The organism is Burkholderia sp. BKH01 (assembly GCF_025685725.1).
GTDB classification, from domain to species: Bacteria; Pseudomonadota; Gammaproteobacteria; order Burkholderiales; family Burkholderiaceae; genus Burkholderia; species Burkholderia pyrrocinia_C.
On record NZ_JAOTQT010000007.1, the window covers coordinates 114,091 to 229,433 of the forward strand.

Here is a 115,343-nt window from a genome sequence, read left to right on the forward strand (position 1 = left end):
TGGCTCAGATTGCCGGTGTCGGCAAGGCTCAGCAGTACCTGCAAATGGCGCAGTCGCAGCCGGTGAGTCCAGTCCATCGCATGCCTCGTCGCGAAAAGGTATATCCGAAACCATATGGATCAGATGATTTGACCATTTTACCGGGTATGGCTGCGTCGAATATAAATCGGCTGACGGACTGCAACACGGTCCCGGCCCGACCGACACAGCGCCGACGACGATCGGCCGACTCCAAGGAGACATCATGACGACCCGCCATCCGGACGTGCCGCGCGCCGCCTACTACGCACGGATCGCCGAACAGCGCCTCGCGCCGTTGTGGGAATCGCTGCACAACCTCGTGCCGAAATCCCCGCAGCCGGCCGCGCAGGCCGCGATCTGGAAGTACGCGCAGGTGCGCGATCTCGTGCTGCAGGCCGGCAGCGTGATCAGCGCGGAAGAGGCCGTGCGCCGCGTGCTGGTGCTGGAGAACCCGGGGCTGCCCGGCAAGTCGAGCATGACGCCGAGCCTGTACGCGGGCCTGCAGTTGATCCTGCCCGGCGAGATCGCGCCGAGCCATCGGCATACGCAGTCGGCGCTGCGCTTCATCGTCGAAGGGCGCGGTGCGTGGACGGCGGTGAACGGCGAGCGTACGACGATGCATCCGGGCGACTTCATCATCACGCCGTCGTGGGCGTGGCACGACCACGGCAATCCATCCGAGGAAGAGGGCGGCGAGCCGGTCGTGTGGCTCGACGGGCTCGACATCCCGCTCGTCGCGAGCCTCGACGCGGGCTTCGCGGAGAACTACCCGGAAGCCGTGCAGCCTGTCAGCCGCCCGGAAGGCGACAGCTTCGCGCGCTTCGGTCACAACATGGTGCCGGTGCGGCATCGCGCAAGCGACCCGACGTCGCCGGTGTTCAGTTACCCGTATGCGCGCACCCGCGAGGCGCTCGACGCGCTGTACCGGAACGGCGAACTCGATGCGTGGGACGGCGTGAAGCTGCGCTACGTGAACCCCGCGACGGGCGGCTGGCCGATGCCGACCATTGCGACCTTCATGCAGTTCCTGCCCGGCGGTTTCGACGGCCGCACGTACCGCAGCACCGACGCGACGATCTACTGCGTCGTCGAAGGCGGGGGCACCGCACACATCGGCGGCGACGCCTTCGCGTTCGAGCAGCACGACATTTTCGTCGCGCCGTCGTGGGCGCCCGTGCGGCTGTCGGCGTCGTCCGACAGCGTGCTGTTCAGCTATTCCGACCGGCCCGTGCTGTCCGCGCTGAACCTGTTGCGCGAAGCGCGCGACTGACGCCGGCCGGTTTCATCATCGATTCGTTTTTCGTGCGCCGTCGCTGCGGCGCGCGCCCCTTCGTTCATGCCTACGCTGGAGCCGTTCATGACTTTCGTTTTCCCGCCCGAAGCCCCTGTGGCGCTGCCCGTCGCCGGCAGCGACGCCCGGTTCGCGGTACGCCGCATCTATTGCGTGGGCCGCAACTACGCGGCCCATGCACGCGAAATGGGCTTCGATCCCGATCGCGAGCCGCCGTTCTTCTTCTGCAAGCCGGCCGATTCGATCGTGCCGGTCGCGTATGGCGAAACGCTCGATCTCGCGTATCCGTCGCAGACGCAGAACTATCACTACGAAGCCGAACTCGTCGCGGTGATCGGCAAGGGCGGCGCGGACATCCCGCTCGAGCGCGCGCTCGAACACGTGTGGGGCTATGCGGTCGGCCTCGACATGACGCGTCGCGACCTGCAGATGAAGATGCGTGAGATGGGCCGGCCGTGGGAGATCGGCAAGGCGTTCGACCGTTCGGCGCCGATCGGGCCCGTGCATCCGGCGAGCGAAGCCGGGCATTTCGAGCAGGGCGGCCTGTGGCTGACCGTCAACGGCGCGACGAAGCAGAAGAGCGACGTGTCGCACCTGATCTGGTCGGTTGCGGAGACGGTCGCCGACCTGTCGAAGTTTTTCCGCCTCGAACCGGGCGACGTGATCTTCACGGGCACGCCCGAGGGAGTGGGTGCGGTGGTCGCGGGCGACGTGATGAAGGTCGGCGTCGAGCGGCTCGGTGAGCTGACCGTGCGCATGGTCTGACGCGTTTTCCTCGAAAGGTTACATCGTGCAACTACATGGCTTCTTCAACAGTTCGACGTCCTATCGGGTGCGCATCGCGCTCGCGCTGAAAGGGCTGCCGTACGACACGCTGCCCGTGAACATCCGCACCGGCGAGCATCGCGACGCCGATTACGTCGCGCAGGTGAACCCGTCGGCGTCGGTGCCTGCGCTGGTCGACGGCGATTTCCGTCTCGGCCAGTCGCTCGCGATCCTCGATTACCTCGACCGGATCCATCCGGAACCGCGGCTGATTCCGCTCGAACCGCGCCGTCGTGCGCGCGTGCTGGAACTGGCGGCGCTGATCGCATGCGACATCCATCCCGTCAACAATCTGCGCGTGCTGCGCTATCTCGACAGCGAGCTGAAGGTCGCGCCGCAGCAGAAGACCGCGTGGTACCGGCACTGGATCGCGGAAGGGATGGCCGGTGTCGAGCGGCTGCTCGCCCGCGCAGAGCCGGGCCCGTGGTGCTTCGGCGACGCGCCGACGCTGGCCGACGTGTGCCTGGTGCCGCAGGTCGCAAATGCGTTGCGGATGGATTGCGACCTGAGCGCGTATCCGCGTTGCCTCGCGGTTTATGAACACGCACGGCGCGAGCCGGCTTTCGACGCTGCACAGCCGCAGCGCCAGCCGGATTACGTCGCGTAACACGAAGCAGGAGACAGACATGGGCGAGACAAACAACAACGGCCGGCGCGTACTCGTGATCGGCGGCGGTATCGGCGGGCTCGCGGCGGCCCTGGCGCTCGCGCGCCAGGGCATTCGCGTGAAGCTGCTCGAGCAGGCCGAGCGAATCGGTGAGATCGGCGCGGGGATTCAGCTCTCCGCGAATGCGTTCAACGCACTCGATGCGCTGGGCGCCGGCGAGGCCGCACGCGGCCGCGCGGTGTTCACCGACTGGCTGCAACTGATGGATGCGGTCGATGCGCACGAAGTGGTGCGCATCGATACGGGCGCCGCGTACCGTGAGCGCTTCGGCAATCCGTATGCGGTGATCCATCGCGCGGATATTCACCTGTCGATCTACGAGGCCGTCAAGGATCACCCGCTGATCGAATTCCGGACGAGCGCGCAGGTGTGCGGGTTCGAGCAGGACGGCAACGGCGTGACCGTGACCGACCAGCACGGCGAGCTCCATCGCGCCGATGCGGTGATCGGCTGCGACGGCGTGAAGTCCGTGATCCGCCAGGCGCTGATCGGCGACGCGCATCGCGTGACGGGGCACGTCGTGTATCGCGCGGTGGTCGACACCGACGACATGCCGAAGGACCTGCGGATCAACGCGCCGGTCGTGTGGGCCGGCCCGCATTGCCATCTCGTTCACTATCCGCTGCGCGGCGGGCGGCAATACAACCTGGTCGTCACGTTTCACAGCCGCGAGCAGGAGGCCTGGGGCGTGCGCGAGGGCAGCAAGGAAGAAGTGCTGTCGTACTTCGACGGCGTCCATCCGTTGCCGAAGCAGATGCTCGACCGGCCGACGTCGTGGAAGCGCTGGGCGACCGCCGACCGCGACCCGGTCGAGCGCTGGAGCGCCGGCCGTGCGACGGTGCTCGGCGATGCCGCGCATCCGATGACGCAATACCTCGCGCAGGGCGCATGCCAGGCGCTCGAGGATGCGGTGACGCTCGGTGCGGCAGTCGCGCAGGCCGAAGGCGATTTCGAGGCCGCGTTCGCGCTGTACGAACGCGTGCGGATTCCGCGCACCGCGCGCGTTCTGTATTCGGCACGAGAAATGGGGCGGGTCTATCACGCGAAAGGCGTCGAGCGGCAGGTGCGCAACGGACTCTGGGTCGGCCGCACGCAGACGCAGTTCTACGACGCACTCGACTGGCTGCACGGCTGGCGCGCGGAGGATTGCCTGACGCCCGTCGCGTAACGCGCGCTTTCAGCCCGATTCCGGCGGCGCGCATTTCATCAACTACATGACGCACGACCGCCTTCATGGAGGAGACACCATCATGGCCGATATGCTGTCCATCGACGTCAGCAAATGGATCGACCGGCATCGCGTTGCGCCGTTTCAGGCCGCGATCGTCGTACTGTGCTTTCTGATCGTCGCGATCGACGGGTTCGACACCGCGTCGATCGGTTTCATCGCGCCCGTCATCCGCGCGGAATGGGGTTTGTCGCCCACGCAGCTCGCGCCCGTGTTCGGCGCGGGGCTGACCGGGCTGATGGCCGGCGCGCTCGTGTTCGGGCCGTTCGGCGACCGGTTCGGCCGCAAGCGGCTGCTGCTCGCGTGCGTGGCGTGCTTCGGCATCGCGAGCGCCGCGTCGGCGAGCGCGGGCGGCTTGACCGAGCTGATCGCGTGGCGCTTCGTGACCGGGCTCGGGCTCGGCGGCGCGATGCCGAATGCAATCACGCTGACGTCCGAATACTGTCCGGCGCGGCGCCGCTCGCTGCTCGTGACGACGATGTTCTGCGGCTTCACGATCGGGTCCGCGCTCGGCGGGCTCGCGGCCGCGTCGCTGATCGAGCATCACGGCTGGCGCGCGGTGCTCGTCGTCGGCGGCGCCGCGCCGTTGCTGCTCCTGCCGGTGCTCGCGTGGCGGCTGCCGGAATCGGTGCGCTATCTCGTCAACACCGGGGCGGCACCCGAGCGGATCGCGGCGATGCTCGGCCGGATCGCGCCGGATCCGCATCTCGCGAACGCATCGTTCCCCGCGCCCGCCGGCAAGCCGGCCGGATCGCCGCTCGGCCGCCTGTTCGGCGCCGACTTGCTGCGCGGGACGCTGCTGCTGTGGCTCACGTTCTTCATGAGCCTGCTCGTCATCTACCTGCTGTCGAGCTGGCTACCGACGCTGCTGCGCACGACCGGCGCGACGCTGCAGACGGCCGCACGTGTGACCGCGATGTTCCAGGTCGGCGGCACGCTCGGCGCGATCGTGCTCGGCTGGCTGATGGACCGCTTCGACCCGCACCGCGTGCTGGCCTGCAGCTATGCGGCGGCCGGCGTATTCGTCGCGGCGATCGGCGTGTTTGCCGTGTCGCCGTGGGGTGCCGCGCTAGCCGTATTCGCGGCCGGTTTCTGCGTGTCGGGCTCGCAGGTCGGCGCGAATGCGCTGTCGGCTGCGTTCTATCCGACCGAATGCCGGACCACGGGCGTGAGCTGGGCGAACGGGATCGGCCGCGGTGGGTCGGTCGTGGGCTCGATGGCGGGCGGTGCGATGCTGGCGATGGGCGTACCGCTGTCGACCGCGTTTGCCGTCGTCGCGGCGCCGTGCTTGATCGCGGCGCTCGCGGTGCTGGCGCTCGGCGTGGTTCGCGCCGGTGCGGCGCGTGCGTCGAGCGCCGACGGAATCGCGGGCGAGCAAGCCTGAGCGAAGGAATGTCGGTGGGGCAGCAGCAAGCGCCAATATTATATAAATTGATATAATATTGGCGCTTTAATTGTTGCCCCGTTCCGATGAACCACGATCTTCCCGCCGGGCTGCCCGAGCCCGACCAGATGCGCGCAGCCGCCGAATCGGCCTGCGCGCTCCTCAAGGTGCTGTCGAATCCCGACCGGCTGCTGCTGCTCTGCGAACTGTCGCAGGGCGAGCGCTGCGTGAGCGATCTCGAGACGACACTGGACATCCGCCAGCCGACGCTGTCGCAGCAGCTCGGCGTGTTGCGGGACAACGCGCTGGTCCGCACGCGCCGCGAAGGCAAGAACATCCACTATTCGCTCGACAGTCCGGCCGCGATCGCGGTAATGGGCGTGCTGTACGAACAGTTCTGCGGCCCGGCCGCGAAGGGGACACGCGATGCAGCTTGATGCGCTTCATTTCACGCCGTGGCTGTCGCTGGCCGGCGGCGTGCTGATCGGGCTCGCGGCCGCGTGGCTCGTCGCGTTCAACGGCCGGATTGCCGGCATCAGCGGCATCGTCGGCGGCCTGTTCTCGGCCGGTTCCGGAGAGCGCGACTGGCGCGTCGCATTCGTCGCCGGGCTGATCGTCGCGCCGCTCGCGATGCGCGTCGCTGGAGCGGGCCTGATGCCGCAGGTCGATGCAGGCTGGCCCGAACTGCTGGCGGCCGGCCTGCTGGTCGGGATCGGCACGCGATACGCGGGCGGCTGCACGAGCGGCCACGGCGTGTGCGGGATGTCGCGCGGCGCGCTGCGTTCGGTGGTCGCGACCGCGACTTTCATGATCGCGGGCTTCGTGACCGTATTCGTGCAGCGGCACGTGCTGGGAGGCTGACATGCAGGCAGGATTCGCGTTTCTGGCGGGGCTGCTGTTCGGCGTCGGCCTCATCGTGTCGGGCATGGCCAATCCGCAGAAGGTGCTCGGTTTTCTCGACCTGGCGGGCCGCTGGGATCCGTCGCTCGCGTTCGTGATGGCCGGCGCGACGGGCGTGGCCGTGTTCGCGTTCGCATGGGCGAAACGACGGACGCGGTCGTGGCTCGGCTTGCCGATGCAGTTGCCGGCTTTGCGGGCGATCACCGTGCGCCTGGTCGCCGGAAGCGTCGTGTTCGGCATCGGCTGGGGGATGGCCGGGTTCTGCCCGGGGCCCGCGATCGTGTCGATCGGCTTCGGGTCGGCCAAGGGGATCGGGTTCGTCGTTGCGATGCTGGCCGGGATGGCGATATTCGAGTGGGTCGAGCGTCGCAGAAGCCGGAGTGCGCGGTGACGCACTGGTTGCCGCGTGCCGGGCAGGCCGCGGCTGTCGACGCGGCGTCGCCGGGCAAGGAAGGCCGGAAGGGAGCGTGTTCGCTCGTCGCCGCGACGACGCGGCGGCTGCGTAAGCGCCGCAGTGGCCGGACGCCACCATGTCAGCGGCCTGCCGAGTGCGAAGCGAGGTGCTGGCGGATCAACGACAGGTAACGATCGCCGACCGAGAAATCGCGTGCGACGCGCGGCCGTTCGGCCTGACGCAGCGTGGCCGGCGCGCTCATGCCCAGATACCGGCAGACGGCCGACGGAAACGGCTTGCGCGTATGCCCGAGCTGGCGCGCCGCGCGCTCGACGCGGGCGTCGCCGACCTGGGCGCGAAGCCACGCCAGCACTTGGCGATCGGTGTCGTTGACGATTCGGACCAGATGTTCCATCGCGCACCTCACTGTTCATAAATACAGTACTGTAAATATAACCAGTGTTTGCGGCGACCGCAAGCGGGCGAGCTCGCGGCCGGCCGTTCGGCCAGGGTCAGCGCGTCGGCGAGGTGGTTCGACGGTCCTGCGATGCGGTGATCCGGCCGGCGGGGGCAGCAGGGGCGGCGGGCGCGGCGATGCCCGTATAACGCGCGTCGGTCAGCGTGCCGAGGAACGCGACGATGTCGTCGATTTCCGCGTCGGTCAGCGCGGGCAGCGTGCCGGGCCGGCGGTTCATCGGCGTCGAGTTGACGTTGATGTTGCCGCGATAGGCGGCCGGCACGTCGTCGAACGTCGTGGCGCCGTGATACCAGAAGCCGGGGTCGGTCGAGCGCGTGTTGTAGAACGCGACCGCGTCTCGCAGCGTCGTGAACACGCCGTTGTGCATGAAGGTCTGCTTGACCGCGACGTTGCGCAGCCCCGGCGTGCGCAGGTAGCCGCACCATTGCGTCGGCTCGGGCCAGCGCAGCCGCCGTGCGGTGTCGCACAGCCCGTTGTCGAAATGGCGCGGATCGCGGTTCGCCGGCAGCGCGCGGTTGCGCGGCACGGCGATCGCGTCATAACCGAAATCGGTGAAGAGCGAGCGCTCCGGGCGGCTCGACGTGTCCGACAGCGTGTGGCAGGTCATGCAGTTGCCCTTGTCCGGATTCCGGAACAGCGCGAGGCCGCGCATCTCGGCCGGCGCGAGCGGCTTGCGGGTGCGCAGGAACGCGTCGAAGCGCGACGTGAACGGCGCCATCTCGTCGCTCTGCAGATAGGCCTCCACGGCCGAACCCAGCGCGCGCACGAGTTGCTCGGGATCGCGCCGCACCGGCGTGCCGAAGCGCGCGGCGAGATCGGGCGCGAGTTCGGTCGCATTGACCTTGCGCAGCAGCGCGGCAGGCGACCGGTTGTTCATCTCGTTCGGATCGAACAGCGGCCCGCGGATCTGCTCGGCGAGCGTATCCGCGCGGCCATCGCTGAACAGTCCGCCGAACGGCGACGGCGCGGGCGCGTCGTCGTCCTGGTAGAAGTGGCGGCGCGGCACGTAGCGCACATAGAGCAGCGACGGCGCATTGCGCCGGCTGAAGCGCCCGGGCCGGCTGCCTTCCGGCACGCCGGGCCCCGCGAGCGAAGCCGCCGACAGCGTCGGCGCGAACGCGCGGCCCGGATCGTGGCAGCCCGCGCACGACATGCCGCGCGGTTCGGACAGCCGCGGGTCGAAGAAGATCCGGCGGCCGAGCGCGACGAGCGTCGGGTCGGGCGCGAAGCGCGCGGTGGCCGCGTCGATCTTGCCCGTCACCTGCGGCGTGCCGTTGCCGATCGTGTCGACGACGCGCGACGGCGGCGCGCCGGCGAGCAGGACCGTTTCGGACGGCGCGGCGTGCGCCGCGTGCACCACCACCAGCGCCAGGCCGGCGAGCACGGCCGCGGCAAGCGTGTGCAGCGTTTGCCGGCCGCGCGCGACGCGGCCGTCACCTCGAACCTCTTCGCTCACGGCGCAATGAACCCCGTCTTGTCGCAGGCGAGCGTCGTGCCCGACTGGTTGCACGACGCGAGCAGCTTGCCTGCCGCCGAATACGCATGGAACACCCAGCCCGTCGCCGGTGCCGCGCGGCGTTCCATGATCAGGAAGCCGAAGCTGTTGTTGTGCGACAGCCGCTCGATCACGGCGCCCGGTGCCGGCGTCAGGCCGGCGGGGAACGGGTCGGGCAGTGCGACGTCGAGATTGTCGCCGCCGTTGCCGGACACGATCGTCGCCGGGTGCCCGGACGAAAAGTTGATCGCCTGGAAGTCGTGCACGTGACCGTGCAGCGCGACGTGCACGCCCGGCGGGTAGTACGCCTGCGCGTTGAGGCTCGCCATCACCGACTGCAGCGCGAGGTTGCCCGGCGCGGGCGTGCTGCCGGCGATCGGCGCGAACGCGAGGATCGGATGATGGTTCGTGAAGATCGTCGTCGTCATGCCGGCCTTCGACGCAAGCGCGGCCACCGTCTGGAACTGCTTCTGGTAGATGCCGAATTGCGTGTCGGTCGTCTTGAGCGGCGCGCGGCCGACCTTCGCGGTGTCGAACACGATCACCTGCGAGCCGCCGCCGAGCGACACCGCATAGGGTTCGGAATAGTTCGCGTTGTTGTCGTTGGCCGGATCGTCGCACGAGCGGGCGGCCGAATACGGTCGCGGGTCGAGGAAGCGGAACCAGCCCTGGCCTGCGCGCGCGCATTCCTCGTGGTTGCCGCGCACGACGACCCACGGCGCCTTCGCGAGCAGCGGTGCGGCCGGGCGGAACAGGTCCGCCTGCCACGTATCCCAGCCATAGCCCCACGGGCTGTCCTTGCAGCCGGCGATGTCCGGCGGGCATGCGTTCTCGCGATAGTGGTAGTCGCCGACGTGCAGCACCAGGTCCGGCGACAGCTTCGCGACGCTGGCCGCGATCGTGTCGAACGGCCAGACCGTCGCGTCGTTGCACGCCTGCCATGCGTTGTCGGCCTTTTTCATCCGGCAGCCGGTGTCGGCAATGATCGCGATGCGCTGCGGCTGTGCTTTCGGCAGCGGCAGCGTGCGGCCCGCGACGCTCGCCGCCTGTGCATCGGCCGGCAACGTCGTTTCGCAGACGGAGACCGGGAAGCTCGACGGCTTCGAATCGGCCGGGTCGCTGGCGGTCGGGCGCTGGGCCAGGGTCGCGGCGCCGGCGCGCAGCGTCATGCGCGACAGCTTGCCGTCGACGGTCAGTTGCGGACACAGCGGATCGCCGGCCGATGCGGGGGTGTAGTTCGTGATGACGCGCGCGATCGCCTGGTTCGCGTCGCCGATCTCGACCCACGCGGCCTGGACGTTGACCGACGCACTGGCCGGATCGGCCGGCGAGTCGATGTGATTCGAGCACGCGGACAGCGCGGCGAGGGCAACAAGGGGGGCGCAGCGCGCGAGCAGTGCGCGCGGGAGGAGTCGTCGCATGGGAGGCACCGTAGGAAAGTCGTCAACGATACGCAGCACGAATGTAAGAAATGTGAAAAACCGGGGGCGCGACGGGGGCTCGCCTGCGCGTCGGGTATCGCTGCCGGGGGCCTTGACCTCAAGCCGGCTTGAAGCAGCATAGTGCGCTTCATGATCAACGAGCCAGAAGGGGAATCGACGATGGAAACCAACCTGCCCAACGACGAACAATCCGCACTGTGGAATGGCCCGTCGGGGCGTGCATGGGTCGATGCGCAGGAGTCGATCGACCGGATGTTCGAGCCGTTCGAGGCGCTGCTCGCCGATGCGGCGGCCGCGTCGTCCGCGCGCGGCGTGCTCGACGTCGGCTGTGGCACGGGCGCGGTCACGCTTGCGATCGCGCGCCGGCTCGGCGCGGACGCCCGATGCACGGGCATCGACATCTCGGCCCGGATGATCGACGCCGCGCGGGCGCGCGCCGAACGCAGCGGCATTCATGCCCGCTTCGTGCGCGCGGACGTGCAGACGCATGCGTTCGAGCCCGCGAGCGTCGACCTGATCGTGTCGCGCCTCGGCGTGATGTTCTTCGACGATCCGGTCCGGGCGTTCGCGAATCTGCGGCACGCGGCGCGGCCGGACGCACAGATGCGGTTCGTCGCGTGGCGCAGCGCGGCCGACAACCCGTTCATGACGACGGCCGAGCGGGCCGCCGCGCCGTTGCTGCCGAACCTGCCCGCGCGCCGGCCCGGCGCGCCGGGGCAGTTCGCGTTCGGCGATCGGCAGCGGATCGCGTCGGTGCTGTCGGACAGCGGCTGGATCGACGTTGCGATCGAGCCGGTCGATATGGCGTGCGCGTTGCCCGAGCCCGCGCTGGACGACTACATCGCGCGGCTGGGCCCGGTCGGGCTCGCGCTGCTGGAGATGGACGACGCGACGCGGCGGCACGTGGTCGACACGGTGCGTGCCGCGTTCGAGCGTTACGTGCACGGCGCGGAGGTGCGTTTCGACGCGGCGTGCTGGCTCGTGACGGCGCGCGCGCCGTCCGTGTAACGCATTGCGATAAAAGGCGGATCAGGAAAGGGCCGCCTGCCGGCCCTGCGCATTGCTGTTCGCGCACGCCGCAACAGCGCCGCGCGACGTGCGCGCGTCAGCGTTTGCGCGCGCGCAGCATCAGCCACGCGCAACCTCCGGCAACCAGCGCGAGGCCGAGCAGGACGGCCTCGACGCCGAGCGCGAAACCGGGCGGCATTTCACCGCTGTTCGGCACGGGCGACAGGTTGTCGCCCATCGCGACGGCGCCGCCGGCCAGCAGCGCCATGCAGACGATCCAGTAGAGCTTGCCGCGCGGCGTCGCGGCCCGAATCCGCCACAGCGCGATGCCGGCTCCGCCGAGATAAAGCAAGGCAAGCGTGCCGAGCGCGACGAGGTCGGCGGCGCGGCTTTGCAGGAGCCCGCTCATCGCGCGGCTCCTTCGAGCATGGCGGACCGGCGCGGCGCGGCAAAGGCTGCGGCGTGCGTGCTCATTCGGCCTCCGTCGCGTGTCCCGGCGCGCGGCTCAGCAGGTGCGTGCGCTTGTCGGCCGCGAGCGACACGTAGCGCTCGTACTGGCGCAGCACGTCGGCAATCACTTCGTCGCCGCGCAGGTATTCGAGGTCGTAGCCGAGCCGCCCGTCCTCGAAGAACGTGACGATCCCGTACACGTGCGCACGCGCCGCTTCCGGCTCGGCCGCCTCGCGCACCAGGAACGCGGCCGCGGATTTCACCGTCACGCGCACGCCGTACACGAAATCGCGGTGCTCGGCGGTCGGCACGGTGAGCCGCACGGCGTCGTCGCTGTCGCGCTGCACGTGCGCATCGACGCCGCCCGTGCGCAGTTCGTCGGCGACCTTGCGCAGCGCGGGCTCGACCGTCTCGGCGACGAACTGGCGCGCGTCGGCCTCGGTCGTCTGCCGCAGGATGTGCGTCAGGCGGTGGCGCCAGTGCTGGCCGGTCCAGAAGCTCGCCGCAGGCGCGATCTCTTGCGAATAGTGCGCACGGTCGGCCGCGAGCCCGCGCCACAGCCCGTAGCAGAGCGCGAGCATGATGAGGGCGACCGGCAGCGCGGCGATCAGCGTCATCGCCTGCAGCGCGCCGAGCCCGCCCGCGACCAGCAGCACCGCGGCCGTCACGCCGAGCAGCACGGCCCAGAACAGCCGTTGCCAAACCGGCGAATGCGCGGCGCCGCGCGTCGCGATCTGGTCGATCACGAACGCGCCCGAATCGGCGGACGTGACGAAGAACACCGCGATCAGCACGATCGCGACGATCGACAGCAGTTGCGACAGCGGCAGGAAATCGAAGAAGCGGAACAGCAACGCGTCGACATTGGTGGCCGTCTGCGCGAGCGCGCCGGCCGCGCCGTGCGTGTCGAGCCAGATCGCGCTGTTGCCGAACACGGTCATCCACACGAGGTTGAACGCGGTCGGCACGAGCAGCACGCCGATCACGAACTGGCGGATCGTGCGGCCGCGCGAGATGCGCGCGATGAACATGCCGACGAACGGCGACCACGAGATCCACCACGCCCAGTAGAGGATCGTCCAGCCGCCGAACCAGCCTTCCTCGCGCGGCGACGCATACGCATAGGTGCGGAACGACAGGTCGACGAGGCTCGACAGGTACTGGCCGATGTTGTCGCCGAGCGCGCGGAACAGGAACGCCGTCGGGCCCGCGACGGCCACGAATGCCAGCAGCAGGAACGCGAGCAGCAGGTTCAGCTCGGACAACCGGCGCACGCCCTTGTCGAGGCCGCTTGCGGCCGACAACCCTGCGAGGATCACGACGAGCGCGACGAGCCCGATGCGAAACGCATTGCTGCCCGTGTCCCAGCCGGCGACCGTGTGCAGGCCCGCGCTGATCTGCATCACCCCGTAGCCGAGCGTCGTCGCGATGCCGGCGACGGTGCCGACCAGCGCGAACGCGTCGACCGTGTGGCCGATCCAGCCGTTGATGCGCTCGCGCAGCACCGGATACAGCCCCGAGCGCAGCGTCAGCGGCAGGTTGTAGCGAAAGCCGAAGTACGCGAGGACGAGCCCCATCAGCCCGTAGATCGCCCATGCATGGAAGCCCCAGTGGAAGAAGGTCATCAGCATCGCCTCGCGCGCGGCGGCGGGCGTGCCGGGGTCGACGGTAGGCGGTTTCAGGAAGTGCTGCATCGGCTCGCCGACGCCGAAGTACATGAGCCCGATGCCCATGCCGGCCGCGAACAGCATGGCCGTCCATGACACGAAGCTGAATTCGGGTTCGGCGTCGTCGGGACCGAGCCGGATGTTGCCGAAATCGCTCGCGGCGATCAGCACGAGAAACACGAGGAAGCCGGTGACGGCGAGTACGTAGAACCAGTCGAAGCGCGCGATGACCCATTGCTGGCCGGCGGAGAACAGCGCGCCGGCTTCGCTCGGGAGCAGCGCGCACACGACGAGCAGCGCACCGATGACCGCGAGCGCGGGCAGGACGACCTGCGGCTTGAATGTCGTGCGCGGGGAGGGACGGGAATCTGGCATGTCGGGCATCCAGTTGTGGGCGCAACGAGGCGCGACGCCGCCCGGCGCGCATGCGGCGCGTCGGACCCTGATACGGCGTGCGTCGAGTGTACCGCGGTGTCAGGACTGCAAGAAGGGGCATGCAGAAGAGATGAACCTGACGGATTGTAAGGTATCGGGGCGATCGGGAAAACCCGCGCGGTTCGCGCGGCGTGTGGACGGGACATGGAAAGCGCGGCGGACGCCGGGCCTCGCGCGCCCGGACGGCGCACGTGAAATGCGCATCGTCCGGGGAGAAGGCAGCGCGCCGAAGGCGCTGCCGTGCGGGTTCAGAACGTGACGGCGATCCCGGCCATGCCGACGAACTGGCCGTGCGTCGTCGACGGCGTGAGCTGCTGCGAATCGCCGACGATCGGCGCCGCGTCGATGATATGACCGGCGCCTTGCGCGCCGAGCGTCTGCCCGCTCGAATGCGTGTACGCCTGCAGCGCATACAGCGTCGTGCGCTTCGACAGGCTGTACGACTCCTTCAGCGAATACTGCTGGTAGCGGGCCGCGCTCGCGACGCCGTTCGCTTTCGATGCCAACGTGTACGCGAATGCACCGGCCACCGAGAACGCCGGCGTGAAGCGGTACGCGGCAAGCGCGCCGTAGGTGTTGAACACGGCCGTGTCGGTGAATGCGGAGCCGTTGCCGGGCAGGTACTTCACGTTCGAATAGTTGACGCCCATCGTCAGGTTGCCGAGCGTGTAGTTGCCTGCCGCCGCGACCTGCTCGATGGCCTTCGCGGTCAGGTAGCCCTGGTTCAGCACGGACACCGCGAAGCTGCCCGACGACGCGGTGGCCGGGTTCAGGAAGCCGGCCGACGAGCCCGAGCTGTTGATGCGCAGGTAGCCGGCCGCGATCCCGACCGGCCCGTTCGCGTAGCGCAGCGCGGCGCTGAACGTGTTGCCCTTGCCGGTCGCGCCGGCAATGCCGCCGAATGCGTACATCGCGCTCGCGCTCAGTCCGGAGAACGTCGGCGACGTATAGGTTACCGAATTGTTCACGCGGATCGTCGTGTCGAGGCCGTCGATGTCGCCCGGATGCGCGCCAGTCGCGCCGGTCAGCCAGCTGCTCGACGCGTACGGTCCGACGAACAGGAAGTAGGGCGTGTATTGGCGGCCGGCCGTCAGCGTGCCGTAGCGATCGTTACGCAGGCCGACGAATGCCTGGCGATTGAATATCGTGCCGGCGGCGGCCTGTGCGCCGTTGTTCAGGTTGAAGCCGGACTGCAGGTCGAAGATCGCGTGCGTGCCGCCGCCGAGATCCTCGTCGCCGCGCAGCCCGAACTTCGACGCATACAGGTTGCCGTCGCGCATGTAGATGTTCGAGTGGCCCTGCTGGTTGTTCACGTACGCGAGCGAATCGTCGACGACGCCGTACAGCGTCACGCTGCTCTGCGCGCGGGCAGCGGTCGCGCCGAGCGATGCGGCCGATAAAATAAGGATTGCATAGCGATTGACGGGGGCTTTCATTGTTGATCTCCAGATCTCTTCATCAGTTCAACGGGGCGGGAGGCTGAAGCACCTCCTCTGTGGCGGGTGGCGAGCCGCGCGAACGGCCCGCCTGATCGGTGCGGCGTGCGCGGTCAGCGATCGAACGCGACGACGATGCGGCGCCATGCGCCGTCCTGCGCGTCCTGCTCGACGCGCGCGCCGCGGACGGCGAGCGGGCCTTGCAGCGACGCGGGCAGCAGGATCTCGACGCGGTCGGCCGGGCGGGCCAGGCGGCCGTCCCGGCGGACCGACACGCCGAGCGCGCCCGACGCCTCGCGGCCGGTCTCGATCCGCCACAGTCCGTATTCGCCGTCGCGCCACGCTTCCGTCTCGCCGTCGTCCTCGACGCATTCGCCGTACGCGACACCGTCCTCGATGCGCGGCGCAACGAGGAAGCCGCGCGTGTCGGCGCGCGCACCGAAATGCTGTGCCGCGACGTTCAGCGGCAGCACGCGGCCTTCACGCAGCAGCATCACCGGCGTGTCGAGCGGCGCGGGCAGCGTGACGCTCGCGCCGCCGTCGAACGACTGCGCGCTCGCGCAGCACGTCCAGCGCGCGCCCGACGGCAGGTAGACCGTGCGTTCCGTGCGGCCGGGATCGACGACCGGCGCGACCAGCAGCGCGTCGCCGAGCATCATGTCGTCGCACTCCTCGTAGCAGCGCGCATCGGCGGGGAAATCGGCGAAGGTCGGCCGCAGCACGGGCTCGTAGCGCGTCGTCGACAGCCACAGCAGGTGATAGAGGTACGGCAGCAGCCGGTAGCGCTGCTTGATCAGCGATGCGACCTGCGCGGCGATCTCCGGATACATCCACGGTTCGTTGACGGTGCCGTCGTCGTTCCACGAATGGATGCTGAAGCGCGGCATGAAGATGCCGAACTGCACCCAGCGCAGCAGGAGCTCGGGCGACGGCGCGGGCCCGGAGAAGCCGCCGATGTCGTGACCGATGTTCGACACGCCCGACAGCGCGAGCCCGAGGCCCATCTTCAGGTTGTAGCGCAGCGTTTCCCACGACGTGGTGTTGTCGCCGGACCAGGTCTGCACGTAGCGCTGCATGCCGGCGCCGCCGGAGCGCGACACGAGGAACGGCCGCTGCGCCGGCGCATGCGCGCGCTGCGCGTCGCGCGACGCGCGCATCATCAGCATCGTCTGCAGCACCTTCGCCTCGCGCGCGGGGAACGGCTGGCCGAAGCCGTGCGCGATCGCGTCGGGCGACCAGATCTCGTATTCGTTGTTGTCGTTCCAGGTCGACTCGATCCCGTATTCGAGCAGCGCCGACGTGACCTGCTCGCGCCACCAGCGGTAAGCGTCCGGCTGCGTGAAGTCGAGATACGCGCCGACCTCGTCCCAGAACTGCACCCACGCAGGCTCGCCGGACGCCGAGCGGATCAGCAGCCCGCGTTTTGCGGCATCGTCGAACGCGGGATGGTCGCGCAGCAGGCACGGCTTGATGTTCGCGCACAGGCGGATGCCGTGGTCGCGGTAGTGCTTCACGAAACCCTTCGCGTCGGGAAACTTGTCGCGGTTCCAGTTGAACACGTAGCGCTTCGCGCCGATCGACGTATAGCCTGACGACAGGTGGAACGAATCGCACAGGATGTCGTGCGCGTCGCACTGTTCGACAAACTGGTTCATCTGCTGCTGTGCGTCCGGCGCATCGGTGTAGCTCATCGTCGAGCCCGAGTAGCCGAGGCCCCATTTCGGCGTGCGTGCGGGGCGCCCGGTGAGCCACGTGAAGCGCCGCGCGGCCGCGAGCGGTGTGTCGGGCGATGCGATGAAGTAGTAGTCGAGATCGCCGTGCTCGGCGACGAAATAGCGGTACGGGCCGTGATAGTTGTCGAGCTCGCGGCCCATGTCGAACGAGCAGTCCGACAGCGTGTCGTAGAAGAGGCCGAACCCCTGGCACGCAGCGGGCGACCACGTGATGTAGAACGGGATGTGCTTGTACAGCGGGTCGGTGTGCTTCGCGCTGTAGCCCATCGCGTCGATGTTGCGCATCTCGAAGCGCGCGCCCGTGCGGTCGAGGTCGCCCGCGCGTTCGCCGAGGCCGAACACCTTGTCGCCGCGCTCGCGGGCGACGTAGTGATACGCGCGGTCGTCCCACCAGCCGAAGTTGTACGCCTGCGTCGCGCGGTCGGCGAGCGCGACGCGCCATGCGCCGTCCGCGCCGCGCATCGACCACGTGCAATGCCCGCCTTGCCAGCGCACCGCGAGCCGGATCTGCGCGGTTTCGATGCACAGGCCGTCGTCGTCTTCGACGAGGCTCCAGGAAGGCAGCGCGAAGCCGTCCAGATCAAGGCGGTCGCGGCCGTCGAGCGGCACGTCGTCGAGGCCCGGTGCGATCGACCACGTGCGCGGGTTGCGTGCCGTCGCGTCGGGCAGCACGCGCACGCGCACGATGTCGTTCTCGAGCACGAAGATCTCGAGGGTCGAGCCCGCGTCGGACGCGAGCAGCAGGCGGTTGGCGTGCCGGCCGGCGATGCGGAACACGGGCGGATGAAGAAGCGAAGTCATGAAGGCGATTCCTGGTGAGAGCGAATGTCAGGCGTGCCGTGCGAGCAGGCGTTCCTGCTTCGACTGCCCGCGGATCAGCACCGCGAGCAGCGTGACGCCGATGAGGTCGAACAGGCCGAGGCACGCGAACAGCGGCGCATAGCCGATCTTGTCGGCGAGCGCGCCGACCAGCAGCGAGAAACCGAGCCCGCCGATCCACGCGGCCATCCCGGCGAAGCCGCTCGCGGTGCCGACTTCCTCGGAATCGAACACGTCGGCCGACAGCGTGTTGACGAGCGCGGAGATCATCTGGTGCGCGAAGCCGCCGACGCAGAACAGCGCGATGGCCGTGTACGGCGACGCCGCGAGGCCGATCATCGCGGGCCCGAGCATCAGCACCGCGCCCAGCGCGACGCCGGCGACGCGCGACCACACGAGCGGCAGTTTGAATCGGTTGGCGAGATAGGGCGACAGGTAGCCGCCCGCGATGCCGCCGGCGTCGGCCGCGAGAAACGGCATCCACGCGAAGATCGCGATCTGCGTGAGCGGCATGTGGCGCTCGGTCGCGAGATACAGCGGAATCCAGAAGCTGAAGGTCTGCCACGCGGGTTCGGCGAAGAAGCGCGGCAGCGCGATGGCCCAGAAGCGCCGCGCGGTGACGACGTCGCGGATGCGGCGCTTCGACACCGGCGGCATCGTGGCCTGGCCGTCGCGGATCAGCGCGCGCTCCCGCGGCGTGATGCGCGGATGATCGGCCGGCGAACGGTATTGCGTGTACCAGAGCGCGGCCCACACGAAGCCGAGCGCGCCGGTGACCATGAATGCCGACTGCCAGCCGAACCGCATCGAGATGAACACGACGAGCGGCGGCGCGATCGCGGCGCCGAGCGACGTGCCCGCGTTGAAGTAGCCGACCGCGACGGATTTCTCGCGATCGGGAAACCATTCGGCGACGGCCTTCATCCCCGACGGAATCGCGGCGGCCTCGAACAGCCCGAGAAAGCCGCGCAGGATGCCGAGTGACAGCCAGCCCGACGCGAAGCCATGCGCGACGCCGACCACCGACCACAGCATCGCGAACAGCGCGAACCCGAGCCGCAGCCCGATCAGGTCGACGATGAACCCGCACACGGGCTGCATGATCGTGTAGCCGATCTGGAACGCGCCGACGATGTACGAATACTGCTGCGTCGAGATCGCGAATACCTGCTTCAACTCGGGGGCGAGCACCGCGAGGGAGTTCCGTGCGAGGTAGTTGAGGATCGTGCCGAGACACACGAGCACGATGATCCACCAGCGCAACGCCTTGACTGTTTTCACTGCTGCCTCCTGTTGGGCAGGGCGGGCATGCGGCGCCTGCCTGATCCATGCAAGCCGTCCGGTCAGGAAGGCTTTTTCAGCTTATTTGTACGATGTCCGATCTTGATGGGCGCCGGTTTTACCGGTTTCTATCGAAATGACACTGTTCGAGCGAACATTTCGCCGTCATTGGATAGGAATGTTATCGGACGACTGATCATTTTCGAACATCCTATGTTCGAATGCGAATCCGGTCAACGTGAATTTGCATTCGAACGAACTTGCTCGGGGTTTTCCCGATGGGAGGGGAGGCGGCGTGAGCGGAAACGCACGGCGGTTGCGTGCCGAATGCCCGTGCGGCGGGGCTGTGCGATGGCCTGGAGAGCGAGGGGCGCAGGATGGGGCGTGACAACCCTGATGAAAGTTTATTTTTTTCTCGGCTGCGGATTGTGTAAATTCATTTTCATCTTCCTTGCAACAACCATTCGCATGATGCCTCTCGTTTCGAACGACGCCAGTCACGACGAACCCGCGATCGCCGAGCGGATCGCGTCGGCGATGCCGTTGATGACGCCGATCCACCGGCGCATGGGCGAATTCGTGCTCGCGAATCCGTTTCGCGCGGCGACGATGCGGATCGATGAACTCGCGCAGGCCGTGAATGCGTCGATCGCGACCGCGAACCGCTTCGCGAAGGCGCTCGGCTTCGACGGCTATCCGGCGATGCGCGCGGCACTCGTGCGCGGCTTCGAGGCGACGCTCGGGCCGGTCGAGCGGCTGCGCTCCGCGCAGGAGCAGGAGCCGGGCGTACGCGGTGCCGTGTGGATCGACGCGGTGTTCGACCAGGCCGTCGCGAACATCGAGAACACGCGCGCGCAACTGGACGCGGCCGATGTCGAGGCTGCGGTCGAGGCGATCGTCGGCGCGCGACGCGTGCTGATCCTCGGTGCGGGATCGAGCGCGTTTCTCGCCGGGTTGATGGAGCACGGGCTGTCCGTGTGTCACGACAGCGTGCAGTCGCTCGCGTTGCTCGGCGGCCCGTCGCACGCGGCGCGGCGCCTGTATACGGTCGACTCGCGCGATCTCGTGATCGCGCTCGCGTTTCCGCGCTACGTGAAGGACACGATCGAGCTGGCGCGCCGCGCGGCGGCGCGCGGCGCGCGCGTGCTCGGTCTCTCCGACGGCCCGGAATCGCCGCTTGCGCCGATCGCGTCGCTGAACCTGTACGTCAACGCCGAACGGCGCTTCGCGGCCACGTCGGAAGCGGCCGTGCTCACGATGATCGAGGCGCTGATCGATGCGGTCGCGCTGCGCACGCACCGGTCCGCGAAATCCGCCGCCGAGATGACCGAATTCCTGCTGCCGTGGCTCGTGCAGCCGCAAGCGGCGCTGCCGGCCGCGAACCCTTCTTCCACCCATCCGAAAAAATCATGACTTCACCCGCGATCGTCGCGATTCACGGCGGCGCAGGCACGATCCTGCGCGATGCGATGGATACCGACACCGAACGTCGGTACCGTGCCGAACTGACCGCGATCCTGCTGTCCGCGCAACAGGTGCTGGCCGACGGCGGCAGCGCGCTCGACGCCGTCACCGTCGCGGTGCGGATGCTCGAGGATTGCCCGCTGTTCAACGCCGGGCGCGGCGCCGTGTATACGGCCGAAGGCAAGCACGAGCTCGACGCTGCGGTCATGGATGGCGCGACGCTCGGCGCCGGCGCGATCTGCTGCGCGACGCGCGTGCGCAATCCCGTGCTGGCCGCGCGGCGCGTGATGGAGGCGAGCGAGCACGTGCTGTTCGCCGGCGCGGGCGCCGATGCGTTTGCGGCCGCGCAGGGGCTCGAACTCGCGGAACCCGGCTACTTCGACACCGAAGCGCGTCATGCGCAGTGGCTCAAGGCGCGCGCGGCGGCCGGCATGATGCTCGACCACGATGCGGCGACGTTCGCGTTCGGCGCATCGCAGACACAGTCGCAGCCGCAGCCGGCCGAACCGCTCGATCCGGACCGCAAGCACGGCACGGTCGGCGCGGTCGCGTGCGACCTGCACGGCCACATCGCGGCGGCGACGTCGACGGGCGGCATCACGAACAAGCAGCCGGGGCGCGTCGGCGATTCGCCGATCATCGGCGCGGGCTGCTATGCGGACGATGCAACCTGCGCGGTATCGGCGACGGGCACCGGCGAGACGTTCATCCGTCTCGCGACCGCGCATGACGTTGCCGCGCAGATCGCGTATCGCGGCGCGTCGCTGGCCGACGCCGCGCACGACGCCGTGATGAACAAGCTGTCGCGCCTGGCGGGGCGAGGCGGGATCATCGCGGTCGACGCGCACGGTAACGTCGCGATGCCGTTCAATACCGAAGGGATGTACCGCGGCTACGCGCGCGTGGGCGAAGCGCCCGTCGTCGGCATCTATCGCGACGACGCAGCCTGATTCCGGATCGCACGAGGAGATACGCATGAGTTCGAGCCGTAATCCGGCCGGCCTGGCGCTGCCCGAGCAGCGCGTCATCGCCGTGGACGACCTGTCGGTCACGTTCAGCCGCGAAGGCGCGACGTTCGACGCGGTGCGCAACGTGTCGTTTCACGTCGATCGCGGCGAGACGCTCGCGATCGTCGGCGAATCGGGTTCCGGCAAGTCGGTCACGTCGCTCGCGCTGATGCGGCTCGTCGAGCACGGCGGCGGCGCGATCACGAGCGGCCGGATCGCGTTCCGGCGCCGCGGCGGCGCGCTGGTCGATCTGGCGCAGGCGAGCGCCGCGACGATGCGCGGCATCCGCGGCTCGGACATCGCGATGATCTTCCAGGAGCCGATGACGTCGCTGAACCCGGTGTTTACGGTCGGCGACCAGATCAGCGAGGCGATCGCGCTGCACCAGTCGAAGAGCGCGGCCGAAGCGCGCGCGGAAGCGCTGCGGCTGCTCGATCTGGTGCGCATCCCGGAAGCGCGCCGCGTGTTCGTGCGTTATCCGCACCAGTTGTCGGGCGGGATGCGGCAGCGCGTGATGATCGCGATGGCGTTGTCGTGCCGGCCCGCGCTGCTGATCGCCGACGAGCCGACGACCGCGCTCGACGTGACGATCCAGGCGCAGATCCTGCAACTGATTCGCGGGCTGCAGGACGAGATGAACATGGGCGTGATCTTCATCACGCACGACATGGGCGTGGTGGCCGAGGTGGCCGACCGCGTGCTCGTGATGTATCGCGGCGAGAAGGTCGAGGAGGGTGAATCGGACCGCATCTTCGCGACGCCCGCGCATCGCTACACGCGTGCGCTGCTCGCGGCCGTGCCGCGGCTCGGCTCGATGCAGGGCACCGACATACCCAGGAAATTCCCGCTGCTGAAGGTGGACGGCGTGAGCGCCGCGGCGCCCGCGCCTGCGGCGAACGACGATGTGCAGCCGCCCGTCGACCCGGCTTCGTCGCCGATCCTGCGCGTGCGCGATCTCGTCACGCGCTTTCCGGTGAAGAGTGGCGTGTTCGGCCGCGTGTCGCAGTACGTGCATGCGGTCGAGCGCGTGAGCTTCGAGCTGCGCGCGGGCGAGACGCTCGCGCTCGTCGGCGAGTCGGGCTGCGGCAAGTCGACCACCGGCCGCTCGCTGCTGCGCCTCGTCGAATCGCAGAGCGGCTCGATCGAATTCGACGGCCGCGACATCAGCGCGCTGAAGGGCCCGGACCTGCAGGCGCTGCGCCGGAACATCCAGTTCATCTTCCAGGATCCGTTCGCGTCGCTGAACCCGCGTCTCACGGTCGGTTTCTCGATCATGGAGCCGCTGCTCGTGCACGGCGTCGCGAGTGGCCGCGAAGCGCAGGCGCGCGTCGACTGGCTGCTCGACAAAGTCGGCCTGCCGCCCGAGGCGGCGCGTCGTTATCCGCACGAATTCTCGGGCGGCCAGCGCCAGCGGATCGCGATCGCGCGTGCGCTCGCGCTGAACCCGAAGGTCGTGATCGCCGACGAATCGGTGTCGGCGCTCGACGTGTCGGTGCAGGCGCAGATCGTCAACCTGATGCTCGACCTGCAGCGCGAGCTCGGCGTCGCGTACCTGTTCATCTCGCACGACATGGCCGTCGTCGAGCGCGTCAGCCATCGCGTCGCGGTGATGTATCTCGGCCAGATCGTCGAGATCGGCCCGCGCCGCGCGGTGTTCGAAGCGCCGCAGCATCCGTACACGAAGAAGCTGATGAGCGCGGTGCCCGTGGCCGACCCCGCGCGCCGGCACGCGCCGCGCCAGCTCGCGGCGGACGAGATCCCGAGCCCGATCCGCGCGGCCGGCGACGAGCCGGTAATCGCGCCGCTGGTCGCGATCGGTCCCGATCACTACGTCGCGACGCATCGCGTCGGCGGCGCGTACTGAACGCGCGGGAGGTTGCATATGGACCGCAGCTGCGCACGAGCGAGGCAACGGCGTCTTTATCCCGAGCGGGGGCAGTCACGCCGCGATTTCAACCATGCGTTACCGAATCATCCACAGGAGCCCAACAAGATGAACAAGCCGTCTTCGTTCCCGATGTTCCGTCCGCGCGCGCTGCTCGCTGCGGGTGCCGGCGCGTTCGCGCTGTCGGCCGCGGTGCCCGCGTTCGCGCAGCAGAACGTCGTGGTTGCCGTGTACTCGACGTTTACGACGATGGACCCGTACGACGCGAACGATACGGTGTCGCAGGCTGTCGTCAAGTCGTTCTACGAGGGTCTGTTCGGTTTCGACAAGAACATGAAGCTCGTCAACGTGCTCGCGACCAGCTATACGGCGTCGCCGGACGCGAAGGTGTACACGGTCAAGCTGCGCCAGGGCGTGAAATTCCACGACGGCACCGACTTCAATGCCGCCGCGGTGAAGGCGAATTTCGACCGCGTGACCGATCCGGCGAACAAGCTGAAGCGGTACGGCCTGTTCCGGGTGATCGAGAAGACCGAAGTGGTCGATCCGACCACGGTGCGGTTCACGTTGCGCGAGCCGTTCTCGGCGTTCATCAACACGCTCGCGCACCCGTCCGCGGTGATGATTTCGCCGGCCGCGCTGAAGAAGTGGGGGCGCGACGTGTCGCTGCATCCGGTCGGCACCGGGCCGTTCGAGTTCGTCGAATGGAAGCAGACCGACGACATGAAGGTGAAGAAGTTCGCCGGCTACTGGAAGAAGGGTTACCCGAAGATCGACGCGATCGACTGGAAGCCGGTGGTCGACAACAACACGCGCGCCGCGCTGATCAAGACCGGCGAAGCGGATTTCGCATTCACGATCCCGTTCGAGCAGGCGAACGATCTGAAGAGCAATCCGAAGGTTGACCTGATCGAGGCGCCGTCGATCATTCAACGCTACATTTCGCTGAACACGCGGCAAAAGCCGTTCGATAACCCGAAGGTGCGTGAAGCGCTGAACTACGCGGTCAACAAGGATGCGCTCGCGAAGGTCGTGTTCGCCGGTTACGCGACACCACAGACGGGGGTTGCGCCGATGGGCGTCGAATACGCAACGAAACTCGGGCCCTGGCCGTACGACCCGGCGAAGGCACGCGCGTTGCTGAAGGAAGCCGGTTATCCGAACGGTTTCGAATCGACGCTCTGGTCTGCCTACAATCACACGACGGCGCAGAAGCTGATCCAGTTCGTCCAGCAGCAGCTCGCGCAGGTCGGCGTGAAGGTGCAGGTGCAGGCGCTCGAAGCCGGCGAGCGGGTCGCCCGGGTGGAGAGTGCCCAGGACGCGGCGAAAGCGCCGGTGCGGATGTACTACAGCGGCTGGTCGGCGTCGACCGGCGAGGCGAACTGGGCGCTATCGCCGCTGCTTGCGTCGGAGTCGGCGCCGCCGAAGCTGTACAACACGGCGTACTACAAGAACGGCCTTGTCGACGACGATCTCGCGCAGGCGCTCGCAACGACCGATCGCGCGAAGAAGGCGACGCTCTACGCCGATGCGCAGAAGCAGATCTGGGCCGACGCGCCGTGGATCTTCCTCGTGCAGGAGAAGATCGTCTACGCGCGCAGCAAGCGCCTGCAGGGCATGTACGTGATGCCGGACGGCTCGTTCAACTTCGACGAGATCTCGCTGAAATGACGGCGGTTTGCCCGCCACGCGGCGCCGGCGGCACAAGCTGCCGGCGCGCTGATTCGATCGGTGCCCCATGCTGAATTTCCTCGTCAAACGCCTGTTCGGCCTGCTGCCCACGCTCGCGATCGTCGCGGTGCTGGTGTTCCTGTTCGTGCACCTGCTGCCGGGCGATCCGGCGCGGCTCGCGGCCGGCCCCGAAGCCGACGACGCGACGGTCGCGCTCGTGCGCGCCGATCTCGGCCTCGACAAGCCGATGCCAACCCAGTTCGCGAATTTCTTCGTGAAGATCGCGCACGGCGATTTCGGCATGTCGACGCGCAGCAAGCGGCCGGTATCGACCGAGATCGGCGAGCGCTTCATGCCGACGCTGCTGCTGACGCTCGTCAGCATGGTGTGGGCGACGCTGTTCGGGATGGCGATCGGGATCGCGTCGGCGGTGTGGCGCAATCGCTGGCCCGACCGCATCGGCATGACGATCGCGGTGTCGGGCATCTCGTTTCCCGCGTTCGCGCTCGGCATGCTGCTGATGGAAATCTTCTCGGTGAAGCTCGGCTGGCTGCCGGTCGTGCCGGACGGCACGTGGAAGAGCTACGTGTTGCCGTCGCTGACGCTCGGCGCCGCGGTTGCGGCCGTGATGGCGCGCTTCACGCGCGCGTCGTTCGTCGAGGTGCTGAACGAGGATTTCGTGCGCACCGCGCGTGCGAAGGGCGTGCACGAGCCGATGGTCGTGCTCAAGCACTGCCTGCGCAACGCGATGATCCCGGTCGTCACGATGATGGGGCTGCAGTTCGGTTTCCTGCTCGGCGGCTCGATCGTCGTCGAGGCCGTGTTCAACTGGCCGGGGCTCGGGCGGCTGCTCGTCGATGCGGTGACGATGCGCGACTACCCGGTGATCCAGGCGATCGTGCTGCTGTTCTCGCTCGAATTCATCCTGATCAACCTGACCGTCGACGTGCTGTACGCGGTCATCAACCCGACCATCCGGTTCAAGTGAGGCGCACATGAACGCGACTGTCCAGACCGCGGCGCCGGCCGCATCGACCGCGATCCGCACGCCGTGGCGCGAATTCTGGCGCAAGTTTCGCAAGCAGACGGTGGCACTCGTCGCGGGCGGCTTCGTGCTGGCGCTCGTCGTGCTGGCATTCGTCGGCCCACATATCGTGCCGTTCGATCCGGAGAACTACTTCGACTACGACGCGTTGAACGCGGGGCCGTCGGCCGTGCACTGGTTCGGCGTCGATTCGCTCGGCCGCGACATCTTCAGCCGGATCGTCACCGGCACGCGCATCTCGCTCGCGGCCGGTTTCTTCTCGGTCGCGCTCGGCGCGCTGATCGGCACGATCTTCGGGTTGCTCGCCGGTTACTACGAGGGCTGGTGGGATCGCATCACGATGCGCATCGCCGACGTGCTGTTCGCGTTTCCCGGGATCCTGCTCGCGATCGGCGTGGTCGCGATCCTCGGCAACGGGATGGTCAACGTGATCTGCGCGGTCGCGATCTTCAGCATTCCGGCGTTCGCGCGGCTCGTGCGCGGCAACACGCTGATGCTCAAGCACATGACCTACGTCGAGGCCGCGCGCAGCATCGGCGCGTCGGACTGGACGATCATCATGCGACACATCCTGCCGGGCACCGTGTCGTCGGTCGTCGTCTACTTCACGATGCGGATCGGCACGTCGATCATCACGGCCGCGAGCCTGTCGTTCCTCGGGCTCGGCGCGCAGCCGCCGACGCCGGAGTGGGGCGCGATGCTCAACGAGGCGCGTGCGGACATGGTGACGGCGCCGCATATCGCCGTGTTCCCGAGCCTCGCGATCTTCCTGACCGTGCTCGCATTCAACCTGCTCGGCGACGGGCTGCGCGACGCGCTCGATCCGAAGCTGGAGCGCCGCTGATGCTTGCTGCACCGATGTGGACGGCGACGCTGCCGGCCGGGCCGCGCGGCACGATCGCCGACGTGCCGGGCGTGACGGTCGGCCATTGCACGCTCGATGCCGGCAACGTGCAGACCGGCGTGACCGTCGTGAAGCCGCATCCGGGCGACGTGTACCGCAGCAAGGTGCCGGCCGGCGCGGCCGTGATCAACGGCTTCGGCAAGAGCGTCGGGCTCGTGCAGGTCGACGAGCTCGGCACGCTCGATACGCCGATCGCGCTGACCAACACGTTCGCGGTCGGTGCGGTTGCCCAGGCGCAGATACGCGCGGCCGTCGCCGCGAATCCGCAGATCGGCCGCGACTGGCCGACCGTCAACCCGCTCGTGTTCGAGTGCAACGACGGATATCTGAACGACATCCAGGCATTCGCGGTGACGGCCGCGCATTACAACGACGCATGCCGCGCCGCGTCGCGCGACGTCGCACGCGGTGCGGTGGGCGCCGGGCGCGGGATGTCGTGTTTCGACCTGAAGGGCGGGATCGGTTCGGCGTCGCGCGTCGCCGTCGCGGCCGGCAGGCCCTATACGGTCGGCGCGCTCGTGCTCGCGAATTTCGGCCGGCTGCCGATGCTGACGCTCGGCGGCGTGCCGCTCGGGCGCATCGTCGCGCAACGGCGTGAGGGCGGGGCCGCGCATGCGGCGCCGCCCGAGCGGGGCTCGATCATCCTGTTGCTTGCCACCGATGCGCCGCTCGACGCGCGGCAACTGTCGCGGCTCGCGCGTCGCGCGGGCGCGGGGCTGGCCCGCACGGGCTCCGTCTACGGGCATGGCAGCGGCGACATCGCGCTCGCATTCTCGACCGCGTACACGATCGCGCACGACGCGTCGACCATCGCGCTGCCGGCCCTCGCGGCCGATGCGGCGCTCGATCCGCTGTTCATGGCTGCGGCCGAAAGCGTCGAGCACGCGATCGCCGATGCATTGCTGCAGGCCGTGACGGTCGCCGGGCGCGACGGCCACGTGCGGCAATCGCTGCGCGATGCGGTGCCCGATCTCGATCACCTGTTCAACGAAGGCAACGAAGGGCGTCTTACCCAACCATGAAGATCCTGATCTCGACCGACATCGAGGGTGTCGCCGGCGTATTCGCGACCGAGCAGACGCGCGCCGGCAATCCGGAATACGAGCGCGCGCGCCGCTGGATGACCGCGGAGGCGAACGCGGCGATCGAAGGCGCGTTCGCGGGCGGTGCGCAGGCCGTCTGGATCAACGATTCGCATGGCGGCTTTCGCAACCTGCTGCCCGACGGGCTCGATGCGCGCACGCGCGTCGTGCTCGGCAAGCCGCGCACGCTCGGGATGATGGCGGGCCTCGAACAGCGGCCCGACCTCGTGTTCATGATCGGCTATCACGCGAAATCGCAGACGCGCGGCGTGCTCGCACACACGATCAACAACTTCGCGTTCACGCAGGTATGGCTGAACGGCGTCGAGCTCGGCGAAGCCGGACTGTACGGCGCGCTCGCGCGCGAATACGGCGCACACGTCGCACTGGCAACCGGCGACGACGTGTTCGCCGAGGAAACGCAGCCGCTGTTTCCGGACGCGCGTTTCGAGATGGTGAAGACAGCCGGCGGCGCGTCCAGCGGCGACACGCTCACGCCTGCTGCATCGTGTGCGCGCATCGCGACCGCCGCGCGCGAAACGGTCGCGCAGGCGCTGTCGGCAGGCCTGCGCGCCGGCGCCCATCGGCCTGCGCCGGCCGCTTGCACGTTGCGCGTGCAGACGGCCGCGCTTGCCGACCTGTTCTGCGTGCTGCCGTCGCTCGAGCGCGTCGATGCGGTGACGCTGCGCTTCGACGGGCCGTCGGTCGAGCATGTGGTGCGCACGCTGAACAGCCTGTCGGCGATGTCGTTCATGCTGCGGTGATGCGCGCCGCAACGATGCCGCTTGCGTGCGGCGGGTCAGTCGCTGGCGACGGGGTGTGCCGTTGCGGCGAGCAGGAACGCTTCCATCGCCGCGACCAGCGCGAGCGGCGTCTCGTTCATCGGATAGTGGCCCGCGTTGCGCAGCACGTCGACGCTGGCGCGCGGATAGCGCCGCAGGTAGGTGCGCGCCATCAGCGCCGCGTCGAACGCCGGATCGTGCTCGCCGATCAGCACTTTCACCGGATGGACGCCCGCGATCTCGTCGCTGAAATCCGTATCGGCCCACGAGCGAAAGTACGCGCCGAACGCGTGCGGCGACGAACCGGCTGCCGAATACGCGGCTTTCCACTCGACCCAGGCGGCGGGTAGCCGGCCGCCCGTGCTGCGATCGATGATGGTCCTGCGATCGGCAAGGGTGTCGGCGGCGCGCTCGAATAGCGCGCGCCGCTCGGCGTCGAACGGCAGGCCGCCGCACGGCACGGGCGCGATCGGCACCAGCGCGCGCACGCGGTCGGGCGCGACGGCGGCGATCTTCTCGATCGCCATGCCGCCCATCGAATGGCCGACGAGGCTGAAGGTCGGGAAGCCAAGCGCGTCGGCGAGCGCGAGGGCATCGGCGGCGATCTCGTCGATCGTGTAGTCGCCGCGTGCGTCGCGCATGCTGCCGTAGCCGCGGTAGTCCATGAAGACATAGCTGAAGTGCTCGCGCGACAGCCACGCTTCGACGGGTTCGAACGCGCGGGCGTCGCCGAACCAGCCGTGCAGCACGAGAACAGGGTGGGGGCCGTCCCCCACGCGATGAAACGTATTCGGCATGTCCGCTCCGATGAGGTTGCAATCCGGCCGTTCAGGCCGACGGGTCTTGCGGCCGTCAGGTCGCGCAAGCGTGGAGCGGATCGTAGATGGATCGAAGGAGACCCGCCTTCGATATCGGGTCATTGATGATGGAATTCGGGCCGTGAGAAATACGCTGTTAGATCCCTACGAACACATTCCCCGGAGCGTGGTCGTGACCGCCAACGACTATGAGGCGGGCACGACGTTTCCGGAACACGCGCACGGGCGCGGGCAATTCGCGTTCGCGTCGCGCGGCACGATCAGCGTGTCGACGCCGCACGGCCGCTGGCTGGTGCCGCCGCAGCGCGCGTGCTGGGTGCCGGCCGGCGTGCGGCACGAAATGACGATGACCGGGCCGGTCACGATGCTCAACACGTTCGTGTCCGGCGACGCCGCACAGGAGGCAGGCCTGCCCGGGCAGTGCGGCGTGTATGGCGTGTCCGCGCTGCTGCGGCAGTTGATCGACGATGCGATCGACCTGCCGGCCATGTACGACGTCGACGGCCGTGCGGGCAAGCTGATGGCGCTGCTGATCGCGGAAATCGCGACGATGCCGCGCTTGTCGCTGCATGCGCCGCTGCCGGTCGACGCACGGCTCGCGAAGGTGTGCCGGCACCTGTTCGCGTCGCCGTCGATCGCGGCCGATCTCGACCGCGTGGCCGCCGACGCGGGCGTGAGCCGGCGCACGTTCACGCGGCAGTTCCGCGCGCAGACGGGCGTGAGTTTTGCCGCATGGCGCCAGCAGGTGTGCATGCTCGCGGCGATTTCCCGCCTGAGCGACGGGCAGTCGGTGACGCGCGTCGCGCTCGATCTCGGGTATGCGAGCGCGAGCGCGTTCACGTCGGCGTTTCGCCGCATTCTGGGCGACACGCCAAGCCGGTATCTGGAGATTCGGCGCTAGGCGAAAGGAAGCGGCGACCGACATGCGCCAAGTCCGCACGCCGGTTGCAGCCACAAAAAAATACGCGCCTGCCCGATTCGGTCAGACGCGTTTAAAGGCACTCGGTCAGAAAAAAACGCGCACAGCCAGCAGGGCGGTGTCGCGCATTGCTTGCGGAATTATTTCCCTTTTGGATTTAATCCTGCCGGCTCGTTGTGGATACCAAAGAATACGCCGCATAACACGCAAACGACATCCTGTCGGCCCGACGATTCATGTGCTGTCGCAGCATGCGTTTCAATCGAGTGTTTGATGTGGGGGCAGAGGTCCCGACCAATGGACATCGGCAACCGCGGCCCGGCGCGATGCGGCGCAGCATCGAAAGATTGCGACCAAATACGAAAAACGCCGCGTGGCGCGATACCGACAGGGATCGCGCCACGCGGCGGTGCGTCTGCATCCGGAACCGGCCTGTGCCGGCTCGTGCGTCAAACGTCGAAGAACACCGTCTCGTCCGGCCCCTGCATGCGGATGTCGAAGCGGTAGACGATCGGGCGGCCCGGCTGCGCGTCGCGTTTCGCGACGAGCGTCGCGCGGCGCTCGGCCGGCACTGCGTTCAGCACGGGGTCGGCCGCGTTCGCCGCGGCTTCGTCATCGAAGTACACGCGCGTGAACGCATGGCTGAGGATCCCGCGCATCATCACGGTCACGTTGATGTGCGGCGCGTCATCGGCGGCGGTGCGGCCCGGCTTCACCGTCTCGACGACGAAGCGGTGCTGCGCATCGGTGCCCGTGCCGACTCGCGCGAAACCGGTGAAGCCGGATTTCGCGATGTCGTCGCGCGATGCGGGGTAGCGGCCCGCGCTGTCCACCTGCGTGAATTCGAGCACCGCGTCGCCGACGACGTTGCCGTCGCCGTCGAACACCTGGCCGACCAGCAGCACGTGCTCGCCTTCGGCGTGCGTCGCGGCGATCGTCGGCGTGAACAGGCTCTTCAGGTCGTAGTCGTATTGCTGCGGGCACAGGCCGTATGCGAAGTACGGGCCGACCGTCTGCGAAGGGGTTTGCTTCAGCGTCGTCATGGTTCAGCGCTCCATCGGGGTAGCGTCGCGGCCGCGCAGCACGATGTCGAATTCGTAGCCGAGCGCATAGCCTTCTTCGGTGATGTCCATCGAGAAGCGCGAGATCAGGCGATCGCGCGCGGCCTCGGGCGTGCCCTGGAAGATCGGGTCGTACGCGAGCAGCGGGTCGCCGGGGAAGTACATCTGCGTGACGAGACGCGAGCCGAAGTAATCGCCGAACAGCGAGAAGTGGATGTGATTCGGGCGCCACGCGTTCGGATGGTTGCCCCACGGATACGCGCCGGGCTTGATCGTCAGGAAGCGGTAGCGGCCTTCGTCGTCGGTCAGGCAGCGGCCCGCGCCGAGGAAGTTCGGGTCGAGCGGCGCGTCGTGCTGGTCGACCTTGTGCACATAGCGGCCGGCTGCGTTCGCCTGCCACACCTCGACGAGCGTGTTGCGCACGGGCTTGCCGCCTTCGTCGAGCACGCGGCCCGTGACGACCATGCGCTCGCCGAGCGGCTCGCCGTTCTTCACGGCGTTCTTCGTCAGGTCGTGGTCGAGTGCGCCGAGATCTTCAGCGCCATAGACGGGCGCGTACTGGTCGCGCAGCTTGTCCTTCAGCGGGATCAGCGGGCGGGTCGGGCCGCGCTTCACCGACGAGCGGTATTCGGGGTGGACATAGGCCGGATGCGACGGCCAGTCGCGCGGCGTGAGGATCGTGGGGGAATCCATCGGGCGTCTCCTGATAGGTATTTCGCGAAGTGGATGGCAGGACTTTAGCCAATCCGGGAAGTTATGCAAAATGACCTTTTTTCGCGAGAAGCATAACCGTTCGTTATGTTCGATGCGCCAATGAAAAATCCGCCGGACAGGATGCCTGTCCGGCGGATGAAAGCGATCGGGCTTCGCGTCGTCGGTGACGACCCCGTGCACGGCCCTCCAGCCAGCCCGTCGCTATTTTTTGTCTTTTGTTCTTGTTGTTATCCGGCCTCCCCGAGCTTGCCCGTCGTCATTTGCAGCCGGGATCGAATACGATCCCGTCGAATTCGAGCGACAGCGTGCCGCTGCGCAGCAGTGCGGCCGGCGTCGCGGCCAGATCGGCGCCGAGCACATCGCTCACGTATTGCGCGCAGAATCCGCGCCGCGCCCGCAGGTTGAAGCGGTTGCCCAGCAATGCGTCGATTCGCCGTTCGGCCGTCGCGTGCAACCGGCGCTGCTCGTCGGCGGTCGATGCCGCGACGCGGCGCGCCAGCGCGATGCGTCCGCCGTCGGCATGGGCGACGAAGCGCGACAGCGGCGTGAGTTTCGTCCACGCAAACGCGGGCTCGGCGATCACGGGTTCGTCGCCCGACGTATCGACGACGATGCCGAAGCGATTGGCCCACGCACCCGTCGTGCCTGCCGCGTCGCGCGGCGAGCCGGCCGGCACGCGGATGAACACGAGATCGCCGACATGCGCGCCGGCGGCCAGCGTGCGGACGGTGGCGAGCGGCATCGTGCGATCCGTGTCGCGTGCATCGCGCGGTGCGGTGTGCTGCGGTTCGTAAGCGGCGGTTTCGGTTCGGGTGGCCATTTCGGCTCCGTCGTTGAGTGACAGGACGGAGCGGATTATGCAGACAAGTATCCAAAAGTGTTCATCTTCATGTGGAGGTAGCCTAATATCCGACCTTGAGCATCGTTTTTTGATACCAAAATGACCGAAACCGCCCAACTCATCGAAACGCTGAAGCGCCAGTTGAAGGCGCAGGGAATGACCTATCGCGACGTCGCGCGTGCGCTCGACGTTTCCGAGACGAGCGTGAAGCGGCTGTTCGCGAGCGGCCGCTTTACGCTGGAGCGCGTCGCCGAGATCGCGCAGTTGCTCGGCTATACGCTGGCCGAGCTCGTGCAGGAGGCATCGGCGTCGGCGCCGAGGCTGCACGTGCTGACCGAGCAGCAGGAGGCGCTGCTCGTGTCGGACGAGAAGCTGCTGCTCGTCGCCGTCTGCGCGATCAACTACTGGACCGTGCAGGACATCGTGTCGGCCTATCGCTTGACGAAGGCCGAGTGCGTGAAATACCTGCTGATGCTCGACCGGATGAACGTCGTCGCGCTGCTGCCGGGCGACCGGATTCGCGTGCGCGTCGCGCGCGATTTCGACTGGCTGCCGGGCGGGCCGATCCGCCGTTATTTCCATGCGCACGCGCTCGGCGATTTCCTCGACAGCCGTTTCGACGGCGCGGGCGAGACGATGACATTCTCGCAAGGGATGCTGACGGAGGCGGCCGCCGCGGAACTCGAACTGGAGTTGCGCCGGCTGCGCAGCAAGGCGGCCGCGCTGCATGCGGAATCGTCGTCCGCGCCGCTCGGGCAGAAGCATGGGACGGGTTTGCTGATCGCGAAGCGGGTCTGGGAGCCGACCGGTTTCCACGCGCTGCGGCGTGGCGCGTGACGTGTCACCGAATGCTTGGGCTTATCCGGAAAGTTATGCAAAATGGCATTTCATCGTCATTCGCATAACCGCCCGTTATGAATAACCGTATCGCCGACGGCCGAGTCAAGTTCCGGCATCTGCAGTGTTTTCTCGCCGTCGCGCAGTTGGGCGGCGTGCAGAAGGCGGCCGAAAGCCTGTCGATCACGCAGCCGGCCGTGTCGAAGACGATTGCCGAACTGGAGGCGATCCTCGGCGTGAAGCTGTTCGAGCGCGGCCGGCAGGGCGCGCAGCCGACCCGCGAAGCGCAGTTGTTCATGCCGCACGCGAACGCGTGCGTGCTGGCGCTGCGGCAGGGCGTCGGGCTGCTCGCGCGAGAGGGCGGGGCCGCCGCCGCGACGCTGGAAATCGGCATGCTGCCGACCGTCGCGGCATCGCTCGCGCCCGCGTTGATGAAGGCGCTGGCCGAGCGCTGGCCGCGCATCGTCGTGCGGATCGCGACGGCCGCGAACGCCGATCTGCTCGAGCGCCTGAAATCCGGTGCGATCGAATGCGCAATCGGGCGACTGTCGGAACCGGAGCGGATGATCGGGCTCGCGTTCGAGCAGTTGTACAACGAGCCGCTCGTCGCGGTCGTGCGCGCCGGGCACCCGCTGCTGTCGAGCGCGGCGCCGGCCGCCGAGCTCGCGCGCTATCCGGTCGTGCTGCCGCCGTTCGGCACGCTGATCCGGCAGTCTGCCGAGCAACTGCTCGGCGCATGCGGCGCGCCGCCGCTGGATTCGTTCATCGAGGTGCTGTCGGTATCGGTCGCGCGCGCGCTGGCGCTCGAGAACGACGCGGTGTGGTTCGTGCCGCTCTATGCGGCCGAATACGATCTGTCGGCCGGTGCGCTGGCGCGCCTGCCGCTGCCGTCCGCGGGTACCGACGAGCCGGTCGGGCTCATTCTGCGCACCGATGCGCAGCCGTCGCCGGTCGCACGGACGCTGATCGATGCCGTGCGCGACATCGCGCGGTCGCGGTTCGGCGACAAGCGCCCGCACCGGACGCCGCGCGCCGCGCGCAAGCCGGGTCGAGGCGATCGCTGATCCTTCGGGCCGCGCGGCAATCCCGGCTCAATCCCTTTCCCCGCTTCCGGATCGGCCATCCGGCCAGTAGCCGCCCTCGTGGTGCTTGGCATATCGTATCGTTTTTGGTACGCTTGGTGACAAGACGATGGCGAGACAGCAGATTCAGGTCACGCTCGGCGTGCGGTTCTTTCGCACGGTCCGAGGCAACGAGCCGGTGCGCGAATGGCTCAAGGCACTCGGGCAGGTGGAGCGAAGGGCGATCGGCGAAGAGATCAAGACCGTTCAATTGGGCTGGCCGCTCGGCATGCCGCTGGTCCGGAAGATGTCGAAGGATCTATGGGAGATCCGCGTGATGCTGCCGGGGCGGAGCGCCCGAGTGCTGTTCACGGTCGTCGGCGACACGATGGTCCTGCTGCACGGCTTCTTCAAGCAGTCGCGGGCCACGCCGTCGGACGATCTCGACGTCACCGTCGCGCGCCTGAAGGCGCTGACGCACGCCATTTGAATTCCCGGTTGCGCCGGAACGCACCGTCTCCGACGGTCGGGCAGCCGCAACGCCATGCACTGGAGTACGACATGACGACCACGAACAACCCGCATATCGGCAGCGACTTCGATACCTTCCTCGAAGAGGACGGCAATCTCGAAGCGGCCACCGCCACCGCGATCAAGCGCGTGATCGCGTGGCAGATCGGGCAGGAAATGAAGGCGCAGCACATCACGAAAACCGCGATGGCCGCGCGGATGAAAACCAGCCGTGCCGCGCTCAACCGGCTGCTCGACGAAACCGACACGAGCCTCACGCTGGCGACGCTCGCGAGCGCGGCCGCCGCACTCGGCAAACGGCTCAGCTTCGAGCTGGTGCCGGCCTGACCGGCGTGACGAAACGGCGCGCGGTCGGTTGGCGGCGGCCGTCCGCGTGACGCGCGCGGAGAATTGGCCGGTGATTCGGCCTGCGATTCACCGGTGCGTCGCCGCATGCGGGCGGGCTTCAGGCCATGCGTATTCGCCGGGTCGCATGCGCCGGGTCATTTGCGCGGCCCGGTCATCTGCAGATAAAGCAGCGCACCGCCTGCGAGCAGGAGCGGGCACAGGAGATACCAGCCCGTCGTCAGGAACAGCCCGGCAACTGCCACCAGCGAAATCCATGCGCAGCGGTAAGCGATGCCGCCGCGCGGCAGCAACTTCAGCGCGGCGGCCGCGCCGAGCCCATACACCATCACGAAACACCCGGACGTCACGAGCACGAGCGGTTTCGGTCCGACGTCCGAGATCGTCGTCGCGGCCAGCGCGACGGCCGCGAGCACGGCGATCACGCCGAGGCTGCGGCGCGGGACGCCGCCGATCTGGCTGCCTTGCGCGAGCCACGCAGGCAATGCGCCGTCGCGCCCGAGCGCCGCGCCGAGCTTGGCCGCGCCCGCGAAATACGCGTTCATCGTGCCGAGCGTGAGCAGCAGCGCGGCCGCGGCTGCGAGCACCTGCGCGTGGCCGCCGATGCCGCCCGCGATCAGTTCGGCGAGCGGCGCGCCCGATGTGCCGGCAGACGGCCCGAGCACCATCACGCTCGCGGCTGCGACCGACAGATACAGGAATCCGACGACCACGACCGCGATGCCGGCCGAGCGCGGCATGTCGTGCGCGGGGCGGCGAAATTCGGCCGCGAGATGCGTGATCGCTTCCCAACCGGCGAAGCTCCACACGAGCAGCGCGGCAGCCTGGCCGACCGCGAGCCAGCCGTGCGGCGCGAACGGCTGCAGGTTCGCGGTGCGCGCATGCGGTGCGGACGCCAGCACCGCGGCGAGCAGCAGCGTGACGAGCAGCGCCGACAGCACGAGCTGCATGCGGCCCGATACGGTGACGCCGAATGCATTCGCGGCCGACACGGTCGCGATCAGTGCGGCAGCCGTGACGATGACCGTCGTGTGCCCGCCGCCCGTGACGGCAGCGACGTACGCGCCGCCGAACATCGCGGCGGCCGGCGCGCCGGCCGGCACCGCAAAGTAGAAGCACCAGCCGACGATCGCCGCCGCCTTCGGCCCGAATGCGCGCCGTGCGTAGGTCGACACGCCGCCCGCATCGGGATAGCGCGCGCCGAGTGCGGCGAAGGTGGCTGCGAGCGGCCCGGATAGCACGACGAGTGCGGCCCACGCGAGCAGCGACGCCGGGCCGGCGACCTCGGCGGCCAGCGCAGGCAACGCGATCACGCCGGTGCCGAGCACCGCGCCGATATACAGCGCGGCACCCTGGAAAATGGTCAGCGAGCCCGCGTGATGAGCGGCGGGCGAGTCGGCATGCGCAGGCATGAGCGGCAGTCTCCGGAAGTCTTGTTGTGTGTGGGCGCGGGAGCCCGCGCGGTCAATCGCTCGATGCTACCCGAACGATGGCGGTCGCGCGGCCCGGCGATCAGTAGTCTGTGCCGCGCTGCCTGTCAGCCGATGTCAGCAGTAGCGCGCGAGCCGCAGGCGCGCATCCTCGCGTGCGGCGGGCGGCAATTCGGGCGCGTAGTGGAACGTACCCGACACGAGCGATGCGACGGGCACGCCGTCGCGGAACAGCACGCGATTTCCGGCCAGCGCCGGCACCTTGTCGCCGGGCAGCAGCGTGCCGGCGAGATTCAACGGGTCGGCGCCCGTCACGCATACGTATTGCCCGTCGCCGGGTTGCCGCCGCAGTTCGCGCAGGATCGGAATCGCCTCGGGCAGCGCGAACTGCTCGCCCGCTAGCCCGGCGACGAAACGTCCGCCGCGAATCTCGCCGCGCGCTTCGAGGCGCTGCAGCACGCGCACGAGTTCGCGCCAGCTCGGCAGCCAGTCGGCCTCGCGTTCGAGCAGCCGCCAGAACACGACGCCGTAGCGGCGCAGCAACGTCCACGCGATGTGCTCGAGCGCGTCGGGATCGGTCGCGGCCGGGCCGCGTTTCGGCGCCGGCGCATCGTCCGGCGGCGCCTGACGCTGCACGAGCGCCCAGCGGCCCGCGTCGTCCATCCCGCCGATCAGCGCGCCGCCGCGCCGCGTGCGCGGCGCATAGGTCGCGCTGCGCTTGACGGCCGGCTTCAGCAGCGCGCGCAGGCCCGCGTAGCTGTCCGCATTCACGAGGCCGGCTGACACAAGCTCGCCGAGTGCCTGTTCGAGTTCGACGGGCAGCATGTGCAGGTCGTCGAGCAGCGCATCGAAGAACATCGCGCCATGCGCGGCGAGCGCGTCGCGTACCTGCGTGGCTCGCGCGGACAGCGCCGGTTGCGCATCGGGGTCACGCAGCACCTGCCATGCGGCGAGGTGGCGGCGCGGCAGCAGCACGATCGGCGTCGTCTTCACGGGCGTGCCGGCCGCGCGCGCCGGCGCGCCGATGCGCGTCCATACGAGCTTGCCCGAGCGGCACAGCTCGTCGAGGCCGCCCGCCATGTAGTCGGTGAGCCGCGCGGGCAGCAGTGCGTCTTCCCACGCGCTCGCCGCGGCTTCGTAGCCTTCGAGTTGTTCGACCACGGACGCGAGTGCGTCACGGCCGGTGCCGCGCGTGTCCGGCGTCAGATGTTGCCAATGGAACAGGAAGCGCATGAAGTCGGCGCGCTCGACCGGTTCGATCTCGCGGCGCAGCCGCTTCACCGTATAGCGATGAATGCGCGCGAGCAGGTGGCGTTCGCACCATTCGTCCGTCGTCGCACCCGGCGTGAACCGGCCGCGCATGACATAGCCTTCGCGCTCCAGCGCCGCGAGTGCTGTCGCGATCGATGGCGGCGGCAGTCCGAGCGGTGTCGCGATCGCGTCGAGCGCAAGCGGCCCGAAGCCGGTGAGCCGCGCGCGGATCACGTCGACGAGTGCGGCATCGGCTTCCCACGGTTGCGCGCAGGCGGCCGGCACCTTGAGCGCCGGTGTCACGCGTGCGTCGGGATGCAGTGCGCGCAGGCATACGAGCCGTTCGACCGGCACCCACAGCGCGGCGCCGCCCGGCGCGACGAGTTGGGTTGCGCGGCGGCGTTCCGCGAGTTCCGCGAGCCGGTCGGGCCAGCCTTCGTGGGCCTGTGCTTCGCTGTCGGCGACGCATGCGAGCGTGAGCAGCGCATCGTGCATTTCGTCGGCGTCGCGCACGAGCGGCCATGCTTCGTCGCGCACCGCGTCGATCGCATCGGCGTCGAGCGCGCCGAGATCGTCGGCCGATTCCGGATCGCTCCAGCGGCGCGACTGCACGGCCTGCGTGCGGCGTTCCTCGAGCGGCGCATCGTCGAGGAACGCGTAGGGTTTCGCGTTCAGGATCTCGGCCGCGAGCGGCGACGGCGCGGGCAGGTCGCGCGCGACGAGTTCGATCGCGCCGCTTTCGATCCGGCGCAGCAGCGCGAGCCAGCCGTCGGTGTCCATCGCGTCGTGCAGGCAATCGTCGAGCGTCTGGTCGACGAGCGGGTGATGCGGAATCTCGCGTTCGCCGACGATGTTCTCGAGGCACGCGACCTGATCCGGGAACACGGTCGCGAGCAGATCCTCGCTCTTCATCCGCTGCAGTTGCGGCGCGGTGCGCCGGCCGCCCGTGAAACGCGGCAGCGCGAGCGCGGTCGTCGCGTTCCAGCGCCAGCGCACGCCGAACATCGGCGCGTCGAGCAGCGCCTGGACCAGCACGTGCTCGGCGCTGGCCGAACGCAGGTAGCGCCACACTTCGTCGAGAGCGAAGCTGTGCGCGAGCGACAGCGACAGGATGATTGCGTCGTCGGTCGCGGCGGCCTGCAGCTCGAAGTTGAAACTGCGGCAGAAGCGCTTGCGCAGCGCGAGCCCCCACGCGCGGTTGATGCGGCTGCCGAACGGCGAATGGATCACGAGCTGCGTGCCGCCCGATTCGTCGAAGAAACGCTCCATCACGAGCGTGTCCTGCGTCGGCAGCGCGCCGAGCGCGGCGCGCGTGCGGGCAAGGTAGTCGGCGATCTGGTGCGCGGCGTCGGGCGACAGGTGGAGATCGTCGACGAGCCAGCGCAGTGCCGGCGCGAGGCGGCTTTCGGCAGGGGCGATTGCGCTGCCTGTTTCGGTTTCCGCCGTGGCTTTCGCCTTGCTCGCGGCGTTACTTCTTGCGCGCTTGCGTCCGCCGATGTCCGCTTGCCGGTCGCCGTCGGCGAACAGCCCGTCGAGCCGTGCGCGCAGCCGGCCGACCGCCGCCGACAGCTCGTCGCTGCGCCCCGGCGCCTCGCCGAGCCAGAACGGAATGTTCGGCGACTGGCCCTGCGCGTCCTCGACACGCACGCGACCGGTTTCCACGCGAATGATCCGGTACGACTGGTTGCCCAGCTGGAACACGTCGCCGGCCAGGCTCTCGATCGCGAAATCCTCGTTGACGGTGCCGACCTGGATACCCTGCGGTTCGAGCAGTACGGCGTAGTCGGCCATGTCGGGGATCGTGCCGCCCGATGTGGTCGCGGTCATCATCGCGTTGCGGCGGCCGCGCACCGTGCCGCCGACCACGTCGCGATGCAGGTACGCGCCGCGCACGCCGCGACGGCTCCTGAAGCCTTCGGCGAGCATCGTCATCACTTCGTCGAAACGCTCGCGCGTCAGCCGCGCGTACGGCGCCGCGCGCGTGAAGCTCGCATACAGCGCGTCCTCCTGCCATTCCGTGCACGCGACTTCGGCGACGATCTGCTGCGCGAGCACGTCGAGCGGCGCTTCCGGAATCCGCAGCGTGTCGAGTTCGCCGCGTTGCACGCAATCGAGCAGCGCCGCGCATTCGACGAGTTCGTCGCGCGACAACGGGAACAGCCGGCCCTTCGGCACGCCGCCGACGTGGTGCCCCGAGCGGCCGACGCGCTGCAGGAACGGCGCGATGCCGCGCGGCGAGCCGACCTGGCAGACGAGATCGACGTCGCCGATGTCGATGCCGAGTTCGAGCGATGCAGTGGCGACGAGCAGCTTCAGTTCGCCGCGCTTCAGGCGCTGCTCGGCATCGAAGCGGTGCTCCTTCGCGAGACTGCCGTGATGCGCGGCGATCGCTTCCTTGCCGAGCCGGTCGGCGAGATGGCGCGCCATGCGCTCGGCGGTGCGCCGCGTATTGACGAACACCAGCGTCGTGCGATGCGCGGCCGCGAGCCCCGCGATGCGGTCGTATATCTGTTCCCACACGTCGGTCGCCATTACGGGTTCGAGCGGCACGTTCGGCAGTTCGAGCGCGAGGTCGCGCTCGCGCGTGTGGCCCGTGTCGACGATCGTGCAATCGCGCGGCGCATCGGCCGGGCCGCCGACCAGGAAGCGCGCGACCGCGTCGATCGGCTTTTGCGTCGCCGACAGCCCGATGCGCGGCAGCGCATGGCCGGCCAGCGCGTCGAGACGTTCGAGCGACAGCGCGAGATGGCTGCCGCGCTTGGACGATGCGAGCGCATGGATTTCGTCGACGATGACCGAGCGCACGTTCGACAGCATCTGCCGCCCCGATGTGGACGACAGCAGTACGTACAGCGACTCGGGCGTCGTGACGAGGATGTGCGGCGCGCGCTTGCGCAGCGCGGCGCGCTCGGCCTGCGTCGTGTCGCCGGTGCGCACGGCGGTGCGGATCGCCGGCACCGGCAGGCCGAGTTGCGCGAGCGATTCGGCGATGCCGGCGAGCGGCGCGTCGAGGTTCACGTGGATGTCGTTCGACAGCGCCTTCAGCGGCGACACGTAGACGACGAGCGTCGCATCGGGAAGCGCGCCGTCGTGCGACAACGCATCGCGCACCAGGTCGTCGAGCGCGCACAGGAACGCGGTGAGCGTCTTGCCGGAGCCGGTCGGCGCGGCGACGAGCGTCGAGCGGCCGGCCTTGATGTGCGGCCACGCGAGCGCCTGTGCGCCGGTCGGCGCGGCGAACGTGCGCCGGAACCACGCGGCGACGGCCGGGTGGAACACGTCGAGTGCACTGGCGGCAGGGCGGGTGGCAGTGACGTCCATCGAAGCGTTGAAATAGGGTGCGAGCGTGCGGACGGATCGCGCGCGAATCGAATCGTCAGTGTGCCAGACGTCGCGCGTGCGTGCCGGGCGCCGCGTGCCGTTCGGGCACGCGCGTCGACGATTCAGATCGAGATGAGGGCCCGCACCGCACTTTCAATGGACGTAAAGTTGCGTGCGCGCCGGCACGCCGATATCGCGCCGAAGCAACACTACACGCGACTACACGCGATGCAGCCAGCCGAGCCAGTGTTCGAGCAGCGGCGCGCGTGTCCACAGCGATTGCGCGAGCCACAACGTGCCGCCCCATGCGGCGGCCACCACGATCAGGTCGCAATGTCCGCTGTTCCACAGGTTGAGCGAATGGCGCCGCCAGATCCACGGCACGCCGAGCGGGTTCGGCCAGTCGGCGAGCAGGTGCATCACGCCGCCGCACGCGAAGCCGAACAGCGGCGCGGCCCACAGCGGATGCGGATGATGGGTGAGCCCGTGCCACCCGAGCGCGAGCAGCGCGACCCAGCCGATGCCCCAGTGCGTGACGGTACGGTGCGTGATCCACAGCCGCCGCTTGCGGGTCCACCATGCGACTTCGAGCCAGTCGGGCGCGGTGCCGCCCGCGACGCCCATAACGAACGCGGCGAGCATGCCCGTGTGCCACGGGCCCGTTGTGCCGGTCTGTGCGACGAGGACGGCGGCGGCGACGCCGGCCGCGAAGCCGGACGCATGATGCGCATTGTGTGATGCCATAGGGAATGAGACGAAGAAACGTGAAGCGGCGCGTGAGCGAAAGAAAATGATGCGGCGAAAGCGGGGCGCTATCTTCTCAGATCGGGCTGGGCAACGGGCGGCTCGTCCGCAGATTTTTTTGTGTGCATGTGTTGCATGCAGCGCAGTTCGCAACTTTCCGTTTTGTGCGTTGCGTGATGACGCGTACCGCATGCAAATTCGACCGACTCGCATGCACGCCGCGGCGCTGCTGCGTGACCGGGCGTACACAATCGACGGGCTTTTGTGGCGCGCCGCGTGTTCGCCCCCTTTTGTCCCCCTATACTACGAAACCGGCATATGGCCGTCGGCGCGCCAGCGGCTATAAACGGATCAGGTGCTTTTCCTGCCTGAAGGAGATCCACATGGGGGACATGCAATGACTATGCTGAATCGCTTCAAATCATCCGCTGTCGTGCTCGCGACGGCGGCCGGCATCGGTTTCCTGCCGAACGCGCCCGCCTATGCGAAAGGGCCGCAGCCGGCGGTCCTGACGAGCTCCGCGGTCGCGGTGGCTGACAAGTACAGCGCGGATGCCGCGGAGCGGATCTTCAAGGAAGGCGGCAACGCGATCGACGCGGCCGTTGCGATCGCATTCACGCTCGCCGTCACGTATCCCGAAGCCGGCAACATCGGCGGCGGCGGCTTCATGACGATCTACAAGGACGGCAAGCCGTACTTCATCGACTATCGCGAGCGCGCGCCGCTCGCCGCGACGAAGGACATGTACCTCGACAAGGAGGGCAATGTCGTCAAGGGCATGAGCCTGTACGGCCCGCGCGCGGTCGGCGTGCCGGGCACGGTCGCGGGCATGTGGGAAGCGCAGAAGCGCTTCGGCAAGCTGAAGTGGAAGCAGGTGCTCGCACCGGCGATCCACTATGCGCGCGACGGCTTCGTCGTCGACGAGCAGCTCGCGCAGCGCGGCGTCGACGCGTCGAAGGAATTCGGCGGCAAGACAAACTTCGACAAGTACTTCTCCGGGCTGAAAGCCGGCGCGAACTTCAAGCAGCCCGACCTCGCCGACGTGCTTACGCGAATCTCGAACGATGGCGCGGAGGGGTTCTACAAGGGCAAGACGGCCGAGCTGATCGCGGCTTCGATGAAGACCGGCGACGGCAACGGGCTGATCACCACCGAGGATCTCGCGCAATACCGCGCGGTGTGGCGCCAGCCGGTGCAGGCAAAGTGGAACGGCTATGACGTGATCACCGCGCCGCCCCCGAGCTCGGGCGGCATCGGCCTCGTGCAGCTGCTGAAGATGAAGGCCGATCGCAAGCAGGATTTCGAGGGCGTGAAGCTCAACTCGCCGCAGTACATCCACCTCGTCGCGGAAATCGAGAAGCGCGTGTTCGCCGATCGCGCGCAGTATCTCGGCGACCCCGACTTCTACAAGGTGCCGATCGCGCAACTGACCGACGACGCGTACATCGCGAAGCGCGCGGGCGAGGTCAACCCGAAGGAGCCGTCGGACACGAAGAGCGTGCAGCCGGGCCTCGGCACGACGATGCCGGAGAAGGCCGAAACGACGCACTTCTCGGTCGTCGACAAGTGGGGCAACGCGGTGTCGAACACGTACACGATCAACGGCTATTTCGGCTCGGGCGTGATCGCCGACGGCACGGGCATCGTGCTGAACGACGAGATGGACGACTTCTCCGCGAAGCCGGGCGTCGCGAACATGTTCGGCGTGGTCGGCAGCGACGCGAACGCGATCGAACCGAAGAAGCGCCCGCTGTCGTCGATGTCGCCGACGATCATGACCAGGAACGGCAAGGTGTCGCTCGTGATCGGCACGCCGGGCGGCTCGCGCATCTTCACGTCGATCTTCCAGGTGATCAACAACATCTACGACTTCAGGATGCCGTTGAAGGAAGCCGTCGGCGCGATGCGCTTCCATCACCAGCTGCTGCCGCCGAACACGATCTTCTGGGAGCCGTACCACCCGATCGAAGGCGAACTCGCGAAGCAGATCGAGGCGCGTGGCTACACGCTGAAGGGGCAGGACTTCAGCGGCGACATCCAGGTGATCAAGATCGACGGCAAGACGCCGGAAGCGATGGCCGACCCGCGCGGGCGGGGGGTGACGCGGATCATCCATTGACGGGGCGCATGCGGCCGCGAATGGCGGCCGCTTGTGCATCGACGAACGCCGGGCCGATGCCCGGCGTTTTCTTATGCTTGGCTGGTTCGGTGTCGCGTGCGTGCTCATCGATCTCGGCGCGCAGAATGCCGCGCGCCAGATTCAGTGACGGCCGTTCATGTTGACGAGCGCAGCGTCTGGCCATGACGGCGGGCTTCATGGGGGCGTCGGTTTCCGTGAACATCGATACAAAACCGCGGGCGGGGATGTCTCGTGCCAACCATGGTTGATCGAATGCTGTCGGGGAAGGCCAACGTATCGGCGAAGGTGAAGAGCGTATGGGAGCGCCGGACAGGCGTCTTTCATCAATTTGACGCGCGATGCTGGGATAATGGCCGGGTTAGGCTGCGTCAATGATGGAAGGAGGCCCCATGGGCGACAACGATACCCGCACCGAGACCGACAACCTCACCGATATGGAATCGATGGAGACGCGTCGGCGCCGCTTCGAGGAAGACCTCGTCGATGCTTACGACGAAGAGCTCGAGATGGAACTCGATGACCGCCGCTTCGACAACGGCGAGGACCTGCTGTTCTCGCTGGAGCGTCGCGAGGCGCGCAAGGAGTATTTCCGCGAGCTGTTCCGGCTGCAGGGCGAACTCGTGAAGCTGCAGGACTGGGTCATGACCACCGGGCACCGGCTCATCGTCATTTTCGAAGGGCGCGACGCGGCGGGCAAGGGCGGCGTGATCAAGCGCATCACGCAGCGGCTGAACCCGCGTGTCTGCCGGGTCGCTGCGCTGCCCGCGCCGAACAACCGCGAGCGTACGCAATGGTACTTCCAGCGCTACGTCGCGCATCTGCCGGCCGGCGGCGAGATCGTGCTGTTCGACCGCAGCTGGTACAACCGTGCGGGCGTCGAACGCGTGATGAATTTCTGTACCGACGACGAGTACGAGGAGTTTTTCCGTTCGGTGCCCGAGTTCGAGAAGATGCTCGTGCGCAGCGGGATCCAGATCGTCAAGTACTGGTTCTCGATCACGGATCACGAGCAGGAGGTGCGCTTCCAGGCCCGGATCCAGGATCCGCTGAAGCAGTGGAAGCTGAGCCCGATGGACCTCGAAAGCCGCCGCCGCTGGGAGGCCTATACGGCCGCGAAGGAAGAGATGCTGCAGCGCACGCATATTCCCGAGGCGCCGTGGTGGGTCGTGCAGGCCGTCGACAAGAAGCGTGCGCGGCTGAACTGCATCCACCACCTGCTGGGCCAGGTGCCGTATCACGACGTGCCGCGCCCGGCGATCGATCTGCCGCAGCGCGAGCATCACGAGGATTACATCCGCCGGCCGGTGCCGGACAACATGATCGTGCCGGATATTTACTGAGCGGCCGGGCGGGTTTGGGCGGCAACGAGGGGAGAGCCGCGCAAGGCGGCGCGCGTTACTCCCGGATCAGGAAGGCGGCCCGGTCGCGCCCGGCAATCCATGCGGGTGCGCGGCCGCGCCCGCTCCACGTTGCGCCCGACACGGGGTCGCGATACTTCACGCCGACGGTGAACAGCTTCGCACGGTCGCTATAACCGTGACCGAAGATTTCACGTGCGGTCAGCGCGTAGCTCGTGACGAGTTCGCGCACCTGCTCCAGCACCACATTGCGTTCGCGGCACCGTGCCGCCTTGATGCGCTGATCGAGTTCTGCAAGCTGGGCTTGCAGTTTTTGGATTTGCTGCATGCGTCCGTTATCCCGTGGCTGATTTGATTATTGGCGACGCGTGATGAACTGCATGGCAGCACGCCCGGCCATGGCGTGCTGCCTTGGCGCGGAGGCGCACCTCACGCTGCGTGCTCCGGCCTGCCGGCAAGGCATTTGTGGAGCGTGTCGCCGGGAACCCGGTGAGATTAAGATTCGGCGCGCCGTTTTTCTATCGGACGTATCTGAATTTTCGGCTGAATTTGCATGAGGCCGTGATGGCGAGGCGGGGGGAGCCACGTCAGTTCGTTACAGCTCCGGAAACCCCGACCGCCCCTGCGTCAGATCGAACAGCTCGGTTCTCGCATCGGCCTCGGCGATCTCCGGCAGCTTGATCACGAGCTTCACCGTCATCCCGTACGCGCTGTCCACCAACTCATACCCGGCCTGTTCGATCCAGCGGCGCACGCGCGCCTCCTCGGGGTAGCCGATCTCGATCGCGAGCCGCGTCTGGCGGATGCGCTCGACGCGCTCGGCATCGAGCAGCGCCGACGCGATCGCATCCGTGTACGCGCGCACCAGCCCGCCCGCGCCAAGCTTCACGCCGCCGTAGTAGCGCACGACCGCGCCGAGCACGCCGTCGAGATCGTGATGGCGAAGCACTTCGAGGATCGGCCGGCCCGCGGTGCCCGACGGCTCGCCGTCATCCGACATGCCCGACTGGCCACCCGCCAGCAATGCCCAGCAAACGTGGGTGGCCGTCGGATGCTCGTCGCGCAGGCGCTGCAGCACCTGCATCGCGGCGTCGCGGTCGTCGACGGGGATCGCGTGCGCGATGAAGCGGCTCTTGCGGATCTCGAGTTCCCGGGTAGTGGCGGTGGCGAGCGTATAACTCATCGAAGGGAGGGCGTGCGATCCTGCATCGGGTTCACGGCAGTCAATTTTGAGGTGCGGCTGAAATGGCGGGCGTCGGCGGACCGTCGAACGGCCGGCGGATACTCGGTGTGTGCTCCGCATTTTATCTCACCGTGCAATTTGCCTTCCGGCCTGTGCCCGGGCCAACCGGTGCGAAGTGCGCGTTGCTGATCATGAACAAAATATTGGGCGAGGCGAAATATCGGCCAATTGACAAATCATTTTAAATGCCCCGGACTCGCTGCCGTCCGATGTTGATTTTTTGTAACGCGTCTGTTACAGTTTCGCCCCACCGGAATGCCGGTGATTAAGTAATGCTGATTGATAATCCGGCTGCTGCGTTGTCCGGCGATTTTCCTTTATTTTCTCGATGGGCATGCCGCGTTGTCTGCGCGTCTCGGCGAAAATAGCGATTGGCCGTGCGACACCCGGTGACGCAGAATGCGAAAAACCCCAAGGAAAACAAGTCTAATCGAGAATAATAATGGCTGATTTGCATTGGACCATGCCGATCGCCAGATGGACGTCGATTTCGACCACGGGGGTGCCGGGCGTCGAAGCCCTCGATCCGATGGTGCGTCGCCGATTGAGCCGATTGTCGCGGCTCGCGCTGCAGGCCGCTTGCGACTGTGCGGACGTGACGGGTGCATTGCGCGTGGTATTTGCGTCACGCCACGGCGAACTGGCGCGCACGACAACCATTCTCGATGCCATTCAGGCCGGCGAGCCCGTTTCTCCGACAGCCTTCAGCCTGTCGGTACTCAACGCGGTCACGGGCATCTTCGGTATCTCCCGCCGCGACCGATCTCCCGCGACGGCAGTCGCCGCCGGGCACGAAACCCTCGGCTATGCGCTGCTCGAGGCATTTTGCCAATACGAAACCTCTTCCGTGTCGCCGGTGCTGCTCGTTCATGCGCATGAGCCGGCCGACACTGTCTACGGCGATGTCGGGGACGATCCGCAAAGCGGGGGAATCGCGATCCTGGTCGACGCGACCGCGCCGGCCGGCTACTTGACCTGCGATGTCGCGATCGACTGCGCAAACGATTCGCCGATGGCGGACGGCGTGGAGGCCGATACGCAGAGCGCGGCGGTCCGGCATTGCCTGGCCGAACGTGTCGTCACGACATGGCGCGGCGGCGACGCGTACTGGCGCTGGAGCTGGCATGATCGCGCGGCTTGATTTCGGCTGGCGGCTCTTCGCGACCGGTGCCAGCCTGGCCTTCTTCGTGCTGTGCGGATCGGTTTTCTCGCTGGTCGCCATCACGGCCGCGGCGCTGTGGCCGCATCGACGCTCGCGTCAGCGAATCGTAACGCTCGTTATCCATTACTTCTTTCGTCTGCTGGTCGCATTGCTGCAACGCATCGGCGTGATGCGCCTGGAGGTGTCCGGCGTATCGCGCCTTGGCGAAGGCGGTCCGGCAATCGTCGTCGCCAATCATCCGACCTGGCTCGACGTGATGGTGCTGTTGTCGTTGACGCCGAAAGCATGCTGCGTGGTCAAGCGCGGGCACTGGGGCAATCCATGCTTCTGGGGTATCGTCCGGGCGGCCGAATACGTGAGCAACGCCGATGCCGTCGAGTTGGTCGAGTCCGGCGCGCGGCAACTGGCGGCCGGTTACACGATGATCATCTTCCCCGAGGGCACGCGCAGCCCCGGCGGCGACCGTCTGCACGCGTTTTCGCGCGGCTTCGCGCACATGGCGCTGCAGTCGCGCGCCCGGATTCTGCCGGTCCTGATCGATTGCGATCCACCGGTATTCACCAAGACGCTGCGCTGGTATCACGTGCCGTCGCGCGCGTTCCGCATGCGGATCGACGTGCTCGATCCGATGGATACGGATGGGTTGACCGGCGGCGTCGTGTCGCCGTCGATCGCAGCCCGTACTATCGCGCACGAAGTGGAAACGCACATTACCCATCACCTGTTTCGGCATGGATACTTTAAAACTGCAAATTAAGCAGCTTCTGATCGAGATGCTCGATCTCAACGACATGACCGTCGACGATATCGGCGATGACGTGCCGCTTTTCTCGACCGACGGAATCGGACTGGATTCGGTCGACGCGCTGGAGGTCGGGATCATGCTGCGCAAGAAGTTTCAACTGTCGATCGCGGCGAACGATGAGCACGCGAAGGCGCATTTTCGTTCGATCAATACGCTGGCCGCATTCATCGCCAGTCAGCAGGCGCATCACGCGCCGCAGGAAGCCGTGTCGGCAAAAGGGGAATGACACGTGACCGACGCAGAAATCCTTGAGCGCATCCGCGCCATCTTTCACGAGAACTTCGCGATCGAACCGGAGCGCGTGACTGCCGATACGCATCTGTTCGACGAACTCGATCTCGACAGCATCGATGCGGTCGATCTCGCCATCAAGCTTCAGGAAATGACGGGCCAGCGCATCAAGCCGGAGGAGTTCAAGTCGGTGCGAACCGTCGGCGACGTGATTGCCGCGGTTCACGCGTTGCTTGCACGAGCCGGATGACACCGGTTGCGCATAGGCGAGTGACCGGCGCTGTCCGGCCGCGTTGGGTCGGAGTTGCGGCGCGAGCAGCGCTTGCGCTCGCGTATCCGCTCGTCATCCTGTTCGCGTGGCAGATGCTGACGCCGCGTTATGTCGGCTGCCTGCTGTTCGTGCTGCTGTGGGTGCAGCGCACGGTCGGGAAAGGGGCGCTCGCGATGGCGCTCAAGCGGCTCTCCGCGCACGACTGGTGCGTGGCAGGCGCCTTGACCGTCCTGTCGCTCGCGATCGCCGTGACGGACAGCGAGCGGCTTCTTCGTTTCTATCCGGCGTGCGTGAGCGCCGGCCTGCTGGTTGCATTCGGCGCGACGCTGCAGCGCGGCCCGACGATGGTCGAGAAATTCGCGCGGCTGCGGTATCCCGAGCCGCGCCGGACGATCGTTCGCTATACGCGGCGCGTCACGCAGATCTGGTGTGCGTTCTTCATCGTGAATGGCGGGTTTTCCATCTATACGGCGCTGTACTGGAGTCGGTCCGCGTGGGCGCTCTACAACGGCGCGATCGTGTACGTGCTGATCGGTGCGTTGCTCGCCGGTGAATGGCTCTGGCGTCGCTTGTTCATAACGGCGCGCTCCGGCGAGGGTGACGTCGCATGATGGCGCTGTTCGACCTTCTGCGCGCCGACGCGGACGTGGCCACGATCGTCTGCCGCGACGGTGACGCATATTTCACGCTGGCTGATTTGCGCGCGCGTACGGAAGCGATCGCGCGAACGATCGAAGCCGCCGGTGCGCGTCGCGTCGCGGTTTGTGTCGACGATCCATACGATTTCGCGTGCGCGTTCTTCGCCGCGATGGCGACGGCGAGCGAAACGGTGATTCCGGCCAGTGCGGCTCCCGGTTACTTGCACGAGCTCGCGCACGCGTACGATCTGCTGCTCGACGCGGCGGCGCTGGCAGAATGCACGCGCGAGTGCGTGGGAGGCATCGAGGCCGCCGGACGTGCGATCGCACCGGACGCGGCGATCACGCTCTACACATCGGGCAGCAGCGGCGCCGCGAAACCGGTGCGCAAGTCGCTGGCGCAGTTCGATGCCGAGGTGCGTACGCTGCAACGCGAATGGGGCGGGCAGGTCGGCGCGGCGGTCGCGCTGTCGAGCGTTCCGCACCATCATATCTACGGACTGCTTTTCAGAATCCTGTGGCCGTTGGCGGTCGGGCGCGCGTTCGACCGCGTGTCGGTGCTCGAACCGCAGCAACTGCAGCAGCGGCTCGCGGCATACGGCGACGCCATTGTCATATCGACTCCGTCGCAGTTGATGCGCTGGCCGGCATTGCCGGGTTTCCCGATGCAGGATCCGGCTCCGCGCCTGTTCTTCTCGTCGGGTGGCCCGTTGCCGGCGGAAACGGCGTCGGTTTATTCGGCGGCCCTCGGTGCCGCGCCATTCGAGATATTCGGCAGCACCGAGACAGGCGGCATTGCGTGGCGCCGTCAGGATCTGACGAACGCGTGGCGGCCGATGGCGGGAATCGACGTGCGGTGCGACGACGACGGTGCGCTGAGCGTGCGCTCCGCGCATCTCGGTCACGACGACTGGCATCGCACCGACGATACCGCGCGCTTCGATCGGCAGGGACGATTCGAATTGACGGGGCGTCGCGATCGCGTGGTGAAGCTCGATGGCAAGCGTGTGTCGCTGCCCGAACTCGAGACGCGGATTCTCCTGCATCCGTACATCGGACAGGCCGCGGCGACGGTTGTCGAAGGCACGTCGCGTGCACACATCGGCGTGGTCGCGGTATTGACCGACACCGGCCGACAGATATTGAAGACCGACGGTCGTGTGGCACTCGCTGCGGCGTTGCGGCACGATCTCGGCGAGTATTTCGATGCGGCCGCGTTGCCTCGCTACTGGCGGTTCCGCCGCACGATGCCGTTCGATGCGCGCGGCAAGCTGCCGGCCTCGGCGCTCGCGGCCGCGTTCGCACCGACGGCGGAGGGTTTTGAACTGCTGGCCGAGTGGAGCGACGCCGGCAGCCTGCATTACGAACTGCGCGTGCCGGCCGCGCTCGCGCATTTCGACGGGCATTTCCCCGGCATGCCGATTCTCCCCGGCGTCGTGCAGATCGACTGGGCCGCCCGGCTTGCCGGCCGCGCGCTCGATACGGCGCTCGCGGTCGGCTCGATCGATCATCTGAAGTTCAAGGCGCCGGTTCCGCCGGGCGCCGTGCTCGCATTGCGCCTCGCGCACGATCCGGCGCGCGGATGCGTGCGCTTTGCGTTCCGGCGCGGCGCGCGCGAATGCACGTCGGGTACGCTCGTTTATCGCGAGGCGATGCAATGACCGGCGTCTGTATCGTCATTCCGATCTACAACCATCGCGACGCGATCGGCGATACGCTCGCGCGGCTTGCCGTGCACGGGCTGCCGATCATCGTGGTCGACGATGGCAGCGATGAGCCGACGCAGCAGACACTGGCCGGGCTCGCCGTGCGGTATGCGGATTGCATGACCTTGCTGCGGCTGCCGGTGAACGGCGGCAAGGGTGCGGCGGTGATGGCCGGATTGCGCGCGGCGCGCGACCGCGGTTACCGGCATGCGATCCAGATCGACGCCGACGGACAGCATGACGCGGCCGATGTGCCGAAGTTCGTCGCGGCCGCGCAAGCGGAACCGGACGCGGTCGTGCTCGGCCGTCCATGTTTCGATGCAAGCGTGCCGAAAGCGCGCCTGTACGGCCGCTATCTGACGCACGTGTGGGTCTGGATCGAGACGCTGTCGCTGGATATTCCCGACGCGATGTGCGGATTCCGCCTCTATCCGGTCGATGCGGTCTGCGCGCTGATCGACGCGGTGCCGATGCCGAAGCGGATGGCGTTCGACAGCGAGGTGCTGGTGCGGCTTCACTGGCGCGGCCTGACGTTCCGGACGATTCCGACGCGTGTCGTTTATCCGGAAGACGGCGTGTCGCATTTCGATGTATTGCGCGACAACATGCGCATCAGCGCGAGCCATACACAACTGGCGCTGGGCATGCTGGCACGCGCACCGTGGTTGATCGCGCGTCGGCTGTGCCGGCGACGCGGCGCGCCGGGCGCGGGCCAGGCGCAGTCGTGGTGGCGCATGCCGGAACGCGGCAGCCGCGTCGGGATGGCGCTGCTGGCGTTGAGCTGCCGCTGGTTCGGCACGCGCATCACGTCGATGTGGCTGTATCCGATCGTGGGCTACTTCGTGCTGACCAACCGCGCCGCGCGCGTCGCTTCGAACGCCTATTTCACGCGCCTGCGCGAGGCGGGCGGCGTGGGCGCGGCACCGCGTCCGGGCTGGCGCACCGCGTACCGGCACATGCTCGCGTTCGCGCAATCGGGCTTCGACAAGTTCGTCGCGTGGTCCGGCCGGCTCGACGAATTCGACGTTCGCTTCGACGACGCGTCGGCGTTCGATGCACTGGCCGCCAGCGGGCGCGGCGCGCTCGTGATCGGTGCGCACCTCGGCAATCTGGAGATGACGCGGGCACTTGCATTGCGCGACGCGCATACGAAAGTGACAGCGGTGGTCTACACGGAGCACGCGCAGCGTTTCAACGAGATATTAGCGAAGACGAGCCGGGATTTCGGCAAGCAACTCGTCCAGGTGACGGATTTCGGGCCGGACACGGCGCTGATGATGCAGTCGCGCATCGACGCGGGCGAACTGCTCGTGATCGTCGGCGATCGCGTGCCGCCGCACGATGCGGGCAAGACGGTCGATGCGAGTTTTCTCGATGCCGCCGCGCCGTTTGCACAGGGGCCGTACATCCTTGCGCACGCGCTCGAATGCCCGGTTTACCTGTTCTTCTGCCTCAAGGAAGGGCGCGGTCACCGGCTCTACTTCGAACCGTTTGCCGAACGCATCGAGTTGCCGCGGAGCGAACGCGCGGCACACGTGGCCGCATGGGCGCAGCGCTATGCCGAACGGCTCGAGCACTACTGCCGCAAGGCTCCCTACCAATGGTTCAATTTCTTCGATTTCTGGGCGCGGCCCGATGGAGATCCGCGTGGCCGAACATAACGTGACCGACGAATTGCACACGACCGACGCGGCGCGGTCCGAAACGGCCCATGCGCCGGTCGTGATCGGCGCACGGCATCTGACCATCGAGGATGTCGTCGCGATCGCCCGCGGCGGCGCGCCGGTGAAGCTGAACGCGGATATCGGCTGGCGCGAGCGCATCGAGCGCGGCGCGGCGCGGCTGCGCGATTACCTCGCCGGCGGCGGGATCCTGTATGGCGTGACCACCGGATACGGCGACGCGTGTGTTGTCGACGTGCCGCCGGCACTCGTCGAGGCGCTGCCGCTGCAGTTGACGCGTTATCACGGATGCGGGATGGGCGACTGGTTCGATGCGCAGCAGACGCTGGCGATCGTCGCCGCGCGGCTCAATTCGCTCGCGTTCGGCTATTCAGGTGTGCGATTCATGCTGCTCGAACGGCTGGCCGACCTCGTGAATCATCGGATCCTGCCGCGGATTCCGTCCGAAGGTTCCGTCGGCGCGAGCGGCGACCTGACGCCGCTGTCCTATGTCGCGGCCGCGCTGGCCGGCGAGCGCACCGTCTTGTTCGACGGCGCCGAGTGCGACGCGCGCGATGTCTGGAGCACGATCGGCCACGCGCCGCTGCAACTGGCGCCGAAGGAGGGCCTCGCGCTGATGAACGGCACGGCGGTGATGACGGGGCTCGCTTGCCTCGCGTTCGCGCGCGCCGACAACCTGACGCGCATCGCCGCACGCCTGACCGCGCTGACGACCATCGCGCTCGACGGCCGCGCCGCGCACTTCGACGCGCGGCTGTTCGAAGCGAAGCCGCATGCCGGGCAGGCGGACGCGGCGGCATGGATACGCGCGGACCTGGCCGGTCGCGACGACACGCCGGGGCACCGTCTGCAGGATCGCTATTCGGTGCGCTGCGCGCCGCATGTGATCGGCGTGACGCGCGATGCGCTGACGTGGGTGCGTCGCGATGTCGAGAACGAGCTGAACAGCGCCAACGACAATCCGTTGATCGATCCTGACGACGGCAGCGTGCTGCACGGGGGAAATTTCTATGGCGGTCACATCGCGTTCGCGATGGACGCGCTGAAAACAGCGGTGGCCAATCTCGCCGACCTGATGGACCGCCAGCTCGCGCTGCTCGTCGACGACAAGTTCAGCAACGGCTTGCCGCGCAACCTGACGGGTGCAACGGGCGATCGCGCGGCCATCAATCACGGCTTCAAGGCGGTGCAGATCTCCGCATCCGCGTGGACGGCGGAAGCGCTGAAGCACACGATGCCGGCGAGCGTGTTCTCGCGCTCCACGGAATCGCACAACCAGGACAAGGTGAGCATGGGCACGATCGCGGCGCGCGATTGCCTGCGCGTGCTCGCGCTGACGGAGCAGGTCGCCGCGGCGCATGTGCTCGCGACCGTGCAGGCCGTGCGCCTGCGCCAGCGGGATGCCGCCGGCACGCACCTGTCGCCCGCGCTGCGCGCGTTCGTCGACGACGTGGGCAGGCGTTCGCCGCTGGTGGTTGAGGATCGGCCGCTGGAAGCCGAGCTGCGCGCGTTGACTGCCCGGCTCGCCGCCTGCGAACCGATCGGTGCATCGTCTTGCAGGGAGTCCGCATGAGTGCGCGTCCAGCGCCGCTGACGGCGACGGCCCGTGTCGAAGTCCCGTTTCACGACGTCGACGCGATGAACGTCTGCTGGCACGGCCACTATCTGAAGTATTTCGAAAGCGGACGCGCGGCGTTGCTGCGGATGATCGACTACGACTATCCGGCGATGCTGGCGTCGGGTTACATGTGGCCGGTCGTCGAAGCGCACCTGAAGTATGTGCGGCCGGCGACCTACGGCCAGCAGCTCGATGTGCGCTCGACGCTGCTCGAATTCGAGAACCGGCTGAGGATCGGCTACGAAATCGTCGATGCGGGGTCGGGCGAGCGCCTGACGAAAGGGTACACGGTCCAGCTGGCCATCGACGCCGCGACGCGGGAGTTGCAGTTCGTTTCGCCGGCAGCGTTGATCGAACGGGTGCAGGCGCGATGACGACGAACAGAGGCTACCGGGGATTTCTCGCGGCGCTCGGCGCATGCGCGACGTTCGTTGCGGGCATTGCGCACGCGGCTCCGGCGGCGGCGACAGCGCCGGCCGCGGTGCGGCCCGAGAACACCGCGCTCGTGTCCGATATTGCGGCGAGGCTGGCGCGAGTCGGCACAATCCGCGCCGATTTTCGGCAGACCCAGACGCTCGCGGCGATGAAGCAGCCGCTCGTCAGCACGGGCTCGATGCTGTTCGATCGAGCGTCGGGCGTCGTGTGGCGGATCCAGACGCCGTACCAGGCGACCTACGTGATTACCGATGGCGGCGTGCGCGAAGTCGGGGCCGATGGCAGGCTTGTCGCGCCGAGCGGCAACGGCCGCGGCGTCGCACAGGTGTCGCGGATGATGCGAGACATGCTCGGCGGCGATCTTTCGGCGCTGTATGCGCAATTCGACGTCGAAGCGAGCGGTACGCGCGAACGCTGGCGGATGATCCTTCGACCCAACCAGCCGCAGCTCGCGCAGGCGGTCCGCACGCTCGAGATGGGCGGCGGCACGTATCTCGGCCGGCTCGACATGACGTTCGCGAACGGTAACGTAACCACGCTTGAATTCACGCGGGCAACGCCGGTGGACGGTCCCGCGCCGGCCGAGCGCGCGTGGCTGGGGACGCGCTGATGAGCGAGACGCGCGACGCGATCGACGTCCCGGCCAGGCTTGCCCGGCGCCGGCTGCGCTGCGCCGCGTGGGGCCTGGTCGCGCTCGTCGCGGTGCTTTACTGCATCTGGCGGTTCACGGGGCCGTCGCCGCTGCAGACGAACCTGCTGGCACTGCTGCCTGCGACCGAGGCGAATCCGGTGGCCGAGAAGGCGGTCGAGACGATCGGCAACATGCTCGGCGGCCGCACCGTCTATCTGGTGACCGACCGCGACGCCGCGCGCGCGAAAGCCGCCGCAAAGCAGTTCGGTGCCCGGCTCGCGCACAGCGGCGCGTTTCGCTCGGTGACGGTCGAGGTGCCCCCGTTCGACGTGTCGCAGATCGCGGCGACCTATCTGCCGGCCCGTTTCGGATTGCTGACCGAGGGTGATCGCGCGTCGCTCGAACGAGGTGACGCAGCGCTTGCCGACCGGCTGGCCCGGCGACTTTACGGGCCGCCGGCCGACGGCTTGCCGACCGCCGTCGCGGACGATCCGTTCGGCTGGCTCCAGCACTGGCTCGCGGGCCTGCCGCTGGCAACGTCGAATCTCGCGCTCGAGGACGGGATGCTCGTGTCGCACCGCGACGGTGTCACGGGGGTGCTCGTGATGACGTCGCTGGCTGGTTCGGCATACGAATCGAAAGTCCAGCGGGCGGTGCGCAACGCGACCGCCGATGCGGAGCGCTCGATCGGCACGGCTTATCCGGGCGTGCGAATCGATCGTGCCGGCGCGGTGTTTTACGCGGAAGCCGCGCGCGCGAGCGCGGAGCGCGACGTGCACGTGATCGGCGCGGTGTCGCTCGTCGGCATCGCGTTGCTGCTGATGAGCGTGTTCCGCACGCCGCGCCTGCTGGTGCTGGCGTTTGCATCCACGGCGTTCGGCATCGCCTGCGCACTCGCGGCGACGCTGCTCGTGTTCGGCAAGCTGCATCTGCTGACACTCGTGTTCGGCGTGAGCCTGATCGGTGAAGCGGTCGATTATTCGATCCAGTATTTCGTCGTTCATCTATCCGCCGGAAAGCAGTGGGACGCGCGGCGGGGCGCGGCTGCCGTGCGACCTGCGCTCGCGGTCGCGCTTGCGACGAGCCTGCTCGGCTACGCGATCCTGATGTGGGTGCCGTTTCCGGCACTGAAGCAGATCGCCTGCTTCGCGATGGTCGGCATTGCGGCCGCGTTCGCGGCCGTGACGGGGTTTCTGCCGCTGATGCTCATCCAGGCGCCGAAGCGAACGCCCGCTCGCGTGTTCGCGTGTGCCGCGCGTGTGCTGGCAGGTTGGCGGTCCGTGCTGGGCGGGCGGCGTGCGATGGCGGCCGCGGTGCTGCTCGCGCTCGTCGCGATGCCGGGCTGGATCGCACTGCGTAGCGACGACGATATCCAGTTGCTGATCCAGCGCGATCCGGACCTGGTGCGCCAGGAGGGCGAAATTCGCGCGGCGGTCGGCCTCGAGAACACGGCCAGATTTTTCGTGGTCCAGGGCGCGACACCCGACGACGTGCTTGAACGATCGGCATCGCTCGTCGCATCGCTGGCGCCGCTGCATGTCGGCCGGGTCCAGTCGATCGCGGCTTTCGTGCCGTCGGCGCGGCAGCAGGCGCGCAATCGCGCGGTGTTGGCCGAACGCGTGTTCGCGGATCCGGCGGCGTTGCGCGCGACGCTTGAACAAGCGGGATTCCGCGACGATGTCGCGCGCGCGTGGACCGACGCGTTCGCTCGCGACGCGCGGGCATCGTTGTCCGTCGATACGTGGCTCGCCGCGCAATGGTCGGCGCCGTTCCGCCATTTGTGGCTCGGCAAGGTCGGCGAGCGCGATCCCGTGTACGCGGCGATTGCGATTCCCGATCGGGCCGACGCGACGGACGTCGCGTCGTTCGAAGCGGTCGCGCGCCGCCTGCCGGGCGTGACATGGGTCGACAAGGCCGCGAGCGTGTCGCGGCTGTTCGGTGCGTACCGCATCGACAGCGGCTTGTGGCTCGCCGGCGCGCTCGTCGTGGTCGCCGGTCTGCTGGCGTGGCGCTATGGCGTGCGCGGCGGTCTTGCAACGACGCTGCCGGTCGTGCTGGCGATCGGCCTGACGCTGGCCGTGTTCGGCTATGCGAACGTGCCTCTGACGCTGTTCAACTGGCTCGCGCTGATGCTGGTGCTCGGCGTCGGCGCGAATTACGCAGTATTCCTGCGCGAAGGGTGCCTGCGGGACGCGGCCGATCTCGGCGCCGTCTGGACCGGCGTGCTGCTGTCCGCCGCGACGACGCTGCTGTCGTTCGGCATGCTGGGCGCGAGTGCGATGCCGGCATTGCGCAGCTTCGGTACGACGCTCGCGTTGGGCATCGTGTTTTCGGTCCTGTTCGCGCCGCTCGCGACACCGTCCCATACGGAGAATCGCGCATGAACCCGACACAGGCGCCCGTCTATCTGTCGGCACTCGGCATGGTCAATGCGCTCGGCGGGTCCGTCGACGAGATCGCCGCCGCACTTCGCACCGGCGTATCGCCAGGCATGGGCCCGCACGCGGCGGAACCTTCCCGCGGCTGGGTCGGGCAGGTGCGCTCGCCGCTCGATATCGCGCCGCCCGCGCGACTGACGCATTTCGACTGCCGCAACAACCGCCTGCTGCTGGCCGCGCTCGCGCAGATTGCGCCCGCCGTCGATGCGGTGGTGGCGCGTCATGGGCCGCGTCGGATCGGCGTCGTGATCGGTACCAGCACGTCCGGCATTCGCGCGGCCGAGGACGCGTTCGCGCAGCGAGCGGCGACCGGCGCGATGCCGCCCGGATTCGATTACCGGCAGATGGAGATCGGGACCGCCGCACCGTTCGTGCGGGCAGCGCTGGGCCTGGCGGGGCCGGCCTATACGGTGTCGACTGCCTGCACGTCGAGCGCGAAGGCGTTCGCGGCGGCGCGTCGCCTGCTGCGCCTGAACCTGTGCGATGCGGTGATCGTCGGCGGCGCGGATTCGCTGTGCGAGATGACGTTGCAGGGCTTTGCGTCGCTCGAATCGGTCAGCCCGACGCGGACCAACCCGATGAGCCGCAACCGATGCGGGATCACCATCGGCGAAGGCGCGGCCGTGTTCGTGATGAGCCGCGACGAAGCCGCGGTGCGGCTCGCCGGTGTCGGCGAATCGAGCGACGCGCATCACATCTCGGCACCGGACCCGGCCGGACTCGGCGCCGAGGACGCGCTGCGCGAGGCGCTCGCCGACGCGGGCGTGACGCCGTCCGCGATCGGCTATGTGAACCTGCATGCGACGGCAACGCGCCTGAACGACGAGATGGAAGCGCGAGTGACCGCACGGGTGTTTCCTGCCGGTGTACCCGCGAGCGGAACGAAGCCGCTCACGGGGCACCTGCTCGGCGCGGCGGGCGCGACCGAACTCGCATTCGGCTGGTTGACGCTCGCGCGCGGGGTGTCGCTGCCGGCGCACGTTTGGGACGGCGACGCCGATCCCGCGTTGCCGGCGCTGGATCTCGTGCAAACGGAACGCCGGCTGGCCGGCGATGCATCGGGACAGTATGTGATGAGCAATTCGTTCGCTTTTGGCGGCAGCAATGCCAGCCTGATCCTGGGGGGCTGACATGCAGACCGGTTCGCTGATCGAAGCGTTGCACGACGGTGCGGAGATCGCCGTTTGCGACGTGCTCGACGTGCTGCCGCATCGCGGCACGATGTTGCTGCTCGACGCGATCGAACGCTGTTCGGAAACCGCGATCGAGGTGGCCGCGAGCGTGCGCGACGATGCCTGGTATGCCGGCGACGACGGCGCGATGCCGGCCTGGATCGGTATCGAGCTGATGGCGCAGGCGATTGCCGCGCACGTCGGCTTGCTCGCGCGGCATGCGGGCGGGCGAGCGAAACCGGGCGTGCTGCTCGGCGCGAACCGGTATACCGCTCACCGGGCCGCGTTCGACGCCGGCACGGCATTGCGGATCACCGCGCGCGAATTGCTGCGTGGCGACGAAGGGCACGGCGCCTACGAATGCGAGATCCATGCAGGCGATCGGTGCTGCGCGGAGGCGATCGTCAAGGTGTACCAGCCGGACGATTTTCAGTCTTTTATCGAAGGGAGTTTCAATTCATGACTCGGCGAGTACTCGTGACCGGCGCGAGCCGCGGTATCGGCCGGGCCGTTGCCATGCGCCTTGCGTCGGACGGCTTCTCCGTGACGGTTCACTGCCGCAGCGGTCGCGACCAGGCGGAAGCCGTCGCGGCCGCGATCCGCGAGCAGGGCGGCACGGCGGGCGTGCTTCAGTTCGACGTGCGCGACCGCACGGCCTGTCGGCAGCAGCTCGAGGCTGACGTGGAAGCGAACGGCGCGTACTACGGCATCGTGTGCAGCGCCGGCGTCACGCGCGATGGCGCGTTTCCCGCGCTGACGGACGAGGACTGGGACGTCGTGATCGAAACCGGGCTGGACGGGTTCTACAACGTCGTCCATCCACTGACGATGCCGATGGTGCGGTTGCGCGCCGGGGGCCGCATCGTGACGATCGCGTCGGTATCGGGCGTCATGGGCAATCGCGGGCAAGTCAACTACAGCGCGGCGAAGGCCGGGTTGATCGGCGCGACCAAGGCGCTCGCGGTCGAACTGGCGTCGCGACGCATCACGGTCAATTGCGTTGCCCCCGGCCTCGTCGACACCGGCATGCTCGATGACGTACCGCTCGAGCACGCGCTGCAGACCGTGCCGATGGGACGCGTCGGCCAGCCCGACGAAGTGGCGGCGGTGGTCGGATTCCTGATGTCCGATGCGGCGACCTATGTGACGCGGCAAGTGATCGGCGTCAACGGCGGGATGGTGTGATGAAGCGAGTCGTCGTGACGGGAATGGGCGGCGTGACCGCGTTCGGCGAAACGTGGCCGGAAATCGAGGCGCGCCTGCGCGGCGCGCGCAACGCGGTGCGGCGCATGCAGGAGTGGGACTGCTACGAGTCGCTGCATACGCGGCTCGCGTGTCCGCTGCCGGGCTTCGCGGCGCCGGCATGGTACCCGCGCAAGAAGACCCGGTCGATGGGGCCGGTGTCGCTGTATGCGGTGCGGGCGAGCGAACTCGCGCTTGCCGATGCCGGCCTCGCTGACGATCCGTCGATCAAGGACGGCCGGATGGGCGTCGCTTACGGCTCGTCGTCGGGTTCGGTCGAACCGATCCGCGCGTTCGGCACGATGCTCGAGACCGGCTCGATGCGCGACGTGACGTCGAACAGCTACGTGCAGATGATGCCGCATACGACGGCTGTCAACGTCAGCCTGTTCTGGGATCTGAAGGGTCGCATCGTGCCGGCGTCGTCGGCGTGCGCGTCCGGCAGCCAGGCGATCGGTTACGCCTACGAGGCGATCGCGGCCGGCAAGCAGGCACTGATGCTCGCCGGCGGCGCCGAGGAGTTGTCGGGGCCGGCCGTCGCGGTGTTCGACACGCTGTATGCCACCAGTACGCGCAACGATGCCGCCGCACTGACGCCGCGGCCGTTCGACGTCGGCCGCGACGGTCTGGTCGTCGGGGAAGGGGCCGCGACGCTGGTGCTCGAGGAATACGAACATGCGCTCGCGCGTGGCGCGACGATCCATGCCGAGATCGTCGGCTTCGGCTGCAATTCGGACGGCGGACACATTACGCAGCCGACCGCCGAAACGATGGCGATCGCGATGCGGCTGGCGCTGCGCGACGCGTCGCTCGATCCGGCGGCGATCGCGTACGTGAATGCGCACGGCACGTCGACCGATCGCGGCGATGTCGCCGAGAGCCATGCGACGGCATCGGTGTTCGACGAAAACATGCCGATCAGTTCGCTGAAGAGCTATGTCGGTCATACGCTCGGCGCGTGCGGCGCGCTCGAGGCGTGGTGGACGATCGAGATGATGAAGCGCAACTGGTACGTGCCGACGCTCAACCTCGATAGCGTCGATCCGGCTTGCGCTTCGCTCGACTACATCGTCGGCGGCGCGCGCGCGATCGACGCGGAGTTCGCGATGAGCAACAACTTCGCTTTCGGCGGGATCAACACGTCATTGATCTTCCGCAGGGGCGTCGCGTGAGCGCAGCCGGTTACGCACCGGCGCGCGTCGTCGTCACGGGGCTCGGCATCGTGTCGTGTCTGGGCAATTCGCTCGACGACGTATCGGCCGCGCTGCGTGCCGGCCGCTCCGCTATTCGTCGCGTCGACGGCTGGCGCACACGTGGTTTCCGCAGCCAGGTCGCGGGCGTCGCCAGTGTCGATGCGGCAGCGCCGTTCGCACGCAAGCACGAGCGCTTCATGGGCGATACCGCCCGCTTCGGCGCGCATGCCGCGGCCGCGGCACTCCGCGACGCCGGGCTCGATCCCGCTGCGCTGCGCTCGCCGCGCGCCGGCGCGATCATCGGCTCGGGCATCGGTTCGATGGCCGACTACGACGATGCGATGGCGATCGCGGGGCAGCGCGGGATCGACAAGACGCCGCCCTATATCGTCCCGCGAGCGATGAGCAGCACGGCGTCGGCGTGCGTCGCGCAGTTGTTCGGCATCGAGGGCGTGTCCTATTCGCCGTCTTCCGCGTGCACGAGCGGTGCGCTGGCGATCGGGCATGCGATGCAGTTGATCCGTTCGGGGTGCCAGGACATCGTGCTCGCGGGCGGCAGCGAGGCGCTCCACGACAACATGACGCTGATGTTCGACGCGATGGGCGCGTTGTCGGCCGGTTACAACGACACGCCGGCGCAGGCGTCGCGGCCGTACGCGTCCGGCCGCGACGGCTTCGTGATCGCTTCGGGGGCGGGCATCCTCGTGCTCGAGTCGCTCGACCATGCACGCTCGCGCGGCGCGCGAATCCATGCGGAACTGGCCGGGTTCGGCCAGGGCACGGATGGCGCGGGCATGGCCACGCCGCACGCAGCGGGGATCGCGCGTGCGATGCGCATGGCGATCGATGGCGGCGGACGGCTGCCCGATTACGTGAACACGCACGCGCCGTCGACATCGCTTGGCGATGTCGAGGAGCTGAAGGCGCTTGCCGACGTGTTCGGCGGCAACGTGCCGCCGTTTTCGTCGACGAAAGGAATGACCGGCCATCCGCTCGGCGCGAGCGGGGCGCACGAGGCGATCTACACGATCCTGATGATGCGTGACGGCTTCGTTGCCGGCACGGCGGTCGAGGGCGAGCCCGATCCTGCGCTCGGACGGATGCCGCTGGTGCGCGAAGCACGCACCGCGCGGATCGAGCGCGCGCTGTCGATCTCGTTTGGGTTCGGCGGGAGCTGCGCAAGTGTGTTGTTGGATGCCTGGAAAGGCAATTGAAGTGAACCTACTGAGCTGAGAGGACAAGAACAATGAAGCAGAAAGCACATCTGGCCGGCATGCTGATCGCGGCGACGTTGTTGACGGGCTGCGGCACCGTGGTCCGTTCGCTGCCGCTGCCCGCGTCGGCGACGGCGCAGGATGCGTCGGGTGTCAGCCTGTATTTCGGGACGCAAGCGCATCCGGCAGTGAAGACCAGCATCGGCCCGCGTTCGGAGTCGGTGCGCGTGCGGCGTGCGACCGACGCGGAACAGCCGACGTGCGAACAGGCGTTGAGCACGGCGCTGGACCGTCTGCGCGAATATGCGAAGAATCATGGCGGGAATGCGGTCATCAACGTGACGACGCGCTTTCACGACAAGCGTTCCGATTCGACGACCGAGTACACCTGCGGCGTGAGCGGCAGCGCTGGCGCGATCGCCGTGTCCGGCGACGTCGTGCTGCTCGACAAGCAATGACACGGAGGACGGCATGAAGTACCGGATTGCATTCTCGCTGCTCGTCGCCACGTTGGCGATGTCGCAGGCTCATGCGCGCGATTCTGTCGGCAACTATCCGATCGAGAGCGCGATGACGAGCGAGGGCGACAAGCTCGGCGGCGATGTCGCGCTCTATTTCGGCGATCAGTCGCACCCGAAGATCGTCAAGTCGTACGGCACCTTCGCGACCAACAAGAAGACCAACGCGTTCGGCAAGAGCGACGAGGCCGCGTGCCAGCACGTGTTCCTGTCGGCGGCGCTCGAGCTTCAGGCGCGAGCGCGGAAGGAGGGCGGCAACGCTGTCGTCGGGATCAAGAGCAACTACCGGAACGTGTTGCGCAGCAGTACGACCGACTTTACCTGCGGTGCGGGTGCATTCGTGGCTGGCGTGGCGCTGACGGGCGAGGTCGTGACGCTGAAGCACTGACGCGCGGCGGGCGGCGCCGAACGAGGGCCGCCCGATGGCAGGCCCCGTTCAGGCCGGCTTGCGTGCGGCGACGTTGACGAGCGTCTCGCGACGCTTGCCGGGTTTCGGGTGGTGCAGGCCGATGCGTTCGAGCAGGCCGAAGTCTTTCGCGCGGCTCCACCACAGATACGGAAACGACACGTTTCGGGCGTCGAACGCGAAGCCGGTTTCACGCAGCATCGCGAGATAGCCGTCCGCGCTTTTCTGAACCTGCATAGGATGTCGAAACAACAGCCGGATGACCCACGACCTGATATAGGCATCGGTCGACTCGGCGAACAGCAGCACGCCGCCCGGCTTCAGCAGGCGATGGAACTCGGCCAGCGCACGTTCCTGTTCGACGAGGTGATGGAAGGTCTGGTGGCAGAAAACGACGTCGACGCTTGCATCGGCGAGCGGAATGCTCGCGCAATCGGCATGCCGCAATTCGACGGGGGCGCCGCAGTGCCGGGCTGCTTCCGACGCGTGCGCAAGCGATTCGTCATGGCAGTCGATCCCGACGATCTTGCCGGGAGCGAACGCGTCGTTCAGCAAGCGAAACGACTTGCCTTGTCCGCAGCCGGCATCGAGGATGACGGGCGACTTCGGCAATGGCGCCGCGACGAGCCGCTTCAGATCGTTGATGGCCACGCGAAGCACATGATGTTCCCAGGTGTGCGTGCGAAGAAACCAGATGCCGAATGCGGTTTCGGGAACGTAAGTGGACGTGCGCGTGCGATAAGCTGTCATGTGCCTCTCGTTGGTATCTTTTGTTGATACGGTTATTGTAGTTTGCATCGCCGAATTGCGGCGCAAAGAATCAACCTGCCCGGTGAACCGGGATGGACGGCAAGCATGAATGAAATGAAATCGGAATCGGTCGACGTTGCAATCATCGGTGCAGGACCTGCCGGCGCGGTTGCAGCGGGGCTGTTGCGCAAGGCGGGACGGTCGGTGCTGGTGCTGGAGCGCCAGCACTTTCCGCGCTTCTCGATCGGCGAAAGCCTGCTGCCGCAGAGCATGGATTATCTCGACGAGGCCGGCATGCTGCAGGCGGTCGTCGAGGCAGGGTTCCAGTTCAAGAACGGCGCGTACTTCGTGCATCGCGACCGGATGTCGTCGTTCGATTTTCGCGAGAAGTTTACGGAAGGATGGGGGACGGCGTATCAGGTCGAGCGCGCCACGTTCGACGACGTGCTGATTCGCTGCGCGGCTCGGCAAGGCGCCGACGTCCGATTCGGTCACACCGTGCGCGCGTTTGCGCCGGGCGATCGCCCGACGCTCGAGGTCGTGGACGAAGCCGGGTGCGATTACCGCGTGCACGCTTCGTTCGTGCTCGATGCCAGCGGATTCGGCAGGGTGCTGCCGCGCCTGCTCGATCTCGAAGCGCCGACACGGCTGCCAACGCGCGCGGCGATCTTTTCGCACGTCGAGGATCGCTTGCCCGCGGGATCGACCGATCGCGACAAGATCTGCATCGCGGTGCACCCCGAGCGGCGCGACGTGTGGTTCTGGATGATCCCGCTGACGAACGGACGGTCGTCGGTCGGTTGCGTGGCGGAGGCCGCTTTCCTCGACGTGCCGGACACGCATCGCGAAGCACTGCTGCGCGAGTTGCTGCAGACCGAACCCACGCTGGCGCGCCTCGTCGGCACCAAGCCGTTCGTGATGCCGGTGCGGCATATTGGCGGCTACGCGTCGAACGTCGAGCGCCTTCACGGTCCCGGTTACGCGCTGCTCGGCAATGCGGGCGAGTTCCTGGACCCGATCTTCTCGTCGGGCGTGACGATCGCGCTGCGGTCGTCTCATCTGGCGGTCGCGACGCTCGAGCGGCACCTGCGCGGCGAGACCGTCGACTGGCAGCGCGACTACGGCACGCCGCTGCGCAAGGGAATCGATACCTTCCGCGCATTCGTCGAACGCTGGTATTCCGGCGATCTTCAGGACATCGTCTTCCATGAGGACAAGGCGCCTGAAATCAAGCGGATGATCTGCTCGATCCTGGCCGGCTATGCATGGGACGAGTCGAATCCGTTCGTGCGCGAGCCGGCGCGTGGTCTCGATGTGCTTGCCGAGATCTGTCGATCGGCTCGGCCGGAGCAGGGCGCCGGCTGAGCGGTTCCCATGAAGATCGTCGGCAGATGAGCAGATGCGGGAGCGCCGCGCACGTCATGTGCGGCGCTCCCGTCGCTTCATCGACGCTCAGTTGCCCTGCAGCCGGATATCGCGCGACGACGCACCGACATACACCGTCCCGCCCGGCACGACGCGCCAGCCGTTGCGCGACGTATCCCACACGCTCTGCATCCGCGGCGACACCGTGACGCGAACATGCCGCGCTTCGCCCGGATTCAGCCGGATCTTTTCCCAGCCGACCAGCCGCTTCGGCGGTTCGTCCTTGTACGGCACGCCGAGATAGACCTGCGGCGTTTCCGCACCGGCGACGCGCCCGTCGTTGCGCACGGTGAACGCGACGCTCAGCGCGCCGTCCCATTGCTTCGACACCGACAGCCCCGAATACGCGAAGTGCGTATACGACAGCCCGTAGCCGAATTCGAACATCGGCTTGATGTTGCGCGCGTCATACCAGCGATAGCCCATGTTCAGCTTCTCCGCGTAGACCGGATCGTTGTCGAACGCGCCGTTTTGCCCCCACGACGGCGAATCCTGGTCGCGCGCCGGGAACGTGACGGGCAGCTTGCCGGACGGGTTGACGGCGCCGAACAGCACGTTCGCGATCGCCTTGCCGCCGGCTTCGCCCGGATACCACGCCTCGACGATCGCGGACACGCGGTCCTTCCACGGCATCAGGACCGGATTGCCGCTCTGGACGACGACGATCGTATGCGGGTTCGCGCGCGCGACGGCTTCGACGAGCGCATCCTGGTTGGACGGGTTCGCGAGGCTCAGGCTTTGCAGCTCGCCGAAATCCTCGCCGGCCGGCTGCGCGACCACGACGATCGCGACGTCCGAGCGGCCCGCGAGCGCGGCGGCCTGGTCGATCTCCTGCTGCGTGTACGCGCGGAACGGCGACTGCTGGTCGCTGTTGCCCGCGTACGTGACCTGCGCGGCCGGCGCGAGCGCGCGGATCGCCGCGACGATCGGCACGTCGACCTTCAGCCACGGATTACGCCACCAGCTGCAACCCGTCGACGACCCGAACGTCAGGCCGCCGCAGCCCGCGAACGAACCGGTCACCGGGTCGCGCGTGTTGCCCGAGCCGCCGCCCGACAGCACGGCCGCATCGGCATGGCCGCCGATCACGGCGATATGCGACAGCGCGGACGCGGCAAGCGGCAACTGGTTGCCGTCGTTCTTCAGCAGTACGATCGACTGCTCGGAGGCGGCCTGCGCGAACCGGTTCGCGGCCGCGAAATCGATCGTGCCGCCGCCCCTGGCCGGATCGTCCATCACGCCGACGCGGATCATCACGGCGAGCTTGCGGCGCACCATGTCGTCGAGGCGCGCGGTCGACACCGAGCCGTTCGCGATCGCCTGCTTGACGGCCGCCGGCGTCAGGTACACGGTCGGCCCGACGTCTTCTTCCTCGTCGAGCCCGGCGTTGATCGCGGCGGCGGTGCTGTGCGCGGCGCCCCAGTCGGACTGCACCTGGCCCTGGAAGCCCCATTCGTTCTTCAGCACGTCGTTCAGCAGGTGATCGTTCTCGCACGCATACGTGCCGTTCAGGCGGTTGTAGCTGCACATCACGCTGCCGGGCCGCCCGCGCTTCGCGGCGATCTCGAACGGCAGCAGGTAGAGCTCGCGCAGCGTGCGCTCGTCGATCTGCGTGTTGCCGCCCATCCGGCCGTGCTCCTGTTCGTTGCCGGCGTAGTGCTTGATGGTCGCGATGACTTTCTGCCGCTGCGTCGCGAGCGTGCGTTCGGCGAGCAGGTCGCCGGCGAGCAGCGGATCCTCGCCGAGATACTCGAACAGGCGGCCGCCGCGCGGTTCACGCGCGAGATTGGTGCCGCCGGCGAGGCCCATGCCGAACCCTTGCGCGCGCAACTGGATCGCGACCTGCTTGCCGAATTCATACGACAGGCGGCGATCCCAGCTCGCGGCGACGGCGATCGTCGCGGGAAACGTCGTGCTGGCCTGCGACGTGCTGCCGGAACCGGTCGCCGAGTCGACCATGTTGAGATCGGGAATGCCGAGCCGCGGCACACCCTGGATGTAGCCGGCGCCGCCGCCCGGCACCTTCGACATTTCGTATTGCGAATGAATGAACTGAAGTTTTTCGTCGAGCGTCATCTTGCGCACGAGCAGGTCGGCGCGCCGCTGCGCGGCGGCCGACGCGAATGCGTCGGTGGCGTCGCCCTGCGAGTTGAAATCGGCGTTGCCCGCATAGGCGGTGGTGCAGAGGGTCGCTGCCAGCACGACGGCCGGCCAGAGTTTGTCCCGCATGTTGCTCTCCATGATCGAATTGCCGGTTGTTCGAATGATGTCTGGAGCTGCGCACGTCCGGTGGGTTCGCACCGGACGCATTCGGCTGGCGATGCAGTGTGGTTGTGCGTCGGCATGCCAGGCCAGGCGGGGAATCGTTACGGCCGGTTGGGCTCGACCGGTCAACGCGGGCGGCGACGCACGGGCCGCTCGACGCTGTCGAATCGGATGTAGCGACTCTCAGCAGCGACTAATGGTATGAATGTAGTCCGACTACAGCATCGGTGTTTCTACCGATACGTACGATCTTTATTCGGCACGGTCGCGCGACGTGGCAAAAAGACGGTCATCGTTCCCGAATGTGGGTGTAGGGCGGAGTAAGAAGTACCTGCGTGCAGGCATTCGCGCGGGGAAATGCGCCGATGAAGGCAGTTCGGCTCGTTGCGTGCGCATCGAATCCGGCCGGGTGCGCGCAGGCCGGCGCGGCCCGGCCGGAACACGCGATTTACTTGGTGACGAGTGCGCCGGTCAAGCCCGCGCTGATCGCCGGCAGCAGCAGGTTCAGCACGCGGCTCGCGCGGACGAGCCCGGTGTTGTCGACATAAACGATATCCTTCGACGCCAGCGGGAACTGGTTCGCGAGCAGCATCGAAACCGGCGACTGCATGTCGAGGTGATAGATGACCGGCGCGCTGTCGGCGGCCTTGCGCAGCACGAAAACCTGCTTGGCATTCGAGGTCTGCTGGTTGAGCTGGCCGGCCTGCGTGAGCGCTTCGCTCAGCGTGAGCGAACCGTCGCGAAGCGGTGCAACGGCTTGCGGCCTGACCACTTCGCCCATCACGTACACGGGATTGTCGTCGCGCGCGCCGACATGCAGCATGTCGCCGGGCTTCAGCACGATGTCTGCCGGATTTTTCCCCGTCTTCATCATCCGGGCGACGTTCAGCGGGTAGATCGTGCCATTGCGGGTGATCGTGACGCGGCTTTGATCCGCGGTCGGCGCGAATCCGCCCGCGCGACTGACGGCCTCGATCAACGTCATCGGAATGTCGTTGATCGCCTGTGCACCCGGGTTGCGCACCTCGCCGTCGATATAGACCTGCGTTGCGCGGAACGATGCCACGCGAACGGTGACCTGCGGCTTGACGAATACCTTGGCGAGTTCGGTTTTGACCTCGCCCTGAATCTGCGCGACGGTTTTCCCGGCCGCGTGGATCGACCGCGGTATGTACGGAAACTGCACGTTGCCGTTGCTGTCGACGACAAATCCGGGCGCGGCGTCCGCGGCCTTCGTGTTCTGCACCGGCTGCCCCGCGGCAGTGGCGAATTCCGGATGGTCCCATACCGTGATCTGCAGCACGTCGCCGGCACCGATCCGGTACGTGTCCGACTTCGCGAACAGGTTCGGCGGGATGGACGTGGCGGCCGTGCCTTTCTGTTCGGCCCGGATCCGCTCGATCTGCGTCAGGTCGATCTGCTCGACCGGAACCTGCATGTCGCTGGTCACGTCGCCGTTTTCGGCGGTCGTGACCGGTAGCGCGGTCGAGCTCATGTGCTGCCCCGGCACGACCGTGCATGCGGAAAGCATCGCGACAGTCGCGAAGGAGAGTGCCGTGCACACGCGGCGCATGGCAGTGCGATGGTGGTCCGGCATCACGTCATCGAACGGTCGATCGTTGTTCATTTTTTTGTCCAGCATTGTTGAACCAGGGAATTCGGGGCGATCACTTCGATGTCGGGAGATCGGGCTGCTTGCCGGCTGGTTGCGAAGCGACGGCTGCCCGGCGCAGTCGTTGCCGCAAGGCTTCGGCGGCCATTCATTTGATACGTTATCCGGATCGAATTCGGGCCGGTTGCCGCGAGCCCGCTTCGCTCTGCACATCGTCGTGACGCTCCTTGATGGAATTCAAACCCACGGCAATCGGTCCGTTCCTCATGGTGAGGCCGCTTCCAAATCGATTGTCAAAAATTGGCAATGACGGAATGACGTTGGCATGCCCGGCCGGGGACGTGACGGCGATTTCGATGCCGATTCACACGTCGCGATTGCCGATCGCGAACAGAGCGTAACGCAGGTTGGCCGCTTCGATTTCGCGGAGGCGGCTTAATGTAAGCCATCGCACTCAGCGTGTTGCACATCTATCGCATAGTTGCGCCAACGAACATGGTCGCGCATTGCCGGCACAACGCAGCAGCTTCCCGGTCATGCGCATTCGTGGCCCGGCACCGATACCCGGCGCGATGCGTCAGGCGAGCGGCTCCGGCATGAGCGACGGATGTGCGGGTCGAGCACGGCATCGCGCCGGCTTCCGACTCATTGCCTGCGAGAGATTTCATGACACGCTTCATTGCCCGTTCGAGGGCTCCCCTGCGGTTGGGTTTGGGCGGCGGCGGAACCGATGTGCCGCCTTATTCGGACCGGTTCGGCGGTCTGGCGCTCAATGTGACGATCGAAAAATTCGCGTATGCGTCGATCGCGCCGCGCGACGACGCGAAGGTCGAACTGGTGGCGGCGGATACCGACACGCGGTGGATCGGCTCCGTGTCGCCGGTGCTCGAGGTGCAGAGCGGGCTCGGGTTGCACGTCGGCGTCTACAACCGGATCGTCAGGGATTTTCATGGCGGCTACCCGTTGGCCGTCACGATCACGACGTGCTCCGAGGCGCCGCCGGGATCCGGACTCGGATCGTCGTCGACGATCGTCGTCGCGCTGGTCAGGGCGTTCTGCGAACTGCTGTCGTTGCCGCTCGGCGAATACGACATCGCACACCTTGCGCACGACATCGAACGAGAGGATCTCGGGCTTGCCGGCGGCAAGCAGGATCAGTACGCGGCGACCTTCGGCGGGCTGAACTTCATGGAGTTCTACGGCGACCGCGTGATCGTCAATCCGTTGCGGATCAAGCAGGAAATCAAGGCCGAGATGGAGGCGTCGCTCGTGCTGTATTACACCGGCGTATCGCGCGAGTCGGCCAACATCATCAAGGAGCAGAGCAGCAACGTGACGGAAGGCGTCGTCGATTCGCTGGCCGCGCTGCACGAAGTCAAGGACGAGGCCGTGCGGATGAAAGAGGCCGTGCTGCGCGCCGATTTCGACACGTTCGCTGCGTCGATGCGCGACGCATGGGAATCGAAGAAGCGGATGGCGAAGAACATCTCGAACTCGATGATCGACGATCTGTACAAGGTCGCGGTCCGTGCAGGCGCGAAGGCCGGCAAGGTGTCCGGCGCCGGCGGCGGCGGCTTCATGATGTTCTTTGTCGACCCGGTCGACCGGTCGGCCGTGATGCGTGCGCTGGATGCGTACAACGGGATCAATGGCCAGGTGCTCAACTGTACGTTCACGGACATCGGCGCGCAGTCATGGAGAAAGAATCAATGACGATCGGGGTAGAGAGCGAAATTCGCCGGACGCTATCGGTTTTGACGGCGCTCGTGTCCGACCGCGAGCAACTTGCGCGGATCGAGCAGGTGGCGGAGCGCGTGACGGCGGCACTGCGCACGGGCAACAAGATCCTGCTCGCGGGAAACGGCGGCAGCGCGGCGGACGCGCAGCATATCGCCGGCGAATTCGTCAGCCGCTTCAACTTCGACCGGCCGGGTCTCGCGGCCTTTGCACTGACCGTGGACAGCTCGGTCATGACCGCGATCGGCAACGACTACGGATACGAGAAACTGTTCGAGCGTCAGATTCAGGCGACGGGGCGTCCGGGCGACATCTTCTGGGCCTATTCGACGTCCGGGCGTTCGCCGAACATTCTCCGTGCGCTGGACGTGGCCAAGGCGGCCGGCATGTTTTCGGTCGGGTTCACCGGCAACGGGCCCGGTGCCGCCGAGATGCGTCAGCGCGCCGACATCAGCATCGAGATTCCGTCCGCGTCGACACCGAAGATCCAGGAAGGGCATCTCGTGTGCGGCCACATCATTTGCGGCATCGTCGAAGAGCGGATCTTCGGATGAACGCGATGTTGCCATGCCTGATCCTTGCGGGCGGCCTCGGCACGCGGCTGCGCCCGGTGTTGGGCGACGCGATGCCGAAGGCGCTCGCATCGATCGATGGCGAGCCGTTTCTGTGCTGGATGCTGAGAGGGCTTCTGCAGCGGGGCGTGACGGACGTGGTGCTGTCGCTCGGCTACGGCAGCGGCCCGATCAAGGAACTCGTGAAGTCCCGCAGCTTCGGGCTCGCGATTTCCGTCATCGAGGAAGACGAGCCGCTCGGAACCGGCGGCGCGATCGTGCACGCGATGAAGGCCCACGGTGCAACCGACATGATCGTGATGAATGGCGATACGTTGTCGAATCCGGATTTGAGGTCGTTGTCGGCGTTCTATCACGCGACGCGCCCCGATCTCGTCGTGGCGGCGGCGCAGGTCGATGACGCTTCGCGCTACGGCACGCTCGATTTCGACGCGGTGTCGCGCAGGTTGTCGGCATTCCGCGAGAAGCGTCCGGCACGGGGCTACATCAATGCGGGCACGTATGTCGTCAATGGGCGGACGCTGCTTGGCTTCGATCTCCCGGCGAAATTCTCGTTCGAGCAGGATTTCCTGGGCGAACGGGGCGCCGCGCTGGACATCCGCGTGTTCCCCGAGGTCACGGAGTTTATCGATATCGGCGTGCCGGCGGATTACGAGCGTGCGCAAACCGTCATTCCGCTGATGCTGGAGACCGGGACCAGTGAAGCGTAAAGCCCTTTTCCTGGATCGCGACGGCGTGATCAACGTCGACTACGGATACGTGCACCGGCAGCAGGACTGCATGTTCGTCGACGGCATCTTCGATCTCGTGCGACTTGCGAATGCGACCGGCCACCAGGTGGTCGTCGTAACGAATCAGGCAGGTATCGGCCGCGGGTATTTTTCGGAGTCGCAGTTCGTCGCGTTCATGGACTGGATGCGCCGCAGGTTCGAGGATCGCGGCGCGAGAATCGACCGTGTCTATTTCTGCCCGCATCACCCGGTGGCCGGCATGGGGCGCTATCGGCAGGCATGCGCGTGCAGGAAACCGCAACCCGGGATGCTGAACGACGCACGGCGCGATCTCGACCTCGATATGTCCGCATCGATCCTGGTCGGCGACAAACGATCCGATCTCGATGCCGGTGCGCGCGCCGGCGTGGGGCGCCGCTTCCTGTTGGCGGGCGACCGGCCCGGCCACGCGGAAGCCGAGTCGGACGTCGACGTCGTTGCGCGGTTGTCCGACATCGGCTCGGCGCTGGAAGCGACCGGAATTGCCGCTGTGCGTGCTTAGCTATGGCGGCAGGATCGACGATCGTATGCCGGAATGAAACGAACGACGCATCGAGAGCGGATAACAGGCCGTTGCATCGATTCGGGCGGACATACGCGAGGAATTCAGGTTTCCGACCCGGCGGACCCCGGTCGGCACTGAAGGGTTTTCAGCCGGATTTTCAATGAAATGAACGTGAACGACAACGCGCGTAAAGCGGCGAAGCCAGCCGGATCTTCAATTCTGGAGTTCAGCATGAAGATGGACCGACCTGCATTGACCGGGCATCAAAACGAACCGAAACAGGTTTCCCGGAATGTGATGCGGTTGTCGCCGATCGACTTGCTGGAGAACGTGCTCGACAACGGGCGCCTGTTCGCGACCGTTGTCGCCGCATGCCTGCTGGTGGCGATCGTCTATGCGGTCGCGGCAACGCCGGTGTATTCGGCCGACACGCTGATCCAGATCGAGGAGAACAAGGCCAGCGCGCTGGGTTCGCTTTCGTCGATTTCCAAGGCGCTGGATATCCAGAATTCGGCCGTGGTCGGTGAAATCGACATCGTCCGCTCGCGCTCGGTCGTCATGGAAGCGATCGACGCGACGGCCGCGCAGGCCGAGGTGTCGGTCGAGAACCGGTTCCCGCTCGTCGGCGCTCTCATCGGCTCGTTCCTGCCGAAGGACGCGAACGGTCTCGCCGAGCCGCCGCCGGAGATGTCGTCCTGGGCGTGGGGCGGCGAGCGTCTTGAATTCAGGACGTTCGAGGTTCCGTCCGCGCAGATCGGCAAGGCGCTGGAGTTCGATTATCTCGACGACAACCGGTTTCGGCTGAGGGACCGTAGCGGTCGGGAAGTGCTGAGCGGTGTGGTCGGCATGCCGAGCGCGAGCAACGGTTACGCGGTCGACGTGTCGCGGATCGTCGCGCGTCCCGGTGCGGAATTTCGCGTGCGACGCGTGGCCACCGAGGTTCGCCTTGAAGCAATCCTGAAGAAGCTGGGCGTGACCGAGACGAAGCGGCAGTCGGGCATCATGCAGCTGAGTTTCGAGGATGCCGATCCGGTCTTTGCCGCACGCATGCTCAACGCGATCGCCGCGGCCTATCTGGGCTTCAACGCGAGACGCCGCGCCGACGACGCCGAGCGCAGTCTCACGTTCCTCAACGCGCAGATGCCGATCGTCAAGGCTCGGCTGCAACAGGCCGAGCAGGCGTTGAACGCGTTTCGCAATCAGCAGGGTTCGATCGACGCGCAGGGCGACGTCAGGCTGCTCGTCGACCAGCTTGCGTTCGTCGACAAGTCGCGGCTCGAGACCAGGCTCGAATACCAGGACCTGTTGTCGAAATACGTTCCCGGGCAACCGCAGGTCGTCGCAGCGGCCAACAAGCTGAAGGAACTCGACAAGCAGGCCGCCGTGCTGAAGGACAAGGCCGCGCGCCTGCCGTCGCAACAGCAGACGTACTTGCGTCTGGCGCGCGACGTCGAGGTCAACAACCAGCTCTACGTCGGATTGCTGAACAACTCGCAGCAGTTGCAGATCGCGGAAGCCGGTACGGTCGGCAACGCGTCGATCGTCGACAAGGCGATCGTCAGCGACAAGCCGGTCCGGCCGAAGCGCCTGATCGCGATCCTGGCCGGTGCCGTGATCGGGCTGATGCTGGGCTTTCTGGCGGCGCAGGGCCGTGCACTGCTGACCGGGCGCATTCGCGATCCGCTTGACCTGGAAGCGGCGCTTGGTATCCCGATGCTCGGCGTTCTCCCGAATTCGCGGCGCCAGGCCGACGCGGATGCGAACCGCACGCCGGCCTTCATCGCGACGAAGGAGCCGGCCGACGTGCCGCTGGCCGATGCGATGGACAGCCTGGCGCTGACGTTGCGACACCGGCTGGCCGCCTATGGCAGCGATGCGAAGGTGGTGCTGGTGTCGTCCGCGGCGCCCGCGCAGGGCAAGTCGATGATTGCCGCCAATCTCGCTTGCCTGTTCGCCGAGAAGGGGCTCAGGACGGTGCTCGTCGACGCCAACGTGCGCGCGCCGGCGCTGCATCGCTACTTGCCGGTGACCGCGACGAAAGGTTTGTCGGAAGTACTGAGGGGTTCGCTGCCGGCCGAGGAAGCGATCACCCGCGTTGCCGAACATCTCGATGCACTGTCTGCCGGAAAGCAGGGCGCGTCGACGCGCAACCTGTTCGACATGGCTCGTCTCGACAAGCTGGCCGCCTCGTTGCGGGGCCGGTACGACATGATCGTCGTGGATTCGCCGTCGGCGCGTCCGGTGGCCGATATCGCGGCATTGTCGCGCATCTCCGACATGACGCTGCTGGTGGCGCGCCAGGGGGCGGCCAGTCTGGCCGGCATGACGGATGCGCTCGAGAGCCTGGGCAAGGTCGGCGTGCGCGTCGACGGGCTGGTATTCAACGGCTTCGAGCCGTCGCCGCTGCATGGCGTTCGCCGAATCGGCGCCGGCTTTGCCGCCGCTCGTACGTGATCGAGCGGGCGATTCGAGGCTATTGGGTGAGGAGCGCATCGCATGAGTGATTCGACGGCAAGCAAGGATGGACTGCGACGCGAGTCGCAAGCGGTGCGGGTCGTGTGGTTTCTCGGGCCGCGCTCGGTGAGCTGGAATGGCGTCATGCGCTACAGCCTCAAATGTATCGACTTCATCCCGGCATTCGCAGGATTCGACGTCGAGCCGATCGACATTCCGGCCGAGCCGCGTTCGTTCCGGCGCTACTGGACCCAGTTCGTGCTGTATCCGCTGCGCGCGGTTGCGGCGGCGCGCTCGGGGCACTTTGTGATGCTGTATCAGGAGGACCTGGCCTTCATGATTCCGCTGATCAGGTGGGCCGGCGGGCGCGTCGGCATCGTGCTTCATCACGTGCAGCGTCCGGGACAGGTGCGCGGCGTGGTCGAGAGGCTGAAGAACGCGTATATGCGGTTGACGCAGTCGCTGATCGCGACGGCGGATGTGGTGCTCGCGCCGTCGGATGTGACGGCGCAAGAAGCGCTTGCGGACCTTCGCATTCGGGCCGACCGGATGCAGGTCGTACCCAATGCGTTCGACGATCGCCATGCGCCGATCGACACCGGCGTGCGCGAACAGGCGCGCGCGATGCTGCTGGCGCGCTTCGGCATTCGCATCGGCGAAGCGCTGGTCGTGCTGAACGTCGGCTCGGATGAAACGCGCAAGAACAACGTGACGCTGTTTCGCGCACTGGCGTCGCTCGGACGCACGGACGTGATGGTGCTGCGAGTGGGCAGTGCGCAAAACCAGGCCAATCGCGACGAGTGCCGGGCGATCGCCACGCAGGCGGGAATCGCCGCCCATTTCGTCGAGAACGTCGACGACGAGGATCTCGGTTATTTTTTCCAGGCGTCGGACTTGTATGTGTCTCCGACGCTGCACGAAGGTTTCGGCCGCACGGCGATCGAAGCACAGTTCGTCGGCGTGCCGGTCGTCGCATCGGATTTGCCGGTGCATCGCTACACGATGGGGGATTCGTTCGCGGCGGTTGCCGACGCGATGGATGTCGCCGAATGGGGCAGGCAGATCGATCGTGTCGCGGGCGACCCGACACTTCGGGCGAGACTGGTGCGCGACGGGTGGACGAACGCGCAGCGTTTTTCGTCTCGAGCGGTCAGCGCGCAACTGCACGGTGTGCTGGACCGGGCCGTGCATGGCCGGTCGCGCGCAAGCCGGGCCGAAGCGTGAAAGAGGTGGCGATGCGGACGATTCGAGCCGACGCCAGGGCCGAAGCGGCATTGGGCCTGACCGTATCGACGCTATTCGTGCTCGCATTGACGGTCAATGCGATGCTGCCGGCGCTCGGTGCGATGGAATCGAGCGCGACCTGTACGTTGCTGGTCGCGGTGGCGGGGGTGATCGCGCTGATCGGCGCGCGCCCGGTGTTCGCCGTGTCGATGCTTTATACGCTGGTGATCGGATTGACCGCATTCGTGGCCGGCGTGGGGATCGAATCCGGCGGATTTCTCCGGGAAACGGACATCTTCGGCGTCGCGAACGGCGCGTTCAGCCGGTTGCTGTCGTTTTATGCGATTTTCGTTGCGTGCGCACTTTTCGCGTTCGGCCGGCTTCTGAAAGAGCGTTCCGCGCACGAGCCGATCCGCGCGCGGATGACACTCCAGCCGATCAGCATCGCACTCGGACTGGGGCTGGTCGCCGCCATCCTCGCCACGGGCGTGCTGGCGGGCTTGACGGGCGGCTTCGCGGTTCTGAGCGGCGTCAACCGCTATGCGCTGCGCAACGACGCGTCGAACAGTACGCTGTTCAACCTGTTCCTGAACAACCAGACATTCGTCGCCGTGCTGCTCGGTACCTTCTGCACGAGTTCGAACAGGATGGTGCGATGGGTGTCCGTCGTCATGATCGTCGCCGATCTGGTGCTCGAAGCGTTGCACGGCGAGCAGTTCATGGCCGTATTGCATGTGTGCCTGACCTTCCTGATCCCGTTCATCGCGATTCACGCGATGAACGGCAAGCCGGTGATGCGCTATCTGGGGATCGGCTCGGCCATCGCGCTCGCGATCGGCAGCGTATCCGTGTTTTATGCGTACAAGGGGCAGGGGCTGGACGTCGTCGAGACGGTCGTGTCGCGTTTTCTCGAGCAGGGGCAGGCGTGGTACGTGGTGGACGGCGACGCGCATCTGTTCGGCGCGCCGGCGCTCGGCGGGATGGCCGCGTTCGGGCGCTTTGCGGCATCGCTCGGCTCCTTCACGGAGCCGACGTTCTTCAGCGATGCGCCGGTGAGCGGCTTGCGCGACCTGATGCTGTCGTACGGCACACCGGAGATCCTGAAGGCATACGTGTTCGACGACGTCACGTTCACGATGGGAAACATGGCGGTGCCGGTCTACTGGTTCGGCTATGCGGGCGGCGCGATCTTCGTTGCATTGACGGGCGCGATGTACGGCGCGGCGAGCGCGATGCTGATCCTGGTCGCGATGCGCGGCGGCGTCGTGATGCTGTGGCTGACCACGAAGATCTTCGCGTACGCGACCTATGCGATCCAGCAAGGCGACTACTGGACGCTGTTCGGGGCGCGCACGCTCTTCTACCTGCTGATCGCGCTGATCTGGTGGGGCTGCATCGACGCGAAGCGCTCGAACGCCAATGCGAAGCGGCCGAGGATATCTTGAACGCGTTCGTCAGGCTTCTGTTTTCGTCGTTCGCGGGTGTGGTGTGCGAAAAGATCATCGGGGCGCTCGCGGCGATCGCGAGCAATCACCTGTTCGCGAATATCTACGGCGCTCGCCTGTTCGGTGAACTGCAGTTCGCGTTGTCGCTTGCCTACGTGATTGGCAGCGTCGCGCTGATTTTCGGCGCACAGGTGATCCAGCCGATCCTCGGCAAGCACCCGCGCTTGCGACACATGGTCGTCTACCGCGCTTTTCGCCTGCGGCTCACGTTGACGCTGGCCGTCATGCTGCTGTTCATGGGCATCGTGGTGATCGTCATGCGCCCGTCGAGCGTCTCCGAGTTGACGTTGATCGCGGCCTTCGCGTTGATCGTGGAGCCGATCGCGCTCGGCTCGCTGATGGCCTATGCGGAATCCAAGCCGTGGGTCATCACGCGGGCGAGGGCCTACGCAAGCTGTGTCCGCGTGCTGTGGCTGTACGTTGCGGCACACGCGTCGATGGGCGTGATCGTTGCCGCGTTCGCCTGGCCGCTCGAGGCGTGCGTGGCGGCAGCCGCGCCGTTCAGCCGCTATCGCTCGCTGGCGTTGAAATCGCCGAAATCGTTTCGCGGCAACGCAGCCGTGACGAAAGCGCTGGTCGTGCGCGGGCTGAGGATATGGCCGGCCATCGCGGCCAGTGTCCTGGTATTGAGGATGGACCGGCTGCTGCTCGGCGTGCTGGTCTCCAAAGCGGATCTCGGCATTTACGCATCGGCGGCCTCGCTGGTCGAGCAGTGGAATTCGGTCGGGACGACGCTGGCACTGGCATTGGCGCCGAGCATGGTCTTTGCGGCGCGAACCGAGTCGCTCGTGCGCGACAAGGCGTTCAGGCTCGGCCTGTATCTCGGCCTCGTCGGCTGTGTCGCGTGGGTGGGCAGCTATTTCATCGGCCGCAAGGTGTTCCTGATGATCTACGGGCCGGCGTTCGTCCAGGGTGTGCCGATCATGATCTACGCGACCGGGTGCTCGATCGCCACGTTCGTCGATGCGGGCCTGAGCACGTGGCTCCTGGCGGTGCGCCGCTACCGGCTCGTCATGATCAAGCAGGTGCTGATCGTCGCGGCCATCGTCGCCGCGCCATTCGTGATGCCGCGCGCGCTGGTGATGTATGCGCCTTCGACGGGCATAGCCGTATCGCTCGTTGTGTTCTGGTGCATCGTCCTCGGGAATCTGGCGTACACCAGGGGGCGTCCGTGAAAAGCCGCTTCCGTGCGGACCGTCGTTCGTCGCACCGGCAACAGGCCGGACGCGAGCGCCGGGATTCGCATTCAGTGAATGGAATGAAGAGAAATTTGGATCGATGGGGAGGCCGCTCGTGAAAAATCGGGTGCTGATGGTGATGACGCGCGACATTCCGCGGGAAGTGTCGAATGGGCGAGAGCGTACGCTGAGCTTCATCCGGAAGGCGCTTGGCGACCAGACGGAAGTGGCCGAATTCAAGATTCGGTCGGTGTTCGAGGACGGTGGTCTCCGAGCGAAGATCGGTGCGGCGGTTCGCGTCGGATGGAGCGTGTTGCGCGGCGCGCCGTGCGCGCTTCAGGTGGCGATGTTTTCGCACCCGCGCAAGCGGAAGGCGCTGCTTCGCGCCGTCGACGCGTTCAAGCCGGACGTGATCTATTTCGACGGCATCCGGCTGGTGGACTATGCGATCCTGGTTCGGCGCAACGTGCCCGATTGCCGGATCGTCGTGGATTTCGACGATCTCATGTCGCGCCGCGCGAATATCCTGCGCGAGCAGGATTTTCCGCTGTCGGCCGGGTATCTGGAAAAGTCGATTCCGGGGCCGTTCGTCAGGCTCGCCAACGCGAGGATGATCCGCAACGCATTCCTTGGTTACGAAGCGTTCGCGCTCAAGCGGCAGGAACGCGCGGCGATCGGGTCGTCGAATGCCGTCACGCTCGTTTCCGTGGAGGACGCGCATTCATTGAGGATGTCGCTCACGCACGACGAAGCCGTGAAGACGCATGTGATCGCGCCGCCGATGAATGCGCTGAAGCCGGTGTGTCCTCCGGCGGCGCCGTTCCGGTTCGTGTTCATCGGTTCGGACCGCCAATTGCAGAACCGGCTCGCGATCGAGTACCTGGTTGCGTTATGGGCGCGCGTCGGGCCGGCCACGCCGCTGGTGATTTTCGGGCGCATGACCGGTCGGTACGATCCCGTTCCGAATGTCGAATTCGCCGGATTCGCGCAGACGCAGGCGGACGTCTATACCGGATGCTCGATCGCGCTGTGTCCCGCGTTCCTTCGCGGCGGCATCAAATCGAAGGTGCTGGAGGCCATTTCCTACGGATGCGTGCCGGTCGGGAACGAAGCCGCGTACGAGGGCCTCGGCTTCCACGACGATGCGCTTGCGATGAGCGAATCGCTACTGGAGCGATTCGTCGGCGAACCGTCCGCGGATCTGGAGCGTGTCGTCGAAGCGGCGACGCGATTTGCCGCCTATTGCGAGCAGCACTTCAGCATGTCGGTATTCGATCGGCGGTGGCGCGACCTGATCGCGCCGCCGCCGGGCAGCCCGTCGTGACGGGCCGGGCAGCGTGCCGCGCCCGATGGGACCGGAAAGCCGGCGCAGCGCAAGGGAGGGCCTCGATGTCGTGATCCGAACGGCTTGCGGATGGCCGGCTTCCGGACCCTTGCATGGGGAGCCGGACAACCGGAAAGGGGAAAGCCTTCCGCGAGCGACTTGCCGTCCTGCGGCCGACCGATTCGGCAGCTCGGCCGAAGGACGCCATATCCCATTCTTCACCGATACCTAATAGAAAATGAGACCGATCATATTTGGCGGGCGGTTCGGATGGTTGCATCCGGGCGAAGGGACGCGGGGCGTCGTCCTGTGCAGCGCTTACGGGCACGAATCCGTGTGGAGTCACGGCGGCATGCGGAGCCTGGCGGACCGCCTGTCCGCCGGCGGGATTCCGGTGCTTCGTTTCGATTACCGCGGAGCGGGCGATTCCGTGGGAGGCGATGGCGCGAGCGACCAGTTCGAGACGGCCGTCGACGATGTGTGCGCAGCCATCGCGCAGCTTCGCGAAGAAACGGGCGTTGCCCGGGTGACGCTGTGCGGCCTGCGGCTGGGTGCGGCATTCGCGCTGCTTGCGGCGAGCCGATGCGAGGTGGACGCGCTCGTGCTGCTTGCCCCGGTAGTGAGCGGGCGCAGCTACGTGCGCGAGTTGTCGATCATGCGCAATATCTGGCTCGACCAGTTGCCGACGCCATTGCGCGAGGCCCAGCCGAAAGACGCTCCGTTCAACGTGCTCGGGCAGGTCTACAGTCCGGTGTTCCGTGCGCGGCTCGATGCGTTCGACGCGGTCGATGCGCTGAAGGACAGCCTGCGCGCGCCAGCGTCGGAAACGTTGATCGTCGACGTGAATGCCGGCGGCAGCGAACCGCTGCAAAGGAAGCTCGAAGGGCTGGGTGCTGAAGTCGAGTCGAGATCTTTCGAAGGCTACACCGCGTTCATGCAGGAAACGACTTTCTCGAGCGTGCCGACTCGTGTTTTCGACGCCGTGGTCGGCTGGATCGAGGCCAGGGAGGTCAGGCAGAAACCGTCGCCACGCGTCGCGTCGAAAGCGGACTGGGATTCCGACCTGATGCTTCGGATGCCGGAAGCATGCGAACAGCCGGTCAGATTCGGCGCTGCCGGCCTGTTCGGCATCCTGTGCCTGCCGCAAGCCATGCGCGATCGCGGCCCGGTTCTGCTGATCACGAACACGTCGGCCAGCCCGCATGTCGGCGACAGCCGGCTTTCGGTGCGGATCGCCCGGGAGCTGGCGCGCCGCGGCATCGCATCGCTGCGATTCGACGGACGGGGGATCGGCGACAGCGCATCCGTGCGCGGCATCAGCGCGCCCGTCTATTCGAGTGCAGTCGTCGAGGACGTCGCGACGGCTGCCCACTGGTTGAAGGAACAGGGATATCGACATGTCGTGTCGTTCGGCATCTGCTCGGGGGCGTACAGCGCCTTGCGCGCGGCGCTCGTGGGGCGGGTGCTGTCGGGTGTCATATCGGTGAACCTGCAGAGTTTCCATATGCCCGACGGCATGTCGACCGACGCGTTGCGCAAGCATCGACCCAATTCGATTGCCGGTTACCGGTCGTCGTTCTTCGAACTGAAGAAATGGAAACAGGTGTTGAGCGGCAATCGCAGGATCATGCCGTTCGTCCAGCTCGTCCTGAAGCGCGTGACGGCGCTTGCGGCAGTCCGGATCGGCGCGTGGCGAAGTCGGATCGCCGGGCGGTCTTGCGCGGAGACGATGCCGGTCGATCCTCATGAAATCCTGCGCACGTTGCAACGCAAGGAGGTGAGCACGCTGTTCGTATGCGGCGCATACGACAGCAGCCTGGACCTGATGACGATGTATTTCGGCCCGCGCGGAAAGCGGCTGTCGCGATTCCCGGGCGCACGCACGGTCGTGCTCGACGATCTCGATCACAGTCTGTTCAGTTCGCATGCGGCCGAACAGGTGATCGGGTTGTGCAGCGAATTCGTCAAGGGTCTCGATTCTCGCCGCGCGCCGCTCGGCAGGCTCGTCAAGGCCGAATCGCCCGCGTGATCCGAGGCCGGCGCCGGCGTTGCAACGCGCGCCGGCCTCGTGGTTGTCCGACGGCGCGCGATGCCTGCACGGGGCTATGTCAGATGTCGCACAGTCGGCGGGCGGGTGCGGTGATACGGTAACTGGCCTGTTCTCGGCGACACCGCCTGGCCACTACACGACCCCAACGATGAATTCCGAAAGCTCCGGACGTCTGGATCATATCGACGCGATGCGCGCTGTCGCGGTCCTGCTCGTCATCTGGACGCACTACGCCGAGCGGTTCGTATCGATGGCGGGCGCCCAGCAGTGGCTCGACACGCTGCAACGCTCCGTCAATTTCGGGCGGATCGGCGTGGTGGTGTTCTTCGGCATCAGTGGCCTGCTGATACCGAGCAGCCTGCGCGGCCCCTTTGGACCAGGCACGCGACGCTTCCTGATCCGTCGCTTCCTGCGGTTGTATCCGGCATTCTGGTTGTCCATTCCGGTCGGCTGCCTCGTCTTCTGGACGCTGTTCGGCAAGCCGGTGAGCGTGTCGTTGCTCGTTGCCAACGCCACGATGATTCCGACCGCGTTCGGGCAGGAGCCCGTCATGGGGCACTACTGGACGCTCGAAACGGAACTGTACTTCTACGGTATGTGCCTCGTGCTGTTCTGGTGGGGCGGGCTGCATCGGATGCGCGATCTCGCGCTCGTCTGCATCGGGCTCTGCACGGTATTCGTGATCACCCTTGGGTTACGCATCATTCCCGAGAATGCGTTGGGCCAATACAAGGCCATGCCGTATCACCTCGCGATCATGTTCTGGGGTGCATGTTTTCGTCAGGCCCATGACCGTCCGCTCGATGTGTTGTGTGTGAGATGGGGGCGCGGCGAACATGCGCGAATCACGCTGACATACCGATCCGTGGTTGGCCTGCTGGCGGCGATGATAGTCGGCGTCGCACTTGTCGGGGTTGCCAACGATTGGCGGCGTCACGACCTGGTTCATCTGCCGTCGTCGCTGGCTTATGCGGTTGGCATCGCGATATTCGCGGCGATGGCGACGATATTGAAAAGCCGCGCGCGGTTTCTCGCGAAGCTGGGCGAAGTCAGCTACTCGATTTACCTGTTTCACGCGATCCCGCTGTTCGGGTTTTACTGGTTGTGCGAGCGCTATCAATGGACCGGGTGGCCGCTGGGCGTCTACATGATCGTTCCCGTTGCGCCGTTGATTGCGTTGTCGTATGCAAGCTATCGGTATTGCGAGGCGCCATGCATCCGGCTTGCGCATCGCCTGACCGCGTCGCGGCACCGCGGCAATCTGCCGATCGGCAGTCGTCCGGTCGAGGCGGCGCGAGATCCGGTTCGAAACTGACCGCGCCCGGATGTGTTGCGGCTGGAAGTGGCGATCTCGTGTCGCCGAGATGAATGGAATCGACTGCACGGAGTGAGAAATGATGCTGGCGAGTGCGATTGCGCGTGACGATGGCGGTGGTGTGCCGCGATATCGAATTTTTCGACACACGTCCGGGAAAATCAATTGAATAGCTTCCCGTCGATCGGCTCCCGCGCGGAAGTGACGCGCATCGTCGTGATCAATGACTACGCGCGGAAGGGCGGCGCGGAAGAGGTCTACCGGACTTCCATCGAAGTGCTGCGAAAGATTCCGCACGTCGACGTGTACTCGTTCGACGAGACGAATTTCCCGCCGGGCGAGGGCTCGCTCACGCGCGGCTGGAACCGTGGCGCGGCGAGCGCCCTCGCGGCGCTGCTCGACCAGGTCCGCCCACATCGCGTGCTCGTGCACAACTACCACAACCTGCTGACGCAATCGATCCTGCCGGTACTCGCGCGTCGACGCCGCGAGCAGGGATTCCGCACGTATCTCACGTGCCACGATTACCATCTGGTCTTTTACAACCCGAATCTGCTGGCCTATCGCAACGGGCGCCCGGTGCCTGTCCCGGTCGATGCGCTGTCGAATCCGGCTCGACTGTTCGCGCTTGCGAGCCCTCGCGGCCGCATTCATGACGCGGTGAAGAAGCTGCACTGGCACGCGGTGTACGCCTATTGCAATCCGCAACACGTATTCGACCTGTTCCTGTGCCCGAGTCCGTATATGCGTGCCGCACTGGCGCAGCGAGGCATCACGAGAAGCGTGTTGCTTCCGAACCCGGTGAGCACGCTGGCAGAACCGTTTCCGCCGCGCGTGTGCCTTCGCGGGCAGTTCGATCTTGCCTATGTGGGGCGCCTCGATGCGGAGAAGGGCATTCACGAGTTCATCGAACTGGCGCGCCAAACCGATTTTCATCGTATCGGCAGCCTGACGCTTTACGGCGACGGGGCGATGCGCGCGCAACTCGAAACACGCCACCAGGATCTGGTTCAGGCCCAACGGCTGCGCTTTGCCGGGCGGCTTGACCACAGCGAGCTGTTTCATGCGCTCCGCGCGCACGACGCGCTGGTGTTGCCGTCCGTCTGGGCCGAAAACGCGCCGCTGGTGCTGGTCGAGGCGGCAACGCTCGGGTTGCCGGTTCTCGCGCACGAGATCGGCAGTCTGTCGACGTTCGGCAGCGAGATCGGCAACAAGATCCTGTACCGGAATTCGCAGGCCGGCCTGATGAGCGCACTCGATGAATTGAACCGCCATTTGCGTACCGACGGTCGACACTACGATTGTTCGGAATACACGCCGTCGCGCTACGCGACGCAGCTTGCGTCGTGGATGGGCCTTGACGGGCAACAGAACGTCCAGGACCGACGCCACGCGGATTCATCGATTGGGTAACGTCCGGACAAAACGGGCCGCACGGTTCGCCGCGCGGCCGCGATACTCACACAAGAGGAACGTCATGCGGGCACTTCGACGCGTCGTGGCGGCCGTGCTTGGCGCATTGGCCTGGTCGGCGGGGCACGGCTACTGCGACGAGCTGGTGACGACGATCGCGCCTGCCAATACGTCCGGCAGCCGCGACTTCAAGGGTTCGTCCAACGGGCTGCTTGCCGGCACGTCTTCGATATCGAAAGTCGATGTGCATACGTTGCTGTATCCGGGCAGCACGACCCGTGTGCTGGCCCACTACCTTCCGTGGTGGGGGCCCGACGCGCGCGGCGTGAACGTCGGCTATCGATCCGACGATCCTCGCCAGGCCTATCGCACCTTCGCCGACATGCAGTCGAGAGGCATCGACGGTGTGATCGTCGACTGGTACGGCCAGGGCCATTTCGTCGACAAGGCGTGGCAGGCATCGATGCCCGAACTCGCGAAGTTTCCCGGGATGACGTTCTCGATCATGATCGACAGCGGCAGCTTCAAGTTCAATGCGTGTCGCGGGTGCGACCTGAGTGAAACCATTCTGCACAATCTCGCGTACATCAGCCGCGAATACTTCACGTCGAACCAGTATCTGCGTTACGACGGCCACCCGGTCGTGTCGGAGTTCGGGATGGATGCGGTCGGGAAAGCGGACTGGGCGCGCATTCATGCCGCGTACCCGGACATCTACTGGATCCATACGCTTGCACAGGGTTTCGATCTGCCGTACAGCAACGGGGCGTATGTCTGGGCGCAGCCGTCGTCCTGGGCCACGCCGCAACCGGCCGGAACGCGGCATGACCTGCTGTATCGAGAGCGCTTCTACAACATCGCCCGGAATCAGCCGCCGGCGACGATCACGGTCGGCGGCGTGTGGAGCGGCTTCGACGACAGGAAGGCATCTTGGGGCGCCGCGGCGCCACGCTTTCTTGCGCCTTCGTGCGGCCGGACCTGGCTCGACACGTTCAGGAGCATCAACGAGCGCTACAGCGCGCGGCAGCAGCTCCCGTTCGTTCAACTGATCACGTGGAACGACTACGAGGAGGGGAGCGCGCTCGAAACCGGCATTGCCAGTTGCACCGAAATCGACGCGCAGCCATTGGGCGCGAGCCTGACCGTGCGGATCACCCATCCGGAAACCGTCGATCACCTGGAGCTCTACGAGCAGCTCGGTGCATCGTCGTTCAGGCTGGTCGGCCGCTATCCGGCCGACGCGACGAGCATTTCGCTGCCGGATACCAGGGCGGGCACTTATTTCATCAAGGCGGTTGGCAAGCCGTTCATCCAGAATGTCGTTTCGGCGGCCATCGTCGTGCGCTGAAGGCGGGGGTGATGGCCGTCCCGCGCAGGGCGGCATCGCCATCGCTCACGGCCGTGCGGCTATCGCGCACCGTCTACCGCCGATCGAGCGAGCGGCGCCGGCGTCGACGCCTTGGGTTCCGGGGGTGCGCAAGTCGGTCGGCCATACTGATCGTCGAAGCGGACGATGTCGTCCTCGCCGAGATAATTGCCGGACTGCACCTCGATGATCTCGAGCGGGATCCGGCCTGGGTTCTCGAGTCGATGTACGTCGCCGACCGCGATGTACGTCGACTCGTTTTCGCAAAGCAGGAACGTCTCGCTGCCGCGCGTCACCTTCGCGGTGCCGCGCACGACGATCCAGTGCTCGGCACGGTGGTAGTGCATCTGCAGCGACAGCCGCTTGCCCGGCTCGACGACGATCCGCTTCACCTGGAACCGTTCGCCGAGATCGATCGAATCGTAATGCCCCCACGGGCGCTGCACCTTGCGGTGCTCGCTCGCCTGCGGACGCCGGTCGCTCTTCAGGCGCGCGACGATGTTCTTCACGCGCTGTACGTCGTGCTTGTTTGCGACCAGCACCGCGTCGGGCGTTTCGATCACGACGACGTCCTTCATCCCGACGCATGCGATGAGTCGCCCCTCCGAACGCACGAAGCTGTCCTGCGTGTCCTCGAACACGATCGGGCCGCGCGCGACGTTGCCGTGATCGTCCTTCGGCATGATTTCCCAGATCGCATCCCAGGTGCCGACGTCCGACCAGCCGGCCGCAAGCGGCACCACGATGCCCTCGATGCCGAGCTCGCCCCGCTCGGCGAGCCGCTCCATGACCGCGTAGTCGATCGAATCGGACGGGCACGCATCGAACGCCGCCGCGTCGATCCGGAAGAACGGATCCTCGGCGACGCCGGCACGCCATGCGGTCTCGCAAGCCGAGTGGATTTCCGGTGCGAGCGCTCGGATCGCCTTCAGCCAGACAGACGCGCGCGTGACGAAAATCCCGCTGTTCCACCAGTAGTCGCCCGACTGCAGGTAGCGTTCGGCGAGCGTCGCGTCGGGTTTCTCGACGAAACGCCCGATCGAATAGCCGCCTTGTGTGCCGTGGCGGCACGTGCGCGGCGCGCCGACCTGGATATAGCCGTAGCCCGTTTCCGCGCGGCGCGGCAGCACGCCTAGCGTGACGATCGCGCCTTCCTGCGCGTAACGCGCCGCTCGCGCGATGGTGTCCTGGAACGCGCCGACATCGGCGATCACGTGATCGGCCGGCATCACCGCGAGCACGGGATCGTCCGCGAGCACGCTCGCATCGAGCGCGGCGAGCGTGAGCGCCGGCGCCGTGTTGCGAGCGGCCGGCTCGAGCAGGATACGCGCCGGCGCCGCACGGTCGACCACTTGCGCGGCACTCATGATGCGATGCTGTTCGCCGCACACCAGCAGCAGCGTGTCGCCGAGCGACGCGTTCGCGATGCCGTTCAGACGGCGCGCCGTCGCCGACAGCGGCGATTCGTTCGAGGTCAGCTCGATCAGTTGCTTCGGATACTGTTCGCGCGACAGTGGCCAGAGGCGCGTGCCCGAACCGCCGGCGAGGATGACCGGCAGGATCAACGGCAGATCGGGTTCGGGAACCGGGCGCAGGATGCGGGTCATCGGTTGGCTCCGGTATCGGCGGGTAACCGATTGTGCGCACGGCCGTCGGCGTGCGTGTCGTCGTTGCGCGACCAGGGTGTCGAAACGACCCGTGACAGCAGTTGACGCAGTGCGCCGTCGGCGCGATGGGCCGGCCGGATCAGGCCGACGAACGGCGCACCCTGTTCGAGATACGGGCCGTAAGCCTTGCGGAATCCGAAGCGTTTGTAGAACGCCTGGCGCGACTCGGGTGCATGGGTGCGCACGGCAGTGTCCGGCCATGCGGCGTGCGCGGCGGTGAGCGCGCGTTCGATCAGCCGTTCGAGCGTGTCGTCGTCGCGGCGCGCTTCGCTCGTCAGGACCTTGTCGATCACGACATCCGGATCGATGTCGTCGCCCGGCAGGATGCGCGCATAGGCCGCGACTTCCGCCGCGCTGCAGTCGCGCACGCGCGCGAACACGTGCAGCGCGCCTGCGTCCTTGCCGTCGATGTCGAGATGCGTGTGCGCGTCCTCGACTACCAGCACGGCGTTGCGCGCGCGCAGGATTGCATAGAGATCGACGGCGCTCAGATGTTCGAATTCACAACAATGCCATTCCATGATGCGGTCCTCGCGTGATGCCTTCGGCACGCCGTGCCGTGCGGCACAGCGATCTTCATCATCCGGATGCACCGTGCGCCGGTCTGTTCGAAAGCGTACTCACGCTCCTGTTTCGTGTGGCGGACGCGGGATGCGCGGCGGCGCGCGTGTCGCGGGAACGCCGCAATGTGCGGTAGCACACACCGTCGGTGCTCGTGCCTTTTCATAATTGATCCATCCTGGCGGCTCGCCGCGATACACGTTCGAGCGTTGCGTGTCGGACGGTCATGGTGCGCTGCGGGAATTGAGTGCCGGCACCACCGAATTCGCGCCGGGAAACGGCAATTCGCCGGAATTGGCATGCACCGGCGGCGCGCATCCCGCAGTGTCTCGACATCGCGAATACGTCGCACGGCGCGGCGTTGCGGATTACAACGTGTAACGGATGAGCCGGCCGCACGCTGTCGCGACGCGATACGGCCGTCCGGCGGCGAGCGCGATTATGCGATACGTGGAACGCGGTGCCGGCCTTTTTCGGGGATTTCGATGGAATTCGCGGGCAATCGACGGCACTAATCTTGCCGAAAAGTAGTATTTGCCACCGATTGACGGGAATGGTCGGAGATAATCAAATTTCAATGGTCAAAGGCGCTCGTGTGGGGCGGCCGGCGGCGTAACCGGATGAATCAGGATTATCTTTTGGTAACACGGCCATTTCGAATCGGGGTGTAAATTCAGGAGCAGATGAAATGCAGCGGTCATTCCGGGACCGGGTTGGCGGCCATCCGGTTCGGCATCGGGTGCGACTGTCGTGTACGACGCGACGCACATGCGAACGGATTTCCCGTTTGCCGACGTGCCCCGCCTGACCGCACGTGCATCAAAGCGGGAACGTCGTGGCTCCCGCGGCCGCGCGTTCCCTTCGAGTTCGATGACAACGAGGCCGGATGACATCCGGCTCGACCTCCGGGGGCTCTTGCCGTGTGCAGTTTCGATCTTCGCCATCGCTGCGGAAACGCAGTGCGGACAGGCGGCCATGCGCCGCCTGCCGCGGCGCACGCGAATGGTTCGCGGAGTGGAGAAAGCAATGGTTCGTTATGAATATGCCAATAACGCGCGATAAGCGCGCCGGCGGGGGAAGCGGTAACGGGCAGCGTCCGCTGATTTACTGGACGCAGTCGCCGTCCGTCATGCTGCGAAAGGAACTGGCGCGACGCGACTGGAAGGTGTCGATCGTCGCGCATGCGAACGAGCTGCGCGACACGTCCGGCGAAATCACCTGCGGCATTCTCGACCTGAGCGGTGGCCATGCCGATGCGATCGGCAACATCGCGTCAACCTGCGCGTCGATGCGCGACGTCGTGTGGGTCGCGCTCGTCGACGTCGGCCAGACCGCTTCCCCGAACGTGCGCGCGCTGTTGCGCGACTATTGCTTCGACTACGTCACGTTGCCCGCGTCGCACCAGCGGATCGCCGATACGGTCGGTCATGCGTACGGCATGGAGTGCCTGTTCGCGCGCGACCGCGAACAGCTCGAATCGGACGAGAAAGGCATCGTCGGCACCTGCAGCGCGATGCTGCGGCTGTTCGATACGGTGCGGCGCTTCGCGCGCACCGACGCACCGGTGTTCGTGTTCGGCGAAACCGGCACCGGCAAGGAACTGACGGCCGTCGCAATCCATCGTCATTCGGAGCGGCGCAACGGCCCGTTCGTCGCGGTCAACTGCGGCGCGATTCCGCCGCATCTGCTGCAATCGGAGTTGTTCGGTTATGAGCGCGGCGCGTTTACCGGCGCGAACGCGCGCAAGATCGGCTATGTCGAGGCCGCGAACGGCGGCACGCTGCTGCTCGACGAGATCGGCGACCTGCCGCACGAGAGCCAGGCGAGCCTGCTGCGTTTTCTGCAGGAGCGCTCGATCCATCGCCTCGGCGGCAGCGATCCGGTGCCGGTCGATGTCAGGATCGTATCGGCGACGCACGTCGACCTGCGCGGCGCGATGGAGGAAGGGCGTTTCCGCGCGGACCTGTTCCACCGCCTGTGCGTGATGCGGATCGACCAGCCGCCGCTGCGCGCGCGCGGCAAGGACATCGAACTGCTCGCGCACCACATGCTCGAACGCTTTCGCGGCGATGCGCGCCATCGCGTGCGCGGTTTCTCGACGGATGCGATCACCGCACTCTACAAGCACGACTGGCCCGGCAATGTCCGCGAACTGATCAACCGCGTGCGCCGCGCGGTCGTGATGACCGAAGGGCGCCTGATCACCGCGCGGGATCTCGAGCTCGAATACTGTCTCGACGCGGCGTCGCCGTCCGTGGCCGACATCCGCAAGTCGATCGAGCGCGAGGCGATCGAAACCGCGCTGCTGCGTACGCGCGGGCGCGTCGCGGCTTCGGCGCGCGAGCTGGGCGTGTCGCGCGCGACGCTGTATCGCTGGATGGAGGCTTACGGGATCGAGCGGCCGCGCGGCACGGGCTCGTCCGACTGACGTTCGAATCGCAACGCTCGCGGCGCACCGGCGCACCGGCGCACCGGCACACCGGCACACCGGCACACCGGCACACCGGCACACCGGCACACCGGCACACCGACACACCGACACACCGACACACCGACACACCGACACACCGACACACCGGCACACCGGCACACCGGGCCGCGAGCGTAGCGTCAACCGGCCTGCGTGGCGCGAATCGTTCGCGCGGCGTTTACCGCGCGGATTTCCACGGAGGGCGGCCCGCCGTCCGCATCCCGAATCTTCCCGACGGTTTCCAGCGGAACGAGCGCAACGCGCGCCGGCGTGCCGGGCGCGAGATGAAACCAGTCGTCCTGCGGCATGAACCCGGGCGAGTCGATCTGCACGTGGCGCGCGACGTGCCGCGTGTCGATGTCGACGTGCCACGTATCGCCGGTGCGCGACACGCACGCTTCGATGCCGAGTTCGCGGCGTGCCAGCACGGCCGGATGCGTGCGGGACGGAAAATGGAACGCCTGCGACAGCAGCGTGCCGTCGTCGGCGCGCAGCGTCGCGACGACGGTGTCGTGTTCGCAGGGCCCGAAACGGTACGCGTAAGTCCAGTCGAAGAAGCGGCCGAGCAGCTCGGCCGAGCCGATCCGCACCGTGTCGTGCGCGGCGATTCGCACCGGGCAAGCGGCCCGTGCGACCGCCGTGCGGCCGTCGCGCAGCGCAACCAGTTCGACGGCCGCCGACAACGGCGCCGGGCGCTCGTTGGTCACATGCACGTCGAGTCCGTTCAAGCCTTCGTCGACGAGCAGCACCTGCACGGGCTGCAGTACCTGGCGCAGCGCATACCACGCCGATTTCGGCCGGTGCGTGGCGTCGATCACGCCCCATCCGGCACCCGGCATCACATCCTGGAATTGCCACACGAGCGCGCCGGCGCAGCGCGAGCCGGTGCGCCGCCATTCGGAGAACGTGTCGCGCATCACGTCCGCGATCACGGCCCGCGACAGTTCGAAGTAGCGCGCCGGATCCTCGCGGCGCAGCCGGTCGGGCGCGACGTCGTACAGCGTCTGCAGATAGTGGTCGCGAACGTCCTCGAAATCCCACGACGTGCCGGGGTCGCGCGGCACGGCCGCCTTCCAGCGCGGCTCGTGCACGCCCGGCCAGCCGAGGCTGGCGAGCGTCGCATCGCATGGCACGTTCGCGAACGCGAGGCATTCGCTCGCGAAGCGCACGTCCGCGCGGCGCGCGTCGTCGAGCGGGCGCAGGTATGCGCCGACGCCGTAGTAGTGCGACACGCGTTCACGCGGCGCGAACGGCAGCACGCCGCCGTCGGGCGAATCGGGCACGTACGGGACGTCGGGCCGGCGCGCGGCCGCATGGCCGGCCAGCCGCTCGGCGGTCAGCTCGAGGAAGCGCTGCTTCGGCCCGAGCCCCGACATCGCCGCCTGCTGCGCGATCTCGCTGCCGCCGCACAGCACCGCGAGCGACGGCGACGCGCCGTGGCGCGCGAGGAATTGATCGGCTTCGCGGTCGACGTTGTCCGCGAACGCGGGATCGTCGAGCGCATGGTCGAAGTTCGCGAACATGAAGTCCTGCCAGACCAGCAGCCCGAGCCGGTCGCACCACGCGTGGAATGCGTCGGCCTCGTAGGTCATCGTGCCACCGACGCGGATCATGTTGAAGCCCGCGTCGCGCGCGAGCCCGAGCAGGCGCCCGTAGGCCGCGTCGTCCGCATGCAGCGCGAGCGGCGCGGCGCTGCTCCAGCATGCGCCGCGCGCGAACACGGGCACGCCGTTGATACGCAGCCCGAATCCCTTGCCGTCGGCGCCGGCATCGATCTCGATCGTGCGGAAGCCGGTCGAGCCGAGCGGCCGCCGTTCGTCGCCGATATGCAGCGCGATCTCGTAGAGTGCCGGCTCGCCGTGCGTATGCGGCCACCAGCGGCGCACGTTGGGCACCGCGACGCTCGCGCGCAGCCGGTCGGCGCCGGCGCGTTCGAGCGTGGCGTGGTGTTCGCCGCACGACAGCCGCGCCGCGAGCGCGTCGGGCAACGGTGCGGCAAACGTCAGCTCCGCATCGAGCCGGCCCGTGTCGCCTTCGATGCGCGCACGCAGGTCGCAATCGACCGGAACGAAGCCGTCGGCCGGATCGAGCACGTCGACGGGGCGCCACGGGCCGGCCGGCACGTACGGCGGAAACCAGCCGGGCATGTGCCCGAACAGCGACGTGCGGACCGTGCGCAGCGCCGCCGGCTCGGCGAGCCGCGTGCGCCAGCGCGCACGGCGCGGCGCGCGCGCGTCGCGCAGGTGCGGCGCGAGCGCGCGGAAGCAGAGGGTCAGCCGATGTGTGCCGTCGAGCGACACGGGAACGTCGTGCGCGACGAACATGCTGTCCGAGCGGAGGATCGGCGTGTCGTCGAGCCATGCCTGCGCGAGGGTCGCGAGGCCGTGAAAGCGCAGCACGCGCGGCCCGCGCCCGCGCAGCTCGATCCGGTACCAGTGGTCGCGTTGGTCGAGCGACGCCGCTTCGTCGAGCCGGCCGGCCAGCGCGAGCGCCTGCGCGACCGTGCCGGGCACCGGCGCCGCGATCCAGCCTTTGCCGGCGGCCGGGAGGTCGCGCGGTTCCTCTACGGCGCCCGCGGCCGTCGCCAGCATCGACCACGCGGGCAGGGCATGCGCGCGCGTCACCGCATGACCGGCACGGGCGCCGCGTCGATGTGCACGGGCGTCGCGTGCCGCAGCGGCGCGCCGATCTGCCGCGCGCAGGCGACGAGATCGACGTAGGCGGCCGCGATCGCTTCGAGCGTCGAATCGCCGCGTTCTTCCTTGCCGCGTGCGCAGGCGCGCGCGAGCCGGAACTCCAGCACCATCGCTTCGGACGCGATGCGGTCGCACGCGGCGCGGATCTCGGCGAACGGCCCGACGCAGCCGCTGGCCTGCAGCCAGCGCGCGTAATGGCCGAACAGTTCGAAGTTCGCGCCGAGCTGCCGCACCGAATTGAACGAGTACGCATGGAAGTGTTCGAGCGGCGCATCGGCGAGCGTCCTGGCATCGGTCTGCAACTGCTGCCGGAATGCCGCGATCGGATCGACCAGCGGCAGGCGCCGCAGGTGGCGCTGCAGCGCGGCGAGCGACGCTTCGCACAGCGCGCGCTCGTCGAGCGGTGCAAAACGCCGCTTCGCGCATTCGACGTACGGCGGCAGCGTCATCGTCGAGCTGCCGCCGACGAGCCCGTTGTAATCGAAATCCTCGGCCACGTAATAGCCGCTGTTGTGGAAATAGCCGATCTGGTGCTTCGCGCGGTCGATCGCGTCGATGCCGATCGTCGTCTTCGTATGCTGCGTGCGGTAGCTGCTGCCGCGCGTGTCGGGCAGGAACCACGCGTCGACCTCGACGATCATCAGGTGACCGCGCGCGACCTGCGTTTCGATGTGCTGGTCGAGCGGCTCGTAGATCGAGTGCTCCTGCACGACGATCCCGTAGAGCCGCTCCAGTTCATCGTGCGGAAACTTGAAGAACGTGAACTGGTCGCCCTCGAAATCGAGTGCGATCGTAAACGGCAGCGCCGCGTACGGATTGAAGCCCCACCACCGGAGCACCTCGAGCCACATGTCGACGTAGCAGTTGGTCTGCTTCCAGACCATCTCCTGACTGTGCAGCGGGTGCGGCCGGTAGTGACGCGCGCGGTGGCGCACGTCGTCGAACGACGCATCTTCGCCGTCGCGGGAAACGAACCTCATGGCGTGCCCCACAGCACGTCGCGGACGTCGCGCGGCCACGCGTCGATGTCGAGGCCGTGGTGGCGGAACAGCGCGAGCGTGAGCCGTTCGAGGCCGAAGCCGACGCAGCCCGTATGCGCGACGTCGCCCGTCGCGGTGCGGATGTCCCACAGCAGCCCGAAATGGTCCATGTGGTAGTTGAAGCTCAGGCACGCGGTCTGGCGGTCGTCGTGCTCGATCGGGATCAGCAGCTCGAACTTCAGGTTCTGCTCGCGCTGGCTGTTCGCGACGATCTTGCCGCCGCGCCCGAAGAACGGGTCGTTCGCGAGATCGATCGCGTTCGGCAGGCGCAGCGCGTCGATCATCCGCGTGCCGCGCTCGATCCACGTCTCGCGGAACGCGACGATCTGCTCGGGCGTGCCGATCCGCACGTATTCGCGCATCCGGAACAACTGCATGCGGGTGGGATCGAGCGACGGCTCGTGGCGGAAGCAGTACGAGAACACGTCGACGATCCGGCCGTCGCCGGGCAGCGCGCCCGCGCGTGCGACGACCGGATAGACCGGGTAGCACGCGGCCGGCGTCATCACGACGTAGGTCGGCTTCTGGTTTTCCGTCCAGTCGTCGCCGCGATCGAGGCACTGCAACAGGCGCTGGTGCTGCTGCTCGTCGCCGCAGAACGCATGCACGCTGCCCGCGAGCTGCGGGAAGCTCTTCATGTATTCGCTGCGCTCGAATTCGGTGCGGCTCATCGCCGGCGGGAAGCGCAGCACTTCGGCCCGTTGATCCGCGCCGAGGCGCGTGACGAACGCGTCGAGCGCTTCGACGACGCGCTCGAACCGTTCGCTGCGGCCGAACAGGCCCTGGATGCCGGTCGAGACCAGCAGCCCGGCGTCGATCAGCTCGTCGCGCAGCGGGTTGACGCCCGCGCGGTCGAGCGGCGCATCGGCGGGAGTGGAGGCGGCGGAGGGCACGGCGAGGCGATCGTTCACGAATGTTTCTCCAGCGTCGCGGGACGCAGCGCGAGCAGCAGGCTCGAGGTGTTGGCGGCAATGCGGTCGTTGCTGATCATCAGCGGCGCCGCGTGCAGGTCGCGAATGTGGCGGCCGATGCTGAACGGCGTGCCTTGCTTGTAGCCGGCCATCCCGCAGATCATCATCGCCTGTTGCGCGACTTCCAGCGCGCTCGTCGACACGTAGGTCTTCAGCGTGTTGATCTCGGCGGCCCAGGCCATGCCGGCCGACCACGAGCGGGCCGACGTATTCGCGTGGAGCCGCAGCACGTTGTCGACGCGCGCCTGCATCGCCTGCATCAGCGCGAGCGATTCGGCGATGCGCCGCGACGCGGGCGACGGCGCGCCGTCGGTCTGGCGTGCCTGCGCGCGGAAGAACTGGTGCGCGCGATGGAACGCATCGCCGGCCACGCCGATCCAGACCGCGGCCCACAGGATGTGCGAGACCGGCACCATCGTTTCCTCGGCGATCTTCGCGAACGGCACCGGCAGGCATTGAACGGAGGCGCCCTGTGCGTCGAGCACGAAGCCGTTGCTGCAGGTGCCGCGCATGCCGAGCGTGTCCCATTCGCCGCGGCGCGTGAGCGTATAGCCTTCGCGCAGCAGCGTGACGAGCACCTGTTCGGAAGTCGGCGCGTCCGCGTCGCGTCGCGCGGTCGCGAGGATGCCGTCCGCGTAGTCGCCGTACGAGATCGTCGGCGCGGATTTGCGCAGCCGGAATTCGCTGCCGTCGGTTTCGAGCGCGCACTGGCTCGCGCGCAGGTTGCCGCCGACGCCGTCTTCCGACGTGGCCGATGCGAGCAGCCACTGGTGGCGTACGAGCTGCTGCAGGAACAGCTTGTGCCAGCCCTGGTCGACGGCGTGATTGACGATGCAGGCAACCTGGATCTGGTGCATCGCGAACACCATCGCCGACGATGCGCAAGCCTGGCCGAGGATCGAACAGGCCGAAGCAATATCTTCCAGCGACGCGCCAGCGCCGCCGAGATGGGTCGGCACCATCGCGCCCAGCAGCCGGCGCGCGCGCATCGCCTCGATCGCCTCGACGGGGCAGCGCGCGTCCCGGTCGACCGCATCCGCGTGCTGCGCGGCGATCTGCGCGACGGCGTGCGCGGCCTCGTCGAGCCGATGCGATTCGCTGTCGGCCGCGAGTTCGGGAAGCAGCGCGCTCATGCGGAATGCTCGGTGCGTTGCAGCGTGGCGATCGTGTCCGCGAGCGCGTCGATGCTGCGGAACAGGTTGCGGTTCAGCATCTCGTCGGGAATCTCGATGTTGAACTGCTTCTCGATCGCGAGCATCAACTGGATCGTGTCGAGCGAGGAGAGGCCCGCTTCGTAGAGGTCGTCCCCGTCGCCGATCGAATCGATCGCGGCTTCGAGGTGGGAGACGTGCTTGAGGATGGTTCTGATTTCGTTTTTCACGTGCTGCTCCGGCGTGCGTGGTGTCGTCCGCTCGGGCAGACGCGCGCATCGCGCTGACATCCCCCCGGCAGTCCGGCATCAGTAGACCATTCGCACGCCCGGCGTTCTGTTCGCCACCCTACAAACCGCTAACTCCGCGTGCAGGCGCCGCACGAATCGGTGCGGCAATCGGCGCGCCAATCACGCACGCGATGCTGCCGGCACGCCCGAGTCGGCCGACAAGATGCGCTTCATCTCGTCGCGCACGATCGCGCGGCAGCCGCACGACATCTTCTCGAGGCCGTCGAGGTCGGCCAGCTCGATCGAGCTCCGGTATTGCCGGATCAGGCCGAGCTTCTGGATTTCGCCCGCGGCATCGGTGACAGTTTCCCGCCGCACGCCGAGCATCTGCGCCAGCATGCTGTGCGTGACCTGGATCTCGATGCTGCGCGTGCGGTCGTACGCCAGCAGGAACCATCTGCATAACTGATGTTTGAGCACGTGATGACGGCTGCAGAACGTGATCTGCGATACCTGCGCCATCAAGAGCCGCACGCAGACGAACACGAGATGGCGGATCACCGGCGATGCGTCGAACGCGGCCGCGAACACGCGCCGGTCGAGCCGGTAGACGAAGCCGTCGCGGCAGGCGACGGCACGGCACGGCATGTGGCCGCTGCCGCCGATCACATCGTCGCAGACCACGCTTTCGCTGCCGATCTCCGCGACTTCCAGCGTCATGCCGCCGGACGACACGTACTGCAGCGAAATCGCGGTCGTGACGGGCAGGTAGACCGCGGCGAGCATTTCGCCGGGTTCACAGAGCACTTGCCCCGATTTCAGGTGGACGAGTTGAAGGTGGGGAACCAGCGTGGCGAGCTCGTCGCGGTCGACGGCCGCGAGAAACCGATTCGCATCGAAGCTGTGGGAAAGCTCGATCATGCCGTTCGCGTGCGCGACGGCGTCGGGGGCCTGGTGGGTCACGGCGCATCCTCGTAGGGTGGCGGTCGCGCGCCGTCGCGGCGATACCCCCGAAAAGGGAATTTCGCACGCTCGTGCGGACTTGTGTTCATCGAAATTCGAATGACGATGCTGCAGAAAGGCTAGCACGCAATTGAATTCAGCCAATTGCATACTGCGTCATTTCACAAAGTTTGACGCTTTTGATTGAATGCAAACGTTATCCGGATTTAATGATTCATTTTCAGGAAATTAATTGTCCGGAAATGGAGTGGCAGACCGGTCAGCCATTCGATGTCGATCCGGAGTCAATCGATCGACACCGCGCATCGTACAGGGAACGCGCCAGAAATACATTGAACATTATTTGACAAATAAATGTACGACTCATGATTGTTTTTAAAAATCAATGGGTTGCGTGAGGTGTGTGCGATACCGCACAGAGCTTGCAGTTAGGGTGTCGATTCAAATTTGAGACAGTTTCAAACGAACGTGTGAAGCGTGGGGAGCGCGGTCGCATGCTGTTCGGAACATCACGGGAAAAATTGAAAATCTGCTGTAAGTATATGAACGACAAGCCTCGCAGCGCCGTTGCGGTGGTCCCGATTCGGTGCATGCGAATTGATCGGTTGAATGCGTGCTGTGTCCGAGGAGCGGAAGAGTGTCCGGAAATGAGACGCTTTTTTCGGTTTTAGGCGGTTTATTCGGTCGATCTAAATCGGATGTGATTCATATATTAAGGACGGACGGGTATTGGCACGTAAATCGCTTATTCGGGCTGGCGTGTCGAAACGGAACGGTCGACTCAATCCGGAGGTGACAAGCCGATGGTCAGTCGGATTCAGGGTTGTGGGCCGCAACCGCCGTGAACGTCCGGGCGCGCATCGCGATAACGAGTTCCGTGCTTGCGGCTGCAGGCGGCGCGGACATAAAAGGGATACAGACATGTTTCATCTTCACTCGAGCTACTCGGCAAATGCCATCCTCGATGCTCTCCCGGAGGACAGCATCCGCACCATCGCACCGCACCTCGAACTGGTCAGGATCAAGGCCGGCATGCTCGACCGGGTCGGCGAGCCGATGCGCCATCTGCATTTCCCGACGACGGCAATGATGTCGGTGCAGCACCTGATGGAGGATGGTGCGATGGTCGAGGTGGCGGTGGTCGGCCGCGAGGGCGTCGTCGGGCTTGGCACGCTGGTCGGTGGTGTCGCGGCGTCGAGCCGGGTCGAGGTGCGCATCGGCGGCATGGCCTATCGCGTGCCCGCCTGCGTGATGCGTGCCGAATTCGAGCGGTCGCCCGAGACCTACCGGCTGCTGCTCAACTACTGCCAGGCGACGATGGCGCAGATCTCGCGCAGCGCGCTGTGCAACCGGCATCACTCGGTCAGCGAGCAGCTCAGCCGCTGGCTGCTGCTGGCGCACGACCGTATCGACGGCGACGAGCTGGCCGTCACGCAGCAGACGATCGCGAACATGCTCGGCGTGCGGCGCGAAGGCGTGACGGAAGCGGCCGGCAACCTGCAGGAAGCCGGGCTGATCCGGCAGCGGCGCGGCCGCATCACGGTGCTCGACCGCCACGGCCTCGAACATCACGCGTGCGAATGCTATGACCTGATTCGCGCGGACTATCGCCGGTTGCTCGGCACGCGCGGGAATGTGCGGCCGACGCCGGTGCGCCCCCGCGTTCCCGAGGTGCGTCTCGGATTCCCGGCACGCGGTGCGTGACGATGCAGTCGAGGTCAGGTGGAACGAATACGATGCGCCGTGCCGCGATCGCGGCGGCCGACGTCGTGCTCGTGCTGGCGGGGGCGCTCGCGGCGCAGGCGGCGTCGGGCCTGGCATGGCGCGAGCTGTCCGATGCGCAGCGCGGTGCGATCGCGCTGCTGTGCGTGCTGACGGTGGCGCTGCTGCCGCGCTACCTGCGCACCGTGCGCGGCGGCGTGGCGCCGCATCGCGGCACCCGCGTGCCGACGCAGACGGTGGTGGCCGTCGTCTGCGCGAGCGTGCTGACGGTGGTCGGCACGATGTGGATCATGAATCGCGGCGGCACGGTCACGACACGCTGGATCGTGCGCACGGTGCTGGCCGGCGATGCGGCGCTGCTGCTCGGTCGCACCGCGCTGCTGGCGCTCGCGCTGACGCGTGACCACCCGCGCGCGCGGCAGCGCCGCGTCGCTGTCGTCGGCGCAACCGCATACGGGCGCGTGGCGATCGAGCGGATGCAGCTCGCGTCGAATGGCCCGTTCGTGGCGGCCTGCGTATTCGACGACGATGCGCCGGCTGGCGCGGGCGGCATCGGCGGCGTGCCGGTGATCGACGACTGGAACGCGTTGCGCGACATGATTCGCGGCGGCGCGATCGACGAGGTGTGGCTCACGCTGCCGATGTCGCACGAGTGGCGGATCCAGCGCATCGTGCGCGAACTGCGCGACGAATTCGTCGAGCTGCGGCTGTTGCCCGACGTGCGGCAGATGGCGGTCGTCGATCGCTCGGCGACCGACGTGCTCGGCATGCCGGCGATCAATCTCGCGACCACGCCGCGCTCCGCGCCGGAGTTGTGGGCGAAGTTCGCGTTCGACCGGCTGTTCGCGTTCGGCGTGCTGATTCCGTTGCTGCCGCTGCTGTCGCTGCTGGCGATCGCGGTCAAGCTGTCGTCGCCGGGGCCCGTGCTGTTCAGGCAGCGCCGCAAGGGCGTCGACGGTCGCGAGTTCGACATCCTGAAGTTCAGGACGATGCGCGTGCATCGCGTACAGCCGGGTGTCCTGCGGCAGGCGTCGCGCAACGATTCGCGCATCACGCGCGTCGGCGCGTTCCTGCGGCGCACGTCGCTCGACGAGCTACCGCAGTTCTTCAACGTGCTGTTCGGGCAGATGTCGGTCGTCGGCCCGCGTCCGCACGCGATCGAGCACGACGACTTCTATCGGCAGCTGATCGACTGCTACATGTATCGCTATCGCGTGCGGCCCGGCATCACCGGATGGGCACAGGTGAACGGCTATCGCGGCGAGACGCGCAAGGTCGAGGCGATGGCCGCGCGCGTGAAGTTCGATCTGTTCTACATGCAGAACTGGAGTTTCTGGTTCGACATGAAGATCATCCTGTTGACGGTCGTGCGCGGCTTCATCGGGCGCAACGCTTTCTGAGGATAGCGAATCGTCCGGAAAGCGGTGGGTTGTTCGGTCCAACATACCGGCCGTGTCGCGGGCGGCGGACACACCGACGGCAAGCGGCATCCCGCGTGTCGAGCGACCCCGCGGCGTTTGCATCAGACGAATCCGGCGATGGCGCGTTTTCGCGTCCGTCCCCAGTTTTCGCACACCTGCGGCGGGCGCCGCGCGTCGCGCTGATTCCGGTCAACACACGCGTGATCAATGGGTTTATCCTGCGTCGAATGCATCCGGCGCTTCGTGCGTCCGGGCGCACATCCGGGCGCGGCGGCGCCGGTCGTGTCTGCCCGCCGCGCACCGGCGCGACACCGCGCGCCACACTTTCCGCGCGGAACCCGGAACAGGAGAGACGGCCATGGCGCTCGACCAACAACAACGGCAGACGCTGCAACAGCGGCTGAAAGAGAGCGAGCAGACGCTGCGTGCGGAGATTCGCACGAGCGAGGACCAGCGCGCGTCGGAATCCTATGCGGACCTTGCCGGCGCGTCGCCGGACGAGGGTGACGAGGCGAACGCGGATCTGTTCGTCGACGTCGATCATGCATTGATCGGCATGAAGCTGACCGAACTGCGTGCGATCGGGCGCGCACAGCTGCGGATGCGCGACGGCAGCTACGGCGAGTGCATCGATTGCGATGCGCCGGTCGGTTATGAGCGCCTGCTCGCGCGCCCGACCGCCGAACGCTGCACGCATTGCCAGTCGGTCTACGAACGACGCTACGCCACGACACCACGCGCATCGCTCTGACGTAGCGGCCGCGCTCGCGCTCCAACTTTCACGCTGCACGCGATGCGCGGCCGGCGTAGGATGACGAACGGGCGCCCGGCGGCGTCGACATGCGGCGCCGGGCGGGCAGACGCCGTCGCGCACGCGCGCGGCGCCATCCACGTGGAAGGGAGCCACGCCGATCATGCCGATCCACAATGCCGAGTGCGCGGCCGTGTTCGCCGAGATCGCGGACATGCTCGAAATCCAGGGCGCCAATCCGTTCCGCGTGCGTGCCTACCGCAACGCCGCACGAACGATCGCCGACTACGGGCGCGACATCCCGACGATGATTGCGAACGGCGACGATCTCGGGAAAATTCCGTCGATCGGGGCCGATCTCGCGGCGAAGCTGCGAGAGATCGCCGCGACCGGCACGTGCGAACTGCAGCAAACGCTGCGCCACGCGCTGCCGGGCGCGATCGTCGAGCTGCTCGACGTGCCGGGGCTCGGCGCGAAACGCGTGAAGGCGCTGCATGACGCGCTGCACGTCGATTCGCTCGAACAGCTTCGCGTCGAAGCAAAGAGCGGGCACGTGCGCGAGTTGCCGGGCTTCGGCGCGAAAACCGAAGCGCATCTGCTCGAAGCGATCGACGATCGCCTGCAGCGCGAACCGCAGCGCTTCCTGCTGCCGGATGCCGAGCAATCGCTGACGCCGTTGCTCGAACGCCTGCGCGCGGTTGCGGGCGTCGGCAAGGCCGTGCCGGCCGGCAGTTTTCGCCGCCGCCGCGAGACGGTCGGCGATCTCGACATTCTCGTTACCGCACGCGATCCGCTCGCGGTCGCCGACGCGTTCGTCGGTTACGACAAGGTGGCGCGCATACTCGCGCACGGCAAGACGAAGTCGAGCGTCGTTCTCGTCAGCGGGTTGCAGGTCGACCTGCGCGTCGTCGACGCCGATGCGTTCGGCGCGGCGCTCGTCTACTTCACCGGATCGAAGGCGCACAACATCGCGCTGCGCAGGATCGCGCAGGCCGGCGGGCTGAAGATCAACGAATACGGCGTGTTTCGCGGCGACGAGCGGATCGCCGGCACCACGGAGGCGTCGGTCTACGATGCAATCGGGCTGCACGTGGTGCCGCCGGAGCTGCGCGAGAATCGCGGCGAGATCGACGCGTCGCGCGCGGGCACGCTGCCGGCGCTGGTCGAGCGCAAGCATATCCACGGCGACCTGCATGCGCATACGAACGCATCGGCCGGCCGCGACAGCCTGCGTGCGATGGCCGACGCGGCGCGTGCACGCGGGCTCGCGTACCTGGCCGTCACCGACCGCGCACCGCCTGCCGGCGGCGGCCGCAACGGCGTCGAATGGCTCGCGCGGCAGCTCGACGAGATCGAGCGCGTCAATGCGTCGTTCGACGATTTCGTGCTGCTCAAGGGCGTGGAAGCCGGCATTCTTGAGGACGGCAGTCTCGACGTGCCCGACGCGATGCTCGGCCGGCTCGATCTCGTCGTCGGCGCGGTACGCGACGGCTTCGACCTGTCGCGTGACGCGCAGACCGACCGCGTGCTGCGCGCGATGGACCACCCGCATTTCACGATTCTCGCGCACCCGACCGGCCGCATGCTCGGCGAGCGCGACGCATGCGAGCTCGACGTGCCGCGCGTGATCGCACAGGCCGCGGCGCGCGGCTGCTTCGTCGAACTCGATGCGCAGCCGCGGCGGCTCGACCTGCCGGACATCTGGTGCCGCGAGGCCGCGAAGGCCGGCGTGCCGGTCGCGATCGGCTCGGATGCGTGCAGCGCGGACGAACTCGACAACCTCGCGTACGGCGTTGATCAGGCGCGACGCGGCTGGCTCTCGCGGCCGGACGTGCTCAACACGCGCACGCTCGCGCAACTGCGGCCGCTGCTCGCGCGCACGATGGGTGAGGGCGGCGGGTCGAAGCGGAGCCGGTCGAAGGGCGCGTGAAGACGGCTGGCAACGCGCGCTGCCAGCCGTGCGTTCATGTCATGCCAGCACGCCGGCGGCCGGCACATAAGGCAGGCCGAGCGCCAGCGCGACTGCTTCGTACGTGATGTGTCCGTTGCAGACGTTCAGGCCCGCGCGCAGGTGCGGATCGTCGGCCATCGCCTGCTTCCAGCCCTTGTCGGCGAGCGCGAGCGCATGCCCGAGCGTCGCGTTGTTCAGCGCGAAGGTCGACGTGCGCGCGACCGCGCCGGGCATGTTCGCGACGCAGTAGTGCACGACGCCGTCGACGACGAAGGTCGGGTCCGCGTGCGTTGTCGCATGCGAGGTCTCGAAGCATCCGCCCTGGTCGATCGCGACGTCGACGACGACGGCGCCCGTGCGCATCGTCGCGATCATGTCGCGCGTGACGAGCCGCGGCGCCGATGCGCCGGGCACGAGCACCGCGCCGATCACGACGTCGGCATCGCGCACGGCTTCGTCGATCGTATGCGCATTCGAGCAGACGGTGGTGATCCGGTTGGCGAAGATCAGGTCGAGCTGGCGCAACCGGTTCACGTTGTTGTCGAGCACGGTGACGCGCGCGCCGAGGCCGACCGCCATCTGCAGCGCGCCGGTACCCACCACGCCCGCGCCGAGCACGACCACATGCGCGGCCGGCACGCCGGGCACGCCGGCCATCAGCAGGCCGCGGCCGCCGCGCGGGCTTTCGAGGTGGGTCGCCGCGACCTGGATCGACATGCGTCCCGCCACCTCGCTCATCGGCGCGAGCAGCGGCAGGCCGCCGCCGGGCCCGGTCACGGTTTCGTAGGCGATGCAGACGGCGCCGGACTTCACGAGCGCGGCCGCCTGTTCGGGATCGGGCGCGAGATGCAGGTATGTATAGAGAATCTGGCCGCGCCGCAGCATCGCGCATTCGGCCGGCTGCGGCTCCTTGACCTTGATGATCATGTCGGCGCGCGCGAAGATTTCGTCGGCGCTGTCGCCAAGCGACGCGCCCGCGGCCGTGTAGTCGTTGTCGAGCAGGCCGATCGCCGTGCCCGCGCCGCGTTGCACGAGCACGGTATGGCCGTGCCGCGTGAGTTCGCGCGCGCCGGCCGGCGTGAGGCCGACGCGGTATTCGTGGTTCTTGATCTCCTTCGGCACACCGATCAGCATGAGTCGCCTCCATGGCCTTCGTTATCGTTGTCGTGCATGTGCGCCGCGCGGCGAACGATGCGCGCGCGGCCGGTTGCGCAGGGGCATGCCGACCGCGGTACTGGAATACCAGCGTACTAGCGCACGAGGGGAAGTCAAGCGGGCGGCCGGCACGACGATGCCTGCGCACTGCACCGCAGCACGCGCTGCCGCGGGTTGCGACCGGACGCCGCAATGCACGCGATGCCGGGTTTCGGTATCGTCTTGCGTGTCGCGGGCCGGGGCCTCGTGCCGGAACCCTGCCGGCAAAACAACGAGACATCGACACAACGAGACGAGGACATTTACCGACATGACCGGCGCGTATTTCAGCGTGCCGACGCTTTGCGCGCTCGCGCTCGTTCACGTCTACTGGGCGTTTGGCGGGCGGCTCGGCAAGCGTGCGGCCATTCCGGAACAGGACGCCGTGCCGCTGCTGCGGCCGACCGCCGTCGGCACGCTTGCCGTCGCGGTGGCGCTGCTGGCCGGCGCATGCGTGGTCGCCGCGCGGGCGGGCTGGCTGGGGCGGAACGCGTATCCCGGCACGATCGCGTTCGCGGTCGTTGCGCTCGCATTGATCTTCGCGGTGCGGGCCGTCGGCGATTTCCGCTATGTCGGTTTCTTCAAGCGGATTCGCGGGTCGCGTTTCGCGCGGATGGACACGCGGTATTACTCGCCGCTTTGCGCGGCGCTCGCGCTGTCCCTCGCGTCGATGTTCTGGCCGTGGTGAACGGCGCGCGGCTCAGCGCGCCGGCGTGTCGATCTGTGTGAGGTATTCGGCCGGCACGGCATCGGTCAGCCATACGCCGTTCTCGGCGACGAAGAACGTGTGGCCCTGCCGGTGCATGCGCTGCGCATCGACTTCGAGAATCATGGGCTCGCCGTAGCGCGTGCCGACGGCCAATGCAGTCCGGATGTCCGGCGACAGATGTACGTGATGACGGGCGCCGGGTTTCAGCCCTTGCGCCCGAATCGAATCCAGGAAGCGTGTCGCGGTGCCGTGATAGAGGCGCTCGGGTGGTTGCGCGGGCGGATACCGGCGTTGCACGACGGATGTCGAATGGCCTTGTACCGCGCGGATGCGTTGGCCATCGTCGGAGAGGGCGAAGCGCTGCTTGTCGCTGGTCGCGCAGACGGTTTCGATCGTCGTGCGATCGAGCCGGCGCCCGTGACGGGCGGCGCAGGCGATCAGTTCGCGGATGTCGGCCCAGCCTTCCGGGTCGAGTTGCAGGCCGATGACGTGCGGCTCGTGGCGCAGCAGGTAGCTCAGGTATTTGCTGATGCTGATCGCATCGGGCGCCAGCGGTTTGTTCTTCTGTGTATTCATGAGACGCGGAGGCTACCAGAGCGCCGCGCAGACCGGCATCGTCGCGTTGCCCGCCGTGGCCGGAAAGAGACATCCATCGACCGCGCCCGACGCGGAACAATCGTCTGCCACGCTGTGTGGATCAGCCGGCGATCCCGCCATCCTTGCACGTTCCCACTTCCAGATTTTTCAATTGTTGCAGTTTTCGACGCATTGAATTGCATTGGTTCTCCTAGTAATGGAACCGGTTCCATATATAATTCGCGGCACGCGTCGCCGGACCCGAAAGAGGGGCGTGCACGCCGCGCTTGCCGCCGGCAAACGCGGCGTCTAAGTTGAATCAGGGTCATGGCGATGGCGGGCAGGTCCGGGCCGACAGGCCGGTATTTGTCCGACGATCAGGTCCGCGAAGAGGCCGACCCGCGCAGCGCCGCCGGAACCGGCACGCACGCGGTTGCATGACGGCGCCGCCGCACATCGCGCGGCCGGTGTCCGCATCGAGGTTGTTCGCAACACACGAATGAACAGGACGGCCAGCCGCATGCGGCATGGCTGCCGTGCCGGACTCGCCGCATGCGGAATGCGCGCGTCCGGACCCCGATCCCCAACGATCAACATCCGACCATGTCCACGCCAGCTGACAAACCCAACTCGCGCCGCCGTTTCCTGCGCACGTCGGTCGCGCTCGTGCCGATCGCGTCGGTCGCCGGCTGCGACCTGCGCTCGTCGTCGCCATCCGCGACGACGGCGGGCAACGTGCCCGCCGCTTCCGCCAGCGCCGAACGCGCCCCGTACAAGCCGACCTTCTTCGATGCGAAGGAGTGGGCGTTCGTCCAGGCCGCCGTCGACCGGCTGATTCCGGCCGATGCCGAAGGCCCCGGCGCGCTCGAATCGGGCGTGCCCGAATTCATCGACCGCCAGATGGAGACGCCGTACGCGCACGGCGCGACGTGGTACATGCAGGGGCCGTTCCAGCAGGGCGTGCCCGAGCTCGGCTACCAGTTGAAGCTCGTGCCGCGCGACATCTACCGGCTCGGCATCGCGGCCGTCAACCGCTATTGCGAAAAGGCCCATGGCAACGCGTTCGCGGATCTCGACGCGACTACGCGCGACACCGTGCTCGGCGCGCTGGAGAAGGGCGGCGCGCAGATCGACGACGTGCCGCCCGGCGTGTTCTTCGGCCAGTTGCTGCAGAACACGCGCGAAGGCTACTTCTGCGATCCGGTACATGGCGGCAATCACGACATGGCCGCGTGGAAGATGATCGGTTTTCCGGGCGCGCGCGCCGACTTCATGGATTTCGTCAACCAGAACGGCAAGCCTTACCCGTACGGCCCCGTCTCGATCAACGGGGAGCGCAGCTGATGGCCGCAGAGAAAAAACCGCATGTCGATGCGGTGATCGTCGGCTTCGGCTGGACCGGCGCGATTCTCGCGAAGGAACTGACCGAAGCGGGCTTGAAGGTCGTCGCGCTTGAGCGCGGCGAGTATCGCGACACCTATCCGGACGGCGCGTATCCGAACACGATCGACGAGCTGACCTACAACATTCGCAAGAAGCTGTTCCTCGACCTGTCGAAGACGACCGTATCGATCCGCCATGGCGTGCAGGACACCGCGCTGCCGTACCGGCAGCTCGCCGCGTTCCTGCCGGGCGAGGGCGTCGGCGGCGCGGGGCTGCACTGGTCGGGCGTGCACTTCCGGATCACGCCGGAAGAGCTGCGCCTGCGCAGCCACTATGAAGAGCGCTACGGCAAGAAGTTCATCCCCGCCGGGATGACGATCCAGGACACGGGCGTCAGCTACGACGAGCTCGAGCCGCATTTCGATTTTGCCGAGAAGGTGTTCGGCACGTCGGGGCAGGCGTACAAGGTCGGTGGCAAGGTGGTCGGCGACGGCAACGTGTTCGAAGCGAACCGCAGCAGCAACTTCCCGCTGCCCGCGCAGCTCAATACCTATTCGGCGCAGCGCTTCTTCGACGCGGCTCAGTCGCTCGGCCTGCATCCGTACCGGCTGCCGTCGGCGAACACGTCGGGCCCGTACACGAACCCGTACGGCGTGCAGATGGGCCCGTGCAACTTCTGCGGCTACTGCAGCGGCTACGCGTGCTACATGTACTCGAAGGCGTCGCCGAACCTGAACATCCTGCCCGCGCTGAAGCAGGCGCCGAACTTCGAGCTGCGCTCGAAGTGCCACGTGCTGCGCGTCGACCTCGACGACACGAGGAAACGCGCGACGGGCGTCACCTACGTCGACCCGGCCGGGCGCGAAGTGCACCAGCCGGCCGATCTCGTGATCGTGGCCGCGTTCCAGTATCACAACGTGCACCTGCTGCTGCTGTCGGGCATCGGCAAGCCGTACGACCCGATCTCCGGCGAAGGCGTCGTGGGCCGCAATTTCGCGTACCAGAACCTGTCGACGATCAAGGCGTTCTTCGACAAGGACACCTACACGAACCCGTTCATCGGCGCGGGCGGCAACGGCGTCGCGGTGGACGATTTCAACGCGGACAACTTCGACCACGGCCCGCTCGGCTTCGTCGGCGGCTCGCCGCTGTGGGTGAACCAGGCCGGCGCGAAACCGATCAGCGGCATCGCGACGCCGCCCGGCACGCCGCAGTGGGGCTCGGCGTGGAAGAAATCCGTGAAGGATTACTACGCGCACACGATCTCGATGGACGCGCATGGCACGAACATGTCGTACCGCGACGTGTATCTCGACCTCGATCCGACCTATCGCGATTCGTACGGCCAGCCGCTCTTGCGGATGACCTTCGACTGGAAGGACAACGACATCAGGATGGCGCAGTACGTGACCGGGCAGATGAAGAAGATCGCGGAGGCGATGGGGCCGAAGGCGATCGGCGTATCGACGCGCGAGTTCGGCAAGCACTTCGATTCGCGCGCGTACCAGACGACCCACCTCGTCGGCGGCGCGATCATGGGCACCGACCCGAAGACGAGCGTGCTGAACCGCTACCTGCAGTGCTGGGACGTGCACAACGTGTTCGTGATGGGCGCGTCGGCGCTGCCGCAGGGCATCGGCTACAACCCGACCGGGATCATCGCGGCGCTGGCCTACTGGTCGGCACGCGCGATCCGCGAGCAATACCTGAAGAATCCCGCCCCGCTGGTGACCGTATGAAGAGGACGATGAACCACAACGCCGCGCGCCGCCTTTCCCCGGTGCGGCGCGCGCTGGCGGCCGGCGCGGCCTGGGCCGCGTTCGGCCTCGCGGGCACCGCGGCTTTCGCGCAACCGGCGGCGGCGCCCGCGGCGGCTTCCGGCCCGGCGGCCATGCCCGTGGCCCGATCCGCCGACGCGAACCTCGTCAAGCGCGGCGAATACCTGGCCCGCGCGGGCGACTGCATCGCATGCCACACCGCGAGCGGCGGCAAGCCGTTCGCGGGCGGGCTGAAGTTCGACACGCCGATCGGCGCAATCTATTCGACCAACATCACGCCGGACCCGAAAACGGGCCTGGGCGGCTGGACGTTCGACGACTTCACCCACGCGGTGCGCGAGGGCGTGCGCAAGAATGGCGACACGATGTATCCGGCCATGCCGTTCCCGTCGTATGCGCGCCTCACCGACGACGACATGAAGGCGCTGTACGCGTATTTCATGCACGGCGTCGCGCCCGTCGAGCACGAGAACCGCGCGGTCGACATCGTGTGGCCGCTGTCGATGCGCTGGCCGCTCGGGATCTGGCGCAAGATGTTCGCGCCGTCGCCGAAGCCGTTCGACGCGGCGCCGTACACCGACCCGGTGGCCGCGCGCGGCGCGTATCTCGTGCAAGGTCTCGGCCACTGCGGCGCGTGTCACACGCCGCGCGCGCCGACGATGCAGGAACGCGGGCTGACCGACGCGGACGGCCCGGACTTCCTGGCCGGCGGCGCGGCGATCGACGGCTGGGTGCCGACGAGCCTGCGCGGCGAGCCGCGCACGGGGCTCGGCACGTGGACGGAAACCGAGATCGTGCAGTTCCTGAAGACCGGGCGCACGCTGCGTACGGCCGCGTTCGGCGGGATGACGGACGTGGTCGGCCACAGCATGCAGCACATGACAGACGACGACCTGAATGCGATCGCGCGCTATCTGAAGACGCTGCCGCCGCGCGTGCAGGGCGAGCAGCCGCACGTGTACGACGCGGCCGCCGCGCAGGCCTTGCAGACCGGCGACGCGAGCAAGCCGGGCGCGGCCGTCTATCGCGACAACTGCATGGCGTGCCACCGCAGCGACGGTCATGGCTACACGCGCGTGTTCCCGGCGCTTGCCGGCAACCCGGTCGTGCAGGGCGGCGATCCGACGTCGCTGATCCATGTCGTGCTGGAGGGCAGTGCGCTGCAGGGCACGCGCACCGCGCCGTCGACCTTCACGATGCCGCCGTTCGGCTGGCGCCTGTCGGACCGGGAAGTCGCGGACGTGTCGAACTTCGTGCGCACGAGCTGGGGCAACACGGGTGCGCCGGTGACGGCCGCGCAGGTCGCGAAGGTGCGCAAGAGCGTGCCGTCGACCCGCCCCGAAGCGCCGCCGGGCGCGCGGTTCCCGCAAGCGTCGCGCTAACGGGGCGGCGGGGCGCCGGCCCTGCCTGTCCGAGCCGCTTCAAGGCGCCGCCGAGCCCGCGCGGCGCCTGCCGTTTCGCCGGGGTTGCACCCCGCCAAGGCGCGCCACCGCGTGAAATTTTCGCCGCGGCGCGCCATTGTTCCGCCTCATCCCTTATCCTTTCATTCTTGAACCTTACTAAATAGTTACAAGAACTTGGGAGGGGGGATGCCTCATGACGTCAGCCTGATTGCGTTGCTCGCGGCCGGTTTCGGTCTCGCGATGATTTTCGGTTACCTCGCGTCGCTGCTGAAAATGCCGCCGCTCGTCGGCTATCTGCTCGCCGGGATCGTGATCGGCCCCGGCACGCCCGGTTTCGTCGGCGACCTGTCGCTCGCGCAGCAGCTCGCCGAAGTCGGCGTGATGCTGCTGATGTTCGGCGTCGGCCTGCATTTCTCGCTCGGCGACCTGCTCGCGGTGCGCAAGATCGCGCTGCCGGGGGCCGTCGTCCAGATCACCGTCGCGACGCTGCTCGGCGGCGGGCTCGCACTCACGTGGGGCTGGAGCCTCGGTGCGGCGCTCGTGTTCGGGCTCGCGCTGTCGGTCGCGAGTACCGTCGTGCTGCTGCGCGCGCTCGAAGGGCGCGGGCTCGTCGAGACGGTCAACGGGCGCATCGCGGTCGGCTGGCTCGTCGTCGAGGATCTCGTGATGGTGCTGGTGCTCGTGCTGCTGCCGCCCGTCGCGGGGCTGCTTGGCGGCACGCCGCCCGGCGACACGCAGGCGGCCGGCGGCAGCGTGTGGGGCACGCTCGGCGTCACGATGCTGAAGGTCGCGGCGTTCATCGCGCTGATGCTCGTGGTCGGCAAGCGCGTATTCCCGCGCATCTTGTGGCTGGTCGCGCGCACGGGCTCGCGCGAGCTGTTCACGCTGTGCATGATCGCGGCCGCGGTCGGCATCGCGTTCGGCGCGGCGAAGCTGTTCGACGTGTCGTTCGCGCTCGGCGCGTTCTTCGCCGGGATGATGATGCGCGAGTCGGAATTCAGCCGCCGCGCGGCCGACGAGACGCTGCCGCTGCGCGACGCGTTCTCGGTGCTGTTCTTCATTTCGGTCGGGATGCTGTTCGACCCGAAGGTGCTGATCGAGGAGCCGCTGCACGTGATCGAGGTCGCGGCGATCGTGCTGGTCGGCAAGACGCTCGCGGCGGTCGCGCTCGTGATCGCGTTCCGCTATCCGCTGAACACCGCGCTCACGGTGGGCGCGGGCCTCGCGCAGATCGGCGAGTTCTCGTTCATCCTCGCGGGGCTCGGCCGTGCGCTCGGACTGCTGTCGGCCGAGGGGCAGAGCCTGATTCTCGCGGTCGCGCTGATCTCGATTGCGATGAACACGCTGCTGTTCGCGATGATCGATCCGGCGCTCGCATGGATCCGCAAGCATTCGGCGTTCGCGCGCAAGCTCGAGGCGCGCGACGATCCGCTCGCCGCGCTGCCGATGTCGACGCCGCAGACGCACCTGACCGGGCAGGTCGTGATCGTCGGCTACGGCAAGGTCGGCACGCGGATCGCGCATGCGCTGGACGAGCGCGGGATCGCGTATGTCGTCGTCGAGCAGAATCGCGAACTCGTCGAGAAGCTGCGTGCGGACGGCATTGCGGCCGTGTCCGGCGACGCGATCGAGCCGATCGTGCTCGTGCAGGCGCATATCGCGCGCGCCGGGATGCTGGTCGTCACGCTGCCCGACGTGTTCGACGTGCGGCAGATCGTCGAGATCTCGCGCACGCTCAACCCGACGCTCGAGGTCGTGCTGTGCACGAACAGCGGCGACGAGGCCGCGCTGCTGTCGAGCGAAGGCATCGGCACCGTGTTCATGGGCGAGACCGAGCTCGCTCGCGGGATGACCGAGCACGTGCTCGGCAGGATGGTGAAGCCGGTCGCAGCGGCGGCACATTGACGGCGCGCGGCATCGCGCCGCGTACCGGGCAGGGTGCGGCGGCCCGGGCGGCCGCCGGCCTCGCGTTCTTCAGTAGAACGTCTCGAGCGTCAGTTCCTGCGCCATCACGCGGTTGCCGGCCAGCAGGCCGCCATCGACCGGCAACGCGACGCCGGTGATGATCCGCGCGGCCGGCGAGCACAGGAACAGCGCGGCCTGTGCGACGTCGTCGGGCGTCGCGAAATCGTCGAGCGGATACCACTTCCTCAATTGCTCGAACACCTGCGGGTTGCGTTGCACGCGCGCTTCCCATGCGGGTGTCTTCACCGTGCCAGGCAGCACGATGTTCGCGCGCACGCCATCGCGGCCGTATTCGATCGCGAGCGATTTCGTGTAGCTGATCAGGCCGGCTTTCGCCGCGCTGTACACCGGGTGCCCGAGCGCGTGCACGCCGTTCACCGAACCGACGATCGCGATCACGCCACGCCCGCGTGCACGCATGCCGGGCAGCACGGCTTCGACGCTCACGTAGGTGGCCGTCAGGTTCGCATCGAGATCGGTGCGCCAGCTGGCTGGCGTCGTGTCGC

The 115,343-nt window shown here is 67.2% G+C and carries 99 protein-coding genes (2 of these 99 only partly in view); 66 read left to right on the forward strand and 33 right to left on the reverse strand.

What is annotated here, in order from left to right:
* Positions 1–77: the start of a LysR family transcriptional regulator gene (locus OEJ37_RS13765; RefSeq protein WP_175941884.1), read on the reverse strand. The gene continues 868 nt to the left of window position 1, outside the view; 77 of the gene's 945 nt are visible here — the first part of the coding sequence; the start codon lies at positions 75–77; its stop codon lies beyond the left edge, outside the window.
* 167 nt (positions 78–244) lie between these two features.
* On the opposite strand from OEJ37_RS13765, the gene gtdA reads away from it, so the two are divergent.
* The 8 genes from gtdA (at position 245) to OEJ37_RS13805 (ending at position 6,707) form a co-directional block, all read left to right on the forward strand.
* Entirely contained in the window at positions 245–1,291 is a 1,047-nt protein-coding gene (gene gtdA / locus OEJ37_RS13770) for a gentisate 1,2-dioxygenase (protein WP_263344561.1), read from the forward strand.
* An 87-nt stretch (positions 1,292–1,378) separates the two neighbouring features.
* The gene (locus OEJ37_RS13775; RefSeq protein WP_263344562.1) at positions 1,379–2,077 is read left to right on the forward strand and encodes a fumarylacetoacetate hydrolase family protein; all 699 of its coding nucleotides are present in this window, start codon (positions 1,379–1,381) and stop codon (positions 2,075–2,077) included.
* A 25-nt stretch (positions 2,078–2,102) separates the two neighbouring features.
* Positions 2,103–2,744, forward strand: a complete 642-nt coding sequence (gene maiA / locus OEJ37_RS13780; protein ID WP_263344563.1) for a maleylacetoacetate isomerase — start codon at positions 2,103–2,105, stop codon at positions 2,742–2,744.
* Between the two features lie 19 nt (positions 2,745–2,763).
* The gene (locus OEJ37_RS13785; protein WP_263344564.1) at positions 2,764–3,972 is read left to right on the forward strand and encodes a 3-hydroxybenzoate 6-monooxygenase; all 1,209 of its coding nucleotides are present in this window, start codon (positions 2,764–2,766) and stop codon (positions 3,970–3,972) included.
* A gap of 82 nt (positions 3,973–4,054) precedes the next feature.
* Entirely contained in the window at positions 4,055–5,416 is a 1,362-nt protein-coding gene (locus OEJ37_RS13790; protein ID WP_263344565.1) for an MFS transporter, read from the forward strand.
* 86 nt (positions 5,417–5,502) lie between these two features.
* Entirely contained in the window at positions 5,503–5,853 is a 351-nt protein-coding gene (locus OEJ37_RS13795; RefSeq protein ID WP_174417931.1) for an ArsR/SmtB family transcription factor, read from the forward strand.
* The gene (locus OEJ37_RS13800) at positions 5,843–6,277 is read left to right on the forward strand and encodes a YeeE/YedE family protein (RefSeq protein WP_175917827.1); all 435 of its coding nucleotides are present in this window, start codon (positions 5,843–5,845) and stop codon (positions 6,275–6,277) included. Before OEJ37_RS13795 ends, OEJ37_RS13800 begins: the two co-directional genes overlap by 11 nt.
* Position 6,278: 1 nt before the next feature.
* Positions 6,279–6,707 carry a DUF6691 family protein gene (locus OEJ37_RS13805; protein ID WP_263344567.1) on the forward strand — a complete coding sequence of 143 codons (429 nt, stop codon included), beginning with the start codon at positions 6,279–6,281 and terminating at the stop codon, positions 6,705–6,707.
* Positions 6,708–6,849: 142 nt separating this feature from the next.
* Here OEJ37_RS13805 and OEJ37_RS13810 read toward each other — a convergent pair whose 3' ends face one another.
* The 3 genes from OEJ37_RS13810 to OEJ37_RS13820 all read right to left on the reverse strand — a co-directional run bounded on the left by OEJ37_RS13810 (position 6,850) and on the right by OEJ37_RS13820 (position 10,104).
* A complete protein-coding gene (locus OEJ37_RS13810) occupies positions 6,850–7,125 on the reverse strand; it encodes a hypothetical protein (RefSeq protein WP_034179770.1) in 276 nt (91 codons plus the stop codon).
* Between the two features lie 97 nt (positions 7,126–7,222).
* A complete protein-coding gene (locus tag OEJ37_RS13815) occupies positions 7,223–8,644 on the reverse strand; it encodes a cytochrome-c peroxidase (protein WP_263344568.1) in 1,422 nt (473 codons plus the stop codon).
* Positions 8,641–10,104: a metallophosphoesterase gene (locus OEJ37_RS13820; RefSeq protein WP_263344569.1), complete on the reverse strand. Its 1,464-nt coding sequence runs from the start codon at positions 10,102–10,104 to the stop codon at positions 8,641–8,643. Before OEJ37_RS13820 ends, OEJ37_RS13815 begins: the two co-directional genes overlap by 4 nt.
* A 180-nt stretch (positions 10,105–10,284) precedes the next feature.
* Between OEJ37_RS13820 and OEJ37_RS13825 the strand changes: the two genes are divergently transcribed.
* Entirely contained in the window at positions 10,285–11,133 is an 849-nt protein-coding gene (locus OEJ37_RS13825; RefSeq protein WP_174417973.1) for a methyltransferase domain-containing protein, read from the forward strand.
* Positions 11,134–11,230: 97 nt separating this feature from the next.
* Here OEJ37_RS13825 and OEJ37_RS13830 read toward each other — a convergent pair whose 3' ends face one another.
* The 5 genes from OEJ37_RS13830 to OEJ37_RS13850 all read right to left on the reverse strand — a co-directional run bounded on the left by OEJ37_RS13830 (position 11,231) and on the right by OEJ37_RS13850 (position 18,954).
* On the reverse strand, positions 11,231–11,542 hold the full coding sequence (locus OEJ37_RS13830; protein ID WP_174417926.1) for a hypothetical protein: 312 nt from the start codon (positions 11,540–11,542) through the stop codon (positions 11,231–11,233).
* Between the two features lie 61 nt (positions 11,543–11,603).
* The gene (locus OEJ37_RS13835; protein ID WP_263344570.1) at positions 11,604–13,625 is read right to left on the reverse strand and encodes a BCCT family transporter; all 2,022 of its coding nucleotides are present in this window, start codon (positions 13,623–13,625) and stop codon (positions 11,604–11,606) included.
* Positions 13,626–13,933: 308 nt separating this feature from the next.
* Positions 13,934–15,121 carry a porin gene (locus OEJ37_RS13840; RefSeq protein WP_174417924.1) on the reverse strand — a complete coding sequence of 396 codons (1,188 nt, stop codon included), beginning with the start codon at positions 15,119–15,121 and terminating at the stop codon, positions 13,934–13,936.
* 113 nt (positions 15,122–15,234) lie between these two features.
* Positions 15,235–17,655, reverse strand: a complete 2,421-nt coding sequence (locus tag OEJ37_RS13845) for a glycoside hydrolase family 31 protein (protein ID WP_263344572.1) — start codon at positions 17,653–17,655, stop codon at positions 15,235–15,237.
* A 27-nt stretch (positions 17,656–17,682) separates the two neighbouring features.
* On the reverse strand, positions 17,683–18,954 hold the full coding sequence (locus tag OEJ37_RS13850; RefSeq protein ID WP_174417922.1) for an MFS transporter: 1,272 nt from the start codon (positions 18,952–18,954) through the stop codon (positions 17,683–17,685).
* A 468-nt stretch (positions 18,955–19,422) separates the two neighbouring features.
* Here OEJ37_RS13850 and OEJ37_RS13855 point away from each other — a divergent pair, with 468 nt between their 5' ends.
* From OEJ37_RS13855 to OEJ37_RS13890, 8 genes are all read left to right on the forward strand, one after another.
* Positions 19,423–20,367 carry a MurR/RpiR family transcriptional regulator gene (locus OEJ37_RS13855; RefSeq protein WP_263344573.1) on the forward strand — a complete coding sequence of 315 codons (945 nt, stop codon included), beginning with the start codon at positions 19,423–19,425 and terminating at the stop codon, positions 20,365–20,367.
* Positions 20,364–21,368 carry an isoaspartyl peptidase/L-asparaginase family protein gene (locus OEJ37_RS13860; protein WP_263344574.1) on the forward strand — a complete coding sequence of 335 codons (1,005 nt, stop codon included), beginning with the start codon at positions 20,364–20,366 and terminating at the stop codon, positions 21,366–21,368. The genes OEJ37_RS13855 and OEJ37_RS13860 overlap by 4 nt, the downstream gene beginning before the upstream one ends.
* 25 nt (positions 21,369–21,393) lie before the next feature.
* Positions 21,394–23,289: a dipeptide ABC transporter ATP-binding protein gene (locus OEJ37_RS13865; RefSeq protein WP_263344575.1), complete on the forward strand. Its 1,896-nt coding sequence runs from the start codon at positions 21,394–21,396 to the stop codon at positions 23,287–23,289.
* 129 nt (positions 23,290–23,418) lie between these two features.
* Positions 23,419–24,981 (forward strand): glutathione ABC transporter substrate-binding protein GsiB, encoded by a 1,563-nt coding sequence (gsiB, locus tag OEJ37_RS13870; RefSeq protein ID WP_263344577.1) that lies wholly within the window; start codon positions 23,419–23,421, stop codon positions 24,979–24,981.
* Positions 24,982–25,048: 67 nt separating this feature from the next.
* Positions 25,049–25,969, forward strand: a complete 921-nt coding sequence (gene gsiC, locus OEJ37_RS13875; RefSeq protein WP_128849790.1) for a glutathione ABC transporter permease GsiC — start codon at positions 25,049–25,051, stop codon at positions 25,967–25,969.
* A gap of 7 nt (positions 25,970–25,976) precedes the next feature.
* Positions 25,977–26,870 carry a glutathione ABC transporter permease GsiD gene (gene gsiD, locus OEJ37_RS13880; protein ID WP_175917835.1) on the forward strand — a complete coding sequence of 298 codons (894 nt, stop codon included), beginning with the start codon at positions 25,977–25,979 and terminating at the stop codon, positions 26,868–26,870.
* The gene (locus OEJ37_RS13885; RefSeq protein ID WP_263344578.1) at positions 26,870–27,952 is read left to right on the forward strand and encodes a P1 family peptidase; all 1,083 of its coding nucleotides are present in this window, start codon (positions 26,870–26,872) and stop codon (positions 27,950–27,952) included. Before gsiD ends, OEJ37_RS13885 begins: the two co-directional genes overlap by 1 nt.
* Positions 27,949–28,776, forward strand: a complete 828-nt coding sequence (locus OEJ37_RS13890; protein WP_175917837.1) for a M55 family metallopeptidase — start codon at positions 27,949–27,951, stop codon at positions 28,774–28,776. The genes OEJ37_RS13885 and OEJ37_RS13890 overlap by 4 nt, the downstream gene beginning before the upstream one ends.
* A 35-nt stretch (positions 28,777–28,811) precedes the next feature.
* On the opposite strand, the gene OEJ37_RS13895 is transcribed toward OEJ37_RS13890, so the two are convergent.
* Positions 28,812–29,591 carry an alpha/beta fold hydrolase gene (locus OEJ37_RS13895; RefSeq protein ID WP_263344579.1) on the reverse strand — a complete coding sequence of 260 codons (780 nt, stop codon included), beginning with the start codon at positions 29,589–29,591 and terminating at the stop codon, positions 28,812–28,814.
* Positions 29,592–29,733: 142 nt separating this feature from the next.
* On the opposite strand from OEJ37_RS13895, the gene OEJ37_RS13900 reads away from it, so the two are divergent.
* Complete coding sequence (locus tag OEJ37_RS13900; protein ID WP_263344580.1) at positions 29,734–30,513, forward strand: AraC family transcriptional regulator; 780 nt, start codon at positions 29,734–29,736, stop codon at positions 30,511–30,513.
* Between the two features lie 467 nt (positions 30,514–30,980).
* Here the strand turns inward: OEJ37_RS13900 and pcaG are convergent, their stop codons facing one another.
* From pcaG to OEJ37_RS13915, 3 genes are all read right to left on the reverse strand, one after another.
* Complete coding sequence (pcaG, locus tag OEJ37_RS13905) at positions 30,981–31,574, reverse strand: protocatechuate 3,4-dioxygenase subunit alpha (protein ID WP_175917840.1); 594 nt, start codon at positions 31,572–31,574, stop codon at positions 30,981–30,983.
* A gap of 3 nt (positions 31,575–31,577) precedes the next feature.
* Positions 31,578–32,285: a protocatechuate 3,4-dioxygenase subunit beta gene (pcaH, locus tag OEJ37_RS13910; RefSeq protein WP_034179751.1), complete on the reverse strand. Its 708-nt coding sequence runs from the start codon at positions 32,283–32,285 to the stop codon at positions 31,578–31,580.
* Between the two features lie 277 nt (positions 32,286–32,562).
* Complete coding sequence (locus OEJ37_RS13915; protein ID WP_263344581.1) at positions 32,563–33,126, reverse strand: YiiX/YebB-like N1pC/P60 family cysteine hydrolase; 564 nt, start codon at positions 33,124–33,126, stop codon at positions 32,563–32,565.
* Between the two features lie 120 nt (positions 33,127–33,246).
* Here OEJ37_RS13915 and OEJ37_RS13920 point away from each other — a divergent pair, with 120 nt between their 5' ends.
* The 4 genes from OEJ37_RS13920 (at position 33,247) to OEJ37_RS13935 (ending at position 35,903) form a co-directional block, all read left to right on the forward strand.
* The gene (locus tag OEJ37_RS13920; protein WP_034179749.1) at positions 33,247–33,984 is read left to right on the forward strand and encodes a helix-turn-helix domain-containing protein; all 738 of its coding nucleotides are present in this window, start codon (positions 33,247–33,249) and stop codon (positions 33,982–33,984) included.
* 77 nt (positions 33,985–34,061) lie between these two features.
* Positions 34,062–35,048: a pca operon transcription factor PcaQ gene (gene pcaQ, locus OEJ37_RS13925; protein WP_174417909.1), complete on the forward strand. Its 987-nt coding sequence runs from the start codon at positions 34,062–34,064 to the stop codon at positions 35,046–35,048.
* A 127-nt stretch (positions 35,049–35,175) separates the two neighbouring features.
* Positions 35,176–35,535, forward strand: coding sequence for a type II toxin-antitoxin system RelE/ParE family toxin (locus OEJ37_RS13930; RefSeq protein WP_174417908.1), 360 nt, complete (start codon positions 35,176–35,178; stop codon positions 35,533–35,535).
* Between the two features lie 71 nt (positions 35,536–35,606).
* Positions 35,607–35,903, forward strand: coding sequence for an XRE family transcriptional regulator (locus tag OEJ37_RS13935; protein ID WP_011355454.1), 297 nt, complete (start codon positions 35,607–35,609; stop codon positions 35,901–35,903).
* 155 nt (positions 35,904–36,058) lie between these two features.
* Here OEJ37_RS13935 and OEJ37_RS13940 read toward each other — a convergent pair whose 3' ends face one another.
* The 3 genes from OEJ37_RS13940 to OEJ37_RS13950 form a co-directional block, all read right to left on the reverse strand.
* Positions 36,059–37,333: an APC family permease gene (locus OEJ37_RS13940; protein ID WP_263344582.1), complete on the reverse strand. Its 1,275-nt coding sequence runs from the start codon at positions 37,331–37,333 to the stop codon at positions 36,059–36,061.
* A gap of 135 nt (positions 37,334–37,468) precedes the next feature.
* Entirely contained in the window at positions 37,469–41,923 is a 4,455-nt protein-coding gene (locus tag OEJ37_RS13945) for a DEAD/DEAH box helicase (RefSeq protein WP_263344583.1), read from the reverse strand.
* 219 nt (positions 41,924–42,142) lie between these two features.
* A complete protein-coding gene (locus tag OEJ37_RS13950; RefSeq protein ID WP_174417905.1) occupies positions 42,143–42,667 on the reverse strand; it encodes a metal-dependent hydrolase in 525 nt (174 codons plus the stop codon).
* Between the two features lie 397 nt (positions 42,668–43,064).
* Here OEJ37_RS13950 and ggt point away from each other — a divergent pair, with 397 nt between their 5' ends.
* Positions 43,065–44,786, forward strand: a complete 1,722-nt coding sequence (ggt, locus tag OEJ37_RS13955; protein WP_263344584.1) for a gamma-glutamyltransferase — start codon at positions 43,065–43,067, stop codon at positions 44,784–44,786.
* Here the strand turns inward: ggt and OEJ37_RS13960 are convergent.
* Positions 44,776–44,985: a hypothetical protein gene (locus OEJ37_RS13960; protein ID WP_263344585.1), complete on the reverse strand. Its 210-nt coding sequence runs from the start codon at positions 44,983–44,985 to the stop codon at positions 44,776–44,778. The two genes, ggt and OEJ37_RS13960, sit on opposite strands and share 11 nt — an antisense overlap.
* Before the next feature lie 211 nt (positions 44,986–45,196).
* On the opposite strand from OEJ37_RS13960, the gene ppk2 reads away from it, so the two are divergent.
* The gene (ppk2, locus tag OEJ37_RS13965; protein ID WP_174417902.1) at positions 45,197–46,147 is read left to right on the forward strand and encodes a polyphosphate kinase 2; all 951 of its coding nucleotides are present in this window, start codon (positions 45,197–45,199) and stop codon (positions 46,145–46,147) included.
* A 55-nt stretch (positions 46,148–46,202) separates the two neighbouring features.
* Here the strand turns inward: ppk2 and OEJ37_RS13970 are convergent, their stop codons facing one another.
* Both OEJ37_RS13970 and OEJ37_RS13975 read right to left on the reverse strand, forming a co-directional pair.
* On the reverse strand, positions 46,203–46,493 hold the full coding sequence (locus OEJ37_RS13970) for an H-NS family nucleoid-associated regulatory protein (RefSeq protein WP_152857719.1): 291 nt from the start codon (positions 46,491–46,493) through the stop codon (positions 46,203–46,205).
* 267 nt (positions 46,494–46,760) lie between these two features.
* The gene (locus tag OEJ37_RS13975) at positions 46,761–47,348 is read right to left on the reverse strand and encodes an IMPACT family protein (RefSeq protein ID WP_174417901.1); all 588 of its coding nucleotides are present in this window, start codon (positions 47,346–47,348) and stop codon (positions 46,761–46,763) included.
* A 502-nt stretch (positions 47,349–47,850) separates the two neighbouring features.
* Here OEJ37_RS13975 and OEJ37_RS13980 point away from each other — a divergent pair.
* The 18 genes from OEJ37_RS13980 to OEJ37_RS14065 are packed head-to-tail and all read left to right on the forward strand — an operon-like array spanning position 47,851 to position 64,752.
* Positions 47,851–48,549: a beta-ketoacyl synthase chain length factor gene (locus OEJ37_RS13980; protein ID WP_174417900.1), complete on the forward strand. Its 699-nt coding sequence runs from the start codon at positions 47,851–47,853 to the stop codon at positions 48,547–48,549.
* Positions 48,533–49,327: a lysophospholipid acyltransferase family protein gene (locus tag OEJ37_RS13985; RefSeq protein WP_263344586.1), complete on the forward strand. Its 795-nt coding sequence runs from the start codon at positions 48,533–48,535 to the stop codon at positions 49,325–49,327. The genes OEJ37_RS13980 and OEJ37_RS13985 overlap by 17 nt, the downstream gene beginning before the upstream one ends.
* A complete protein-coding gene (locus OEJ37_RS13990) occupies positions 49,302–49,601 on the forward strand; it encodes a phosphopantetheine-binding protein (protein ID WP_263344587.1) in 300 nt (99 codons plus the stop codon). The genes OEJ37_RS13985 and OEJ37_RS13990 overlap by 26 nt, the downstream gene beginning before the upstream one ends.
* Positions 49,602–49,604: 3 nt before the next feature.
* Complete coding sequence (locus tag OEJ37_RS13995; protein ID WP_034179728.1) at positions 49,605–49,856, forward strand: acyl carrier protein; 252 nt, start codon at positions 49,605–49,607, stop codon at positions 49,854–49,856.
* Complete coding sequence (locus OEJ37_RS14000) at positions 49,853–50,488, forward strand: hypothetical protein (RefSeq protein ID WP_263344588.1); 636 nt, start codon at positions 49,853–49,855, stop codon at positions 50,486–50,488. Before OEJ37_RS13995 ends, OEJ37_RS14000 begins: the two co-directional genes overlap by 4 nt.
* Positions 50,485–52,176 carry an AMP-binding protein gene (locus OEJ37_RS14005; protein ID WP_263344589.1) on the forward strand — a complete coding sequence of 564 codons (1,692 nt, stop codon included), beginning with the start codon at positions 50,485–50,487 and terminating at the stop codon, positions 52,174–52,176. Before OEJ37_RS14000 ends, OEJ37_RS14005 begins: the two co-directional genes overlap by 4 nt.
* Positions 52,173–53,882 carry a glycosyltransferase family 2 protein gene (locus tag OEJ37_RS14010; RefSeq protein WP_263344590.1) on the forward strand — a complete coding sequence of 570 codons (1,710 nt, stop codon included), beginning with the start codon at positions 52,173–52,175 and terminating at the stop codon, positions 53,880–53,882. Before OEJ37_RS14005 ends, OEJ37_RS14010 begins: the two co-directional genes overlap by 4 nt.
* Positions 53,869–55,476, forward strand: coding sequence for a histidine ammonia-lyase (hutH, locus tag OEJ37_RS14015; protein ID WP_244130650.1), 1,608 nt, complete (start codon positions 53,869–53,871; stop codon positions 55,474–55,476). The genes OEJ37_RS14010 and hutH overlap by 14 nt, the downstream gene beginning before the upstream one ends.
* The gene (locus tag OEJ37_RS14020; RefSeq protein ID WP_175917854.1) at positions 55,473–55,895 is read left to right on the forward strand and encodes an acyl-CoA thioesterase; all 423 of its coding nucleotides are present in this window, start codon (positions 55,473–55,475) and stop codon (positions 55,893–55,895) included. Before hutH ends, OEJ37_RS14020 begins: the two co-directional genes overlap by 4 nt.
* Entirely contained in the window at positions 55,892–56,566 is a 675-nt protein-coding gene (locus OEJ37_RS14025; RefSeq protein WP_174417893.1) for a LolA family protein, read from the forward strand. The genes OEJ37_RS14020 and OEJ37_RS14025 overlap by 4 nt, the downstream gene beginning before the upstream one ends.
* Positions 56,566–58,971: an MMPL family transporter gene (locus OEJ37_RS14030; RefSeq protein ID WP_263344641.1), complete on the forward strand. Its 2,406-nt coding sequence runs from the start codon at positions 56,566–56,568 to the stop codon at positions 58,969–58,971. Before OEJ37_RS14025 ends, OEJ37_RS14030 begins: the two co-directional genes overlap by 1 nt.
* Positions 58,968–60,155: a beta-ketoacyl-[acyl-carrier-protein] synthase family protein gene (locus OEJ37_RS14035; protein ID WP_175917855.1), complete on the forward strand. Its 1,188-nt coding sequence runs from the start codon at positions 58,968–58,970 to the stop codon at positions 60,153–60,155. The genes OEJ37_RS14030 and OEJ37_RS14035 overlap by 4 nt, the downstream gene beginning before the upstream one ends.
* A 1-nt stretch (position 60,156) precedes the next feature.
* Complete coding sequence (locus tag OEJ37_RS14040) at positions 60,157–60,660, forward strand: hotdog family protein (RefSeq protein WP_175917856.1); 504 nt, start codon at positions 60,157–60,159, stop codon at positions 60,658–60,660.
* Positions 60,657–61,382: a 3-ketoacyl-ACP reductase FabG2 gene (locus tag OEJ37_RS14045; RefSeq protein ID WP_174417890.1), complete on the forward strand. Its 726-nt coding sequence runs from the start codon at positions 60,657–60,659 to the stop codon at positions 61,380–61,382. Before OEJ37_RS14040 ends, OEJ37_RS14045 begins: the two co-directional genes overlap by 4 nt.
* Entirely contained in the window at positions 61,382–62,611 is a 1,230-nt protein-coding gene (locus OEJ37_RS14050) for a beta-ketoacyl-ACP synthase (protein ID WP_263344591.1), read from the forward strand. The genes OEJ37_RS14045 and OEJ37_RS14050 overlap by 1 nt, the downstream gene beginning before the upstream one ends.
* Positions 62,608–63,846 carry a beta-ketoacyl-[acyl-carrier-protein] synthase family protein gene (locus OEJ37_RS14055; protein WP_175917858.1) on the forward strand — a complete coding sequence of 413 codons (1,239 nt, stop codon included), beginning with the start codon at positions 62,608–62,610 and terminating at the stop codon, positions 63,844–63,846. Before OEJ37_RS14050 ends, OEJ37_RS14055 begins: the two co-directional genes overlap by 4 nt.
* Before the next feature lie 32 nt (positions 63,847–63,878).
* Positions 63,879–64,304: a signal peptidase gene (locus OEJ37_RS14060; RefSeq protein WP_072436627.1), complete on the forward strand. Its 426-nt coding sequence runs from the start codon at positions 63,879–63,881 to the stop codon at positions 64,302–64,304.
* Positions 64,305–64,317: 13 nt separating this feature from the next.
* Positions 64,318–64,752, forward strand: a complete 435-nt coding sequence (locus tag OEJ37_RS14065; RefSeq protein WP_175917859.1) for an excinuclease ABC subunit A — start codon at positions 64,318–64,320, stop codon at positions 64,750–64,752.
* 48 nt (positions 64,753–64,800) lie between these two features.
* Here OEJ37_RS14065 and OEJ37_RS14070 read toward each other — a convergent pair whose 3' ends face one another.
* Positions 64,801–65,520, reverse strand: coding sequence for a class I SAM-dependent methyltransferase (locus OEJ37_RS14070; protein WP_174417885.1), 720 nt, complete (start codon positions 65,518–65,520; stop codon positions 64,801–64,803).
* 105 nt (positions 65,521–65,625) lie between these two features.
* Between OEJ37_RS14070 and OEJ37_RS14075 the strand changes: the two genes are divergently transcribed.
* Positions 65,626–66,885 carry an NAD(P)/FAD-dependent oxidoreductase gene (locus OEJ37_RS14075; RefSeq protein WP_175917860.1) on the forward strand — a complete coding sequence of 420 codons (1,260 nt, stop codon included), beginning with the start codon at positions 65,626–65,628 and terminating at the stop codon, positions 66,883–66,885.
* Positions 66,886–66,972: 87 nt separating this feature from the next.
* Here OEJ37_RS14075 and OEJ37_RS14080 read toward each other — a convergent pair whose 3' ends face one another.
* Positions 66,973–69,174, reverse strand: coding sequence for a glycoside hydrolase family 3 C-terminal domain-containing protein (locus tag OEJ37_RS14080; protein ID WP_174417883.1), 2,202 nt, complete (start codon positions 69,172–69,174; stop codon positions 66,973–66,975).
* 484 nt (positions 69,175–69,658) lie between these two features.
* The gene (locus tag OEJ37_RS14085) at positions 69,659–70,660 is read right to left on the reverse strand and encodes a polysaccharide biosynthesis/export family protein (protein ID WP_244130651.1); all 1,002 of its coding nucleotides are present in this window, start codon (positions 70,658–70,660) and stop codon (positions 69,659–69,661) included.
* Here OEJ37_RS14085 and OEJ37_RS14090 point away from each other — a divergent pair.
* The 13 genes from OEJ37_RS14090 to OEJ37_RS14150 all read left to right on the forward strand — a co-directional run bounded on the left by OEJ37_RS14090 (position 70,647) and on the right by OEJ37_RS14150 (position 88,217).
* Positions 70,647–71,132 carry a hypothetical protein gene (locus OEJ37_RS14090; RefSeq protein WP_244130652.1) on the forward strand — a complete coding sequence of 162 codons (486 nt, stop codon included), beginning with the start codon at positions 70,647–70,649 and terminating at the stop codon, positions 71,130–71,132. The genes OEJ37_RS14085 and OEJ37_RS14090 overlap by 14 nt on opposite strands.
* Positions 71,133–71,488: 356 nt before the next feature.
* On the forward strand, positions 71,489–72,535 hold the full coding sequence (locus tag OEJ37_RS14095) for a dehydrogenase (protein WP_152857741.1): 1,047 nt from the start codon (positions 71,489–71,491) through the stop codon (positions 72,533–72,535).
* Positions 72,517–73,113, forward strand: coding sequence for an SIS domain-containing protein (locus OEJ37_RS14100; protein WP_411859263.1), 597 nt, complete (start codon positions 72,517–72,519; stop codon positions 73,111–73,113). The genes OEJ37_RS14095 and OEJ37_RS14100 overlap by 19 nt, the downstream gene beginning before the upstream one ends.
* The gene (locus tag OEJ37_RS14105; RefSeq protein ID WP_244130655.1) at positions 73,110–73,841 is read left to right on the forward strand and encodes a sugar phosphate nucleotidyltransferase; all 732 of its coding nucleotides are present in this window, start codon (positions 73,110–73,112) and stop codon (positions 73,839–73,841) included. Before OEJ37_RS14100 ends, OEJ37_RS14105 begins: the two co-directional genes overlap by 4 nt.
* The gene (gene gmhB / locus OEJ37_RS14110) at positions 73,831–74,403 is read left to right on the forward strand and encodes a D-glycero-beta-D-manno-heptose 1,7-bisphosphate 7-phosphatase (protein ID WP_175917863.1); all 573 of its coding nucleotides are present in this window, start codon (positions 73,831–73,833) and stop codon (positions 74,401–74,403) included. Before OEJ37_RS14105 ends, gmhB begins: the two co-directional genes overlap by 11 nt.
* Positions 74,404–74,637: 234 nt before the next feature.
* Positions 74,638–76,860: a GNVR domain-containing protein gene (locus OEJ37_RS14115; RefSeq protein ID WP_175917864.1), complete on the forward strand. Its 2,223-nt coding sequence runs from the start codon at positions 74,638–74,640 to the stop codon at positions 76,858–76,860.
* Between the two features lie 42 nt (positions 76,861–76,902).
* Positions 76,903–78,084, forward strand: a complete 1,182-nt coding sequence (locus OEJ37_RS14120; RefSeq protein ID WP_175917865.1) for a glycosyltransferase — start codon at positions 76,903–76,905, stop codon at positions 78,082–78,084.
* 11 nt (positions 78,085–78,095) lie between these two features.
* Positions 78,096–79,529 (forward strand): DUF6418 domain-containing protein, encoded by a 1,434-nt coding sequence (locus OEJ37_RS14125; protein ID WP_175917866.1) that lies wholly within the window; start codon positions 78,096–78,098, stop codon positions 79,527–79,529.
* 1,353 nt (positions 79,530–80,882) lie between these two features.
* Positions 80,883–82,091, forward strand: coding sequence for a glycosyltransferase (locus OEJ37_RS14130; RefSeq protein ID WP_175917867.1), 1,209 nt, complete (start codon positions 80,883–80,885; stop codon positions 82,089–82,091).
* Between the two features lie 238 nt (positions 82,092–82,329).
* Positions 82,330–84,120, forward strand: a complete 1,791-nt coding sequence (locus OEJ37_RS14135; RefSeq protein WP_263344593.1) for an alpha/beta fold hydrolase — start codon at positions 82,330–82,332, stop codon at positions 84,118–84,120.
* 169 nt (positions 84,121–84,289) lie between these two features.
* Complete coding sequence (locus OEJ37_RS14140; protein ID WP_175917869.1) at positions 84,290–85,456, forward strand: acyltransferase family protein; 1,167 nt, start codon at positions 84,290–84,292, stop codon at positions 85,454–85,456.
* Between the two features lie 165 nt (positions 85,457–85,621).
* The gene (locus tag OEJ37_RS14145; protein ID WP_175917870.1) at positions 85,622–86,869 is read left to right on the forward strand and encodes a glycosyltransferase family 4 protein; all 1,248 of its coding nucleotides are present in this window, start codon (positions 85,622–85,624) and stop codon (positions 86,867–86,869) included.
* Between the two features lie 64 nt (positions 86,870–86,933).
* Positions 86,934–88,217, forward strand: a complete 1,284-nt coding sequence (locus OEJ37_RS14150) for a hypothetical protein (protein ID WP_175917871.1) — start codon at positions 86,934–86,936, stop codon at positions 88,215–88,217.
* A 59-nt stretch (positions 88,218–88,276) separates the two neighbouring features.
* Here the strand turns inward: OEJ37_RS14150 and OEJ37_RS14155 are convergent, their stop codons facing one another.
* Entirely contained in the window at positions 88,277–89,842 is a 1,566-nt protein-coding gene (locus tag OEJ37_RS14155) for a mannose-1-phosphate guanylyltransferase/mannose-6-phosphate isomerase (RefSeq protein ID WP_263344594.1), read from the reverse strand.
* Positions 89,839–90,423 (reverse strand): drug:proton antiporter, encoded by a 585-nt coding sequence (locus OEJ37_RS14160; protein ID WP_174417869.1) that lies wholly within the window; start codon positions 90,421–90,423, stop codon positions 89,839–89,841. The genes OEJ37_RS14155 and OEJ37_RS14160 overlap by 4 nt, the downstream gene beginning before the upstream one ends.
* Positions 90,424–91,499: 1,076 nt before the next feature.
* Between OEJ37_RS14160 and OEJ37_RS14165 the strand changes: the two genes are divergently transcribed.
* Positions 91,500–92,891 carry a sigma-54 dependent transcriptional regulator gene (locus OEJ37_RS14165; protein ID WP_175941983.1) on the forward strand — a complete coding sequence of 464 codons (1,392 nt, stop codon included), beginning with the start codon at positions 91,500–91,502 and terminating at the stop codon, positions 92,889–92,891.
* A gap of 182 nt (positions 92,892–93,073) precedes the next feature.
* Here the strand turns inward: OEJ37_RS14165 and OEJ37_RS14170 are convergent, their stop codons facing one another.
* The 6 genes from OEJ37_RS14170 to OEJ37_RS14195 form a co-directional block, all read right to left on the reverse strand.
* Positions 93,074–95,557: a glycoside hydrolase family 2 protein gene (locus OEJ37_RS14170; protein WP_263344596.1), complete on the reverse strand. Its 2,484-nt coding sequence runs from the start codon at positions 95,555–95,557 to the stop codon at positions 93,074–93,076.
* Positions 95,554–96,609, reverse strand: coding sequence for a DUF1839 family protein (locus OEJ37_RS14175; RefSeq protein ID WP_263344597.1), 1,056 nt, complete (start codon positions 96,607–96,609; stop codon positions 95,554–95,556). The genes OEJ37_RS14170 and OEJ37_RS14175 overlap by 4 nt, the downstream gene beginning before the upstream one ends.
* On the reverse strand, positions 96,606–97,580 hold the full coding sequence (locus tag OEJ37_RS14180) for an amino acid--[acyl-carrier-protein] ligase (RefSeq protein ID WP_263344598.1): 975 nt from the start codon (positions 97,578–97,580) through the stop codon (positions 96,606–96,608). The genes OEJ37_RS14175 and OEJ37_RS14180 overlap by 4 nt, the downstream gene beginning before the upstream one ends.
* Positions 97,577–98,773, reverse strand: a complete 1,197-nt coding sequence (locus OEJ37_RS14185) for an acyl-CoA dehydrogenase family protein (protein ID WP_263344599.1) — start codon at positions 98,771–98,773, stop codon at positions 97,577–97,579. Before OEJ37_RS14185 ends, OEJ37_RS14180 begins: the two co-directional genes overlap by 4 nt.
* Positions 98,770–99,021, reverse strand: a complete 252-nt coding sequence (locus OEJ37_RS14190; RefSeq protein WP_174417863.1) for an acyl carrier protein — start codon at positions 99,019–99,021, stop codon at positions 98,770–98,772. The genes OEJ37_RS14185 and OEJ37_RS14190 overlap by 4 nt, the downstream gene beginning before the upstream one ends.
* A 180-nt stretch (positions 99,022–99,201) precedes the next feature.
* Positions 99,202–99,984: a Crp/Fnr family transcriptional regulator gene (locus OEJ37_RS14195; RefSeq protein ID WP_175941994.1), complete on the reverse strand. Its 783-nt coding sequence runs from the start codon at positions 99,982–99,984 to the stop codon at positions 99,202–99,204.
* Between the two features lie 921 nt (positions 99,985–100,905).
* Between OEJ37_RS14195 and OEJ37_RS14200 the strand changes: the two genes are divergently transcribed.
* The 4 genes from OEJ37_RS14200 (at position 100,906) to polX (ending at position 105,808) form a co-directional block, all read left to right on the forward strand.
* Positions 100,906–101,688 (forward strand): Crp/Fnr family transcriptional regulator, encoded by a 783-nt coding sequence (locus tag OEJ37_RS14200; RefSeq protein ID WP_174417861.1) that lies wholly within the window; start codon positions 100,906–100,908, stop codon positions 101,686–101,688.
* Positions 101,689–101,720: 32 nt separating this feature from the next.
* Positions 101,721–103,106, forward strand: coding sequence for an undecaprenyl-phosphate glucose phosphotransferase (locus tag OEJ37_RS14205; protein ID WP_263344600.1), 1,386 nt, complete (start codon positions 101,721–101,723; stop codon positions 103,104–103,106).
* Between the two features lie 379 nt (positions 103,107–103,485).
* Entirely contained in the window at positions 103,486–103,878 is a 393-nt protein-coding gene (locus tag OEJ37_RS14210; protein WP_152857759.1) for a TraR/DksA family transcriptional regulator, read from the forward strand.
* 163 nt (positions 103,879–104,041) lie between these two features.
* Positions 104,042–105,808 (forward strand): DNA polymerase/3'-5' exonuclease PolX, encoded by a 1,767-nt coding sequence (polX, locus tag OEJ37_RS14215; RefSeq protein WP_263344601.1) that lies wholly within the window; start codon positions 104,042–104,044, stop codon positions 105,806–105,808.
* Positions 105,809–105,847: 39 nt separating this feature from the next.
* On the opposite strand, the gene ald is transcribed toward polX, so the two are convergent.
* Positions 105,848–106,963: an alanine dehydrogenase gene (ald, locus tag OEJ37_RS14220; RefSeq protein WP_174417858.1), complete on the reverse strand. Its 1,116-nt coding sequence runs from the start codon at positions 106,961–106,963 to the stop codon at positions 105,848–105,850.
* 331 nt (positions 106,964–107,294) lie between these two features.
* On the opposite strand from ald, the gene OEJ37_RS14225 reads away from it, so the two are divergent.
* Positions 107,295–107,711, forward strand: a complete 417-nt coding sequence (locus OEJ37_RS14225; protein WP_263344602.1) for a DUF3995 domain-containing protein — start codon at positions 107,295–107,297, stop codon at positions 107,709–107,711.
* A 12-nt stretch (positions 107,712–107,723) separates the two neighbouring features.
* Here the strand turns inward: OEJ37_RS14225 and OEJ37_RS14230 are convergent, their stop codons facing one another.
* Positions 107,724–108,308 (reverse strand): RNA 2'-phosphotransferase, encoded by a 585-nt coding sequence (locus OEJ37_RS14230; RefSeq protein WP_263344603.1) that lies wholly within the window; start codon positions 108,306–108,308, stop codon positions 107,724–107,726.
* Between the two features lie 603 nt (positions 108,309–108,911).
* Between OEJ37_RS14230 and OEJ37_RS14235 the strand changes: the two genes are divergently transcribed.
* The 4 genes from OEJ37_RS14235 (at position 108,912) to OEJ37_RS14250 (ending at position 114,777) form a co-directional block, all read left to right on the forward strand.
* A complete protein-coding gene (locus OEJ37_RS14235) occupies positions 108,912–109,652 on the forward strand; it encodes a gluconate 2-dehydrogenase subunit 3 family protein (RefSeq protein ID WP_263344604.1) in 741 nt (246 codons plus the stop codon).
* A complete protein-coding gene (locus OEJ37_RS14240; RefSeq protein ID WP_263344605.1) occupies positions 109,652–111,430 on the forward strand; it encodes a GMC family oxidoreductase in 1,779 nt (592 codons plus the stop codon). The genes OEJ37_RS14235 and OEJ37_RS14240 overlap by 1 nt, the downstream gene beginning before the upstream one ends.
* Positions 111,427–112,851, forward strand: a complete 1,425-nt coding sequence (locus OEJ37_RS14245) for a c-type cytochrome (RefSeq protein ID WP_263344606.1) — start codon at positions 111,427–111,429, stop codon at positions 112,849–112,851. Before OEJ37_RS14240 ends, OEJ37_RS14245 begins: the two co-directional genes overlap by 4 nt.
* A 207-nt stretch (positions 112,852–113,058) precedes the next feature.
* Positions 113,059–114,777, forward strand: a complete 1,719-nt coding sequence (locus OEJ37_RS14250) for a cation:proton antiporter (protein ID WP_263344608.1) — start codon at positions 113,059–113,061, stop codon at positions 114,775–114,777.
* Between the two features lie 69 nt (positions 114,778–114,846).
* Here the strand turns inward: OEJ37_RS14250 and OEJ37_RS14255 are convergent, their stop codons facing one another.
* On the reverse strand, positions 114,847–115,343 hold the 3' portion of the coding sequence (locus tag OEJ37_RS14255) for an SDR family oxidoreductase (protein ID WP_174417851.1). Its footprint extends 268 nt past the window's final position; 497 of the gene's 765 nt are visible here — the last part of the coding sequence; its start codon lies beyond the right edge, outside the window — the gene reads right to left on this strand; it ends in the stop codon at positions 114,847–114,849.

Excerpts from the sequence above, each read along its gene's own strand:
- gtdA (WP_263344561.1), top strand. The coding sequence starts at position 245 with ATGACGACCCGCCATCCGGACGTGCCGCGCGCCGCCTACTACGCACGG.
- OEJ37_RS13775 (WP_263344562.1), top strand. The coding sequence starts at position 1,379 with ATGACTTTCGTTTTCCCGCCCGAAGCCCCTGTGGCGCTGCCCGTCGCC.
- OEJ37_RS13785 (WP_263344564.1), top strand. The coding sequence starts at position 2,764 with ATGGGCGAGACAAACAACAACGGCCGGCGCGTACTCGTGATCGGCGGC.
- OEJ37_RS13790 (WP_263344565.1), top strand. The coding sequence starts at position 4,055 with ATGGCCGATATGCTGTCCATCGACGTCAGCAAATGGATCGACCGGCAT.
- OEJ37_RS13795 (WP_174417931.1), top strand. The coding sequence starts at position 5,503 with ATGAACCACGATCTTCCCGCCGGGCTGCCCGAGCCCGACCAGATGCGC.
- OEJ37_RS13800 (WP_175917827.1), top strand. The coding sequence starts at position 5,843 with ATGCAGCTTGATGCGCTTCATTTCACGCCGTGGCTGTCGCTGGCCGGC.
- OEJ37_RS13805 (WP_263344567.1), top strand. The coding sequence starts at position 6,279 with ATGCAGGCAGGATTCGCGTTTCTGGCGGGGCTGCTGTTCGGCGTCGGC.
- OEJ37_RS13810 (WP_034179770.1), bottom strand. The coding sequence starts at position 7,125 with ATGGAACATCTGGTCCGAATCGTCAACGACACCGATCGCCAAGTGCTG.
- OEJ37_RS13820 (WP_263344569.1), bottom strand. The coding sequence starts at position 10,104 with ATGCGACGACTCCTCCCGCGCGCACTGCTCGCGCGCTGCGCCCCCCTT.
- OEJ37_RS13825 (WP_174417973.1), top strand. The coding sequence starts at position 10,285 with ATGGAAACCAACCTGCCCAACGACGAACAATCCGCACTGTGGAATGGC.
- OEJ37_RS13830 (WP_174417926.1), bottom strand. The coding sequence starts at position 11,542 with ATGAGCGGGCTCCTGCAAAGCCGCGCCGCCGACCTCGTCGCGCTCGGC.
- OEJ37_RS13835 (WP_263344570.1), bottom strand. The coding sequence starts at position 13,625 with ATGCCAGATTCCCGTCCCTCCCCGCGCACGACATTCAAGCCGCAGGTC.
- OEJ37_RS13840 (WP_174417924.1), bottom strand. The coding sequence starts at position 15,121 with ATGAAAGCCCCCGTCAATCGCTATGCAATCCTTATTTTATCGGCCGCA.
- OEJ37_RS13845 (WP_263344572.1), bottom strand. The coding sequence starts at position 17,655 with ATGACTTCGCTTCTTCATCCGCCCGTGTTCCGCATCGCCGGCCGGCAC.
- OEJ37_RS13855 (WP_263344573.1), top strand. The coding sequence starts at position 19,423 with ATGATGCCTCTCGTTTCGAACGACGCCAGTCACGACGAACCCGCGATC.
- OEJ37_RS13860 (WP_263344574.1), top strand. The coding sequence starts at position 20,364 with ATGACTTCACCCGCGATCGTCGCGATTCACGGCGGCGCAGGCACGATC.
- OEJ37_RS13865 (WP_263344575.1), top strand. The coding sequence starts at position 21,394 with ATGAGTTCGAGCCGTAATCCGGCCGGCCTGGCGCTGCCCGAGCAGCGC.
- gsiB (WP_263344577.1), top strand. The coding sequence starts at position 23,419 with ATGAACAAGCCGTCTTCGTTCCCGATGTTCCGTCCGCGCGCGCTGCTC.
- gsiC (WP_128849790.1), top strand. The coding sequence starts at position 25,049 with ATGCTGAATTTCCTCGTCAAACGCCTGTTCGGCCTGCTGCCCACGCTC.
- gsiD (WP_175917835.1), top strand. The coding sequence starts at position 25,977 with ATGAACGCGACTGTCCAGACCGCGGCGCCGGCCGCATCGACCGCGATC.
- OEJ37_RS13885 (WP_263344578.1), top strand. The coding sequence starts at position 26,870 with ATGCTTGCTGCACCGATGTGGACGGCGACGCTGCCGGCCGGGCCGCGC.
- OEJ37_RS13890 (WP_175917837.1), top strand. The coding sequence starts at position 27,949 with ATGAAGATCCTGATCTCGACCGACATCGAGGGTGTCGCCGGCGTATTC.
- OEJ37_RS13895 (WP_263344579.1), bottom strand. The coding sequence starts at position 29,591 with ATGCCGAATACGTTTCATCGCGTGGGGGACGGCCCCCACCCTGTTCTC.
- pcaG (WP_175917840.1), bottom strand. The coding sequence starts at position 31,574 with ATGACGACGCTGAAGCAAACCCCTTCGCAGACGGTCGGCCCGTACTTC.
- pcaH (WP_034179751.1), bottom strand. The coding sequence starts at position 32,285 with ATGGATTCCCCCACGATCCTCACGCCGCGCGACTGGCCGTCGCATCCG.
- OEJ37_RS13915 (WP_263344581.1), bottom strand. The coding sequence starts at position 33,126 with ATGGCCACCCGAACCGAAACCGCCGCTTACGAACCGCAGCACACCGCA.
- OEJ37_RS13920 (WP_034179749.1), top strand. The coding sequence starts at position 33,247 with ATGACCGAAACCGCCCAACTCATCGAAACGCTGAAGCGCCAGTTGAAG.
- pcaQ (WP_174417909.1), top strand. The coding sequence starts at position 34,062 with ATGAATAACCGTATCGCCGACGGCCGAGTCAAGTTCCGGCATCTGCAG.
- OEJ37_RS13930 (WP_174417908.1), top strand. The coding sequence starts at position 35,176 with ATGGCGAGACAGCAGATTCAGGTCACGCTCGGCGTGCGGTTCTTTCGC.
- OEJ37_RS13935 (WP_011355454.1), top strand. The coding sequence starts at position 35,607 with ATGACGACCACGAACAACCCGCATATCGGCAGCGACTTCGATACCTTC.
- OEJ37_RS13940 (WP_263344582.1), bottom strand. The coding sequence starts at position 37,333 with ATGCCTGCGCATGCCGACTCGCCCGCCGCTCATCACGCGGGCTCGCTG.
- OEJ37_RS13945 (WP_263344583.1), bottom strand. The coding sequence starts at position 41,923 with ATGGACGTCACTGCCACCCGCCCTGCCGCCAGTGCACTCGACGTGTTC.
- OEJ37_RS13950 (WP_174417905.1), bottom strand. The coding sequence starts at position 42,667 with ATGGCATCACACAATGCGCATCATGCGTCCGGCTTCGCGGCCGGCGTC.
- ggt (WP_263344584.1), top strand. The coding sequence starts at position 43,065 with ATGACTATGCTGAATCGCTTCAAATCATCCGCTGTCGTGCTCGCGACG.
- OEJ37_RS13960 (WP_263344585.1), bottom strand. The coding sequence starts at position 44,985 with ATGAAGCCCGCCGTCATGGCCAGACGCTGCGCTCGTCAACATGAACGG.
- ppk2 (WP_174417902.1), top strand. The coding sequence starts at position 45,197 with ATGGGCGACAACGATACCCGCACCGAGACCGACAACCTCACCGATATG.
- OEJ37_RS13970 (WP_152857719.1), bottom strand. The coding sequence starts at position 46,493 with ATGCAGCAAATCCAAAAACTGCAAGCCCAGCTTGCAGAACTCGATCAG.
- OEJ37_RS13975 (WP_174417901.1), bottom strand. The coding sequence starts at position 47,348 with ATGAGTTATACGCTCGCCACCGCCACTACCCGGGAACTCGAGATCCGC.
- OEJ37_RS13980 (WP_174417900.1), top strand. The coding sequence starts at position 47,851 with ATGGCTGATTTGCATTGGACCATGCCGATCGCCAGATGGACGTCGATT.
- OEJ37_RS13985 (WP_263344586.1), top strand. The coding sequence starts at position 48,533 with ATGATCGCGCGGCTTGATTTCGGCTGGCGGCTCTTCGCGACCGGTGCC.
- OEJ37_RS13990 (WP_263344587.1), top strand. The coding sequence starts at position 49,302 with ATGGATACTTTAAAACTGCAAATTAAGCAGCTTCTGATCGAGATGCTC.
- OEJ37_RS14000 (WP_263344588.1), top strand. The coding sequence starts at position 49,853 with ATGACACCGGTTGCGCATAGGCGAGTGACCGGCGCTGTCCGGCCGCGT.
- OEJ37_RS14005 (WP_263344589.1), top strand. The coding sequence starts at position 50,485 with ATGATGGCGCTGTTCGACCTTCTGCGCGCCGACGCGGACGTGGCCACG.
- OEJ37_RS14010 (WP_263344590.1), top strand. The coding sequence starts at position 52,173 with ATGACCGGCGTCTGTATCGTCATTCCGATCTACAACCATCGCGACGCG.
- OEJ37_RS14020 (WP_175917854.1), top strand. The coding sequence starts at position 55,473 with ATGAGTGCGCGTCCAGCGCCGCTGACGGCGACGGCCCGTGTCGAAGTC.
- OEJ37_RS14025 (WP_174417893.1), top strand. The coding sequence starts at position 55,892 with ATGACGACGAACAGAGGCTACCGGGGATTTCTCGCGGCGCTCGGCGCA.
- OEJ37_RS14030 (WP_263344641.1), top strand. The coding sequence starts at position 56,566 with ATGAGCGAGACGCGCGACGCGATCGACGTCCCGGCCAGGCTTGCCCGG.
- OEJ37_RS14035 (WP_175917855.1), top strand. The coding sequence starts at position 58,968 with ATGAACCCGACACAGGCGCCCGTCTATCTGTCGGCACTCGGCATGGTC.
- OEJ37_RS14040 (WP_175917856.1), top strand. The coding sequence starts at position 60,157 with ATGCAGACCGGTTCGCTGATCGAAGCGTTGCACGACGGTGCGGAGATC.
- OEJ37_RS14045 (WP_174417890.1), top strand. The coding sequence starts at position 60,657 with ATGACTCGGCGAGTACTCGTGACCGGCGCGAGCCGCGGTATCGGCCGG.
- OEJ37_RS14050 (WP_263344591.1), top strand. The coding sequence starts at position 61,382 with ATGAAGCGAGTCGTCGTGACGGGAATGGGCGGCGTGACCGCGTTCGGC.
- OEJ37_RS14060 (WP_072436627.1), top strand. The coding sequence starts at position 63,879 with ATGAAGCAGAAAGCACATCTGGCCGGCATGCTGATCGCGGCGACGTTG.
- OEJ37_RS14065 (WP_175917859.1), top strand. The coding sequence starts at position 64,318 with ATGAAGTACCGGATTGCATTCTCGCTGCTCGTCGCCACGTTGGCGATG.
- OEJ37_RS14070 (WP_174417885.1), bottom strand. The coding sequence starts at position 65,520 with ATGACAGCTTATCGCACGCGCACGTCCACTTACGTTCCCGAAACCGCA.
- OEJ37_RS14075 (WP_175917860.1), top strand. The coding sequence starts at position 65,626 with ATGAATGAAATGAAATCGGAATCGGTCGACGTTGCAATCATCGGTGCA.
- OEJ37_RS14080 (WP_174417883.1), bottom strand. The coding sequence starts at position 69,174 with ATGCGGGACAAACTCTGGCCGGCCGTCGTGCTGGCAGCGACCCTCTGC.
- OEJ37_RS14090 (WP_244130652.1), top strand. The coding sequence starts at position 70,647 with ATGTCGCTGGTCACGTCGCCGTTTTCGGCGGTCGTGACCGGTAGCGCG.
- OEJ37_RS14095 (WP_152857741.1), top strand. The coding sequence starts at position 71,489 with ATGACACGCTTCATTGCCCGTTCGAGGGCTCCCCTGCGGTTGGGTTTG.
- OEJ37_RS14100 (WP_411859263.1), top strand. The coding sequence starts at position 72,517 with ATGGAGAAAGAATCAATGACGATCGGGGTAGAGAGCGAAATTCGCCGG.
- OEJ37_RS14105 (WP_244130655.1), top strand. The coding sequence starts at position 73,110 with ATGAACGCGATGTTGCCATGCCTGATCCTTGCGGGCGGCCTCGGCACG.
- OEJ37_RS14115 (WP_175917864.1), top strand. The coding sequence starts at position 74,638 with ATGAAGATGGACCGACCTGCATTGACCGGGCATCAAAACGAACCGAAA.
- OEJ37_RS14120 (WP_175917865.1), top strand. The coding sequence starts at position 76,903 with ATGAGTGATTCGACGGCAAGCAAGGATGGACTGCGACGCGAGTCGCAA.
- OEJ37_RS14125 (WP_175917866.1), top strand. The coding sequence starts at position 78,096 with ATGCGGACGATTCGAGCCGACGCCAGGGCCGAAGCGGCATTGGGCCTG.
- OEJ37_RS14135 (WP_263344593.1), top strand. The coding sequence starts at position 82,330 with ATGAGACCGATCATATTTGGCGGGCGGTTCGGATGGTTGCATCCGGGC.
- OEJ37_RS14140 (WP_175917869.1), top strand. The coding sequence starts at position 84,290 with ATGAATTCCGAAAGCTCCGGACGTCTGGATCATATCGACGCGATGCGC.
- OEJ37_RS14150 (WP_175917871.1), top strand. The coding sequence starts at position 86,934 with ATGCGGGCACTTCGACGCGTCGTGGCGGCCGTGCTTGGCGCATTGGCC.
- OEJ37_RS14155 (WP_263344594.1), bottom strand. The coding sequence starts at position 89,842 with ATGACCCGCATCCTGCGCCCGGTTCCCGAACCCGATCTGCCGTTGATC.
- OEJ37_RS14160 (WP_174417869.1), bottom strand. The coding sequence starts at position 90,423 with ATGGAATGGCATTGTTGTGAATTCGAACATCTGAGCGCCGTCGATCTC.
- OEJ37_RS14165 (WP_175941983.1), top strand. The coding sequence starts at position 91,500 with ATGAATATGCCAATAACGCGCGATAAGCGCGCCGGCGGGGGAAGCGGT.
- OEJ37_RS14175 (WP_263344597.1), bottom strand. The coding sequence starts at position 96,609 with ATGAGGTTCGTTTCCCGCGACGGCGAAGATGCGTCGTTCGACGACGTG.
- OEJ37_RS14185 (WP_263344599.1), bottom strand. The coding sequence starts at position 98,773 with ATGAGCGCGCTGCTTCCCGAACTCGCGGCCGACAGCGAATCGCATCGG.
- OEJ37_RS14200 (WP_174417861.1), top strand. The coding sequence starts at position 100,906 with ATGTTTCATCTTCACTCGAGCTACTCGGCAAATGCCATCCTCGATGCT.
- OEJ37_RS14205 (WP_263344600.1), top strand. The coding sequence starts at position 101,721 with ATGCGCCGTGCCGCGATCGCGGCGGCCGACGTCGTGCTCGTGCTGGCG.
- OEJ37_RS14210 (WP_152857759.1), top strand. The coding sequence starts at position 103,486 with ATGGCGCTCGACCAACAACAACGGCAGACGCTGCAACAGCGGCTGAAA.
- polX (WP_263344601.1), top strand. The coding sequence starts at position 104,042 with ATGCCGATCCACAATGCCGAGTGCGCGGCCGTGTTCGCCGAGATCGCG.
- ald (WP_174417858.1), bottom strand. The coding sequence starts at position 106,963 with ATGCTGATCGGTGTGCCGAAGGAGATCAAGAACCACGAATACCGCGTC.
- OEJ37_RS14225 (WP_263344602.1), top strand. The coding sequence starts at position 107,295 with ATGACCGGCGCGTATTTCAGCGTGCCGACGCTTTGCGCGCTCGCGCTC.
- OEJ37_RS14230 (WP_263344603.1), bottom strand. The coding sequence starts at position 108,308 with ATGAATACACAGAAGAACAAACCGCTGGCGCCCGATGCGATCAGCATC.
- OEJ37_RS14235 (WP_263344604.1), top strand. The coding sequence starts at position 108,912 with ATGTCCACGCCAGCTGACAAACCCAACTCGCGCCGCCGTTTCCTGCGC.
- OEJ37_RS14240 (WP_263344605.1), top strand. The coding sequence starts at position 109,652 with ATGGCCGCAGAGAAAAAACCGCATGTCGATGCGGTGATCGTCGGCTTC.
- OEJ37_RS14245 (WP_263344606.1), top strand. The coding sequence starts at position 111,427 with ATGAAGAGGACGATGAACCACAACGCCGCGCGCCGCCTTTCCCCGGTG.
- OEJ37_RS14250 (WP_263344608.1), top strand. The coding sequence starts at position 113,059 with ATGCCTCATGACGTCAGCCTGATTGCGTTGCTCGCGGCCGGTTTCGGT.